Annotated in this window: 107 protein-coding genes, 5 tRNA genes and 1 riboswitch (1 of these 113 running past the window's edge); of the genes, 51 read left to right on the top strand and 61 right to left on the bottom strand. The window is 65.1% G+C overall.

Annotated elements, in window-relative coordinates:
• From ACOXXX_RS17350 to ACOXXX_RS17340, 3 genes are all read right to left on the bottom strand, one after another.
• A protein-coding gene (locus tag ACOXXX_RS17350; RefSeq protein WP_422827867.1) for an HK97 family phage prohead protease crosses the window boundary here: on the bottom strand, positions 1–458 show its 5' portion. It extends 85 nt beyond the left edge of the window; only the first 458 of its 543 coding nucleotides appear in the window; its start codon is at positions 456–458; its stop codon lies beyond the left edge, outside the window.
• Positions 459–531: 73 nt separating this feature from the next.
• A complete protein-coding gene (locus ACOXXX_RS17345) occupies positions 532–759 on the bottom strand; it encodes a GTA head formation protein, RCAP_rcc01685 family (RefSeq protein WP_422827866.1) in 228 nt (75 codons plus the stop codon).
• Positions 752–1939 carry a phage portal protein gene (locus tag ACOXXX_RS17340; RefSeq protein WP_422827865.1) on the bottom strand — a complete coding sequence of 396 codons (1188 nt, stop codon included), beginning with the start codon at positions 1937–1939 and terminating at the stop codon, positions 752–754. The genes ACOXXX_RS17345 and ACOXXX_RS17340 overlap by 8 nt, the downstream gene beginning before the upstream one ends.
• A 275-nt stretch (positions 1940–2214) precedes the next feature.
• Positions 2215–2416: riboswitch (cobalamin riboswitch) on the top strand.
• Positions 2417–2447: 31 nt separating this feature from the next.
• Between ACOXXX_RS17340 and ACOXXX_RS17335 the strand changes: the two genes are divergently transcribed.
• The 3 genes from ACOXXX_RS17335 to ACOXXX_RS17325 are packed head-to-tail and all read left to right on the top strand — an operon-like array spanning position 2448 to position 3860.
• Positions 2448–2624, top strand: a complete 177-nt coding sequence (locus ACOXXX_RS17335; protein WP_422827864.1) for a CbtB domain-containing protein — start codon at positions 2448–2450, stop codon at positions 2622–2624.
• Positions 2625–2628: 4 nt separating this feature from the next.
• On the top strand, positions 2629–3330 hold the full coding sequence (locus tag ACOXXX_RS17330) for a CbtA family protein (RefSeq protein WP_422827863.1): 702 nt from the start codon (positions 2629–2631) through the stop codon (positions 3328–3330).
• Positions 3331–3368: 38 nt separating this feature from the next.
• On the top strand, positions 3369–3860 hold the full coding sequence (locus ACOXXX_RS17325; protein WP_422827862.1) for a hypothetical protein: 492 nt from the start codon (positions 3369–3371) through the stop codon (positions 3858–3860).
• Here the strand turns inward: ACOXXX_RS17325 and ACOXXX_RS17320 are convergent, their stop codons facing one another.
• The 9 genes from ACOXXX_RS17320 to ACOXXX_RS17280 all read right to left on the bottom strand — a co-directional run bounded on the left by ACOXXX_RS17320 (position 3861) and on the right by ACOXXX_RS17280 (position 11679).
• Complete coding sequence (locus ACOXXX_RS17320) at positions 3861–4217, bottom strand: DUF1636 family protein (protein WP_422827861.1); 357 nt, start codon at positions 4215–4217, stop codon at positions 3861–3863.
• 66 nt (positions 4218–4283) lie between these two features.
• A complete protein-coding gene (locus tag ACOXXX_RS17315) occupies positions 4284–5543 on the bottom strand; it encodes a DNA-packaging protein (RefSeq protein ID WP_422827860.1) in 1260 nt (419 codons plus the stop codon).
• A 31-nt stretch (positions 5544–5574) separates the two neighbouring features.
• Positions 5575–5904, bottom strand: a complete 330-nt coding sequence (locus tag ACOXXX_RS17310; protein WP_422827859.1) for a hypothetical protein — start codon at positions 5902–5904, stop codon at positions 5575–5577.
• A gap of 297 nt (positions 5905–6201) precedes the next feature.
• Positions 6202–6873: a DUF4167 domain-containing protein gene (locus ACOXXX_RS17305; protein WP_422827858.1), complete on the bottom strand. Its 672-nt coding sequence runs from the start codon at positions 6871–6873 to the stop codon at positions 6202–6204.
• 214 nt (positions 6874–7087) lie between these two features.
• Positions 7088–7930, bottom strand: a complete 843-nt coding sequence (prmC, locus tag ACOXXX_RS17300) for a peptide chain release factor N(5)-glutamine methyltransferase (protein ID WP_422827857.1) — start codon at positions 7928–7930, stop codon at positions 7088–7090.
• Positions 7927–8976, bottom strand: coding sequence for a peptide chain release factor 1 (gene prfA, locus ACOXXX_RS17295; RefSeq protein ID WP_422827856.1), 1050 nt, complete (start codon positions 8974–8976; stop codon positions 7927–7929). The genes prmC and prfA overlap by 4 nt, the downstream gene beginning before the upstream one ends.
• A 42-nt stretch (positions 8977–9018) precedes the next feature.
• The gene (locus ACOXXX_RS17290) at positions 9019–9426 is read right to left on the bottom strand and encodes a DUF1499 domain-containing protein (protein WP_422827883.1); all 408 of its coding nucleotides are present in this window, start codon (positions 9424–9426) and stop codon (positions 9019–9021) included.
• Positions 9427–9478: 52 nt separating this feature from the next.
• A complete protein-coding gene (gene speB / locus ACOXXX_RS17285) occupies positions 9479–10453 on the bottom strand; it encodes an agmatinase (protein ID WP_422827855.1) in 975 nt (324 codons plus the stop codon).
• Positions 10454–10521: 68 nt separating this feature from the next.
• The gene (locus tag ACOXXX_RS17280) at positions 10522–11679 is read right to left on the bottom strand and encodes a M20 aminoacylase family protein (RefSeq protein WP_422827854.1); all 1158 of its coding nucleotides are present in this window, start codon (positions 11677–11679) and stop codon (positions 10522–10524) included.
• A 63-nt stretch (positions 11680–11742) separates the two neighbouring features.
• Between ACOXXX_RS17280 and mazG the strand changes: the two genes are divergently transcribed.
• The 3 genes from mazG to ACOXXX_RS17265 all read left to right on the top strand — a co-directional run bounded on the left by mazG (position 11743) and on the right by ACOXXX_RS17265 (position 14714).
• Positions 11743–12549 carry a nucleoside triphosphate pyrophosphohydrolase gene (mazG, locus tag ACOXXX_RS17275; protein ID WP_422827853.1) on the top strand — a complete coding sequence of 269 codons (807 nt, stop codon included), beginning with the start codon at positions 11743–11745 and terminating at the stop codon, positions 12547–12549.
• Positions 12550–12750: 201 nt separating this feature from the next.
• Entirely contained in the window at positions 12751–13752 is a 1002-nt protein-coding gene (locus ACOXXX_RS17270; RefSeq protein WP_422827852.1) for a Fe(3+) ABC transporter substrate-binding protein, read from the top strand.
• Between the two features lie 179 nt (positions 13753–13931).
• Positions 13932–14714, top strand: a complete 783-nt coding sequence (locus ACOXXX_RS17265; protein WP_422827851.1) for a ZIP family metal transporter — start codon at positions 13932–13934, stop codon at positions 14712–14714.
• Positions 14715–14958: 244 nt separating this feature from the next.
• On the opposite strand, the gene ACOXXX_RS17260 is transcribed toward ACOXXX_RS17265, so the two are convergent.
• The 3 genes from ACOXXX_RS17260 to fabD form a co-directional block, all read right to left on the bottom strand.
• Entirely contained in the window at positions 14959–15189 is a 231-nt protein-coding gene (locus ACOXXX_RS17260) for an acyl carrier protein (RefSeq protein WP_422827850.1), read from the bottom strand.
• Between the two features lie 212 nt (positions 15190–15401).
• On the bottom strand, positions 15402–16139 hold the full coding sequence (fabG, locus tag ACOXXX_RS17255) for a 3-oxoacyl-ACP reductase FabG (RefSeq protein WP_422827849.1): 738 nt from the start codon (positions 16137–16139) through the stop codon (positions 15402–15404).
• Between the two features lie 71 nt (positions 16140–16210).
• Positions 16211–17149 carry an ACP S-malonyltransferase gene (gene fabD, locus ACOXXX_RS17250; RefSeq protein WP_422827848.1) on the bottom strand — a complete coding sequence of 313 codons (939 nt, stop codon included), beginning with the start codon at positions 17147–17149 and terminating at the stop codon, positions 16211–16213.
• A gap of 187 nt (positions 17150–17336) precedes the next feature.
• On the opposite strand from fabD, the gene ACOXXX_RS17245 reads away from it, so the two are divergent.
• A complete protein-coding gene (locus tag ACOXXX_RS17245) occupies positions 17337–18548 on the top strand; it encodes a cytochrome b/b6 domain-containing protein (protein ID WP_422827847.1) in 1212 nt (403 codons plus the stop codon).
• Between the two features lie 53 nt (positions 18549–18601).
• On the top strand, positions 18602–18970 hold the full coding sequence (locus ACOXXX_RS17240; protein WP_422827846.1) for a YigZ family protein: 369 nt from the start codon (positions 18602–18604) through the stop codon (positions 18968–18970).
• Between the two features lie 394 nt (positions 18971–19364).
• On the opposite strand, the gene ACOXXX_RS17235 is transcribed toward ACOXXX_RS17240, so the two are convergent.
• Positions 19365–19937, bottom strand: a complete 573-nt coding sequence (locus tag ACOXXX_RS17235; protein ID WP_422827845.1) for a YceI family protein — start codon at positions 19935–19937, stop codon at positions 19365–19367.
• Positions 19938–20074: 137 nt separating this feature from the next.
• Entirely contained in the window at positions 20075–20263 is a 189-nt protein-coding gene (locus ACOXXX_RS17230; protein WP_422827844.1) for a hypothetical protein, read from the bottom strand.
• Positions 20264–20563: 300 nt separating this feature from the next.
• Between ACOXXX_RS17230 and rpsF the strand changes: the two genes are divergently transcribed.
• From rpsF to ACOXXX_RS17210, 4 genes are all read left to right on the top strand, one after another.
• Entirely contained in the window at positions 20564–20929 is a 366-nt protein-coding gene (gene rpsF / locus ACOXXX_RS17225; protein WP_422827882.1) for a 30S ribosomal protein S6, read from the top strand.
• 23 nt (positions 20930–20952) lie between these two features.
• Positions 20953–21180 carry a 30S ribosomal protein S18 gene (gene rpsR / locus ACOXXX_RS17220; protein ID WP_073249614.1) on the top strand — a complete coding sequence of 76 codons (228 nt, stop codon included), beginning with the start codon at positions 20953–20955 and terminating at the stop codon, positions 21178–21180.
• Between the two features lie 12 nt (positions 21181–21192).
• Positions 21193–21834, top strand: coding sequence for a 50S ribosomal protein L9 (gene rplI / locus ACOXXX_RS17215; protein WP_422827843.1), 642 nt, complete (start codon positions 21193–21195; stop codon positions 21832–21834).
• Positions 21835–21981: 147 nt separating this feature from the next.
• The gene (locus ACOXXX_RS17210; protein ID WP_422827842.1) at positions 21982–22755 is read left to right on the top strand and encodes a DUF1194 domain-containing protein; all 774 of its coding nucleotides are present in this window, start codon (positions 21982–21984) and stop codon (positions 22753–22755) included.
• Here ACOXXX_RS17210 and ACOXXX_RS17205 read toward each other — a convergent pair.
• Complete coding sequence (locus tag ACOXXX_RS17205; RefSeq protein WP_422827841.1) at positions 22697–23362, bottom strand: TetR/AcrR family transcriptional regulator C-terminal domain-containing protein; 666 nt, start codon at positions 23360–23362, stop codon at positions 22697–22699. The two genes, ACOXXX_RS17210 and ACOXXX_RS17205, sit on opposite strands and share 59 nt — an antisense overlap.
• A 102-nt stretch (positions 23363–23464) precedes the next feature.
• Between ACOXXX_RS17205 and ACOXXX_RS17200 the strand changes: the two genes are divergently transcribed.
• The 3 genes from ACOXXX_RS17200 (at position 23465) to ACOXXX_RS17190 (ending at position 26954) form a co-directional block, all read left to right on the top strand.
• Positions 23465–24163, top strand: coding sequence for an NAD(P)-dependent oxidoreductase (locus ACOXXX_RS17200; RefSeq protein ID WP_422827840.1), 699 nt, complete (start codon positions 23465–23467; stop codon positions 24161–24163).
• A gap of 177 nt (positions 24164–24340) precedes the next feature.
• Entirely contained in the window at positions 24341–25765 is a 1425-nt protein-coding gene (locus tag ACOXXX_RS17195; RefSeq protein WP_422827839.1) for an alanine/glycine:cation symporter family protein, read from the top strand.
• A gap of 118 nt (positions 25766–25883) precedes the next feature.
• Complete coding sequence (locus tag ACOXXX_RS17190) at positions 25884–26954, top strand: PLP-dependent cysteine synthase family protein (protein WP_422827838.1); 1071 nt, start codon at positions 25884–25886, stop codon at positions 26952–26954.
• A 188-nt stretch (positions 26955–27142) separates the two neighbouring features.
• Here the strand turns inward: ACOXXX_RS17190 and tig are convergent, their stop codons facing one another.
• Positions 27143–28477 carry a trigger factor gene (tig, locus tag ACOXXX_RS17185; RefSeq protein ID WP_422827837.1) on the bottom strand — a complete coding sequence of 445 codons (1335 nt, stop codon included), beginning with the start codon at positions 28475–28477 and terminating at the stop codon, positions 27143–27145.
• A gap of 24 nt (positions 28478–28501) precedes the next feature.
• Positions 28502–28586: transfer RNA gene (locus ACOXXX_RS17180), tRNA-Leu, on the bottom strand.
• A gap of 164 nt (positions 28587–28750) precedes the next feature.
• On the opposite strand from ACOXXX_RS17180, the gene ACOXXX_RS17175 reads away from it, so the two are divergent.
• Entirely contained in the window at positions 28751–29251 is a 501-nt protein-coding gene (locus ACOXXX_RS17175; protein ID WP_422827836.1) for a Hint domain-containing protein, read from the top strand.
• Here the strand turns inward: ACOXXX_RS17175 and ACOXXX_RS17170 are convergent.
• Entirely contained in the window at positions 29233–30843 is a 1611-nt protein-coding gene (locus ACOXXX_RS17170) for an NAD(P)H-hydrate dehydratase (RefSeq protein WP_422827835.1), read from the bottom strand. The genes ACOXXX_RS17175 and ACOXXX_RS17170 overlap by 19 nt on opposite strands.
• A gap of 165 nt (positions 30844–31008) precedes the next feature.
• Between ACOXXX_RS17170 and ACOXXX_RS17165 the strand changes: the two genes are divergently transcribed.
• The 7 genes from ACOXXX_RS17165 (at position 31009) to tal (ending at position 36611) form a co-directional block, all read left to right on the top strand.
• Positions 31009–31347 carry a P-II family nitrogen regulator gene (locus ACOXXX_RS17165; RefSeq protein ID WP_422827834.1) on the top strand — a complete coding sequence of 113 codons (339 nt, stop codon included), beginning with the start codon at positions 31009–31011 and terminating at the stop codon, positions 31345–31347.
• Positions 31348–31387: 40 nt separating this feature from the next.
• Positions 31388–32794 (top strand): type I glutamate--ammonia ligase, encoded by a 1407-nt coding sequence (gene glnA, locus ACOXXX_RS17160; RefSeq protein ID WP_422827833.1) that lies wholly within the window; start codon positions 31388–31390, stop codon positions 32792–32794.
• Positions 32795–33165: 371 nt separating this feature from the next.
• Positions 33166–34032, top strand: coding sequence for a hypothetical protein (locus tag ACOXXX_RS17155; RefSeq protein WP_422827832.1), 867 nt, complete (start codon positions 33166–33168; stop codon positions 34030–34032).
• 86 nt (positions 34033–34118) lie between these two features.
• Positions 34119–34931, top strand: coding sequence for a lytic murein transglycosylase (locus tag ACOXXX_RS17150; RefSeq protein ID WP_422827831.1), 813 nt, complete (start codon positions 34119–34121; stop codon positions 34929–34931).
• A 141-nt stretch (positions 34932–35072) separates the two neighbouring features.
• Positions 35073–35148: transfer RNA gene (locus ACOXXX_RS17145), tRNA-Thr, on the top strand.
• Between the two features lie 205 nt (positions 35149–35353).
• Positions 35354–35430 (top strand) — tRNA-Arg (locus ACOXXX_RS17140).
• Positions 35431–35672: 242 nt separating this feature from the next.
• Positions 35673–36611 (top strand): transaldolase, encoded by a 939-nt coding sequence (gene tal, locus ACOXXX_RS17135; RefSeq protein WP_422827830.1) that lies wholly within the window; start codon positions 35673–35675, stop codon positions 36609–36611.
• A gap of 29 nt (positions 36612–36640) precedes the next feature.
• Here the strand turns inward: tal and kduD are convergent, their stop codons facing one another.
• From kduD to ACOXXX_RS17105, 6 genes are all read right to left on the bottom strand, one after another.
• On the bottom strand, positions 36641–37375 hold the full coding sequence (gene kduD / locus ACOXXX_RS17130; RefSeq protein WP_422827829.1) for a 2-dehydro-3-deoxy-D-gluconate 5-dehydrogenase KduD: 735 nt from the start codon (positions 37373–37375) through the stop codon (positions 36641–36643).
• 2 nt (positions 37376–37377) lie between these two features.
• On the bottom strand, positions 37378–38202 hold the full coding sequence (gene kduI / locus ACOXXX_RS17125; RefSeq protein WP_422827828.1) for a 5-dehydro-4-deoxy-D-glucuronate isomerase: 825 nt from the start codon (positions 38200–38202) through the stop codon (positions 37378–37380).
• A gap of 34 nt (positions 38203–38236) precedes the next feature.
• A complete protein-coding gene (gene uxaC, locus ACOXXX_RS17120; RefSeq protein ID WP_422827827.1) occupies positions 38237–39643 on the bottom strand; it encodes a glucuronate isomerase in 1407 nt (468 codons plus the stop codon).
• A gap of 172 nt (positions 39644–39815) precedes the next feature.
• Positions 39816–39892 (bottom strand) — tRNA-Asp (locus ACOXXX_RS17115).
• 31 nt (positions 39893–39923) lie between these two features.
• Positions 39924–40000 (bottom strand) — tRNA-Asp (locus ACOXXX_RS17110).
• Positions 40001–40135: 135 nt separating this feature from the next.
• Complete coding sequence (locus tag ACOXXX_RS17105) at positions 40136–41074, bottom strand: pirin family protein (RefSeq protein ID WP_422827826.1); 939 nt, start codon at positions 41072–41074, stop codon at positions 40136–40138.
• Positions 41075–41331: 257 nt separating this feature from the next.
• Here ACOXXX_RS17105 and ACOXXX_RS17100 point away from each other — a divergent pair, with 257 nt between their 5' ends.
• Positions 41332–42192 (top strand): LytTR family DNA-binding domain-containing protein, encoded by an 861-nt coding sequence (locus ACOXXX_RS17100; protein ID WP_422827825.1) that lies wholly within the window; start codon positions 41332–41334, stop codon positions 42190–42192.
• A 123-nt stretch (positions 42193–42315) separates the two neighbouring features.
• Positions 42316–43116 carry a hypothetical protein gene (locus ACOXXX_RS17095; RefSeq protein ID WP_422827824.1) on the top strand — a complete coding sequence of 267 codons (801 nt, stop codon included), beginning with the start codon at positions 42316–42318 and terminating at the stop codon, positions 43114–43116.
• Here ACOXXX_RS17095 and ACOXXX_RS17090 read toward each other — a convergent pair.
• Positions 43105–43848, bottom strand: coding sequence for a heme-dependent oxidative N-demethylase family protein (locus ACOXXX_RS17090; protein WP_422827823.1), 744 nt, complete (start codon positions 43846–43848; stop codon positions 43105–43107). The two genes, ACOXXX_RS17095 and ACOXXX_RS17090, sit on opposite strands and share 12 nt — an antisense overlap.
• 184 nt (positions 43849–44032) lie before the next feature.
• Between ACOXXX_RS17090 and dddP the strand changes: the two genes are divergently transcribed.
• The gene (dddP, locus tag ACOXXX_RS17085) at positions 44033–45376 is read left to right on the top strand and encodes a dimethylsulfonioproprionate lyase DddP (RefSeq protein WP_422827822.1); all 1344 of its coding nucleotides are present in this window, start codon (positions 44033–44035) and stop codon (positions 45374–45376) included.
• A gap of 6 nt (positions 45377–45382) precedes the next feature.
• Here dddP and ACOXXX_RS17080 read toward each other — a convergent pair whose 3' ends face one another.
• Together ACOXXX_RS17080 and ACOXXX_RS17075 are read right to left on the bottom strand one after the other, a co-directional pair.
• Positions 45383–46471: a FlgO family outer membrane protein gene (locus tag ACOXXX_RS17080; RefSeq protein WP_422827821.1), complete on the bottom strand. Its 1089-nt coding sequence runs from the start codon at positions 46469–46471 to the stop codon at positions 45383–45385.
• A gap of 2 nt (positions 46472–46473) precedes the next feature.
• Complete coding sequence (locus ACOXXX_RS17075; RefSeq protein WP_422827820.1) at positions 46474–47019, bottom strand: hypothetical protein; 546 nt, start codon at positions 47017–47019, stop codon at positions 46474–46476.
• Between the two features lie 193 nt (positions 47020–47212).
• Between ACOXXX_RS17075 and ACOXXX_RS17070 the strand changes: the two genes are divergently transcribed.
• The 3 genes from ACOXXX_RS17070 (at position 47213) to ACOXXX_RS17060 (ending at position 50110) form a co-directional block, all read left to right on the top strand.
• Positions 47213–48430 (top strand): alpha/beta fold hydrolase, encoded by a 1218-nt coding sequence (locus ACOXXX_RS17070; protein ID WP_422827819.1) that lies wholly within the window; start codon positions 47213–47215, stop codon positions 48428–48430.
• A gap of 128 nt (positions 48431–48558) precedes the next feature.
• A complete protein-coding gene (purB, locus tag ACOXXX_RS17065; protein WP_422827818.1) occupies positions 48559–49872 on the top strand; it encodes an adenylosuccinate lyase in 1314 nt (437 codons plus the stop codon).
• 79 nt (positions 49873–49951) lie between these two features.
• Positions 49952–50110, top strand: coding sequence for a chitin-binding domain-containing protein (locus ACOXXX_RS17060; RefSeq protein ID WP_422827817.1), 159 nt, complete (start codon positions 49952–49954; stop codon positions 50108–50110).
• A gap of 263 nt (positions 50111–50373) precedes the next feature.
• On the opposite strand, the gene ACOXXX_RS17055 is transcribed toward ACOXXX_RS17060, so the two are convergent.
• Positions 50374–51045 (bottom strand): SDR family oxidoreductase, encoded by a 672-nt coding sequence (locus ACOXXX_RS17055; RefSeq protein ID WP_422827816.1) that lies wholly within the window; start codon positions 51043–51045, stop codon positions 50374–50376.
• A 166-nt stretch (positions 51046–51211) separates the two neighbouring features.
• Here ACOXXX_RS17055 and ACOXXX_RS17050 point away from each other — a divergent pair, with 166 nt between their 5' ends.
• Positions 51212–52282 (top strand): flagellar motor switch protein FliG, encoded by a 1071-nt coding sequence (locus tag ACOXXX_RS17050; protein ID WP_422827815.1) that lies wholly within the window; start codon positions 51212–51214, stop codon positions 52280–52282.
• Between the two features lie 70 nt (positions 52283–52352).
• A complete protein-coding gene (locus ACOXXX_RS17045) occupies positions 52353–53285 on the top strand; it encodes a lysophospholipid acyltransferase family protein (RefSeq protein ID WP_422827814.1) in 933 nt (310 codons plus the stop codon).
• Here ACOXXX_RS17045 and ACOXXX_RS17040 read toward each other — a convergent pair.
• A complete protein-coding gene (locus ACOXXX_RS17040) occupies positions 53249–53944 on the bottom strand; it encodes a DUF1223 domain-containing protein (RefSeq protein WP_422827813.1) in 696 nt (231 codons plus the stop codon). The genes ACOXXX_RS17045 and ACOXXX_RS17040 overlap by 37 nt on opposite strands.
• A 258-nt stretch (positions 53945–54202) precedes the next feature.
• Here ACOXXX_RS17040 and acnA point away from each other — a divergent pair, with 258 nt between their 5' ends.
• Together acnA and ACOXXX_RS17030 are read left to right on the top strand one after the other, a co-directional pair.
• Entirely contained in the window at positions 54203–56977 is a 2775-nt protein-coding gene (gene acnA, locus ACOXXX_RS17035) for an aconitate hydratase AcnA (RefSeq protein WP_422827812.1), read from the top strand.
• A 181-nt stretch (positions 56978–57158) separates the two neighbouring features.
• On the top strand, positions 57159–57284 hold the full coding sequence (locus tag ACOXXX_RS17030; RefSeq protein ID WP_422827811.1) for a hypothetical protein: 126 nt from the start codon (positions 57159–57161) through the stop codon (positions 57282–57284).
• A gap of 13 nt (positions 57285–57297) precedes the next feature.
• Here ACOXXX_RS17030 and ACOXXX_RS17025 read toward each other — a convergent pair whose 3' ends face one another.
• The 10 genes from ACOXXX_RS17025 to yajC all read right to left on the bottom strand — a co-directional run bounded on the left by ACOXXX_RS17025 (position 57298) and on the right by yajC (position 64248).
• Entirely contained in the window at positions 57298–57837 is a 540-nt protein-coding gene (locus ACOXXX_RS17025) for a DsbE family thiol:disulfide interchange protein (protein ID WP_422827810.1), read from the bottom strand.
• Positions 57830–57988 carry a heme exporter protein CcmD gene (gene ccmD / locus ACOXXX_RS17020; RefSeq protein ID WP_422827809.1) on the bottom strand — a complete coding sequence of 53 codons (159 nt, stop codon included), beginning with the start codon at positions 57986–57988 and terminating at the stop codon, positions 57830–57832. The genes ACOXXX_RS17025 and ccmD overlap by 8 nt, the downstream gene beginning before the upstream one ends.
• On the bottom strand, positions 57985–58713 hold the full coding sequence (locus ACOXXX_RS17015) for a heme ABC transporter permease (protein ID WP_422827808.1): 729 nt from the start codon (positions 58711–58713) through the stop codon (positions 57985–57987). The genes ccmD and ACOXXX_RS17015 overlap by 4 nt, the downstream gene beginning before the upstream one ends.
• 153 nt (positions 58714–58866) lie before the next feature.
• Entirely contained in the window at positions 58867–59523 is a 657-nt protein-coding gene (ccmB, locus tag ACOXXX_RS17010; protein WP_422827807.1) for a heme exporter protein CcmB, read from the bottom strand.
• Positions 59520–60134 (bottom strand): heme ABC exporter ATP-binding protein CcmA, encoded by a 615-nt coding sequence (gene ccmA / locus ACOXXX_RS17005; RefSeq protein ID WP_422827806.1) that lies wholly within the window; start codon positions 60132–60134, stop codon positions 59520–59522. Before ccmA ends, ccmB begins: the two co-directional genes overlap by 4 nt.
• A 48-nt stretch (positions 60135–60182) precedes the next feature.
• Positions 60183–60536 (bottom strand): Mth938-like domain-containing protein, encoded by a 354-nt coding sequence (locus ACOXXX_RS17000; protein WP_422827805.1) that lies wholly within the window; start codon positions 60534–60536, stop codon positions 60183–60185.
• Between the two features lie 2 nt (positions 60537–60538).
• Entirely contained in the window at positions 60539–61300 is a 762-nt protein-coding gene (locus ACOXXX_RS16995) for a TSUP family transporter (protein WP_422827804.1), read from the bottom strand.
• The gene (gene secF, locus ACOXXX_RS16990) at positions 61293–62261 is read right to left on the bottom strand and encodes a protein translocase subunit SecF (RefSeq protein ID WP_422827803.1); all 969 of its coding nucleotides are present in this window, start codon (positions 62259–62261) and stop codon (positions 61293–61295) included. Before secF ends, ACOXXX_RS16995 begins: the two co-directional genes overlap by 8 nt.
• Before the next feature lie 13 nt (positions 62262–62274).
• The gene (gene secD, locus ACOXXX_RS16985; protein WP_422827802.1) at positions 62275–63936 is read right to left on the bottom strand and encodes a protein translocase subunit SecD; all 1662 of its coding nucleotides are present in this window, start codon (positions 63934–63936) and stop codon (positions 62275–62277) included.
• A 24-nt stretch (positions 63937–63960) separates the two neighbouring features.
• Complete coding sequence (gene yajC, locus ACOXXX_RS16980; protein ID WP_422827801.1) at positions 63961–64248, bottom strand: preprotein translocase subunit YajC; 288 nt, start codon at positions 64246–64248, stop codon at positions 63961–63963.
• Positions 64249–64403: 155 nt separating this feature from the next.
• Between yajC and ACOXXX_RS16975 the strand changes: the two genes are divergently transcribed.
• The 3 genes from ACOXXX_RS16975 to ACOXXX_RS16965 all read left to right on the top strand — a co-directional run bounded on the left by ACOXXX_RS16975 (position 64404) and on the right by ACOXXX_RS16965 (position 68080).
• The gene (locus ACOXXX_RS16975; protein WP_422827800.1) at positions 64404–65981 is read left to right on the top strand and encodes a pentapeptide repeat-containing protein; all 1578 of its coding nucleotides are present in this window, start codon (positions 64404–64406) and stop codon (positions 65979–65981) included.
• Positions 65982–66084: 103 nt separating this feature from the next.
• Entirely contained in the window at positions 66085–67377 is a 1293-nt protein-coding gene (gene serS, locus ACOXXX_RS16970) for a serine--tRNA ligase (RefSeq protein WP_422827799.1), read from the top strand.
• 1 nt (position 67378) lies between these two features.
• Positions 67379–68080, top strand: coding sequence for a TspO/MBR family protein (locus ACOXXX_RS16965; RefSeq protein ID WP_422827798.1), 702 nt, complete (start codon positions 67379–67381; stop codon positions 68078–68080).
• A 37-nt stretch (positions 68081–68117) separates the two neighbouring features.
• Here ACOXXX_RS16965 and der read toward each other — a convergent pair whose 3' ends face one another.
• Genes der through ACOXXX_RS16950 form a run of 3 tightly spaced genes read right to left on the bottom strand, consistent with a single transcriptional unit; the run spans position 68118 to position 71661 of the window.
• Positions 68118–69584, bottom strand: a complete 1467-nt coding sequence (der, locus tag ACOXXX_RS16960; RefSeq protein ID WP_422827797.1) for a ribosome biogenesis GTPase Der — start codon at positions 69582–69584, stop codon at positions 68118–68120.
• Between the two features lie 48 nt (positions 69585–69632).
• A complete protein-coding gene (locus tag ACOXXX_RS16955; protein WP_422827796.1) occupies positions 69633–70961 on the bottom strand; it encodes a PQQ-binding-like beta-propeller repeat protein in 1329 nt (442 codons plus the stop codon).
• Positions 70962–71004: 43 nt separating this feature from the next.
• Entirely contained in the window at positions 71005–71661 is a 657-nt protein-coding gene (locus ACOXXX_RS16950) for a tetratricopeptide repeat protein (protein ID WP_422827795.1), read from the bottom strand.
• A 270-nt stretch (positions 71662–71931) separates the two neighbouring features.
• Between ACOXXX_RS16950 and ACOXXX_RS16945 the strand changes: the two genes are divergently transcribed.
• The 3 genes from ACOXXX_RS16945 (at position 71932) to ACOXXX_RS16935 (ending at position 77508) form a co-directional block, all read left to right on the top strand.
• Positions 71932–73257: an efflux RND transporter periplasmic adaptor subunit gene (locus ACOXXX_RS16945; RefSeq protein WP_422827794.1), complete on the top strand. Its 1326-nt coding sequence runs from the start codon at positions 71932–71934 to the stop codon at positions 73255–73257.
• Positions 73254–76988 carry an efflux RND transporter permease subunit gene (locus ACOXXX_RS16940; RefSeq protein ID WP_422827793.1) on the top strand — a complete coding sequence of 1245 codons (3735 nt, stop codon included), beginning with the start codon at positions 73254–73256 and terminating at the stop codon, positions 76986–76988. The genes ACOXXX_RS16945 and ACOXXX_RS16940 overlap by 4 nt, the downstream gene beginning before the upstream one ends.
• A 247-nt stretch (positions 76989–77235) precedes the next feature.
• On the top strand, positions 77236–77508 hold the full coding sequence (locus tag ACOXXX_RS16935; protein ID WP_422827792.1) for a VPEID-CTERM sorting domain-containing protein: 273 nt from the start codon (positions 77236–77238) through the stop codon (positions 77506–77508).
• Between the two features lie 76 nt (positions 77509–77584).
• Here the strand turns inward: ACOXXX_RS16935 and xrtE are convergent, their stop codons facing one another.
• Together xrtE and ACOXXX_RS16925 are read right to left on the bottom strand one after the other, a co-directional pair.
• Complete coding sequence (gene xrtE, locus ACOXXX_RS16930; protein ID WP_422827791.1) at positions 77585–79159, bottom strand: exosortase E/protease, VPEID-CTERM system; 1575 nt, start codon at positions 79157–79159, stop codon at positions 77585–77587.
• A 112-nt stretch (positions 79160–79271) separates the two neighbouring features.
• Positions 79272–81086 carry an ABCB family ABC transporter ATP-binding protein/permease gene (locus ACOXXX_RS16925; RefSeq protein ID WP_422827790.1) on the bottom strand — a complete coding sequence of 605 codons (1815 nt, stop codon included), beginning with the start codon at positions 81084–81086 and terminating at the stop codon, positions 79272–79274.
• 319 nt (positions 81087–81405) lie between these two features.
• Between ACOXXX_RS16925 and ACOXXX_RS16920 the strand changes: the two genes are divergently transcribed.
• The gene (locus tag ACOXXX_RS16920; RefSeq protein WP_422827789.1) at positions 81406–83613 is read left to right on the top strand and encodes an NADP-dependent isocitrate dehydrogenase; all 2208 of its coding nucleotides are present in this window, start codon (positions 81406–81408) and stop codon (positions 83611–83613) included.
• A 304-nt stretch (positions 83614–83917) separates the two neighbouring features.
• Positions 83918–84973 carry a PAS domain-containing sensor histidine kinase gene (locus ACOXXX_RS16915; protein WP_422827788.1) on the top strand — a complete coding sequence of 352 codons (1056 nt, stop codon included), beginning with the start codon at positions 83918–83920 and terminating at the stop codon, positions 84971–84973.
• Between the two features lie 24 nt (positions 84974–84997).
• On the opposite strand, the gene mltG is transcribed toward ACOXXX_RS16915, so the two are convergent.
• The 3 genes from mltG to ACOXXX_RS16900 all read right to left on the bottom strand — a co-directional run bounded on the left by mltG (position 84998) and on the right by ACOXXX_RS16900 (position 88296).
• The gene (mltG, locus tag ACOXXX_RS16910) at positions 84998–86161 is read right to left on the bottom strand and encodes an endolytic transglycosylase MltG (RefSeq protein WP_422827787.1); all 1164 of its coding nucleotides are present in this window, start codon (positions 86159–86161) and stop codon (positions 84998–85000) included.
• Entirely contained in the window at positions 86161–87420 is a 1260-nt protein-coding gene (gene fabF / locus ACOXXX_RS16905; RefSeq protein ID WP_422827786.1) for a beta-ketoacyl-ACP synthase II, read from the bottom strand. The genes mltG and fabF overlap by 1 nt, the downstream gene beginning before the upstream one ends.
• Positions 87421–87501: 81 nt before the next feature.
• Positions 87502–88296, bottom strand: coding sequence for a glycosyl transferase (locus tag ACOXXX_RS16900; RefSeq protein WP_422827785.1), 795 nt, complete (start codon positions 88294–88296; stop codon positions 87502–87504).
• 224 nt (positions 88297–88520) lie between these two features.
• On the opposite strand from ACOXXX_RS16900, the gene ACOXXX_RS16895 reads away from it, so the two are divergent.
• Entirely contained in the window at positions 88521–88805 is a 285-nt protein-coding gene (locus ACOXXX_RS16895; RefSeq protein ID WP_422827784.1) for a DUF2934 domain-containing protein, read from the top strand.
• Between the two features lie 135 nt (positions 88806–88940).
• Here the strand turns inward: ACOXXX_RS16895 and ACOXXX_RS16890 are convergent, their stop codons facing one another.
• The 4 genes from ACOXXX_RS16890 to ACOXXX_RS16875 form a co-directional block, all read right to left on the bottom strand.
• Positions 88941–90104, bottom strand: a complete 1164-nt coding sequence (locus ACOXXX_RS16890) for a M20 aminoacylase family protein (protein ID WP_422827783.1) — start codon at positions 90102–90104, stop codon at positions 88941–88943.
• A gap of 115 nt (positions 90105–90219) precedes the next feature.
• Positions 90220–91563, bottom strand: coding sequence for an NAD(P)/FAD-dependent oxidoreductase (locus ACOXXX_RS16885; RefSeq protein WP_422827782.1), 1344 nt, complete (start codon positions 91561–91563; stop codon positions 90220–90222).
• Positions 91560–92717 carry an acetylornithine deacetylase gene (gene argE, locus ACOXXX_RS16880; RefSeq protein ID WP_422827781.1) on the bottom strand — a complete coding sequence of 386 codons (1158 nt, stop codon included), beginning with the start codon at positions 92715–92717 and terminating at the stop codon, positions 91560–91562. The genes ACOXXX_RS16885 and argE overlap by 4 nt, the downstream gene beginning before the upstream one ends.
• Positions 92718–92799: 82 nt before the next feature.
• Entirely contained in the window at positions 92800–94953 is a 2154-nt protein-coding gene (locus ACOXXX_RS16875) for a malate synthase G (protein ID WP_422827780.1), read from the bottom strand.
• A 192-nt stretch (positions 94954–95145) separates the two neighbouring features.
• Here ACOXXX_RS16875 and ACOXXX_RS16870 point away from each other — a divergent pair, with 192 nt between their 5' ends.
• Positions 95146–95916 (top strand): class I SAM-dependent methyltransferase, encoded by a 771-nt coding sequence (locus tag ACOXXX_RS16870; protein ID WP_422827779.1) that lies wholly within the window; start codon positions 95146–95148, stop codon positions 95914–95916.
• 13 nt (positions 95917–95929) lie between these two features.
• Here ACOXXX_RS16870 and ACOXXX_RS16865 read toward each other — a convergent pair whose 3' ends face one another.
• Genes ACOXXX_RS16865 through ACOXXX_RS16855 form a run of 3 tightly spaced genes read right to left on the bottom strand, consistent with a single transcriptional unit; the run spans position 95930 to position 97778 of the window.
• Positions 95930–96070, bottom strand: a complete 141-nt coding sequence (locus tag ACOXXX_RS16865) for a DUF2256 domain-containing protein (RefSeq protein ID WP_422827778.1) — start codon at positions 96068–96070, stop codon at positions 95930–95932.
• A complete protein-coding gene (locus ACOXXX_RS16860) occupies positions 96070–97578 on the bottom strand; it encodes an FAD-binding domain-containing protein (protein WP_422827777.1) in 1509 nt (502 codons plus the stop codon). Before ACOXXX_RS16860 ends, ACOXXX_RS16865 begins: the two co-directional genes overlap by 1 nt.
• Positions 97579–97595: 17 nt before the next feature.
• A complete protein-coding gene (locus tag ACOXXX_RS16855) occupies positions 97596–97778 on the bottom strand; it encodes a hypothetical protein (RefSeq protein WP_422827776.1) in 183 nt (60 codons plus the stop codon).
• A 125-nt stretch (positions 97779–97903) separates the two neighbouring features.
• Here ACOXXX_RS16855 and pepN point away from each other — a divergent pair, with 125 nt between their 5' ends.
• From pepN to ACOXXX_RS16840, 3 genes are all read left to right on the top strand, one after another.
• Positions 97904–100453: an aminopeptidase N gene (gene pepN / locus ACOXXX_RS16850; protein WP_422827775.1), complete on the top strand. Its 2550-nt coding sequence runs from the start codon at positions 97904–97906 to the stop codon at positions 100451–100453.
• Positions 100450–100899 carry a hypothetical protein gene (locus ACOXXX_RS16845; RefSeq protein WP_422827774.1) on the top strand — a complete coding sequence of 150 codons (450 nt, stop codon included), beginning with the start codon at positions 100450–100452 and terminating at the stop codon, positions 100897–100899. Before pepN ends, ACOXXX_RS16845 begins: the two co-directional genes overlap by 4 nt.
• A 182-nt stretch (positions 100900–101081) precedes the next feature.
• The gene (locus ACOXXX_RS16840) at positions 101082–101948 is read left to right on the top strand and encodes a lysophospholipid acyltransferase family protein (protein ID WP_422827773.1); all 867 of its coding nucleotides are present in this window, start codon (positions 101082–101084) and stop codon (positions 101946–101948) included.
• Between the two features lie 10 nt (positions 101949–101958).
• On the opposite strand, the gene ACOXXX_RS16835 is transcribed toward ACOXXX_RS16840, so the two are convergent.
• Complete coding sequence (locus tag ACOXXX_RS16835) at positions 101959–102684, bottom strand: transglycosylase SLT domain-containing protein (protein WP_422827772.1); 726 nt, start codon at positions 102682–102684, stop codon at positions 101959–101961.
• Positions 102685–102887: 203 nt separating this feature from the next.
• On the opposite strand from ACOXXX_RS16835, the gene ACOXXX_RS16830 reads away from it, so the two are divergent.
• Together ACOXXX_RS16830 and gatB are read left to right on the top strand one after the other, a co-directional pair.
• A complete protein-coding gene (locus tag ACOXXX_RS16830; RefSeq protein WP_422827771.1) occupies positions 102888–104141 on the top strand; it encodes a hypothetical protein in 1254 nt (417 codons plus the stop codon).
• Between the two features lie 62 nt (positions 104142–104203).
• Entirely contained in the window at positions 104204–105718 is a 1515-nt protein-coding gene (gene gatB / locus ACOXXX_RS16825; protein WP_422827770.1) for an Asp-tRNA(Asn)/Glu-tRNA(Gln) amidotransferase subunit GatB, read from the top strand.
• Between the two features lie 35 nt (positions 105719–105753).
• Here gatB and ACOXXX_RS16820 read toward each other — a convergent pair whose 3' ends face one another.
• On the bottom strand, positions 105754–105927 hold the full coding sequence (locus ACOXXX_RS16820; protein WP_422827769.1) for a hypothetical protein: 174 nt from the start codon (positions 105925–105927) through the stop codon (positions 105754–105756).
• A gap of 141 nt (positions 105928–106068) precedes the next feature.
• Between ACOXXX_RS16820 and ACOXXX_RS16815 the strand changes: the two genes are divergently transcribed.
• Together ACOXXX_RS16815 and ACOXXX_RS16810 are read left to right on the top strand one after the other, a co-directional pair.
• A complete protein-coding gene (locus tag ACOXXX_RS16815; RefSeq protein ID WP_422827768.1) occupies positions 106069–107658 on the top strand; it encodes a helix-turn-helix domain-containing protein in 1590 nt (529 codons plus the stop codon).
• 84 nt (positions 107659–107742) lie between these two features.
• Positions 107743–108264: a hypothetical protein gene (locus tag ACOXXX_RS16810; protein WP_422827767.1), complete on the top strand. Its 522-nt coding sequence runs from the start codon at positions 107743–107745 to the stop codon at positions 108262–108264.
• 11 nt (positions 108265–108275) lie between these two features.
• Here ACOXXX_RS16810 and ACOXXX_RS16805 read toward each other — a convergent pair whose 3' ends face one another.
• Positions 108276–108533, bottom strand: a complete 258-nt coding sequence (locus ACOXXX_RS16805; RefSeq protein WP_422827766.1) for a BolA family protein — start codon at positions 108531–108533, stop codon at positions 108276–108278.
• Between the two features lie 76 nt (positions 108534–108609).
• Here ACOXXX_RS16805 and ACOXXX_RS16800 point away from each other — a divergent pair, with 76 nt between their 5' ends.
• Positions 108610–109236 (top strand): DnaJ domain-containing protein, encoded by a 627-nt coding sequence (locus ACOXXX_RS16800; protein ID WP_422827765.1) that lies wholly within the window; start codon positions 108610–108612, stop codon positions 109234–109236.
• Positions 109237–109328: 92 nt separating this feature from the next.
• On the opposite strand, the gene ACOXXX_RS16795 is transcribed toward ACOXXX_RS16800, so the two are convergent.
• Positions 109329–110714: an IS1182 family transposase gene (locus ACOXXX_RS16795; RefSeq protein WP_422825414.1), complete on the bottom strand. Its 1386-nt coding sequence runs from the start codon at positions 110712–110714 to the stop codon at positions 109329–109331.
• Positions 110715–110792: the final 78 nt, after the last annotated feature.

The raw sequence follows: 110792 nt of genomic DNA, 5'->3' as shown, positions 1-110792 counted from the left end.
GCCGCCACCCGCGCACTGGGCAGCATCGGAAAGGTCACCAGCGACACCTCCCAAAGCTCCAGTTCGGTCAAGAGCCGCTGGCCCTTTTCGTTCTTCGCCGCCCGCAGGGTGCGATAGCCGATCGACAGGCCGTCGATCGCGCCCGCCGCGATCAGCGCCGCCGCCTCGCGGCCCCTGGCCACGCTGTCCAGCAGGCGGCCCTTGACATACAGGCCGCGGGCATCCTCGCGCACCTCGTCCCAGATCCCGATGGGTTGGGCCGGGTCGTGCTGCCACAGCATCTTGATCCCGCGCCGCTCGGCCCCCAGCCGCTTCAGCGATGCCGCATAAGCGCCGCTGGCCACCACGTCGTTGCCTTGGTCGGGGCTGCCGAACAGGCTGGCATAGCCTTCAATCTTCATCCCGTCGGCCACGATCTCGTCCGCGCCCAGTCGGCAGAATTTGTGCTCAAGTTCCATGTCTCGTTCCTTCACCAGCCCCGGGCGCGCGTTTTCCTCAGGGAAAACGACCCGGAAAATTCGAATTTTCCGCTCAGGGCACCACCTCCAGAAAGCCTTGGAAGGCCTGCGCCAGGATCACCGCGACAATGCCGTAGACCGTCAGCCACAACCGCCGCTCCAGCCGCTCCATCAGCACCTCGATCCGTTCCAGCCGGGCGGTCAGCGTCTCGAACATCAGCGCGCTCACCCGCTCATGCGCTTCCAGCCGCAGCCCCGGCGCACAGTCAAAGGCCTCGAATCCCACTCTCGGCTCAGCCATCCGCATCCGCCTCCAGCTTCGGCAGGCCCAGCAACCGGCGCTTTTCCGGCGCCGTCAGGAAATCCGCCGCCGCCACACGCGCCCATTGCGCATCGCGTTCGCCAGCCAGGGCCGGGACCTGATCAAGGTCGGGCTTGAGCTCCAGCGTCTCGCCCACGAATTCCGACAGCCAGGCTCCCACGCGCGCCGCCACCCGTGTCGCCAGCGGCAGCACCGTCAGCCGGTAGAACGCGCGATGCGCTTCCTGGTAGTTGGCAAACGTTGCCTCGCCCGGAATGCCCAGCAGCATCGGCGGCACGCCGAAGGCCACGGCGATTTCGCGCGCCGCCGCCTCCTTGGTCTTCTGGAATTCCATGTCGGCGGGGCTGAAACCCATGGGCTTCCAATCGAGACCCCCCTCCAGCAGCATCGGACGACCGGCATTGCGCGCACCCTGATGATGGGTCTCCATCTCGCTCACCAGCCGGTCGTACTGATCGCGGCTCATGGTGCCCTGCCCATCGGCAGACTGGTAGACGATCGCCCCCGACGGCCGGGCCGCATTGTCCAGCAGCCCCTTCGACCAGCGCGACGCGGCATTGTGCACGTCCAGCGCCTGCGCGGCGGCCTGCATCGGGCTCAGCCCGTAATGGTCATCCTGCGGGTGGAAGGACTTGATATGACAGACCGGCGACACCGTACCGGTCACGTCGAACCGGTGCTTGCGCCCGCCGACGCTGTATTCATAGGCCACCGGCCAGCCATCGGCCCCCGGCACCAGCCGCATCCGGTCGGACCGCAGCACGTGCAGCTCCAGCGGCGCGCCGGTCTCGCCCGCGACCGCCTCCAGATAGCCATCCCCGGAAAGCAGCAGCTGCCCGTATAGCGCCTCGAGCAGTTCGGCCCGTCCCTGCGCCGCGTTCGGGCGGTTGATCAGTGGCAGCAGCGGATGCTGATCGTACCGCTGGCGGCTGTCCTGCAGCACCAGCGGCAGCGCCGCCGCCGCTTCGGCGATCAGCTTGACGGCGCGAAAGCCGACCGGATTGCCGGTAAAGCCCGTCCGCGTCAACGTCACCGTATCGCGCGCCGACCAGGCCACACGACCGCTCGACAGATGCGCCACGACCGGCCCCGTCGCACTTGCCTTGGCCTCCGGCACCTTTGCCATCGCCTGTTCCCGACGCAAGAATTGAAACACCATTGTCGCTCCTCGTTTTGCGGCCACGTCCCGACCGGATTTGACCAGAGCCTCTGGCCCGATCCTGTCGCTCTCGCACTGCTGCGGACCCTTGCGCGCTGCGCTCCGGCCCGTCGACCGATCCGTGTGACCGCCGATGAACACACCCTAGCCCCACCGTCTTAACGTCCGCCCACAGCGGCGCACGGTGCCCCCGACGCGCCGCAACAGTGGCCCCCTCGCCCGCAGGAATCCGCGCCCCTCCAGTGGATTTTCATTGCGTTCCCCGGCGCCATCTGGCATCGACAAAAGTGATTGGTCCCCGTGTCTGGCGTCAGGCTCGGGGGTAAAAGGGAACGCAGTGACCATCCGGAAATCTGCGGCTGCCCCCGCAACTGTGAGCGATGAGCACAGGCTGACAATGCCACTGGATTCGTCCGGGAAGGCCAGCACGTGCGAAGACCCGCAAGCCAGGAGACCTGCCGATCACACGTCCAACGTAACCGTCGGGTGCGACGGAAAGGAAAATGATATGAACGTTTCGACCACGACCACCACATCGGTCCGCAGCAGCAGTTCCCTTGTCACCGCGGTGCTGGCCGCAGTGATCGGTCTCGGGATCGTCTTCACCTCGGGTTTCGTGCAGGCCGACACGCTGCACGCGGCGGCGCATGACGTGCGCCACGCCACCGGCTTCCCCTGCCACTGAACCGATGCTGTCCCGTCTGGTGACCAGCGCCCTGTTCGCTGGTGCTGCGGCCGGGTTGCTTGCGGCCCTGCTTCAGCTCGTCTTCGTGCAGCCGGTGCTGCTGCATGCGGAACTCTACGAATCCGGCGCCCTGGTGCATTTCGGAACCAGCGCCGCCAATTCGGCCACGCCTGATCTGGGCGGCTTCGATCCGCTGCGCGACAGCCTCAGTATACTCTTCAGCATGCTGGTCTACTCCGGCTACGGCATGGTGCTGGTGGCGCTGATGTCCCAGGCGCAGGAACGCGGCGCGGTGATCAACGCGCGCACCGGTCTGATCTGGGGTATCGCAGGTTTCATCGCCCTGCATCTGGCCCCGGCCTTCTCGCTCCCGCCCGAGGTGCCCGGCGTCGCCGCGGCCGATCTCGGACCGCGCCAGCTCTGGTGGACGGCGACGGTGGTCACCGCAGGAATCGGGCTCTGGCTCATCGCCTTTGGCCGTAACTGGCTCTGGTGGGGCGCCGCTGTGGTTCTGCTTCTGGCCCCGCACCTCGTGGGCGCACCCCTGCCGCAAAGCTTTGCGGGCCCCGTTCCGACCGAAATCGGCGCACAGTTCGCCGCTCGGGCGCTTGGCGTCGGTCTTGCGGCCTGGGTGATGCTGGGCGGCTTCGCGGCCTTCTTCTGGGAACGGCTCTCGCAGCCCGAGGGCGTGACGCGGTCGGCCTGAACCGTCCGCACAACACACCGCAAACAAGGACACGGCCAATGGATCGCTCCATTCCCATGCTGCTGATCGGTCTGGTCTTCGGCGGCGGCCTCGGCTTCATGACCGCGGCCGCCAACGGCGTCACGCTCGACGGGCACGATCATGATCACGACCACCACGGCGGTGCGGACAGCGCCGCGCATGCCGCGATGCACGAGGGCCCGCCGCAAAGCCTGCCGCAGGGTGCCAACGCCCCGACGCTTGACATCGCCGTCACGCCCGATCCGGTGTCGGGCTGGAACCTGCACGTCATGACAACGCATTTCGCCTTCGCCCCAGAACAGGCCGGACTCGACCACGTCGCCGGTGAAGGCCACGCGCATGTCTATGTGAACGGCAAAAAAATCGCCCGGCTCTACGGGCCGTGGATGCATATCGGCGCGCTGCCGGGGGATGCGGCGACCGTTACCGTGACCCTCAACGCCAACGACCACCGCCCCCTTGCCGTTGGCGATGCGCCGCTGTCGCGCAGTGTCGAGGTCGGCGGCTGATCAGTCACTGTCGGACAAGGCCGGAACCCGCCCGACCAGGCACAGCCGCAGCCGTCCGCAGGGGCGCGCATCCTCGATCCAGCCCTTCGGACTTTGCAGGTAGCAGCGCAGGGTCGCGACGATATCGTCGCGATCCTTCACCGGATCGACTCCGTTGAAGAAACACGTGGCCCGCCCCCGCCCCTGGATCGCCAGGCTCACGGGCCGCGCGCAGCCGTTCATGCAGGTCTGCGCAACGACGCGCACCGGCACATCCAGACCCGCCGCGTCAATCGCAACCTGCAACGGCGCGACCGCGCTGCGGTCCGGCTGGCAACTCTCGCACAGCCTTAGAATGATGCCGTCGTCCTGGGTCAAATCCGATCCGTCAAAGCACTTGCGGTTTTCTGTCCCATACGCGTCCGGCACACAAGCCGCGATGCTTCAAAGTACCCGAACCTGCGGCCGCCGCCACTTGGCCGCAGGCGCGATCAGCAGATCCGTCAGCGCCCAGACCAGCGCATCGACGCGGTCGGGGCTGCCCGCGCCCTCGTAGCCCAGCTGGCTCATCTTGCACAGCTGATCCTCCAGCGCGCCCAGTCCAGCCAGGTGCCCGACACGCCCCTGCTCGTAAAGCGCCGCCACAGGCTCCGCCCGCGCTACCTTGCCGCGTGTCGCACGTACCTTGGTGACCGGCAGCAGCGGATCGATCTGGTGCAGCACGGTTTCGACCATGTCGCCACCCTGATTGACCTCGGCCACCAGCCGGTCCGCCCCCCAGCGCTCCATCGCGCTGACCGCAGCCTGCGCCCAGCCCAAGGGGCCCACGCCCTGCACCGTCGCATCCTCCAGCACCACCGCGTGCCAGTCCTGCGGTGCGCCCCGGGTCCGCGCCCCGACCACGACAATGCCGCAGGCATCCGACCCGACGCGCCCCGTCACCGGCGGGTCCACCGCGACGACAATCCTGTCGAACCCGTCGCGCCGGTCGCTGCGCACGGCCTCCAGCCCCGCGCGTGTCCAAAGCGCGCCCTCGACGTCGTCCATCAGCACCCCGTCCAACTCCTGCCGCCCAAGCCGCGTGCCGTCGTAGCGCGCGCGCACTTCCTCAAGAAACGACTCCGCCAGATTGGCGCGGTTCGCCTCGGTCGCGGCATGGGTGACGACCGTCGACGGGCTGTCCAGCAGCGCCTTCAGCACCGCGACATTGCGCGGCGTCGTGGTCACGCAAACCTGTGGTCGGTCGCCTAGGCGCAGGCCGAACTGCAGCATGTCCCAGGTCGCCTGCCCCTTTTTCCACTTGGCCAGTTCATCGACCCAGGCCGCGTCGAACTGCGGCCCGCGCAGCGCCTCGGGCTCGTGCGCCGAAAACGCCATCGCCTGCGCCCCGTTGGGCCAGGTCAGCGTCTTGCGGGTGGCCGACCACACCGGCCGCCGGTCGGGCGGCGAACACGCCAAGATTCCGCTGTCACCAAAGATCATCACCTCGCGCACCTGGTCCAGCGTTTCGCCAACCAGCGCCACCCGGCGGCATTGCCCGGCGTCCAGCGGCTTGGCCCCCTCGACGCAGGACCGCACCCATTCCGCCCCGGCACGGGTCTTGCCCGCCCCGCGCCCGCCCAGGATCACCCAGGATCGCCAGTCGCCCTCGGGCGGAACCTGATGCGACAGCGCCCAGAAATCAAACAGGTAAGGGAGAGCCATAAGCTCTCCCTCCGACAGGCTTTTGATGAAGTCAGCCTGTTCGGCAGCAGGCCTTGAGGCGAGCCAAGCGGCACCCGATTTCAGTTCGGGCACTGGCAAGGTCAAGTCCGTATCCGCTGGTGATCCCAGCGCGTTCGCGTGCGACGTTTTCAAGTTCTGCCTCCGTTTCCCGGACCGCCTTCAGCCAGTACCTGAGGTCCTGCAACAGCTTTCCGGTGCCCGCCGGATCGCTCAGGTCATCCTGGGCCAGCCGGTCATTCAACAGAAAAAGCTGCGCCTTCATGGTCTTCAGGGTCGCGGCAATATGTTCTCGTTCCCGCTCCAGAACCTCCAGGCGGTCTTCCGGTTTGATTAAGCTCATTGTCAGCTCGATGCCTTTTTCTCGTGGATCTCCGCCCAGTCGAGGTCCCGGAAACCGGGGGCAAAACACCCCCTTAGTCCCGATCTTCCAGCATGAACAACCTAAACGTGTGGCGCCCTGCGAGTCAATCGAACAGAATGCAAGGGCGCGAACATAAGTCTTTGACTACAATGGTTTACGCCCCGTTTCACGACCGAACGGTCACCTGCGAAGGGATACGCACAAGGCCACGAACGACAAAGCCGCCCGACCGTCCGGTCGCGCGGCTTTTGCACGGCAAGCGATTGTTTCCAAAGGTTATTCGGCGGCGCTCGATGTTTCGTCTTCGGCCTTGGGCTCGCCCTGATCGGCCTGCGCATCGGACTTCTTCGCACGCGGCTTGCGGGCACGCTTGGGCTTTTGCGCCGGGGCCGCGTCGGCGGCATTTTCCGGCGTATCGACCACAAGATCTCTGTCCTCGCTGCCATCCGACAGGTCCACAACGTCGTCCTGCGCCACAAACCGCGGCTTGCGCGGGCTGCGTTCGCGCGGCTGTTCGGCGTTTTCCGATGGCTGCTGGTTCTGGCCATTGGACGACTGATCGCCGCCGTTCTGCCCGTTTCCGTTGCCGCCCTGCTGGCCACCGCCACCCTGCTGCTGATCGTTGCGTTCGCGGTCGCGCTGCGCTTGGCGTTCGCGGTTCTCCCGCTCCTGCTGTTCGCGGCGCTGTTCGACCTCGCGTTGCGCCTCGCTCAGCATCCGCAGGTAGTGTTCGGCGTGCTGCTGGAAATTCTCGGTGGCAACGCGGTCATTGGCCAGCTGCGCATCGCGCGCAAGCTGGTTGTACTTGTCGATGATCTGCTGCGGCGTGCCGCGCACCTTGCCGTCGGGGCCGGAACTGTCGAACACACGGTTGACGACATTCGCACCCGAGTTGTTCGAGCGGTTACGGTTGTTCTTCGACCGCGAGCGTGATTTTGATGATCGCATTTTCTGAGCTTCAGCCTTGCTTCTGACTGCCTTGTGATCCTGATTGGCGCTGACTTGCACCTTGACTTGCCGGATCACGTCGATGTGTGGCTTGGCGTCGGGCGGGACCACCAAAAGGTATCCACCGGCCTGACTTTTCCTGAGTAACCACGTCCAGACGGGGCATACAAGCAAAAATCGTGTCAAATACCGCGAATCCGGGCCATTCGGGCATTCATCCGCCGGTCCGCGTGGCCTGAACCACACGATCGCGCCCGTCGAGGTCGGGGATCACCCGGATATCCACAAGCCCCGCTTGCGACAGAATCGCCGACACCGCCGCGGCCTGCGTGGGCCCGATCTCCAGCAGCAGCCGCCCCCCCGGCGCCAGATGCGCGCCGACCCCCACCGCAATGGCGCGGTAGGCGGCCAGCCCGTCGCCGCCATCGGTCAGCGCCAACCTCGGTTCGTACTGGCGCACCTCCGGGGATAGCCCGGGCAGTTCCGCCGCCGCGATGTAGGGCGGGTTCGACACGATCAGATCGAACCGGTCCTCTGGCCTCAGGCCATCGAACCAGCTCGCCTCGACCAGCGCGGCGCGCGGCTCCAACTGCATGGCGTTGCGGTTCCAGTAGGCCACGTTCAGCGCTTCTGCCGACACATCCCCTCCGACCCCCGTTGCGCCCGCCTGCTCGGCCAGCAGGGTCAGCAGGATGCATCCCGACCCGGTGCCCAGGTCCAGCACGCGAGAGAATGGCGCGGCCAGCGCCGCCTCGATCAGCGTTTCGGTTTCCGGCCTGGGGTCAAGCACTTGCGGGGTCACAAGAAAGGGCCGGCCATAGAATTCCCGCCGCCCGATCAGATGCGACACTGGCACCCGCTCAGAGCGCCGTTCGACCAAGACATTATAGATTGTCTCGAGGTCCGGATCGACCGGTTCGGGCAGAAACAGCGTCAGCCGCCCCGGTGGCACCTTGAGCACATGTGCCAGCAAACGCCGCGCATCGCGCCCGGCATCGGGCACGCCCGCCGCCGTCAGCGCCCGTGTCGCGCGTGCCAGCACCTCGGAGCCGGTCATTCCCCCATCTCGGCCAGCTGCGCCGCCTGCGCATCCGCCGTCAGCGCGTCGATCATCTCGTCCAGATCGCCCTGCATCACCTGATCCAGCTTATAAAGCGTCAGGTTGATGCGGTGATCGGTCATCCGGCCCTGGGGAAAGTTGTAGGTGCGAATGCGCTCCGACCTGTCGCCGCTGCCCACCTGCGCCTTGCGGCTGGCAGACCGTTCGCTGTCGGCGCGCTGTCGCTCCATGTCGAAAAGCCGCGTGCGCAGTACCTGCATGGCGATTTCCCGGTTCCGATGCTGGGATTTTTCGGAACTGGTGACCACAATGCCGCTGGGAATATGCGTGATCCGCACCGCCGAATCGGTGGTGTTCACATGTTGCCCCCCAGCCCCGGAACTGCGCATGGTGTCGATGCGCAGATCATTGGCGTCAATGGTGATGTCGACATCCTCGGCCTCGGGCAACACAGCCACCGTGGCTGCCGACGTATGAATACGACCGCCGCTTTCTGTTGAGGGAACCCGCTGTACCCGGTGAACACCCGATTCGTACTTGAGCCGGGCAAAAACCTGCTGCCCCTTGATATGGGCCACCACCTCCTTGATCCCACCCAGTTCGGTCGCCTGTTCCTCGATGATCTCGAACGACCATCCGCGCGCTTCGGAATAGCGCTGGTACATGCGCAGCAAATCGCCCGCAAAAAGCGCCGCCTCTTCGCCCCCGGTGCCGGGCCGGATCTCCAGCATGGCGGGCCGCGCATCGGCGGCGTCCTTGGGCAAAAGCGCGAGTTGCAGCGCGTGCTCGGCTTGCGGCAACCGCTGGCGCAGCGCGTCCAGCTCGTCCTCGGCCAAGGCCTTCATCTCGGGGTCTTTCAGCATCGCTTCTGCGTCGGCGATCCCGTCCGTCAACGCCTGCCATTCCGCGATCTGTTCGACCACCGGGCGCAATTCGGCATATTCGCGGCCCAGCGCCGCAATATCGCCATCCCCCTGGGCCATCTTGGCCTCAAGAAACTCAAAACGCTGTGTGATCTGGGCAAGGCGTGCTGCGGGAACCATGCGCAGTTCTGTCCCTTATCGCAGCCGGGGCGTCAAGGCTCGCTAGTCCGCCGCCTGAGGCAATTCGGCCAGCCAGCGCTCGACCCGCTGCTTGTTCACGCCCATATCGGACTGACCAAACCGCGACCGGGCATAGATTTCGACCTGATCGCCGTCCAACTGCAGCGTGGTGTAGTCGGGAAAGCCCATCCATAGCGAACGGGTCACAAAGGTTTCACGGTTGTCTGCCGTGTCGTCCACCAGCAGCTCCGTGCGTGGGGTGGCCAGAATGATCCGCTCCAGCGCCGTCATGGTCGCCTCGCCACCCTCGATACGACGACGCACGCCGTTGGCCAGATCCTGATCAGCCGTCACCATTGGATCGACATTCCATTTCGCAGGGTCCGACGGGGCCAAACGTATCCACGCCAACCCGCCCAAACATACCAGCACGATGATCCAGAATATCATCCGCACGACGCCTTCCCTTCAATGTCCGTTCAGTTTCGTCCCGCCCCGATACTCACTTGGGGTCGCGGTCGCGCCGGGTCCACCCCCAGAGGCAGAGAATCTCCATTGCCACATGGGCCGCGGCCACAGCGGTCGCGCCGGTATTGTCGAATGGCGGGCTGACCTCAACCACATCGCCGCCCAGGATCCGCAGACCGGCGATTTCCCGCAGGATGATCGCCGCCTGCGCACTGGTCAGCCCGCCCCAGACCGGCGTGCCCGTTCCGGGCGCATATGCGGGGTCCAGCGCGTCGATGTCGAAGGTCAGATAGGTCTGGGTCTCGCCAATGATGTCCCTGATCTTTTGCGCGACCGCGTCCGGCCCGGTGCGATGCACCTCGAAGGCGTCAATGATATGTATGCCCATGGTATCAGGATTATCGGTGCGAATGCCCACGGCCACGGATTTCTCGGGCAGGATCAGCCCGTCCTTCACGGCCTTGTAGACAAAGGTGCCGTGATCGATCCGGTCCGGGTCGTCATCCACCCAACTGTCGGAATGCGCATCGAACTGCAAAAGCGCGACGGGTCCGAACCGCTCGACATAGGCACGCAGGATCGGCAGGGTGATGAAGTGATCCCCGCCCAGCGTGATCGTCGCCGCCCCGCCCTGCAGGATAGCCCGGATATGGTCAGTGACCGCCGCCGGAAACGCGCGTGTGTTGGCGTAGTCGAACGCCATGTCGCCATAATCCACCACGGCGAATTCCCCCAGCGGATCAAAGCCCCAGCCATAGGGCGGATCATAGGGTTGCAGCGTGCTGGCCTCGCGCACCGCGCGCGGACCCAGCCGCGTGCCGGGCCGGTTCGTTACCGCCTGGTCGAAGGGGATGCCGGTCACCGCCACATCCACACCGTCCAGGTCCTTGGAATAGCGCCTGCGCAGGAACGACGTCGCCCCGCCAAAGGCGTTCTCATAGCTCAGACCACGTAAATCCTGCCGCGTAAACGCCTGATCCACCTGATTTTTTGCATCTTCCAAGGCCATATCGCATCCTTTCGCGTTGGCTGCTGTCTGGGCCGCACTCAACCACCAACCCGGATGCTTCGCAAGGCTCAGCCCGCGGGCTGACGCCGTTCGATCAGCCGCGCAAAATATGACGCACCGATCGGGGCGGCCGCGTCGTTGAAATCGAAACGAGGGTGGTGCAACCCCGGCCCGATACCCTGCCCCAAAAACACGAAGGCCCCGGGCCGCGCGTTGAGCATGTAGGAAAAATCCTCCGCCCCCATTTCCGGCGGCAGGTCGTCGACCACCTGCGGCGTCACCTCGCGCGCCACCTCGACGGCAAAGCGGGTCTGTTCGGGGTGGTTGAGCGTCGGCGGATAGCTGCGGTCATAGACCACCCGCGCCGCGACGCCATAGGCCGCCGCCTGCCCTGCTGCGATCTCGCGCACCCGGCGTTCCGCCAGGTCGCGCAGCACCGGGTCGAAACTGCGCGTCGTGCCCGCCAGCGTCACCTCTTCGGGAATGATGTTCATCGCCGATCCGCCATGCACCTGCGTCAGCGACACCACCAGCGTTGCCAGCGGATCGACATTGCGCGCGACGATGGTCTGCAGCGCCTGCCCGATGGCCAGCGCGCAGGGCATCGGATCGCGGCAGGACGCAGGATAGGCGGCATGCCCGCCCTCGCCCTTCACCACGATCTGCCAGTCGTCCACCGCCGCCATGACCGGCCCCGGAGCGGTGCGGATCGCCCCCAGCTCGGCAAAGGGGTCGATGTGCATGGCATAGACCTCGCCGATGTCGAACCGCTCCATCAGGCCTTCCTCGACCATGATCCGCGCGCCGCCGATCACCTCTTCGGCGGGCTGAAAGATCAGCGCCACGGCGCCGCTGAAATTGCGTGTCTCTGCCAGGTAGCGCGCGGCGCCCAGCAGCATCGTCACATGCCCGTCATGGCCGCAGGCGTGCATGCGCCCGGGCACCTCCGATGCCCAGTCGGCGCCTGTCGCCTCATCCATCGGAAGCGCATCCATGTCGGCGCGCAGCCCGGTGACCGGGCCCGGGCCCCGCCCCCGGATGATCCCCACCACGCCCGAGGTCGCCAGCCCTTCGTGAATTTCGTCCACGCCGAAGGCGCGCAACTGCGCCACCACGAAGGCGGCGGTCTCGTGACAGTCCAGCGCCAGTTCGGGGTGCCGGTGAAGGTGCCGACGCCATCCCTGCATGTCGGCCGCAAATTCCGCGATCCTGTTCACGACCGGCATGGCTGGACTCCCGTTGGCTCTTGTCCCATCCCTGCACATGACCCCAGTTCCGGAGCCTGTGCAATGTCCGATGACCTGATCCACGACCCCAAGGGCGGCATGCCGCGGCTGCTGGAAATCATGCGCCGCCTGCGCGATCTCGAAACCGGCTGCCCCTGGGATATCGAACAGGATTTCGCTTCCATCGCGCCCTACACGATCGAAGAGGCGTACGAGGTCGCCGACGCGATCGAGCGTCAGGCCTGGGACGAACTGCGGGGCGAGCTGGGCGATCTGCTGCTGCAATCGGTCTACCACACCCAGATGGCGACCGAGGCGGGCATGTTCACCTTCGACGATGTCGCCAACGGCATCTCCGACAAGATGGTCGCCCGGCACCCGCATGTCTTCGGCGACGAGGATCGCGACAAGAGCGCCGAACAGCAGACCCGCGACTGGGAAAGGATCAAGGCGGCGGAACGTGCGTCAAAGGCCGAGCGCGGCGTGCTCGACGGCGTGGCGCTGGGCCTGCCCGCGCTGCTGCGCGCGGTAAAGCTGCAAAAACGCGCGGCGCGGGTCGGGTTCGACTGGCCCTCCACCGACGAGGTCATCGACAAGATCGTCGAAGAAGCCCGGGAACTGCGCGAGGCCACCGACCCGGACCATGCCGCCGAGGAATTTGGCGATCTTCTCTTCGTCATGGCGAACCTGGCCCGGCACATGGATATCGACCCCGAATCCGCCCTGCGCGCCGCCAATGCCAAGTTCACCCGCCGCTTCCGCGCCATCGAATCCGCCCTCGCCGCGGAAGGCCGCAATCCCGCCGACAGCACGCTTGCCGAAATGGATGCGCTCTGGGATGCCGCCAAGGCCCGCGAACGCCAGGGCTGAGCGTCCAGAACCACGTTCCCCTTCTTCGGTTTCCAATAACCTCGGAGAGCGCGAGAGGCCGGCCTCTCGCATCGCGCGCCTGCGCGCGATCTCGCCGCGCATCGGGCAAAATATATCCTGACTTTTTCACACAGGTATTGACCCGACCAAAAGACTCGGATTTAACCACGCCCAACGGAACACCACGTCAAAGGAGATTCCATGACCTTCCGCATCACCACGGCGCTGGCCGCTCTGGCCGTCGCAACCCCGGCCTTGGCCGAGGTCAATATCTATTCGCAGCGACAGCCCGAACTGATCGCGCCGCTCACCGATGCCTTCACCGAAGCGACCGGGATCGAAACCAATACCGTCTACATCGACCAGGGCCTGACCGAACGGCTCTCAGCCGAAGGCAGCCGGTCCCCCGCCGATATCATCATGACCGTCGACATCTCGCGCCTGTCCCAGGCCGTCGACGCGGGCGTGACCCAAGCCGTCGAAAGCGAAACGCTCAGCGATAACATTCCCGCCGAATTTCGCGACCCCGGCAACCAGTGGTTCGGCGTCACCACCCGCGCCCGCATCGTCTATGCGTCGAAGGACCGTGTGGCCGAGGGCGAGGTGACCACCTATGAGGATCTGGCCGATCCGAAGTGGCAAGGCCGCATCTGCACCCGGTCCGGCACCCACCCCTACAACCTCGCGCTGACCTCCGCGATGATCCACCACCACGGTTACGAGGCCGCCAAGGCCTGGGCCGAAGGCGTGAAAGCCAACCTCGCGCGTAAACCGCAAGGCAACGACCGCGCGCAGGTCAAGGCGATCTGGGCCGGTGAATGCGACATCTCGCTCGGCAACACCTATTACATGGGCAAGATGCTCGAAGACCCGGAACAGACCGAATGGGCCAATTCCGTGCGCATCGTCTTCCCGACATTCGAAGACTCCGGCAGCCACATGAACGTGTCGGGCGTGGCGATGACCGCCGCCGCACCGCACCGCGAGGATGCGCTCAAGTTCATGGAGTTCCTGGCCTCGCCCGAAGCGCAGCAGATCTATGCCGAAGTGAACTACGAATTCCCGGTCAAACCCGGCGTGGAGCGGTCCGAACTGGTGCAAAGCTGGGGCAATTTCACGCCTGACACTGTCAATCTGATGGACCTGTCGGCGCTGCGCGCGGATGCGCTGCGGCTGATGGAAGAAGTGAATTTCGACGGCTAACCGGCTGATATTAAAAAGGCCAAAACGCCGTCCGGTCGCACCCGGGCGGCGTTTTCATTTCGCGCCCCTCCAGGGACGACCTCGGCCTGATGGTCCGGGTCGGCTTGAGTTCGGCCCCAATGGCCTGCAACTGACGTTCCACTCGGGACAGTTCAGACAAACCCCTGTACAAGGCGGCCATGGAACACCTTTCCCCCATGGCCCTTGGCTTTCTGGGCAGCCTTGTCGCCGGGCTTATGACGGCCGTCGGCGCGGCTCCGGTCCTTTTGGGCCGGCAGCCAAGCCGTGCCATGCGTGATATGTCGCTGGGCTTTGCCGCAGGTGTGATGCTGGCCGCGTCCTTCTTTTCGCTGATCATCCCGGCGCTGGACGCCTCCACGCAGACCTATGGTGACGGCCCGCTTCCGGCCGCCATCGTCTGCGTGGCAATCCTGATCGGGATGGGAAGCGTGGCGCTCCTGAACGAGACACTGCCGCATGAACACTTCAAGACCGGCCCGGACGGGCCTGCCTCGGCGTCGTTGCGGCGCATCTGGCTGTTCATCATCGCCATCACCATCCACAACTTTCCCGAAGGCCTGGCGGTGGGTGTCGGGTTTGGCGGCCAGGGACTGCAGGGCGGCATGCCGCTGGCCATCGGCATCGGACTTCAGAACCTGCCCGAGGGGCTGGCGGTCGCGGTGGCGCTTCTGGGCGAAGGATATTCGCGCTGGCAGTCCTTTGCGATTGCCGCGATGACCGGCCTGGTAGAGCCACTGGGCGGCGTTTTGGGTGCCGCCATCATCTCGGTGTCAGAGCCGTTCCTGCCCTGGGGTCTCGCCTTCGCGGCAGGCGCGATGCTGTATGTGATCAGCCACGAAATCATCCCGGAAACCCACCGCGCCGGACATCAGAAGCGCGCCACGCTGGGCTTGTCTCTGGGCCTTGTCCTGATGCTCTTCCTGGACGTCTGGCTCGGTTGACCCCTGGGGGAAACTCCCCGTCTTCGAGGCACAGAGAAAGCGCGCCTTCGCAAACCGTGTTGGTCTGCAATGCGGGACGAAGCTGATGGTCGTTCTTCGCACCCGGCACGGCGGGTCGACTGTCCGCCAAGGGCTCTGACCGGACATCCGGCGGTGCCTGCGATCACGGTTGGCGGGCACCCGGCAAAGAAAAACGGCGCTTCCGATCAGGAAGCGCCGTTTCAAACCCGCGATCCGGTCGGGATCAGGCGTTCTGGATGAATTTGACGGCGTCGCCGACGGTCTGGATGTTCTCTGCCGCGTCGTCCGGGATCTCGATGCCGAACTCTTCTTCGAAGGCCATCACCAGTTCAACGGTGTCGAGGCTGTCGGCGCCCAGATCGTCGATGAAAGAGGCGCTTTCGGTCACCTTTTCCTCTTCAACGCTCAGGTGCTCAACCACAATCTTCTTAACGCGGTCTGCGACGTCGCTCATTCTGTCATCCTCATAATCATGTCGGACCTTGCGGCCCGGGTTTGCCCTCGCCCCGACGGGGTGGCGTCTTGAATGCCCTTCCGGGCGGCTCTGTTGCCCGCGATGCGGGACCGGCCCGGGGGTCAATGCCACCCCCTGCCCGAAACTGACGCGCCTATAGCACATGGGATCAGGTTGGCAAACGCTTTCCCGACCGCGCCAAAGCTGCGCTCCTATAGCATGGCCATACCGCCGTTGACATGCAAGGTCGTGCCCGTGACATATCCGGCCTCCGGGCTGGCAAGATACAGCACCGCCGCGGCGATCTCGTCCGGATCCCCCATGCGGCCCGCGGGAATCTGTCCCATGATCGCGGCCTTCTGGTCGTCGTTCAGCTTGTCGGTCATCGCCGTGGTGATAAAGCCCGGGGCCACCGCGTTGACGGTGATTCCCCGGCTCGCCACCTCGTAGGCCAGCGATTTCGACATGCCGATAACCCCGGCCTTGGACGCTGCATAGTTGCCCTGGCCCGGGTTGCCCGTGGCCCCCACGACCGAGCTGATGTTGACGATCCGGCCCCAGCGCGCCTTCATCATGCCGCGCAGCACGCCCCTGCAAAGCTTGAAGGTCGCGGTCAGGTTTACGTCGATCACCGACTGCCATTCCTCGTCCGACATCCGCATGAACAGATTGTCGCGGGTGATGCCCGCGTTGTTGACCAGAATGTCGACCGATCCCATCGCCTCGGCCGCCTGTTTCGGCAGCGCGTCGACGGCGGCAAAATCGCTCAGGTTGCAGGGCAGCACATGCGCCCGCTCGCCCAGCTCTGAGGCCAGCGCCTCCAGAGGTTCGGTGCGCGTGCCGCTCAGGCCGACGGTCGCGCCCCCGGCGTGCAATTTGCGGGCGATGTCCCCACCGATCCCCCCCGACGCGCCGGTGATCAGCGCCGCCTTGCCTGTCAGATCAAACATGGTCTCTCCTTCGATATTGCGCGCCGGGCGCAGAACGGTGTCAGAAATCGGCGATCAGGCCGAGGTGTCGCTCAAGCCAGGCTCTCTGCCGCCGCGCGCACGTCGTCGGGGGCCGAGATGGCGCGCGTCTCCGCCTCTTTCGCGATGCGCCGCACCATGCCCGACAGCGCCTTGCCTGCGCCGATCTCCCAAAAGGCGCTCACGCCCTGCGCCGCCATCCAGGCCACGGATTCGCGCCAGCGCACCGCGCCGGTCACCTGTTCGACAAGCAGTCGGCGGATCGCTTCGGGGTCGGCGGTCGCCTCGGCCAGAACGTTGGCCACCAGCGGCACCTTGGGCGCCGCGATCGTCACATCCTCGAGCGCCTGCGCCATCGCCTCGGCTGCGGGGGCCATCAGCGCACAGTGAAAGGGGGCGCTGACCGGCAGCAGGATCGCGCGTTTCGCGCCCCTGGCCTTGGCCAGCTCCGCCGCGCGCTCGACCGCGGCCTTGTGGCCCGAAACAACCACCTGCGCGGGGTCATTGTCGTTGGCCGCCGCACAGACCTGGCCCTGTGCCGCCTCTTCGGCCACAGCCGTGACCGTCTCGAAATCGAGGCCAAGAACCGCTGCCATCGCCCCCTCGCCCACCGGCACGGCCTCTTGCATGGCGCGCCCGCGCAGCCGCAAGAGCCGCGCGGCGTCGCTCAGGCCCAGCGCCCCGGCGGCCGTGAGCGCAGAATATTCACCCAGCGAATGCCCTGCGACGTAAGCCGCCGCCGTGACCTCCACACCCTCGGCCTCGAGCGCCCGCATCACCGCGACCGAAGTCGCCATCAGCGCCGGCTGCGCGTTCTGTGTAAGCTGCAGCACCTCGGGCTCGCCATCCCAAATGAGATCGCTCAGCTTTTCGCCAAGCGCTTCGTCCACCTCCTCAAAGACGGCGCGGGCGGCGGGATAGGCCGTGGCCAGATCGCGGCCCATGCCGATGGTCTGGGCGCCCTGCCCGGGAAAGATGAATGCGCGGCTCATGGGGTCGTCCCTCTTGCTTGGTTGGCCCGATTGTGCCGTCCTTGCTAGCGGTGCTTGCGCCGGGGTGCAACGATCTTGGGCGGTTTGCAAATCCTTGCAGCGCTGCACGTCCCCTGTGCAGGTGCGGCGATTGCCCTCTGCGCCCGGCACTTTACATATCGCGCGACCCAAGGACGGAGACCGCGCAATGCGCCTGACGAACACCCCGACCCGCTATGGCAGCGTCACCAAGACCTTTCACTGGCTCACGGTGCTGGGCATCGCGGCCGCCATTCCGCTGGGGATCCTTGCGAATGACGCGCCCTACGACACCAGCGCCGAGCTTGCCAACAAGGCGTGGCTTTTCTCGTTGCACAAGACGGTGGGCGTCACGATCTTCTTCGTTGCGCTGTTGCGCATCCTCTGGGCGCTGACCCAGCCCAAGCCCGCGCCGCTGCATCCCGACCGCCGCGCAGAATCCTGGCTGGCGGAAACCGTGCATTGGCTGCTCTACGGCTCGCTGGTGCTGGTGCCGCTGACCGGCTGGATGCATCACGCGGCCACGACCGGCTTTGCGCCGATCTGGTGGCCCTTCGGTCAATCCCTGCCCTTCGTGCCGAAATCCACCGCCTGGGCGGATACCACGGCGGCCCTGCACATCATCTTTGAACGGGTGCTGATCGTGTCGATCGTCCTGCACGTGGCGGGCGCGCTGAAACACCATTTCGTCGATCGCGACGCCACGCTGCGGCGCATGTGGTTCGGCGGGACCGAGGCCGGGGCTGCCGGGCGCGGCCACGCGAAACTGCTGCCCCTGGCCGCTGCGCTGGTGATCTGGGGCGCCGCCGTCGGCATCGGCAACGCGCTCGGCGTTTTCCAGCACGAGGCTAGTGCCGCCCAGGTCGCCGCGCTGCAAGAGGTCGACAGCGATTGGCAGGTGCAGGACGGCACGCTGGCGATCACCGTGCAACAGATGGGGTCGGGCGTCACCGGCAGCTTCGCCGACTGGACCGCCGACATCACATTTGACCAACAGGATGCTCCCGGAAAGACCGGGGAGGTGTCGGTCACCGTCGCCATCGGCTCGCTCACCCTGGGGTCGGTCACGAAGCAGGCCATGGGCGCGGATTTCTTCAATGCCGATCAATTCCCCACCGCCCGGTTCGACGCCGATATCAACAAGGTGGCCGACGGGTACGAGGCCGACGGCACGCTGACGGTCAAGGACCAGACGGTGCCCGTGGTGCTGCCGTTCCAGCTGACGTTGGAGGGCGATAGCGCCGAAATGCAGGGCCGGCTGACGCTCGACCGGCGCGATTTTGCGATTGGCGAGAACATGAACGACGAAAGCCAGCTCGGCTACGAGGTGGCCGTTGAGGTAGAACTGACCGCCACAAAAGGCGACGCGGCGGACGAATAGCCCCGAGATCCGCCGCTTGATTGCCCCGCCGCAAGCGGTTACGCGGCGGGGCCATGCTGGTGCTTGAAAACATCCTCAGCGATCGCGGGTCGAAATACGCCGTCTCGGGCGGGCCTTGCGCGTCCGAGGACGATGCCAAGGCGTTCGTGAAAGAGCTCATGCGGCGCAAGAAATTTGCCAAGGCCACGCATCACAGCTGGGCGCTGCTGACCAGCGACGGCCCGGTCAAGAACGACGACGGCGAAAGCGGTGCCGGCATGGTGATCCTGCGGATGCTGGAACGGGAGGGCCTGACAGGCCACCTCATCGTCGTCACCCGCTGGTACGGCGGCAAACACCTGGGCGGCGACCGTTTCCGCCATGTGCAGGAGGCGGTGCGGATTTACCTGGCCGAGGCTCAGGGCATCACCTCGCGGACATAAAGAAGCACGGGGGATGGCAGATCCCTTGGCGGACGGTCAATCAGCCGTGCCAGCGCCGGACCGGGGGACGGCGCGTCCGACTTACGAGCGACCGTGCTTTATGGTCGCCAAGCACGTCCTCCCTCCAGGTTAAACACCCGGTTCTGCAAAAGCGCCGGCCCATGGGGCCGGTCCGGCGCTGGCCCGGCGGCCGCCGAGGCGGCCTTGATTCCGCGCCAGGCGCAACGAACAAACGTGCGCTTCCTTCCGCACAGCCCACATCAGACACACCAATGCCCCCGCAGTTGCCTGCGAGGGCACCGTTCGCTAACTGCCATTTCCCTCTCGTCGCGCGCCACCCTGAAAGAGCCTCGCGCAGATGTAGCGGGGAAGCTGGCTGTCCCAAAGACCGCGCTTATTCGGCTTTCATCGCCTCAAGCGACATCTCGACCTGCACTTCGTCACTGACGAACGGGGCGAAGGCGCCGACGTTGTAGTCGCTGCGCACCAGCGTGGTGGTCGCGCTGAAGCCCGCCCAGGGCTTCTTCTCCATCGGGTGCTCACCCACCTGGTTCAGCTTTGCATCAAGCACAACCTCCTTGGTCACGCCGTTCAAGGTCAGATCGCCGGTGATCTTGGCGGTGTCATCGCCCGTCACCTCGATGCCGGTGGATTCGAAGGTGATCATGTCGCCCTCTTTGCCATCGAAAAAATCCGGCGACATGAAGTGCTCAAAGCGCGCTTCCCAACCGGTGATCATCGACATCAGCGGCATCGACACGCTGACCGACGAATTGGCCGGGTCTTCCTGGTCGAACATGATCTCGCCGTCAAAACCCGAGAACATGCCGTAGCCGGTCGAATAGCCCAGGTGGTCATAGCTGAACACGATCTGGCTGTGGCTGCTGTCGAGCGTATAGGCCTCGGGCTCGGCAAAGGCGGCGGCGGGTGCGGCGACAAGGGCGGTGGCAAGAAGAAGACGTTTCATCAGCGGTACTCCATTGTTGGACAAGCGACATGCTTGCTGATGAACTGGGGCACAGCCCCTCGCCTTTCAATTTTGTTTCTGCAAACAGGGTCTGTGGGTTTGTGAACACTCGGCCAAAGCCTGGTGTCCGGAAGCCCCTAGTCGCGCAGACCCCGGGCGCTGACGATGCAGCACAGCCCGCCGATCAGCATGAAGACCGACAGCCCCAGCTTGATCAGCGACAGTTCCGGCACATTCTCGCTGCCCGGCACGGCCCAGAGGCCGAAGGCCGAAAACATCAGCGACCAGCCCGCCACCCCAAAACCCATCCGGATCAGCGGGGCCATGCCTCTTTCCTCGCATTGGCCGGGTTCTGGCACGGGGGACATCTGGGCGGTCATGGCGGATACTCCGGGTCACAATAGATTACGCTTGGTTAACCCCAAGGTCGCCTGACAAAACGTCAGGATTGCGGCACCATTTGGGAAAGTCACGGGCGCATGCGCAGCGCTTGCACGCTGGCCAAATCCGTGTATACGCAGCACTTCCTTTCGCAAGACAAATGAACCGCGCAGTCTCTCGTGGGCAGGCGCGAAAGGATAAACGCCTCGCCCTATGAAATGCGCCAGAAAATGAACGGAGCCCACATGCCGCTGTACGAGCATGTCTTTATCTCGCGCCAGGATCTTTCCAGCGCCCAGGCCGAAGGCCTTGTCGAACACTTCTCCACGGTTCTTTCTGACAACGGCGGCAAGCTGGTCGAATCCGAATACTGGGGCGTGAAGACCATGGCCTACAAGATCAACAAGAACCGCAAGGGCCACTACGCCTATCTGCGCACCGACGCCCCCGCCACCGCCGTGCAAGAGATGGAGCGCCTGATGCGCCTGCACGACGACGTGATGCGCGTGCTGACCATCAAGGTCGATGAGCACGAGGAAGGCCCGTCGGTGCAAATGCAGAAGCGCGAAGAGCGCGGTGACCGTGGCGACCGCCGCGAACGTCGCAACTGAACCTGAAGAAGAGGAGATAACCCATGGCTGCAAAACCGTTTTTCCGCCGCCGCAAGGTCTGCCCCTTCTCGGGCGACAATGCACCTGCGATCGACTACAAGGACACGAAGCTGCTGCAACGCTACATTTCCGAGCGTGGCAAGATCGTGCCGTCCCGCATCACCGCCGTTTCGGCCAAGAAGCAGCGTGAACTGGCCCGCGCGATCAAGCGCGCCCGCTTCCTCGCCCTGCTGCCCTATGCCGTGAAATAAGGAGATACTGACATGCAAGTGATCCTTCTGGAACGCGTGGCCAAGCTGGGCCAGATGGGCGACGTCGTCGACGTCAAGCCCGGCTTCGCGCGCAACTATCTGCTGCTCCAGGGCAAGGCGCTGACCGCGTCCGAAGCCAACATCGCGCATTTCGAAGCGCAGAAATCGCAGCTCGAAGCCCGCAACCTGGAAACCCGCAAAGAGGCAGAGGCCCTGGCCGACCGCCTGGGTGGCCAGCAGTTCGTGGTGATTCGCTCCGCCTCCGACGGCGGCAACCTCTACGGCTCGGTCACCACCCGTGACGCCGCGGAAACCGCCACGGAAGCGGGCTATTCCATCGACCGCAAGCAGGTTCTGATCCGCACCCCGATCAAGGAACTGGGCCTGCACGAGGTCGAGGTGCACCTGCACCCCGAGGTCATGGTCACCATCGAACTCAACGTCGCCCGCTCGCCCGAAGAGGCCGAGCTTCAGGCGTCGGGCAAGTCGATTCAGGATCTGGCCGCCGAAGAAGAAGCGGCAGCCGATTTCGAGATCGCGGAACTGTTCGAAGATATCGGTGCGGCAGCTTCGGATGACGAAGAACTGGCCGAAACCGCGGGTGTATCGGACGACGCGGACGGCGCGGACGAGGCCGAAGAAGACAAGAGCTGAGGCACTCTGCCTCACTTTGCGCCCGAGGGCGCAGCACGCCGCGCGGGCCCACCCCGCGCGGCGTTTCTTTGTGCAGTGCACTGCGGCATGATCCAGGCCCGCGGGTTGTGATTGGACAGGCGGCACAGCGCCGCCTACCCTTGCGTCATGCTCCCGCGTTTGCTCCTCCTGCTGATCCTCGCCCTGCCAGCCCAGGCCCAAACCCCGCGCGAGGCGGGTCTGGAACTGGTGCTGCTGGCGGATGCCTCCGGCTCCATCGACTCCGCCGAACTGGCGTTCCAGCGGCAGGGCTATGCGGACGCGCTGAACGATCCGCAGGTTCTGGGCGCAATCCAATCGTCGCTTTATGGCAATATTGCCGTCACCTACGTCGAATGGGCCAGCAACACCGCGCAAGTGGTGGACTGGATGATGATCGACGGCCCCGAAAGCGCGCAGGCTTTTGCCGATGCGCTGGTCGGTCCGCCGCGCCAGGCTTATGGGTCCAATGCCATCGGCAACGCGCTGCTGGACGGGCTTCGGCTGATCGAGCGTAACGACATCACCGCCCCCCGCGCCGTCATCGACTTTTCCGGCGACAGCATTCGCAATTCCTCGGGTCCCGGCATCGCCGACGCGCGGGCGCAGGTGCTGGCCGCTGGTGTCACGATCAATGCCCTGCCGATCCTGCGGCCCGAAGATGGCCGCCGCGCGGGCCTCAACCTGGAAGCAGAATACCAGGAAAGAATCATCGGCGGCCCCGGCGCCTTCATGGTCACTGCGGAAAGCCGCGAAAGCTTTGCCGCCACCGTGCGCCGCAAGCTGGTGCTGGAAATCGCGGGCATGACGCCCGACACCTTTGACCTGGCCGCCTGCTGCGGCCCTACCCCTCGCGCGGCAAGCGCGCCATCGCGCCCAGCAGCAGATCCAGCCCGAAGGTAAACTCTTGGCGTCCTGCGTGCCGTTCCTCTGCCACCTCTACGGTCAGCGCGCGCAGATTCGGCAAGACATCCGCCGGTATCATCGGCAGATAGGCCCGCGCCGCAGGGGCGTATTCGTCTTCGTTAAACGGAAAATTCTGCTCCAGCAGAGTGAAGCCATAGATATGGCTGTCGAGCGCGTTCCAGATCCGGTCCGCCTGCGCCCAGGAAAACCCCGCGCCGCGTAGGCAGCCAAGCGTTGCATCCGCATAGGTCAGCATCACCGGCCCCGCCGTCACCCGCGACACCAGCAGCGCTGATGCCCAAGGGTGGGCCGTCAGGACTTCGTGCGCCGACAGCGCGCGCTGGCGCATCTCGGCCTGCCAATCGCCGGAACCGGCACGGTGAAACCCGGTGGCCACCTCTTCGATCATGCCATCGAGCAGCGCATCCTTGTTTTTGACGTGGTTGTAAAGCGACATCGCCTCGACGCCGAGCGTTTGGGCCAGCCGCCGCATCGATAGGCCTTCCAGCCCCGACTCATCCGCCAGCCTGACCGCCGCCGCAAAGATCTTATCGGCGCTCAGGCCGGACCGCCCACCGGGTTTTTTTATCGACTTTTCAACCACCTGAACATCCCGCACTGAAAATCTGTTGACTCACTTACACCGTAAGCGTAAACGCCGCAACATCAACTTACAGCGTAAGTCATTTCGGATAAGGAGCACAAAATGAAACGCATCTGCATCATCGGTATTTCGGGCAAGCTGGGGCAGTACATGGCGCGCCACGCGCTGGACCAAGGGCTTGAGGTGCGCGGCGTCTGCCGCCCCGAAAGCCTGCACAAGCTGGCCGACCTCGCCCACCGCATCACCGTCTTTCCCGGCCGTACCGACGACCGCGAGGTCGTCGCACAGGCGGTCGAGGGCTGCGATGGCGTGCTGACCGTGCTCGCCCCCATGGGCGTGCAGGACTATTCATCCGGCACCGCCCGGGCGGTGCTGGACCTGGCACCGCCCGAGGCGCGACTGGCGTTTTCCTGCGGGCTACACATCCGCCATTCCGAGAAGGATCGCATCAGCTGGAAACTCCGCGCCTTCGTCGCGGTCTTCGGCTTCGTGGCCAAACTCGCGCGCTTTGCCGACATCTCGGATCAGGTGCGCGCGACCGACGCGATCTTTGCATCCGACCGCGACTGGACCGTCGTGCGCGCCCCGGACCTCGAGGAAGGGCCAAGCGAGGGTCTGCCGCTTTGGGCACCGCATGCGGGCGATCCGCTACTGAAGGCAGGCGTGGTGCGGCGCACCGACTTCGGCCTTTTCATGCTGCACGCCCTGTCGGACCCCGACCTCATCCGCGTCGCCCCGGTGATCGTGAGCCGCGTGCGCGCCGCCCAGATCGGGGGCGATCATTCGCTGCTGGCGGCGTGATCCAGCGTGGGGGGCCGAAACGCCCCCTGCTTTGCCCGGGAATTAGGCAAAACGCGCGCAACTGTTGACCAATCGGGCAGCATCGCCCACCATCGGTTGTGCAAAAGCCTTCAGACCGGACATTTGCCCAACGACCGATAGGCTGTCCGTAACGCATACAATGCAAGGGGACAGCCAATGGGTTTCTTCGACACGATCTTCAACCTGATCAACGATCTGACCTGGGGCTGGGCGCTGGTGCCGTTCCTCGTCGTTCTGGGGGTGTTCTTCACCGCCGCCAGCGGTTTTGTGCAGTTCCGCTTTTTCAAGCGCATGTTCATGGTGCTGAAGGGTGACGATGAATCCAGCGATCCCACCAAGATCAGCGCGCGCGAGGCGCTGTTCGTGTCGGTGGGCGGGCGCGTCGGCGGCGGCAACATCGCCGGGGTCGCGGTGGCCATCACCGCAGGCGGTCCGGGGGCAGTCTTCTGGATGTGGGCCATCGCCCTTGTCGGCATGTGCACATCGCTGGTCGAGGCGACGCTGGCCCAGGCCTACAAGCGCACGACGCCCGAAGGCGACTATCGCGGCGGACCGGCGCGCGCCATCATGCACGGGCTGGGGGCGAACTACCGCTGGCTGGCGGTCATCTACTCGGTCTGCCTGATCGCGTCCTTCGCTATCGGCTTCAACGCCTTCCAGGGCAATACCGTGGCCGGGGCCGCGCTGGACAGCATGTCGATCCCGCGGATCTACACCGGCGTGGCCCTGGCGCTGGCCACCGGTTTCATCGTCTACGGCGGCATCCACCGCATCGCGAAGGCCGCCGATATCATCATCCCGGTGATGGCCATCGGCTATATCGCCATGGCGCTGCTGATCATCCTGATCAACATCACCAGCCTGCCCGGCGTGCTCATTGACATCGTCGCCAACGCCTTCGGCTTCCGCGAGGCGGTGGCGGGCGGCATCGGCGCGGCCATCGCGCAGGGCCTGCGCCGCGGGCTCTTCTCGAACGAGGCGGGGCTCGGCTCCGCCCCCAACGTCGCCGCCACGGCTTACGTCAAACACCCCGTCAGCCAGGGCATCACACAGAGCTTTTCGGTCTTCATCGACACCATGATCATCTGCTCCTGCACCGCCTTCGTGATCCTTCTAGGCGATGTCTACGTGCCCGGTGCAGAAGGCATTGATGGTGTCGCGCTGACCCAGCAGAGCATGGTCGATCACGTCGGCTCCTGGGCGCAGTACTACCTGACCGCGGCGATCCTGCTCTTTTCCTTCTCGTCGATCATGTACAACTACTATCTGGGCGAAAACGCGCTCAGCTTTCTGACCGAAAAGCCAAGCGCCGTGCACATCCTGCGCATCGCCATCGTCGGCATCGTCTTTCTTGGGGCAGTCGCACCGGGGGCAACGGCGGTCTTCAACTTCTCCGATCCGATGATGGGCATTCTCGCAGTGGTGAACCTGCTGGCGCTGATGATGCTGTTCCCGATCGCGCTGCGGCTCATCAACGATTTCCGCGACCAATTGGGCGCGGGCATCAAGATGCCGATCTTCGATCCCAAGAAGTTCCCGGATCTCGACACCGATGCCAGCGCCTGGCCGGATGCGAAATAGCCCCGCGCCGCTGGCGGAAAAACCCGGCTAGGAACCCGGGCCGGATTGCGCCAGACTGGGGCCGGACAGTCGGGGCCCATCGCGCCCCCGACCCGGCATCAGCAAGGAGAGATCTGTCATGGCTATTCGCACAACCGACGGGCGCGGCATGCGCTATGAATCCGTGCTCGACACGGTCGGCAATACGCCGGTCATCCGCATCAACCGCATCGCGCCGAAGAATGTCACGGTCTACGTGAAGTTCGAGGCGTTCAATCCCGCAGGCTCGGTCAAGGACCGGCTGGCGCTCAACATCATCGAAGCCGCCGAACGCGATGGCCGCCTCAAGCCCGGCCAGACCGTGGTCGAGGCGACCTCGGGCAACACCGGCATCGGCCTGGCCATGGTCTGCGCCGCCAAGGGCTATCCGCTGGTGGTGACCATGGCGGAAAGCTTTTCGGTGGAACGCCGCCGCCTTATGCGGTTCCTGGGCGCCAAGGTGGTCCTGACACCGAAGGCGCAAAAGGGCTTCGGCATGTATTCCAAGGCCAAGGAACTGGCCGAGGAAAACGGCTGGTTTCTGGCCTCGCAGTTTGAAACCGCCGACAATGCCGCGATCCATGAAAACACCACGGCGCGCGAAATCATCGCCGATTTCAAGGATGACAAGCTCGATTACTGGATCACCGGCTACGGCACCGGCGGCACCGTTTCAGGGGTCAGCCGGGTCCTGCGCAAGGAAAGGCCCGACACCAAGATCATCCTGACCGAACCCGAGAATGCCGCCATCGTGTCTTCGGGCTACGTCAACACCCGCAACGACGCGCACCAGCCCACCGAAAGCCATCCGCATTTCCAGCCGCATCCGATCCAGGGCTGGACCCCGGATTTCATTCCTTTCGTTCTGCAAGAGGCGATCGACGGCGAATATTACGACCAGATGATCCCGGTCGCCGGGGCCGACGGCATCGCATGGTCGCGGCGGCTGGCCGCCGAGGAAGGCATCTTTACCGGCATTTCGGGCGGCTCGACCTTCGCCGTGGCGATGCAGCTGGCCGAAACCGCGCCCGAAGGCTCGGTGATGCTGGTCATGCTGCCCGACACCGGGGAACGCTACCTCTCGACCCCGCTCTTCGAAGGCATACCCGAGGATATGACCGATGAGGAACGCGAAATCTCCAACTCCACCCCCACCGCGCAGCTGGGCTGACTCACGCGGGGCGCCGCCCACCTCGGCGCCCTGCCCTTCTTCGGTTTCAAAAAACCTCAGAGAGCGCGAGAGACAGCGTCTCTCGCAGGCCCCGCAGGGGCCTTTTCTATGACCTACCGAAACCAAAACGGGCCACCCCTTGGGGTGGCCCGCTCGCAGTCCGGAAACCGTCGCAACGGGCGCGGTCTTTATTCCTCGTCTTCCAGCGCCTCGACGGCGGTCTGGAGCTCTTCCTTGCTGACTTCCTTGTCGGTGACCTGGGCATTCTCGACGATATGGTCGATCACCTTGTCCTCGAAGATCGGCGCGCGCATCTGCTGCTGCATCTGCTGGTTCTGGCGCACGAAGTCGAAGAATTCACGCTCCTGCCCCGGGTACTGGCGAGCCTGGTTCATGATCGCCTGGGTCATCTCGGCATCGGTGACCTCGACATTGGCCTGCTGGCCCAGCTCGGCCAGAAGCAGACCCAGACGCACCCGGCGCTCGGCCAGTTTGGTGTGCTCTTCGGTGGTCTCAATCTCGGGGTGGTCGTGGCCCTGAACCTCGGGGTTTTCCTCATGCCACAGCTGATGCGCGATCTGCTTGGCCTCGGCCTCGACCAGGCTCGGCGGCAGCTCGAAGGTCACCATGCCGTCCAGCGTGTCCAGCAGCCCGCGCTTCATCACCTGGCGCGCAGCACCCTGGTACTCGGCCTCCAGACGCTCGGCGATCTGGGTCTTGAGCGCGGCCAGATCCTCGGCACCGAACTTCTTGGCCAGCTCGTCGTTGATCTCTGCCGCGACGGGGGCCTTCACGGCCTTGATCGTGCAGTCGAACGTCGCGGCCTTTCCGGCCAGGTTCGGCGCGCCGTATTCCTCGGGAAAGGACACCTCGACCTGCTTTTCGTCACCGGCCTTTACGCCGACAAGCTGTTCTTCGAAGCCCGGGATGAACGACCCCGACCCCAGCACCAGCGGATAATCCTCGGCCGAACCGCCGTCAAAGGCCTCGCCGTCGACCTTGCCGACGAAATCGAAGACCACTTGGTCGCCGTCCTCGGCCGCCGCACCGTCTTCACGGTCGCTGAAATCCTGCGCGGTTTCCGCCAGGTTGGACAGCGCCTCGTCCACCGACGCGTCGTCAGCCTTCACGATCAGACGTTCGACGCTGATGGTGCTCAGGTCCAGTTCGGGGACCTTCGGCAGCGCCTCGTAGGACATCTCGACCTTGACGTCGTCGCCCTCTTTCCAGTCGTCGTTGGTCATCTTGACTTCGGGCTGCATGGCCGGGCGGTCGCCGGAGGCCTCGAAATGCTCGTTCATCGCGCCGTCGATGCTTTCCTGCATCGCCTCGCCCAGCAGGCGCTGGCCGAACTGCTTGCGCAGCAGCGGCAGCGGGACCTTGCCCTTGCGAAAGCCCTTCATCTCGATCTCGGGCTGCGCCTCGGTCAGCTTTTCGACCACCTTGGCGTCCAGCTCAGCCGCCGTCACGGTGATCGCATAGCCGCGCTTGAGGCCGTCATTCAGGGTCTCGGTGACCTGCATCGGTGTTTCCTTCTCATCATCCTCTGGTGCGGGTGGAGGGACTTGAACCCCCACGCCTCGCGGCGCCAGAACCTAAATCTGGTGCGTCTACCAATTTCGCCACACCCGCCAAAACTATGTGGGGCCGCGCATTGCGAGACCCCGTTCGGGCGGTCTTTAGCAAAGGTCACACCCGGATGCGAGCGGAAAAAGCGCGCGAAAAAAGCCGCGACATTTACCAAATCTTGGCATAATCTGTCGGAAAAACGAGGCAGTAGAAACAGGATGTCGCCCATGAAGCCGAAAACGGCCGGGCGCGCGAGCGGCGAAATCGCCGCTGAAACACGCGTGCAGGATTCTCCAATAACGAATGCCCTGGTCGCAGGCACCTCAGTGCTGACGCTCGACGGCGCGCTTCCGGCGGAATATCTTTCGCCGGGGGACCGGGTGATCACTCGCGACAGCGGCATGGCTGTGCTGCGCCGGGCTCGGGTGCTGCGGCGCACGGTGCGCGGCGTGGGCATCCAGGCGGGCAGCTTGGGCAACATGCGCCCCGACCGCGACGCCATCTTGCCCGCAAGCCAGCAGGTGCTGATCCGCGACTGGCGGGCGCAGGCCCTGTTCGGACGCGCGCAGGCGCTGGTGCCCGCGCAGCGGCTGATCGACGGCGAATTCATCTGCGATCTGGGCGTTGTGGACCTGACGCTGGTGGAGCTTGTGTTCGACGCGCCGCACATCCTTTATGCCGACGGGCTCGAACTCGCGGCCTGCCTGCCTCAGCCTGCAGGCGCCTGACCCTGCGGCGCCGCCATCGCGCGGCGCAGGACCATGGGCAATTCTTCGGGCAGGTCCTCGGCGATCAGGCCGGGCCCGAAGCTCAGCGCGCAGTCGACATGCAGCCACGCCGCCATCTGGGCGGCCTGCATCGGCGCGATCCCACGCGCCAAAAGCCCGGTGATGAACCCGGCGAGCACATCGCCCGATCCGGCAGTCGCCAGCCAAGGTGCCGCGCGCCCATACGCGGCGGCATGCACGGCGCACCGGCCCTTGGGATCGGCGATCACCGTATCCGGCCCCTTGAAGAGCACCACACACCCTGCGCGGGCGGCCGCCTCGCGCGTGGCGTCAACCTTGGAATATGCCGGCCCCTTGGTGGCGGGGGCGTTCAACCTGGCAGCGATATCGGGAAAAAGCCGCGCGAATTCGCCGGCATGGGGCGTCAGCACGCAGGTGTTGTGCAGCCAGCGGAACAAAGCGTCGGGCACATCGCCAAAGGCCGACAGCGCATCGGCGTCCAACACCGTGGGGCGGCGCTTTACCCCGTCGCCCCCCAGCACCACCGGCACCAGTTCCCGCGCCCTTTCAAGGCCCAGACCGGGCCCAAGACAGACGGCGTTCAACCGCTGATCCTGCAAGACCGTCGCCAACGCCTCTGCGTCCGCCACCCGTCTCAGCATCAGCGCCGTGATCTGGCAGGCCACTTCCATCTGCGCGGCAGGCGGCACCCCCAGCGTCACCAGTCCTGCCCCGATCCGCAGCGCCCCCTTCGCCGCCAGCCGAGCGGCACCGGTGCGGCCCGCGCCACCCGACAGGATTAGCGCATGGCCATGGCCGAACTTGTGGCCCCAATGCTTGACCAGACGCCTTGGATCGGGCCGCGGCGACGACCGGCAGGTTTCGACATCGCCGCCACCCGATGCCGCGATCCCGATATCCTTCACGGCCAGCTTGCCACAGCCGGACGGGCCATCGCCCAAAACGTGCCCGCGCTTCGGCGCATGAAACGTCACCGTCAGGTTCGCCATGATCGAGGAATCGAACGGGTTTTCCCCGTTCAGCCCCAGATAACGCCCCGAATCCGCACAAAGCCCGCTGGGGCAATCCACCGCAACCACCTTGACCGGGCACGTCGGCACCTGCCACCCGTTCACCGCCATTTGCACCCCCGGCAGGTCCAGAAACCCGCGGTTCAACCCCGTGCCGAAGACCGCATCCACCACCAGAGCGATATCGGGGGTTTCGTCATCGACCCGCTCAATGGCTGCGTCGGTCAGTGGCAGGACCGGGCCCATCGCCGCCCACCTTTCGTAATTCACCCGCGCATCGGGGGGCAGATTGTCGGGATCGCCGTAGAGGAACGCCTCCACCTGCCAGCCCCACCCTTTCAGCAACCGCGCGATCACAAACCCGTCGCCGCCATTGTTCCCAGGGCCGCACAGGACCACGGCGCGGTGAGAGGTTTTCGCCAGTTCCGGCCACTCGGCAAATACCGCCGCGACCACCCCGCGCCCCGCCCGCTCCATAAGTTCCAGACCCGTCACCGCGCCCGATGCAATCGCCGCCTGTTCCAGCGCGCGCATCTGTGCGGCGGTCAGCAATTCGGTCATATGGCCTCCCGATTCATTTCTGCTGCATTTATGGCCGACTTGCACAAAATTTAATCACCCGCCAAGTTTTGCTTTGCGCGCACCGGCAATTGTCGAACCTATCTGATTGTGACCCAGAAACAGAAGTGGTCTGCACGTCTGAAAACCGCAAGGAGGAACCAGCCCGTGAAAAAGATCGAGGCGATCATCAAGCCGTTCAAGCTGGACGAGGTCAAGGAAGCCCTGCAAGAGGCCGGGATCCAGGGCCTCAGCGTCATCGAGGTCAAGGGCTTTGGCCGCCAGAAGGGCCACACGGAGCTCTATCGCGGTGCCGAATACGTGGTGGACTTCCTTCCCAAGGTGAAGATCGAGGTGGTTCTTGACGACGATCAGGTCGATGGCGCCATCGAGGCCATCGTCGCGGCCGCAAAGACCGACAAGATCGGCGACGGCAAGATTTTCGTCAGCAGCATCGAACAGGCCATCCGCATCCGCACCGGGGAATCCGGCTCGGACGCGCTTTAAGATACATCAGACAGACCAAAGACAGAAAGGGACCCAAGGAATGAGCAAGGACGCAGTTCTTAAACTGATGAAGGACGAAGATGTCGCCTATGTGGACATCCGCTTCACCGATCCGCGCGGCAAGCTTCAGCACGTGACGCTGATGGAAGACCAGGTCGACGAGGATTTCCTTGACGAAGGGTTCATGTTCGACGGCTCCTCCATCGAGGGCTGGAAGTCGATCGAAGCCTCGGACATGAAGCTGATCCCCGACACCGAAAGCGCCTATATCGACCCCTTCTACGCGGAAAAGACGCTGTGCCTGCACTGCACCGTGGTCGAGCCCGACACCGGCGAGCCCTACAATCGCGACCCGCGCGGCACCGCGCTGCTGGCCGAGGCGTATCTGAAGTCCTCCGGCATCGGCGACGTGTCCTACTGGGGCCCCGAGGCGGAATTCTTCCTGTTCGACGACGTGCGTTATTCCAACACCATGAACAAGGTGTCCTACGAGGTCGATGCGCTTGACGCGGCATGGAACACCGACACCGAATATGAAATGGGCAACACCGGCCACCGTCCGGGTATCAAGGGCGGCTATTTCCCGGTCAACCCGATCGACGACGGCCAGGACATCCGCGGCGAAATGCTCTCGACCATGAAGCGCATGGGCATGAAGGTCGACAAGCACCACCACGAGGTGGCGTCGTGCCAGCACGAGCTGGGCCTGATCTTCGGCTCGCTCACCAAGCAGGCGGACGAGCTGCAGAAATACAAGTACGTGATCCACAACGTGGCCCAGGCCTATGGCAAGTCGGCAACCTTCATGCCCAAGCCGATCTACGGCGACAACGGCACCGGCATGCACTGCAACATGTCGATCTGGAAGGACGGCAAGCCGCTTTTCGCAGGCGACAAGTATGCCGACCTGAGCCAGGAAGCGCTGTGGTACATCGGTGGCGTTCTCAAGCACGCCAAGTCGCTCAACGCCTTCACCAACCCGTCCACCAACTCGTACAAGCGCTTGATCCCGGGCTTCGAAGCCCCGGTTCTGCGCGCCTACTCCGCCCGCAACCGGTCGGGCTGCGTGCGGATCCCGTGGACCGAGTCGCCCAAAGCCAAGCGCGTCGAGGCCCGGTTCCCCGATCCGTCCGCCAACCCGTACCTGTGCTTTGCCGCCCTGCTGATGGCCGGCCTTGACGGCATCAAGAACAAGATCGAACCGGGTGAGGCGATGGACAAGAACCTCTACGACCTGCCCGCCGAAGAGCTGGCCGGCATCCCCACGGTCTGCGGATCGCTCCGCGAAGCGATGGAAGAGCTGGAAAAGGATCACGACTACCTGCTGGCAGGCGACGTGTTCACCAAGGACCAGATCGACGGCTACGTGGCGCTCAAGATGGAAGAGATCGAGCTTTACGAGCACACGCCGCATCCGGTCGAGTTCGGCATGTACTACAGCTGCTGATCCCTCCGGCAGCATCTGGTCAAGGGGCGTCCTTCGGGGCGCCCCTTTTCGATTGAGCGGGCACCTGCGGCTCATCCAGAGGTTGACGTTGCGTCACCGCTCACATTGACGCGACGAAAGATGGCGCGCGCCTTAGTCCCGCCAGAAAAATTCAGCGCTCGGCACGCCGGCAAACCGCCGCCAGCCCCTGAAAGAGACCGATGATGCCCGTGAAATAAGGACTTTGTGGTCCGATTGCGGCACTTTAGACCTCTCCCCGCCAGCACCGCCTTATTCTTGTCCCGACGCAGACTAAATTTGCGCAATTTTGGACAGCCTAATACGGTCAGCGCACCACAGCACAAATCAGGGTTGCAAGGAGAATGGGAAAAATGACTGCCGATCTGAACCACACCGCCACGCTTGTGTTCGACAAGCAAAGACTGTTTTCAACCGACACGCTGGGCGCGCTGCTCAACCGTGGAATGCAACAAATGGGTGTGTCGGGATGCGACGCGCCGCGCGCGACCATGACCGGCGCGGCCATGGCCACCGACACGCTGCGGGCGACGCTTGACGTTGACATGACCGCCGACGGCACGCAGCTGCTCGTGTCGCTCTGCGGGACGAACGAAAGCGCCGCATCGGTTCAGGCCAAGCTGGCCGGGCTGGTCTACCATCTGTCGACCGAACTGCCCGTGACCCACATCGGCTGGCTCGACACCGGCACGCTGCTGCCGCGCGACGGCTTCCTCGACGCCCTGGCGCCGCAGCTTGATGCCAGGGGCAATGTCACCGGAATCGCCCCCCGCCGCCCTGCGCGGCCCGCGGTCAAGACCGCCCGCCCCGACACCCGGACCCATCGTGACACGCTCTCGCGCATGCTGCCACCGGTGTCCCGCAGCGGCCGCCCGCGCAGCGCCAACATGAACGCCAAGGTCGCCCTGCCCCGCTACGACGCACATGTGCGCACCTACAATGCCAACTTGCGGTTCCAGATGCTGCGCGACGCAGACGAGATGGAACTGGACGCCGTGCGCGAGGAACAGGGCCCCGCCCCGGTCGAGGCGCGCCTGTCCACATGGGCCGTGTCCCTGTCCGTGGCGACGATCTCTCTGCCGGTCGCGGCGCCTGTGATGATCTACAACATCGCCCGCGGCGAAGACATGCGCGTGGCCTCGCTTGCCATGGGTGTGGCCGGGCTTTTCCTTGCGCTCGACAACTCCGGCACGCTGGCGGGGCTGCTGGGCTCTGTCTGACCATTGGTAAAGGCGGGAAAACCTGCCTTTGCGGCGGGACAAAATGCCGCTAGTCTGCTCCGGCTATCATGTTTTCAGGAGTGATCATGCGCCGCTTTCTTTCCGCCGTTGCTTTCGGCCTTTGTGCAACATCTGCCGTTGCCGCCCCTTGCATCACCGACAAGGGCGCGTTCGGCAGCTATAAACAGGCCCTGAGCCAGGATGCCGCCCGCGCCGGTGTCGGCCAGCGGGGGATGCAGGCCCTGGCCGGCGCGTCGCTGTCGGACATCACCTGGCGGTTCGAATCCCGCCCGTCCAGCCAGACCGGCGTGTCCAGCGGCGATCCGGCCCGATTCCTCGCCAAACGCTCCGGCAGTTCGGCGGACAACTTCATTAGCCAGGCCCGCAACCGCAAGGCCCGCAATGCCAACATGTTCGCCGCACTCGAGCGGAACTACGGCGTTCCGGCAAACATTCTCGTGACGATTTGGGGGCTGGAAACCAGCTGGGGCGGCTATCTGGGCAAGACCCCGATCGTCAGCGGCGCGGTCACGCTCGCGTCGTACTGCCGCCGCCACCCGCGCTTCGAAAGCCACGCCATCGCGGCGCTGCAACTGGTGGACCGCGGCGTGATCACCCCCAACACCCGTGGCGGCCCGTCGGGTGAACTCGGCCACATGCAGTTCCTGGCAGGCAACTGGCAGCGCTTTGGCGCCGACGGCAACGGCGACGGCCGCGCCGATCCCTATAACGCGGTGGACGCGCTGGCCTCGGCCGCCAACATGCTGCGCCGTAACGGCTGGAAACCGGGCCAACCCTACGGCCAGGGCACCGCGAATTTCCGGGTCCTGTCCGCCTGGAACGACAGCGGCAACTACCAACGTGCCATCGCCTACGCAGCAGAGCGTATCGGCAACTGACCCGACAGCGGGCAAGCGGTTTCCAACCGGACAGCTTGCCCGCTTCGAATTCCTCGGGGTGTTTCCTTCGCTCGAAACCCTCTTGCAACCGCAGGCGACACGGCCTAGGAAATCCCCAGCTTTCGGCACGTCCGAAAGCACGCCCCTATAGCTCAGCTGGTAGAGCAACTGATTTGTAATCAGTAGGTCCGCGGTTCGAGTCCGTGTGGGGGCACCACTTTTCAGTCTAAAAATCGGTTTCGCTCCAGCTTCTTTTCGCACTCAAGAGCAAAAGACCGTGGCGGAGACCTTGGAGTAGTCCCCTGAAAGTGGTCCACCCTGAACGCCAACACTGATCGTGCCGATCAGGGCGGAAAATACGGATGGTGCGCCATGGGACAGACGCTTGCGAACGGGTTTGCGAACCGGTATCACCGCCGCAGGGTCCCGTAGCTCAACTGGATAGAGCACCTGACTTCTAATCAGGATGTTGGGGGTTCGAGTCCTCCCGGGATCGCCAATTCTTTCATATTCACAGACGCTTAGAGACATCCGCGCCACATCAGGCACTAGGATGCGGCGCGGGCAAACCCGCCCAAAGACCCGGTTGTGGACGGCGGACTGCCCCGCCCCCCTGTCCGTCCCGGATGTGTTTTCGCAACTTGCCCGGTTTTGCGCCTGTTAGCGCTATGCTAAGACAACGCCAGCAGCGGCTGTTCCCGGGGCGTTGGGGGGGGCCGACATCACATCAGGAGCGACGACATGACATCTGTTCTCGATCAATTGCGCGACATGACCGTGGTTGTGGCCGACACCGGCGAGGTGGCCTCGGTCAAGCGATACAAGCCGGTCGACTGCACCACCAACCCGTCTCTGGTGCTGGCGGCGCTGAAGGATCCGGCCTCCGAAGACCTGATCGCGCAGGAGATCGAGAAAGGGCGCAAGGCCGGGCTCAACCCCGAGGATCTGACCGCCACCCTGACCGTGGCCGTCGGCGCCGAACTGACCAAGCTGGTCCCGGGGCGCGTGTCGACCGAGGTCGATGCCCGGCTGTCGTTCGACACCGATGCGTCGGTTGCGCGGGGGCGCGAGATCATCGCCGACTACGAAAAGCGCGGCATCGGCAAAGAGCGGATCCTGATCAAGCTTGCGTCGACTTGGGAAGGCATCCGCGCGGCCGAAATCCTGCAAAACGACGGCATCGACTGCAACCTCACGCTGCTTTTCTCGATGGCGCAGGCGGTAGCCTGTGCGGATGCCAAGGCGTTCCTGATCTCGCCCTTCGTCGGGCGCATCACCGACTGGTACAAAAAGGCTGAAGGGGTCGAGCACTACAGCCCCGAGGAAGACCCGGGCGTGAAATCGGTGCGGCGCATCTATGACTACTACAAATCCAATGATATCAGCACCGTGGTCATGGGCGCGTCGTTCCGCAACACCGACCAGATCAAGGCGCTTGCGGGCTGTGACAACCTGACCATCGCGCCCAAGCTGCTGGATGCGCTTGACCAGGAAGAGGCCGACCTGCCCCGCGCCCTGTCGCCCGACATGGCCAGCGGCATGGCGCCGGTCAGCATGGACGAGGCGACCTTCCGCTGGGAAATGAACGCCGACGCCATGGCGACGGAAAAGCTGGCCGAAGGCATCCGCAACTTTGACGCCGATCATCAGAAGCTGATCAAGCTGGTCGCAGAGCGCTAAGCCGCCGCGCAGGGGGATCGACTGCCGGGTCAGCGGGCCATCCAGCCGCCATCGACGCTTAGCAGCGTCCCGTGCACGTAGCGCGCGGCGGGCGAGCAGAGATAGACCGCTGCCCCGGCGATATCCTCGGGTGCGCCCCACCTGCCCGCCGGGATCCGGTCCAGGATCGCCTGGTTACGCTCGGCGTCATTGCGCAGGGCTTCGGTGTTGTTGGTGGCGATATAGCCCGGCGCCACGGCGTTGACGTTGATGCCATGCGGGGCCCATTCATTCGCCAGAAGCTTGGTCAGACCGGCCACACCATGTTTGGATGCGGTATAGGCGGGCACCCGGATGCCACCCTGAAACGACAGCAATGATGCGATGTTGACCACCGCGCCCTGCCCGCCGCGCGCCAGCAGATCGCGGCCAAAGGCCTGCGCGGTGAAGAAAAGCGCCTTGAGGTTGACGTCCATCACCGCGTCCCAATCCGTTTCGGTATAGTCGATGGCATCGGCGCGGCGGATGATGCCCGCGTTGTTGATCAGGATGTCATACCCCTGCCCATCAAACAGCGCCTGCCCGGCCATGGGATCGGCGAAATCCACCAGAAGCGACGTGGCGCTGCCACCCGCCTGCCTGATCGTCTCGACCGTTTCGTCGCAGGCCCGGCGTCCGGCGCAAACAACCGTGGCCCCCGCCTCGGCCAGACCGACCCCGATGGCCTGACCGATGCCGGTATTGGCGCCCGTCACCAGTGCCTTGCGCCCTGTCAGTGCAAACATCTTCACCGCAAATCCCCCATCGCAACCATGTCCATGTCGGTAAAATCGACGTTGTCCCCGGCCATGGCCCAGCAAAAGGTGTAGGACGCCGTGCCAGCGCCCGCATGGATCGACCATGGCGGGGAAATCACCGCCTCTTCGCTTGCCATGACGATGTGACGGGTCTGCGTCGGCTCCCCCATCAGGTGAAAGACCCGCGCGTCGTCCGGCAGATCGAAATAAAGATAGGCCTCCATCCGCCGGTCGTGGGTATGGGCGGGCATGGTGTTCCAGACCGACCCTTCGGCCAGTTGCGTGTAGCCCATGACCAGCTGACAGGTCTCGCAGACCTCGGGATGCAAAAACTGAAGGATCACCCGTTCATTGGCGCTGGCCTTGGCGCCAAGCTCGACCCGCCGCGCCTCGGCCTTGGGGATCAGGCGCGTGGGACAGGTCCGGTGCGCGGGCGCGGACAGGATATAATAGCGCCCTGCGCCCTGGAATGTCACCGCCCCGGCGCCGCGCCCGACATAAAGGATCTCGCCCCGCCCGATATCGTGTCGGGTGTCGCTCACGGTGACACTGCCCGCCGCCCCGATGTTGAGGATGCCCATTTCGCGCCGGTCGAGGATCGAAGGCGTGCCGGTCTCGGCCACCTGATCCAGTACCAGATCGCCGCCCCTGGGCACGGCGCCGCCCAGGATCAGCCGGTCGTAATGGCTGTAGATCAGCCTGATTTCATCGTCCCGAAAGAGCCCGCCGACGTGGAAATGATCGCGCAGCGCGTCGGTGTCCAGCGTGCGGGCGGCGGCGGGGTCGATGGCATGGCGGGTCTGGGTGGTCAGCATGGCGCGGGGTCCTTTGTTTTCAGGTCGGTGGCCGTCAAAGCCGGTAGGCCGCTTTGGCCAGCCGGTAGGCCAGGTCATGCGCGACTTCCGGCGCCTCGTCCGCGTCCAACCGCCCGGTGGCGACCAGCGTGGCAAGGTAGGCGCAATCGACCCGCCGGGCGACGTCGTGCCGGGCGGGGATCGAACAGAAGGCGCGGGTGTCGTCGTTGAACCCCACGGTGTTGTAAAAGCCGGCGGATTCGGTGGTCATCTGCCGAAACCGCATCATCCCTTCGTAGCTGTCGTGGAACCACCAGGCGGGGCCCAGCTTCAACGCCGGGTAGACCCCGGCGAGCGGCGCCAGTTCGCGCGCGTACGAGGTCTCGTCCAGGGTAAAGACGATCACCGTCAGATCCGCCCGCTCTCCCACCGCGTTCAGAAGCGGCCGCAGCGCCGTGACGTAGTCGGTGCGGGTTGGGATGTCATAGCCGCGATCACGCCCGAAGCTGTGCAGCATCCCCGCCGAATGATTGCGGAAAGATCCGGGGTGGATTTGCAGGACCAGCCCGTCATCAAGGCTCATCCGGGCCATTTCGGTCAGCATGTGCCCGCGAAAGCGGTCCGCCTCTTCGCCCGAACAGGCGCCCCGCAGAGCCTTTTCGAAAAGCTGTGCCGCCTCGGATTGGCTCAGATCCTCGGTCCGGGCGGTGGGGTGGCCGTGATCCGAGGAGGTGGCGCCGAAGGATCTGAAAAAGGCCCGGCGGCTGCGGTGCGCGGCCAGGTAGCCGCCCCAAGTCGTCGCATCCTCGCCCGCCATCTCACCCATCCGTGCGACATTTTCGGCAAACCCGTCGACCTCCGGATCGACCACGGAATCAGGGCGATAGGCAGTGATGACCGTGCCGCCCCAGCCGCTGTCGCGGATCATCGCGTGCCATTTCAGATCGTCGATGGCGCTTTCGGTGGTGGCGATCGCCTCGATATTGAACCGCTCGAACAGCGCGCGGGGGCGAAACGCCGCCTGCCCCAGGCAGTCGGCCACGTGGTCATAGACCGCATCGGCCGTCTGAGCCGACAGGCGTTCGGTCACGCCAAAGACCTCTTGCAGCGCGTGATCGATCCAGAGCCGCGACGGCGTGCCGCGAAAGAGGTGGTAGTGGCTGGCGAAAAGCCGCCAGATGCGGCGTGGATCCTGTTCGCTCTTGCCCCCGTCGGCGCGCGGCACACCCAGATCCTCGAGCGGGATGCCCTGCGAATGCAGCATCCGAAAGACATAGTGATCCGGCGTCACGAACAGGCGCGCGGGATCGGGAAAGGCGGCATTTTCGGCAAACCAGCGCGGATCGGTATGGCCATGCGGGCTGAGGATCGGCAGGTCGCGCACACCGGCATAAAGATCGCGGGCAATCCCCCGCACCACGGGATCGGTGGGAAACAGCCGGTCCTCGTCCAAAATCGCCATGACGTCCCCCCAGGCCCGGCCCAAACCGGGGCCGTCCCATCAATGCCTAGAATCCCGGTAAAGGCCTGTCAATTGGTATACCAATTGCCGCCAAGCCGCTCGAACCAATGCCGAACGGCGGCCCACACCGCTGCAAAAGCAGCGAACAAGCCATTCAAATATCAGAAAGAAGTGGCGCGGTTGACGGGGCTCGAACCCGCGACCCCCGGCGTGACAGGCCGGTACTCTAACCAACTGAGCTACAACCGCGCATCGCGCGAGAGGATCGTCTGGGCAGTGGTGGCGCGGTTGACGGGGCTCGAACCCGCGACCCCCGGCGTGACAGGCCGGTACTCTAACCAACTGAGCTACAACCGCTCACTGCCGCAAGGTTCCCCAAGCGTGAGCGGGGTAATAGGATGCCCGCCCACCCCCGTCAAGCAGGGAATGCACCGATATCGACCCGCGCGAAGAATGCGGCTTTGGCGCCCGGCGCAGCCCCGGCAGCTGCGCTCAGCGATCCGGCAGCGGGATGAACTCCGCATCGTCGCCGGGCGGCAGCTGAAACCGGCCATCGGCCCAGTCTTCGCGGCGCCAGGCCTCTTTCGCCTCTTCGATCCGCTCTTTCGAGGAGGCGACGAAGTTCCACCAGATATAGCGCGGCCCCTCGAGCGTTTCGCCCCCCAGGATCATCAGCCGCGCGCCGCGCGCACCGGCGGTCAGGCTGATCGCGTCGCCGGGGCGAAAGACCATCATCTGACCGGCCTCATACTCTTGCCCCGCCACGCTGACCGACCCCTCGACCACGTAGACGCCCCTGTCCTCGTGGTTGTCGGGAAGCGGCAGCCGCGCGCCTGCCTCGAGCACCGCATCGGCATAGAACATCTCGGAGGCCGTCTTGACCGGGGCACGCTCTCCGTATGCGTTGCCCAGGATCAGGCGCACCTGCTTGCCCTCGCCCTCAAGAAACGGCAGCGCGTCCGCATCGGCATGTTCGAATTCCGGCGCGCGGTCCTCGTGATCCTTGGGCAGCGCGACCCAGGTCTGGATGCCGAAGAACGGCATCTTTTCCTTCTGGGTTTCGTCGTCGGTGCGTTCGGAATGGGTGATGCCCTGCCCCGCGACCATCCAGTTCACCGCCCCCGGTTCGATCCAGGCGTCGGTGCCCAGGGAATCGCGGTGGTGCATGCGCCCGCGGTAAAGATAGCTGATCGTGGCCAGCCCGATATGCGGGTGCGGACGCACATCAAGCCCGCGCGACGGCAGAAATTCCGCCGGGCCCATCTGGTCGAAAAAGATGAACGGACCCACCATCTGCCGCTTTGGCGCGGGCAAGGCGCGCCGCACCTCGAACCCGCCCAGATCGCGGGCGCGCGGCACGATCACGGTTTCGATGGCATCCACCTCGTCGCCGGTGGGACAATGCGGGTCAAGCGCGGGGTTCCAACTCATGTCGGGCTCCTTTCGATGATGCGTTGAGAATAGATTCGCGCATCTCTTTACGAAAGATCGAAAAGGCCGCAGGTTTGGTGCGCTGGCGCACAGGTGTTTTTCCGACCGCCTACACGTCAAAATTGAAGCTATCGGTTTTGGACCTCCCCTGACGTTGCGTCAGCCTGCCCTGACCACTCAAAGGGTTGAGCACCGGGCACGGACAATGCGATTGTCGCTCTAAAGCGTCAGCAAAGACCAGAAATGACACGATAATCGTGAAACGGATCCTGTCTCAGAAACTTCACCTGATCTCGCTTCTGGGGTCGAAGGTCAGCCTGAGCGTCGCCGAACTGGTGCGAGTCCTGGTTGATCCGCGGGCCCTGGTTTTCCTGGCGCTGGTGCTGGTGGCGATCGGCGCGTCCGATCCCTTCGACGTGCACCAGCTTGTCTCGTTCTGGCAGATCGCGGTGTTCTGGCCCATCGCGATGCTGATGTATCTGGCCATCTGCTCACTGGTTCTGACGGGCTTTGCGGCGGTGTCGCTGTGGTTTCCGGGAATGCTGACCCCGGTGCCGCTGAAAAGCGCGATTGCCATGGGTCCGGCGGTGATCCTGGGCGAATCCTTTGCGTATTTCCTGACCACCGGGGCACATGTGTTCGACATCCCGGGCCGCATCCTGTTCTTCTTCCTGCTCGTTCAGGTGTTCGAAACGCTGTTCTACACCTTCGTTGTGCCGCAGACCCACACCTATCGGCGCATCGTCGCCGCCCAAAAGACACAGAAGACCGCCCCCGCGGCCCGCCATATCGTGGTCGGGGCGGAAAAGGTGCCTGTCACCTCTGTCCGTCATATCGAGGCGCGCGAACATCATGTCTGCGTGACGCTGGACGGGACACAGATCACCCAGCGGGCGCGGCTGTCGGACCTTGTGGCCCAGACCCGCCCCGAGGACGGGGTTCAGCCGCATCGGTCCTGGTGGGTGTCGCGGCAAGCCGCGCCCGCGCTCCAGCGCAGCGGCGGGCGGCATATGCTGAAACTGGCCGACGAAACGATGGTGCCGGTGGCCCGGACCCGCCTGCAAGAGGTGCAGGACTGGGTCGAACGCCACACCCCCGCGGCAACGGGCGAAAGCTAGGCGGCCCGCGACACCGCGTTGCGCCATATTCGGAACCAGATACCCCGGTTTTGGACGGATTGTGTCCAAGTTCTTCCGCAATTGGCGCGCAGGATTGGGCAAACCGACCTAGTGGAATGTCTCATGCCCCGCGCACCGTCCAGCTATGCCGCCCTGATCCTGCCCGATGCCTGTGGGCTGGACGTCGATCCTTACCTGGTCGCCGCGCACGAGGCGATCACCGCCCGCGATATCGCCCCCGGCAGCGAGGCGCGCGTGCTTCACAGCATCGCACAGGTGTCCGGCGACACCATCCGCCTGACAATTGCAACCGACGAGGACGGCAGCGACGGCCCGCGCGTGGTGATCACCGCCACCGCTTGCCCCAACGCCCGCTTTTCCGAGGAGCGCGCCGCGCGCATCCTGTCCGACACGGTCATGGCGGCGCTGGAATTCAGCGATGCGGACCTGATCGAATGGTTCACGCCCGACACCGTGCTCGAGGCCGAGGAATTCGTCGACATCTGCAGCTATGTCTCGCCCCGCAGAACCCACGAGGCCGAGCCCGAGGATCTGGACTACGGCCTACCGCCGATCAACCCCGAAACACTGGACACCAACGGGCTCAACGCGCTTTTCCGCGAACAGCTGCCCGATGGCTGCCAGCTAGAACGGCAGTCGCACCTGACCGAACGGCTGTTGGCCCATTGCGAGGCGTTGCGCGACACCAAGGGTGACGAATTCCGGATGCAGGCCGCAAGCTGGGCGATGACCGGCACGGTGGCCTGTATCGCGCCGCCGGTTGGTGCGTCGATGACGGTTGTGGGGGCCGCGCGTGGGATGAACTTTCGCCGCGTGACCCAGGCGCTGACCCTTAGTGCGCTCTTCGTCGTGCTGCAAAATCAGGGGGTTATCGCCCAGCTTTCAAGCACTTTAATGCCCTGATCCGCCCGGCACATCGGCCTGCGCCAGCACGTAGGTGTGAATGCTGAACACCACCGCGCGCGTGACCGGCAACCGCAGCAGGCATTGCCGCTCGGACCGCAGAAACGGCGCCTGTCCGGGGTCACTCAGCGGCCGCGGCGCACCGCGCGAGCGGGGCTGGTGAAGTGTCGGGTCGTCGTACCACAGCCGGTTGAACCGCCAGATCGGGCGCCCGACCTGCAGCCCGTCGAACAGCCGCTGCACCCGGCGCGCAATACCTGCGTCGTAATCCGGCACAGGCGCATGAATGTCGGTCAGCGGGCGCATGAACTTCTCCGCCAGACGCCAGCTTGCCGGAAAACACAGCACCGCGCCGGTCAGGATGTGCTCCTCCCCCTGCTTTTCCAGCAGGCACAGATCCTCCTGCACCAGATGGCCCAGCGTGCCCAGCGGATCGTCGGGGTCGATCCGCAGGCTGCCGCCGTCAGGCCGCCGTACCGTGTCACCCGCAGTGGAAAACCCCTCCGGCAGCGCCGCCAGCACCGTCTGCAAAAGCTCTGCCGCCGCAGCCTTCCCCGCTTGCGACAGTTGCAGCACCTCCGCGCGCCGCTCGGCCAGCAGGCGCGCCCGCTCGGCCATCTGCCCGGCATAGGCCTCGTCCACCAGCAGCCAAGGCGCATCACCCAAAGGCTGCACTCCCGGCAACGGCCGGGCGTCGTGAATGTCGAAGGGCAGTCGGCGGTGCAGGATCATGCGCCTGACTACCCGGCCCTTGGTCAAACGGGAAGACCTGGCGCCGAAACGGGCACGAGGACGCCCACCCGGGCGGAGGAGTGGTGCCGCCTTAACCTAACGGAAACGACATTGCGGCGCGTCGCAGGCAGGCGCGAATCGCCCCCGGTTGTGGCTCAGGCTGCGGCAAAGGCAGGAGGTTTCGATGAACACCCATTACCGCGACACCCGCAAGATCGACCCCACGCGCGGCGCGCTGCTGGGCGACATGACCCCCAATGACGAGGACCGCATCGAAATCGGCCCAACCCGGCTGGCCTATCAGGAATGGGCCGCCAAAGGGCTGGACCTGCCCGACCTGCCCGCCATGCGCCGCTTTCGCTGGCAGCGGCTGGTCAGCCACATCGTGGCGCGCGACTATGCGGGGCTGCTGCTCTTCGACCCGCTCAACATCCGCTACGCGACCGACAGTACCAACATGCAGCTCTGGAACACCCACAACCCGTTCCGGGCCGTGCTGGTCTGTGCCGATGGCTACATGGTGATCTGGGACTACAAGAACTCGCCTTTCCTGAGCAGTTTCAATCCCCTGGTGCGCGAAGCGCGCTCTGGCGCGGATCTTTTCTATTTCGACCGCGGCGACAAATGCGACATAGCCGCCGACAGGTTCGCCAACGAGGTCCGGATCCTGCTGTCCGAACATGCGGGCGGCAACACCCGGCTGGCGGTGGACAAGATCATGCTGCACGGACTTCGCGCGCTCGAAGCACAAGGACTTGACATCAAGGAAGGCGAGGAAGTCACTGAAAAGGCGCGATCCGTCAAAGGCCCGGACGAGATCAAGGCGATGCGCTGCGCCTCTCACGCCTGCGAGGTCGCGGTGGCCGAGATGGAGGCCTTTGCCCGCGCCAACGTGCCGCTGGGCCAGACCTCCGAGGATGACATCTGGGCGGTGCTGCATGCGGAAAACATCCGCCGCGGCGGCGAATGGATCGAAACCCGGCTGCTGACCTCGGGGCCGCGCACCAACCCGTGGTTCCAGGAATGCGGCGGGCGGATCACGAAACCCAATGAAATCATCGCCTTCGACACCGATCTTGTCGGATCCTACGGGATTTGCATCGACATCTCGCGGACCTGGTGGATCGGCCCCGACAAACCCCGCCCCGACATGGTGGCGACGATGCAGCACGCGCACGAACATATCATGGTCAACAAAGAGATGCTGAAGCCCGGCGTCACCATCCCCGAGCTCAGCGCCAATTGCCACACCCTCTGGCCCACTCTGCAAAAGCAGAAATACGGCTGCCTCATGCACGGCGTCGGCCTTTGCGATGAATGGCCGCTGGTGGCGTACCCCGACCAGGCCGTGCCGGGCGCCTTCGACTACGCGTTGGAGCCGGGCATGACCCTATGCGTCGAGGTGCTAGCCTCGCCCGAGAACGGCGATTTCTCGATCAAGCTCGAGGACCAGGTGCTGATCACCGAGGACGGGTACGAGGACCTGACCTTCTACCCCTTCGATTCGGCGCTGATGGGCATGGCCTGACCGCGCTTAGCTGTCCGGCGGCATGTCGTAGAACCCAAGGGACTGCACTGAGTAGGACTCTTTTTCCTCCACGTTCGGCGTCACGACAAGCTCCAGCGCCAGTGTAAAGCGCGGCGCTTCAATGTCTTTGTCTCCAACCACCTGAAAGTTCAGCTGCGCCACCTTTCCAGCCGGCAAGACAGTCGCATACTTGGGATCGCTCGCATTACAGTATTGCAAATAGCTCTCGCCGTAGCAGGTGCGCAGGCCCGACCAGTTTCCCTGAGGTTCCATGAACCCACCCTGCCCGTCCGCGATCGAGATCGAGTTCGGAAGATACGCCAGGGCGATAGTGTTCTCGGTTGTGTTCTTGAACCGCATCGCGAAGGTCGCCTCGCCCTTGGATTTCGAATAAATCAAGCTCGACACCTCAGCCTCGTATACATCCGACGAATATCTTCGTGACGGTTCCGCCAAGCTTTGCTGTTGCGCACGTGCCTGTCCACTCCCGCTGTCGACCACGACGACCTGTGTGGTCGCCGCCTCGCCGCCGCTGGCGGTGGTGAACCCGCAGGCGCCGCGGCTGCGGGTGGCCATCATATCGGCCACGCTGCCGACCGAGGGAAAGTCGGACCGGGCGGTGGCGAAAAGCCGGCCATCCTCGGTCGAGATCATCCGCGCCTGCACCTTGACCTGCTCACCGAACTGGATAAGCGATCCGGTCACCACCGCGTCGACCCCCTCGATCTCGCCCAGTCGCTTGGCCGCGTCGGGCGCGATGGTGCCGTCAAAGACCAGTTCCATTTCGCGAAAGATCGCAGAGAGTTGCGAGCGTTCGATGATGTCGATCTTGCCCTCGCCCACGTTGAACAGGCTGTCGACGATGAATTCCGTCATGTAGTTCGACAGGTCGGAACAGGTGCCGTCGGAATGGGTGAAGGTCGAGATGCCGATGGTGGCGCGCCCCTCGGTGCGGGTGCGCTCGACGATCTGTTCCGCGATTTCGTCCATGCTGCCATCGACCGATGACGCGGCAAGCGCGGGCATCGGCAAGTGCGCGCAAAGCGCGATGGCGGCGCTGCCCAGCATCCGGCCCAGCATTTGGCGTGGTGTCATACTCAACTCTCCTTGCAAAAATCTTTCAGGCCATCGGTGGCCAAAATCAGCCTTTCCAATCCGGCAACAGCCATGCTCAGGGCGGCGCGTGCGCCGTCCGGTCCTTTCCCTGTCCCCTGAAGACGGACCCGGTAGGGTTGGTCGTCGGCCACCACCACAACCTCGCCTTCGATGTAATGGCCGTCAAATCCTGACGTCGTTTCCGAGGCTGGCGTGGTTTGCGCCGTGGCGGACACGTCGCGCAGCGATACACCTTCGCATCTCAGCGCCAGGACATCCACGATCCGCACGGCCAGTTCCTGTTCCGTCCCCGTCAGCGGCGGCGGTGAAGAGGCTTCGGCTGTCGGTGCGGCCGTGTTCCCGGTCGATGCCGAAGTCCCGCCGATGTCCGCCTCGGATTGTATGCTTGGGGTGACGTCGATCAGGCCGGTGGCGGAGGGGGTTTTGCCGCCCGCCAACCACTCGCCAATCTGGATGACGCCGATCACCACGCCGACCCCTGCACTGGTATAGACAAGCGCTTTGCCAAAGGTGGAATTGTCGGACATCCACACGCCTTCCAAAAATAAACTGGGTCGAGCAAAGCATAGTCGCACATGTCAGACAAGCGCGCTTCGACCGCACAGGGCCACGGCACATGGCCGCTTCGCCGCCCTCACCTTCGCGTGACGCGTCTGTCATGCGGCTTGCACAGCTGCGCACGCGGTCACACTGTTGGCAGACACCATTAGGATCCGCACAATGCCCACAGAGCGATTGACCTTCGAAGGCCATGCCGGCGACACGCTGGCGGCGCGCCTTGATCTGCCGGACGGGCCGCATCTGGCCACGGCGCTTTTTGCGCATTGCTTTACTTGCGGCAAGGACATCGCCGCCGCGCGCCGCATCTCGGCCAGGCTGGCGGCGATGGGAATTGCGGTGCTGCGCTTCGATTTCACCGGGCTGGGCCATTCGCAAGGCGAATTCGCCAACACCACCTTCACCTCGAACGCCGAAGACCTGCAAAACGCGGCCCGGGCGCTGACCGAACGGGGCATGCCCCCCGACCTGCTGATCGGCCATTCGCTGGGCGGGGCGGCGGTGTTGCGCGCCGCGGCGGGCATCGCATCGGCCACGGCGGTCGTGACGCTGGCCGCGCCCTTCGATCCGGGCCATGTCACCCACAATTTCGGCGCGGCCCTCGACGATATCCGCAGCGTAGGGCAGGCAAAGGTCGATCTGGGCGGCCGCCCCTTCACCATCGGGCGCGCGTTCGTCGAGGATGTGGAAGGCGCGCACCTCAAGCAGGCGGTCGCCACGCTCAGAAAGGCGCTGCTCGTGCTGCATGCCCCGCGCGACGCGGTGGTCGATATCTCGAACGCCAGCGATATCTTCCTTGCCGCCAAACATCCCAAGAGCTTCGTGACGCTCGACGGGGCGGATCACCTGATTTCGGACCCGGCGGATGCCGAATACGCCGCCGAGGTGATCAGCGCATGGGCCGGCCGCTATCTGACGCTGACGCCCCCCGCGCCGCCCATCGGCGCGCCCGAGGGCGTGGTGCGCGTGTCCGAGGCCGATCCAAAGGGGTTCTTGCAGGACGTGCAGGCCGGGCCGCATCACCACGCCGTGGCCGACGAACCGCTGGCCTATGGCGGCACCAATCGCGGCATGTCGCCCTACGGTTTCATCAGCGCCGGGCTTGGGGCCTGCACCTCGATGACGATCCGGATGTACGCGCGGCGCAAGGGCTGGCCGCTGGCGCATGTGCAGGTCGATGTCTGCCACGACAAGGTGCATGCGCAGGATGCCGGTACCGCGTCCGAGCAGAAGATTGACGTCTTCCGCCGCCGCATCCGGCTGGAGGGCGATCTGGACGCCGCGCAACGCGCCAAACTGCTGGAGATCGCGGACAAATGTCCGGTGCACCGGACGCTGGAACGCAGCTCGACCACCGAAACGGAGCTGCTGGAGGGCTGACCGTCCCGCCCTGTCGCACCAGCACCGCGCAGCGGTCATGCCGCGCCCCGCCCGACTTGTCGCTGGGGCGGGCGCGGTCTATGACCGCCCCGAACGCTGCCACAACCCATCAGAAAGGATCGCACCCGATGATCCCCCGCTACTCCCGCCCCGACATGGTCGCCATCTGGGACCCCGCCACCAAGTTCCGCATCTGGTACGAGATCGAGGCGCATGCCTGCGATGCCATGGCCGACCTGGGCGTGATCCCGCGCGAGAATGCCGAAGCCGTGTGGAAAGCGAGGGATGTGGAATTCGACGTCGCCCGCATCGACGAGATCGAGGCCGTGACCAAGCATGATGTCATCGCCTTTCTGACCCATCTGGCCGAACACGTGGGCAGCGACGAGGCGCGATTCGTCCACCAGGGCATGACCTCTTCGGATGTGCTTGATACCTGCCTCAACGTGCAGCTGGTGCGCGCCGCCGATCTTCTGCTGGCCGGAATGGACCGCGTGCTGGCGGCGCTCAGGACCCGCGCCTTTGAACACAAGACCACCGTGCGCGTGGGCCGCAGCCACGGCATTCACGCCGAACCCACCACCATGGGCCTTACCTTCGCACGTTTCTATGCCGAAATGGACCGCAACAAGGCGCGTTTGCAGGCGGCCCGGGCCGAGGTGGCCACCGGCGCGATCTCGGGCGCCGTGGGCACCTTTGCCAACATCGACCCAAGGGTCGAGGAACACGTCTGCGAACAGCTTGGCCTCACGCCCGAGCTGATCAGCACCCAGGTGATCCCGCGCGACCGGCACGCGATGTTCTTTGCCACGCTGGGCGTCATCGCCTCGAGCATCGAAAACGTGGCGATCGAGATCCGGCACATGCAGCGCACCGAGGTGCTGGAGGGGGCGGAGTTCTTCTCAATGGGTCAAAAGGGCTCAAGCGCGATGCCGCACAAGAAGAACCCGGTGCTGACCGAGAACCTTACCGGCCTGGCGCGGCTGGTGCGCATGGCGGTGATACCGGCGATGGAGAATGTGGCGCTCTGGCACGAACGCGACATCTCGCATTCCTCGGTCGAGCGGGCGATCGGGCCTGATGCCACCATCACGCTGGATTTCGCCCTGCACCGGCTTGCTGGCGTGGTCGAAAAGATGCTCATCTTCCCCGACAACATGCTGGAAAACATGAACAAGTTTCCCGGCCTCGTGATGTCGCAGCGGGTGCTTCTGGCGCTGACCCAAGCGGGTGTCAGCCGCGAGGATGCCTATGCCATGGTGCAGCGCAACGCGCTCAAGGTCTGGGAAGAGCGGGTTGATTTCCAGGAACAGTTGCTGGCCGATGCGCAGGTCGTCGCCGCCCTGGGAGAAGACGGCATTCGCGAAAAGTTCGATCTTGGCTACCATACCAAGCATGTGGATACGATCTTTGCCCGTGTTTTCGGCAGCGCAGAGGGCTGAACCTGCCGGTCACAGGGCCGTGTTTTGACGCAAGGTCAATCCGTGTTACCCTTTCGGGTGTTCAACAGGAGGACGATCCATGAAGACCAAGACACTTCTGACCGCCCTGGCGCTTTCGCTTGCATCGACCGTGTCGGCCTATGCCGCCTGCTCGGGCCATTCCAAGCAAGCCATGACCTGCGCCGACGGCATGATGTACGATGCCGAGTCCGGCAGCTGCAAGGTCGTCAACAGCTAAGGCAAGACCTCATTAGAATTGAGAAAGGCGGTCTGAAAGGGCCGCCTTTTGTCGTTTTCGGGGACCACACCGGCCCGGTGCGAGCAAGCGGCCACAAAGGGCAATCATAATTCCGTGCCACCGATCAATGCTCTGAGTCCGCCCAGGCTTAAAACCCAGATTTTTTCATCGGAAAACCAAGAACCGCGGATCAAGCGACCATCGAGAAAACAACATGCGGCAGGGGCTCATGACGCCCGCCGCGCTTGCTGGCCGATCCGACCTTAGCCGGTCGGCATGATGTGGATCTCGCGCAGTTCGGCGCGCGGATTCTGGTTCAGCGCATAGACCACGGCGTTGCCCACATCCTCGGGCTGGATCTTGTCGGGCTTGGGCTCATCGAAGAACGGCGTGTCGACCATGCCCGGCGACACCACCGTGCAGCGCCCGCCCCATTCGCGCATCTCGGCGGACATGTTGCCGCCGTAGCCGTGCACGAACCACTTCGTCGCGCCGTAGATCGACCCCTTGATGTGGTTGCGCCCGGCGGCAGAGCCGGTCAGCACCAGGTGCCCCTTGGTCTTGCGCAATTCGGGCAGTGCCGCACGGGTGGTATAGAGTAGCCCCATGATGTTGAGATCGACGAGGGTGCGCCACTCTTCGGGATCGCCCTGTTCGGTGCCGGGTGTATCGAGGCCCTTGCCCGCATTGGCAAAGGCGGCGTCCAGCCCGCCGAACTTTTCGACCGTCTTCGCGACCGCATCCTCGATCTGCGAAAGCTCGGTCACGTCGGCCTTGATGGCGATGGCCGCGTCGCCCAGTTCCTTGGCCAGCGCGTCAAGCTTGTCGGCAGAGCGTGCCACAAGCGCCACGTTCCAGCCCGAGGCCACGGCGGCGCGGGCGGTTTCCGCTCCGATGCCCGAAGATGCGCCCGTAATCAAAAGCGTCTTTGTCATGCCTGTCTCCTTTGAATTGAAATCGGGCCGCGCTGCGGGCGGCCCTGTCAGAGGATCAACCCGGATCAAACCCCATGCGTTCCATGGGAGCCAAAAAGCCGCGGGACTTCGGCCTTCGTTAACCTCGCGCGGGTAACGCTGAGGCGCTGACATACGGAGCGTTCCCATGACAAAGGCCCTTTCCCTTGCCGCCGCACCGTCCGCCCCGGCGGCAGCGCCGCCCGTCCCCCTGTCGCGCCGGGCCAAGGCGGCGATCATTGTGCAATTCATCCTCAACGAGGGCACCGATGTGCCGCTGTCATCGCTGCCCGACGCGCTGCAGGCGCAGCTGACCCAGCAACTGGGGTCGATGCGCTATGTGGACCGCGCGACGCTGAACGCGGTGGTGCTGGAATTCGCAGATGAGCTCGAATCGGTGGGCCTGTCCTTTCCCGGCGACATGGCCGGGGCGCTCTATGCGCTTGACGGCAAGATCAGCCCGCAGACCGCCCAGCGGCTGCGGAAAGAGGCCGGTGTGCGCCAGATCGGCGACCCGTGGCAACGGCTGGCCGCTCTGGATCTGGAAACGCTGGAGCGGCTGATCCAGTCCGAAAGCACCGAGGTGGCGGCGGTGATGATCTCGAAACTCGATGTGGCCAAGGCCGCGGGGCTGCTGGGCCGCCTGCCCGGGGCCAAGGCCCGGCGCATCACCTATGCCGTGTCGATGACCGGCGGCGTGACCCCCGACGCGGTGGAACGCATCGGGCTGAGCCTGGCCAGCCAGATCGACGCCGAACCGGCCCGCGCTTTTGCAGGCAAACCGGTGGACCGCGTCGGCGCGATCCTGAACTATTCCCGCGCCAACATCCGCGAGGACGTGCTGACCGGGCTCGAGGAAACCGACCGCGACTTTGCCGAGGCCGTGCGCCGCGCCATCTTTACCTTCCCCAACATTCCCGACCGGCTGAACCCGACGGACGTGCCGAAGATCAGCCGCGACGTGGATGCCGCCGTGATCAGCACCGCCATCGCCGCCGCCACCAGCGAAGAAGACCAGCGCGCGGTGGATTTCCTGACCGACAACATGTCCAAGCGCATGGCCGCCGCCCTGCGCGAAGAGGCAGCGGAACGCGGCACCGTCAAGGCCAAGGTCGGCGAAGAGGCGATGAACGCTATCGTGACGGCGATCCGCAATCTGGTCGCCAGCGGCGAGATCACGCTGCTCAGCGCCGGGGACGAGGAGGACGACGCCGGCTGACCCGCACCCTGCCCTTGTACCGCCCCGCCCGCCCCCCTAGAAATAGGCAAAGCGAGGCAGGGGCGCAGACGTGGCCGAGAAAACCCAGACCGACCCCGAAGATCCACAGGGCCGCTGGCCTGACCGCCTCGGGAGCCTGGCACTGGATGCCTATATTGCCCTGACCAAGCTGCTGCCCGTGCGGACGCGGCTGGCGCTGACAGGCTGGCTTGCCCGCCGGGTGCTGGCCCCTGTGGTGCGCTATCACGACAGGGTCGTGGCCAATCTGAACCATGTCTGGCCCGACCTGCCCGAAGACCGCAAACGCGAGATCGCGGATCAGGCGATCGACAACCTCGCCCGGGCGCTGATCGAAAACTACGATGCCGCCGAACTGGTGCGGCGGGTGGCAGACTATCCCCTTGGCGGTCCGGGGCTTGCGGTGCTGGAACAGGCGGTGCGCGACAAGCGCCCGGTGCTGCTGGTGTCGGGGCATTACGGCAACCCGGTGCTCGGGCGGGTCGCGCTGACGGCGCGCGGGTTCGAGGTGGGCGCCTTTCTCAGACCGATGTCCAATGCGTTCGCGAACCGGCGCTACGTGCAGAACTACCGTGACGTCGCCGATCCGGTCTTTGTGCAAAGCCGCCGCGGCACGATGGGTCTGCTCCGGCATCTGCGCGGGGGTGGTGTGGCCGCAATGCTGTTCGATGTCTACGACAGTTCGGGCGTTCGGATCGATTTCCTGGGACAACCCGCGCCCACCGTGACCTCGCCTGCGGATATGGCGCTCAAGTCAGGCGCGGTTCTGCTGCCCTATTTCGTCATCCGCCGCCCCGATGGCTATGGCTTCGATGTGGAGATCGAGGAACCGGTCCCGGAGGGCGATCCGGTCGACATGATGACCGAGGCGACCCGCAGGCTGGAGGCGCGGATCATCGCCGACCCCGGCCAGTGGATGTGGACCCACCGGCGCTGGAAGCCGAAGCGTCAGCGCAAGCGCGCGGCGGCAAAGACCGGGCCGTAATCCTGGCCCTGCACCAGCACCACCAGCGGCGCGGAGCCGCGCACGGTGGCCGACGTTTCGTAGGTGCCGCGCCCGTTCCAGGTGCCGATCACCTGCCAGTTGCGCACGATATGGCTGTAGCTCAGCGTCCGACCGGCGTTTTCGCCGCGCCGGATGTCGACCGTCTGCACTGGATCGTATTGCACCAGGTGAATGTCGCTCGACGCCACCGTGGCCGATGTGCTGACCACGACGACCACGCGGTCGCCGCTGCGCGTGGCGCGCACGCTGACCGGCGTGGCGCGGCGCTTTTGTTTCTGGATGATCTCGGACACGTCCATCGGGCGGTTGCCGACCACGTCGTGCACGCCGTTGACGATCATCTGAGGGGTGTAGATGCGGCTGCGCCCGTTGGCGCGGGCATAGCCCTTTTGCCGCGCGGTATAGGCGGGCGAGGCGAATTTGTCCTTCCAGCCGATGTAGTCCCAGTAATCCACGTGCAGGGCCAGCGCGATCACGTCGTCGCGGTGCCCCAGCTTGGCCAGAAGCGCGTCGGCGGGCGGACAGGACGAACAGCCCTGCGAGGTGAAAAGCTCGACCACCACGGGGTTGGATTGCGCCTGAACGCCGCCCGCGAGGGCCAGCCAAAGTGCGATAGTGCAGCGGGCAAGAAGGCGCATCGTGCAAGTGTCCTGTGTCTGTGCTATCCAGAACTCCTACAGCCCGCACCCTGTAATAACCAATCAAGGTTTTGCGAGACATGGTGAGCGCCGCCCAAGCGACGACCTGCCCGCAACGCGGCCAGATACCGCGCCACCCGCCGTTTCTGTGTGCAATGGTATACAAAAACGCCGCACCCCCCTTGATTGGCACCCTGCGTTGGGGCATTTAGCGGCTAAGCCTTTTACGTTCACCTCAGCATTGCAAGGGAGTGCTCCATGCCCATCACCGTCGGTCAGGACAGTGCCAAAGCCCGCAAGACGCTTACCGTAGGCGATCAGTCCGTCGCCTACTATTCCATCTCCGCCGCAGAGGCCGCGGGCCTTGGCGATTTCTCGAAACTGCCGGCCGCTCTCAAGGTCGTGCTCGAGAACATGCTGCGGTTTGAGGATGGCAAGACCGTCACCACGGATGACATCAAGGCGTTTGCCGCCTGGGCGCAGGACGGCGGCAAGTCCACCCGCGAAATCGCCTACCGCCCGGCCCGCGTGCTGATGCAGGATTTCACCGGCGTTCCGGCTGTCGTTGACCTTGCCGCAATGCGCGACGGGATCAAGGCGCTGGGCGGCGATCCGCAAAAGATCAACCCTCTGAACCCTGTGGACCTCGTGATCGACCATTCGGTCATGATCGACGAATTCGGCAACCCGCGCGCGTTCCAGATGAACGTGGACCGCGAGTACGAGCGCAACCTTGAACGCTACACCTTCCTCAAGTGGGGCCAGAAGGCGTTCAACAACTTCCGCGTCGTGCCGCCGGGCACCGGCATCTGCCACCAGGTGAACCTGGAGTACCTCGCCCAGACCGTCTGGACCGACACCGACCAGAACGGTGAAGAGGTCGCCTATCCCGACACGCTGGTGGGCACCGACAGTCACACCACCATGGTCAACGGCGCCGCCGTTCTGGGCTGGGGCGTCGGCGGGATCGAGGCCGAAGCCGCGATGCTGGGGCAGCCGATTTCCATGCTGATCCCCGAGGTCGTCGGCTTCAAGCTGACCGGCAAGATGATCGAAGGCACCACCGGCACCGACCTCGTGCTCAAGGTCGTGGAAATGCTGCGCGAAAAGGGCGTGGTCAGCAAATTCGTGGAATTCTACGGCGACGGGCTGGACAACCTGCCGCTCGCCGATCGCGCGACCATCGCCAACATGGCGCCGGAATACGGCGCGACCTGCGGCTTCTTCCCGATCGACCAGGAAACCCTGCGCTATCTGGAAATGACCGGCCGCGCCAAGGACCGCATCGCGCTGGTCGAACAATACGCCAAGGACAACTGCATGTGGCGCGACGGGTCCTATGATCCGGTCTATACCGACACGCTGGAGCTGGACATGGGCACCATCGTCCCCGCCATTTCCGGCCCCAAGCGCCCGCAGGATTATATCGCGCTCGACAAGGCCGCGTCGGCCTTCGGCGATTACATCAAGGGCGTGCGCGAGGGCAAGGATGCCTCCCCCAAGGAGGAGATCCGCTGGGAAGGCGAAGGCGGCCAGCCCGAACCCCAGGACATCCCCGGCGACGAGGGTCATCACGAGCGCGGCTATGCGCAGGTCGGTGACGACAAGTTCCAGATGCACGACGGGTCGATCGTGATCGCCTCGATCACCTCCTGCACCAACACCTCGAACCCTTATGTGATGATCGGCGCGGGCCTCGTAGCGCGCAAGGCGCGCGAACGCGGCCTGACCCGCAAGCCCTGGGTCAAGACATCGCTGGCCCCCGGCAGCCAAGTCGTGTCGGCCTATCTCGAGGCGGCAGAACTGCAAGAGGATCTGGACGCCATCGGCTTCAACCTCGTGGGCTATGGCTGCACCACCTGCATCGGCAACTCCGGTCCGCTGGCACCCGAAATCTCCAAGTGCATCAGCGACAACGACCTCATTGCCACCTCGGTCCTGTCGGGCAACCGCAACTTCGAGGGCCGGATCAGCCCGGACGTGCGCGCCAACTACCTGGCCTCGCCGCCGCTGGTCGTGGCTTACGCGCTGGTTGGTGACATGAACATCGACATCACAACCGAAAGCCTGGGCACCGATAAGGACGGCAACGATGTCTATCTCAAGGACATCTGGCCGTCGTCCAAGGAAATCGCGGACCTCGTCGAACGCACCGTGACGCGCGAAAGTTTCCAGGAGAAATACGCCGACGTCTTCAAGGGCGACGAGAAATGGCGCGAGGTCGAAACCACCGACGCCCAGACCTATGACTGGCCGCCGACCTCGACCTACGTGCAGAACCCGCCGTATTTCCAAGATATGGACCCCGAACCCGGCACCATCACCAATATCGAGAATGCCGGCATCCTGGCGCTTCTGGGCGACATGATCACCACCGACCACATCAGCCCCGCGGGGTCGTTCAAGGAATCGACCCCTGCCGGTCAGTACCTAGTGGAACGACAGGTGCCGGTGCGCGAATTCAACTCGTACGGCAGCCGTCGCGGCAACCACGAGGTGATGATGCGCGGCACCTTCGCCAACATCCGCATCAAGAACGAGATGCTGGACGGCGTCGAAGGCGGCTATACCAAGGGCCCCGACGGCGAACAGACGTCGATCTTCGACGCCGCCATGGCCTATCAAGAGGCCGGCAAGCCGCTGGTGATCTTCGGCGGCGAACAGTACGGCGCAGGTTCCAGCCGCGACTGGGCGGCCAAGGGCACGGCGCTGCTGGGTGTAAAGGCGGTGATCGCCGAAAGCTTTGAGCGTATCCACCGGTCGAACCTGGTGGGCATGGGCGTCATCCCGTTCGAATTCACCGGCGGCGAAACGCGCAAATCGCTGAAGCTGACCGGGGACGAAAGCGTTTCGATCACTGGCCTCGACGATGTGAAGCCGGGCCAGGACACGCCCTGCACCATCACCTACGCCGATGGCTCGACGAAAGAGATCACGCTCAAGTGCCGGATCGACACCGGGATCGAGCGGGAATACGTCGAACACGGCGGCGTTCTGCACTACGTGCTGCGCAACCTGGCGAAGGCGGCGTAAGCCGCACCCGTCAGACGACGCATCGACAAAAGGCCCCCTGTTTGCGCAGGGGGCCTTTTTCATTGGCGGAACTTTGCGCAGATCACGCCGCGTCAACAAGGCTCAGGTATTTGTGACTTGCGCAAATCAGGGTGCGGGCGCCACATGCTGAAAAGCACAAAAAACGACCGAGGCAAACCCGATGAAACTCCTGACCCTGATACAGGCCGCAGTCCTGGTGATCCTCACCGTGTTCGGCGCCTTTGCAGCCAGCACCGAAACCAAGCCCTGCCCGATGCAGAATGCGGCAGAGGTTTGCGAGCTGTAGACCTTCCAGCCGGTCAGTCGGCCAGCGCCGCGTCCAGTGCGGGCAGGAACCGCTGTTCGTAATCGCTGCCCACGAGTGGACCGGCAAAGCGGAATAGCACCGTGCCATCGCCCCCGACGATGAAGGTCTCGGGCGGCGCGGTGACGCCCCATTCGATGGCGGTGCGCCCGTTCGGATCAAAAGCCACGGCCTCGAACGGGTTGTCGTCGTCCATCAGGTACCGCTGCGCGGTCGCGGCCTGATCCTTGAAGTTGATGCCGATGATCGGCATCCCCTCTGCCGCCATCTGCAAGAGCTTGGGATGTTCGGCCCGGCAGGGCGGGCACCAGCTGGCCCAGAAATTGACCAGCGTCACCTCGCCCGATTGCAGCATGTCGGCAGTCACGGGCGGGTAATCGCCCAAGGCCTGTTCGGTGACGGGGGGGGCGGGCTGTCCGACGCGGGTTGACGGCAGGCCCTGCGGGTCGTCGCGGAACATGCCGGTGTAGAAAAGCCCGGCCAGCGCGGCAAAGATCACCGGCGGCGCGATCATCAGGGGCGAGAACCTAGCCATTGCGCTTTGCCTTTCCTTCCACCCGTTCAAGGGCGGCGCGCGCCTTGCGCGATTGCCAGACGCTGAGAGCCACCAGCAGGACGATCAGCCCGATCGACACCGCATAGGACGACAGCACCGCACCTGCGTATTTGCCCAGATCGGGGATCATGTCCGCTGCTCCCGTGCCAAAAGCGCGCGTGTCCGACGGGCCCGGATCTCGGTCTGGGTGCGCAGGAACACCAGCGCCAGGAACAGCAGCACAAAGCCAGCCATGCAGACCAGCAGCGGCAGCCAGAACACGTCCGCCACGTTCTCCTCCTTGTCGAGGCTGAGCGATGCGCCCTGATGCAGGCCCTGGTTCCAGAAATTCACCGCATAGCGCGACAGCAGCGCAAAGACCGATCCCACAAGGCACAGGATCGAGGTGAGATCGGCGGCGGTGTCGTCGTTTTCGATGGCCGACCACAGCGCCATGTAGCCCAGATAGAACAGGAACAGGATCAGGAAGGACGTCAGCCGCGGATCCCAGGCCCACCAGGTCCCCCACATCGGCTGGCCCCAGATCGCGCCGGTGGCCAGCGCGATGACCGTCATCACCGCGCCCACGGGTGCCGCGGCCTTGGCGGCCAGTGCGCTAACGTGATGGCGGCGCACGATCCAGATGATCGATGCGACCAGCATCATCAGCCAGGCGTTGATCGCCATCAGCGCCGACGGCACGTGCAGATAGATGATCTTGACGGTTGAGCCCTGGCGGTAGTCATCGGGGGTGAAGAAAAACCCCCAGACCAGCCCGACGACCAGCGACACCAGCGCCAGCACCGACAGCCACGGCAGGACGATGTCCGTGGTGCGGATGAACTTGACCGGGTTTGCATATTCCCAAATGGACATGGCCGCTGGATATCCCTCTTTTCCCTGCTGTTTAAATCACTTCGGCGTGCACGGAAAGCCAAGGTGACAGATGCGCGCGGGGGACGTGACGCCCGGAGCCGCCGCGCGGGGGACTATTTTCTGCGAATGTCTATGGGGCCGGAACCCACGGCCCTACCGCAGATTGATCCGCAGCACCGCGGCCGAGGCGAAGGGCAAGAGCGCGAGCGCCCCGAAGGAAATCCCCGCCAGCATCAGAAGCGGCGTGGCCACCTCCAGCCCCTCTGCCCCGCGGCGCGCGACCTCTGCCCCGAAAATCAGTGTCGGTACGTAAAGCGGCAGCACCAGCAGCGACAAGAGCAATCCGCCGCGCTTCAGCCCCACGGTCAGCGCGGCCCCGAAGGTGCCGATCACCGACAGCGCGGGCGTGCCCAGCAGAAGCGACACCAGCAGCCACAGATAGCCGGGCCCCGGCAGGTTCAGCAGCACCCCCAGCAGTGGTGCGGCCAGCACCAGCGGCAGGCCGGTGGTGATCCAGTGCGCCAGCGCCTTGACGCTCACGATCCCCTCCATCGGCAGGGGGGCGGTGGCCAGCAGGTCGAGCGATCCGTCCTCCCAATCCAGCGCCAGGATCCGGTCGAGCGACAGAAGGCAAGCCAGAAGCGCGCCGATCCACAGGATGCCGGGCGCGATCCGCGACAGCAGCGCCGAATCCGGCCCGACGCCGAAGGGGACCAGAACCGTCACGATCAGGAAGAACGCCAGCCCCAGGCCAAAGCCGCCCCCGGCCCGCACGGCGAGCCGCAAGTCGCGGGTCAGCAGCGCGATCACAGGAACGCCTCGTCCGCGGCGCGGCTGCGCGGGCTGGCGCGAAAGGGGGTGATATCCAGCACCTGCGCCTGCACAAGGCCAAGGTCGATATGCGTGGCCATCAGCGCGCTGCCGCCCTGCTCCAGATGCCGCGTGATCGCTTGAGCAAAGAGCGTGACTGACGCCGCATCCAGCGACACGGTGGGTTCGTCCAGCACCCAGATCGGCCGCCCGCTCACCATCAGCCGCGCCAGACCCAGCCGCCGCTTTTGCCCGGCAGACAGCGTGCCCGCCAGCCGGTCCTGCAAGGGCACGAGGTCGAAGGCGGCGATGGCAGGGGCGATGTCGGTGGTGCCAAAGACGGCGGCCCAGAAGGTCAGGTTCTCGGCCACGCTCAGCATCGATTTGAGCCCGTCGGCATGGCCCGCATAGGCGATGCGGTCCTCGGCCCCGTCGATTTGCCCTGCGGCGGCGGGTTGCAGCCCGGCGACGGTGCGCAGAAGGGTTGTCTTGCCCGCGCCGTTGGGGCCGCGCAGGACCAGCGCGTGGCCCGGCTCCAGCGCAAAGCTGACGGCGTCCAGAACCGGCACGCCGCCCCGGGTCACGTCCAGATCGGTCACGCGCAGGGTCATGCCGCCACGCTTAGCGCAGGTGGTGGGTGGGCAAAAGTGCCAAAAGGCCTAGACCGGCAGCGCCGCCACCGCCACGCGCCGCCCTTCGGACAAGAGCACGTTGTAGGTGCGGCAGGCAGAGGGGGAGTTCATCACCTCGACCCCGATCCCCGCCTCTTCGAGCGCGCTGCGCAGATCGCCGGGCAGATGCGCGATCTCGCCCCCGGTGCCGACGAAAAGCACGTCGATCTCGTCCGCCAGCGCCAACAGCATGGCCGCATCGTCGAACCCACCCCAGCTTTGCGTGCCCTTCGCGCTCAGGCAAATGGCACCTTCGACCGGCTGGCCGCCGACGCGGAAAAATCCCGGGCCGTACCCGTCGACCGGTACGGCATCGGTAAAGGTCACTTCGTTCAGCCGCATGGCTACCCCTTCGCGTCCCAAAGCGGCAATCCGCTCAGGATCGCCGCTGCTATGATAACATAGGCCACGGCACGGTAAAATCGTTCACGCTGTGGTTGAAAAAGCGCCTGACCCACACGCGTGCCCGCGCCATAGGGCACAAGCAGCACGATCCCCAGCATGACGGCGGTGCCGGTCAGCAGGCCCTGCGCCGCCATCAGCGGCAGCAGCAGAAGGCTCGTCAGCGTCAGGAACACGACCGCCGTCGCGCGCGACGTGGCCACGCTGTCGCGGCCCGCTAGCTGGAACAGCACCATCACCGGCCCCATGAGCCCCGTCGCCCCGCCGACAAATCCGCTGGCAAAGCCCACGGCGGCGCGCGTGCGCGGCGTCGGGCGCGTGGCATAGCGCCAGCCCGCCAGCAGCGCCACCAGCGTGATCGCGCAGACGCCCACGACCGCCCACCGCAGCAGCGTCACATCCGCCACCCGCAGCACCCAGATGCCCAGGGACGCGCTGACCGCCGCCGACAGGATCATGATCATCGTGCCGCGCCGGTCGATCTGCGGCAGCGCGCGCGGCACGACTGTGACCAGCGACGACAGGGCAGAGACATTGAAAGCCGCCACGGCCATTTCGATGGGCAGCAGCATTGCAGCGACCGGCATCACGACCATCGCCGCCCCGAACCCGGCAAAGCCGTAGACCACGCCCGCGACGAAGACCACGCCGATCAGCAGCGACAGACCCGGCAATGCCAGGGTCTGCGCCAGCAGGTCAGGCATCAATGTTGGCGTATTGGTTCCCAGCCGTGGCGTCCGGCTTGGTCCAGTCGCGCTTGACCCCCAGCCACAGCAGGATGGCGCTGGCCACGAAGATCGACGAATAGGTCCCGACCAGCACGCCCCACATCATCGCGAAGACAAAGCCGCGGATCACGTCACCGCCCAGCACGAACATCGCCAGCAGCGCCAGCATCGTCGTGACCGAGGTCATCATCGTCCGGCTGAGAGTTTCGTTTATCGAGATGTTGAGAACCTCCTTGAGGTCCTTCTTCTTGTACTTGATCAGATTTTCCCGCACCCGGTCAAAGACCACGACCGTATCGTTCAGCGAATAGCCCACGATCGTCAGCAGCGCCGCGATGATCGCCAAATCGAACCTGATCTGAAGCTCGGAGAAGATGCCGATGGTCAGCAGCACGTCATGCACCAGCGCCACCACAGCGCCCACGGCGAACTGCCATTCGAAGCGCAGCCAGATGTAGATCAGCACCGCGCCGATGGCCAGAACCACCGCAATCACCGCCGTCTGGATCAACTCGCCCGACACCTTGGGGCCGACGGATTCCACCGAAGCGAATTCGATATCCGGCACCACCGTTTCCAGCGCCGCCTCGATCTGGCCGATCAGCTCTGCCGTCACGGCCTCCTGATCGTCCTGCGCCTGCACGCGGATCATCGCCACGTTCTTGTCGTCGCCAAAGCTGGGATCGAAAACCTCGGAAATGGTGATGTCGCCCAGTTCCATCTGTTGCAGGGCGTCGCGGTAGGCGCCCACATCCACGGGCTGCGCGCTTTCCGTGCGGATCGTCGTGCCGCCGCGGAAATCGATGCCGTAGTTCAGGCCCTGGATCAGGAAGGAGGCAAAGGCCACCACCATCATCAGCGCCGAAATGCCCAGCCAAAGCCGCGAGCGGCTGAAGAAATCCCAGTTGGTTTCCGTCGGAACGAGACGCAGGCGCATGGGCTGTGACCTCTCAGATTTCGATGGTTTTGGGGCGGGTGCGCCCGAACCAGATCACGATGATCAGCCGGGTGACATAGATCGCCGTGAAGACCGATGTGATGATCCCGATGCCCAGCGTGATCGCGAAGCCGCGCACCGGGCCCGAGCCCATGGCAAACAGGATCGTCGCGGTCAGGATCGTGGTGATGTTGGCGTCGACAATGGCGCTCAGCGCCTTTTCATAGCCCAGCTCGATCGCCCGTGCCGGTCCCTTGGCGGTGCGCGATTCCTCGCGGATACGCTCGAACACCAGCACGTTGGCATCCACGGCCATGCCCACCGTCAGCACGATCCCCGCGATGCCCGGCAAGGTCAGGGTCGCCCCGATCAGACTGAGCAGCCCGAACAGCAGGGCGATGTTCAGGATCAGCGCGATATTGGCGAAAAGACCAAACAGACCGTAGCTGAGGAACATGAAGACCAGCACACCGGCAAAGGCGACGACGGTGGCGATCTTGCCCGCGTCGATGCTGTCTTGCCCCAGCTCCGGCCCGATGGTGCGTTCCTCAAGAAAGGTGAGGCCCGCGGGCAAGGCGCCGGCACGCAGCAGCACGGCCAGGTTGGTCGATTCCTCGACGCTGAAATTGCCGGTGATGATGCCGGACCCGCCGGGAATATGGCTCTGGATCACCGGCGCGCTGATCACCTCGTTATCCAGCACGATGGCGAAGGGGTTGCCGATGTTTTCCGCGGTATAGTCGCCAAACTTGCGCGCGCCCGCCGGGTTGAACCGGAAGCTGACCGCCGGGCGGCCGTTCTGGTCAAAGCTGGGCTGCGCGTCGACCAGTTCCTCGCCCGTGACAACGGGGGCCTGTTCGAGCGTGTAGAACACGCCTTCTTCGTCCAAGGAGGGCAGGATCTCGTTGCCGATCCCGGGGCTGTCATTGGCGCTTGATCCGCGCCCGACCACCGGCTGAAAGGTCAGCTGCGCGGTGGTGCCGATGATTTCCTTGAGCTCGGCCGCCGACCCGATGCCCGGCACCTGGATCAGGATGCGGTCGGTGCCCTGGCGCTGGATCGTGGGTTCGCGGGTGCCGACCTCGTCGATCCGGCGGCGAATGATTTCGAGGCTTTGGCGCACGGTCCGTTCGTCCGTGGCCTGCTGTTCGGCCTCGGAGAGGCGCACGATGATCTCGTCCCCCTCGCCCGCGACATCCAGGTCGGTGGCCCCGGCCCCGGTCAGCGACACCACGGGCTGGGCAAGCCCCCGCACGACCTCGAGCGCGCGCGCCATGCCCTCGGGCTGCGAGATTTTCACGCGCAACTCGTTGGGTCCCGACGGTTGCAGCCGGATCGTGCCGACGGTCGCGCGTTCGGGTCGCAGCGCGTCCCGCACCTCTGGCCAGAGCGCCTCGAGCCGGGCGGCATAGACGTCCTGCACCTGCACCTCGGCCAGCAGATGCGCGCCGCCGCGCAGATCGAGGCCAAGGTTTACAAGCCCGGATGGCAGGAACGACGGCCAGCCCGCCGCCGCTGCGTCACGTTCGGCCGTGGCGCCCTGCTGTTCGATCGCCGCGACCGCGTCGTTGTGCTGCTCCACCCGGGTGTAGAAGGCATTGGGCAGCGCCAGGAACACGCCCACCGCCACGATGCCCCAGATGAGGATGCGTTTCCAAAGGTCGATCTGAAGCATGTTCTGCGCCCGGAATAAGAGGGATCAGGAGTTGGCGGGCTCGGTCTTGGACAGGACCTGCGCGATGGTGGATTGCACAACGCGCACCTTCACGCCCTCGGCCAGTTCGACCTCTACCTCGTTGCTTTCCTTGACCTTCACGACCTTGCCGATCAGCCCGCCCTGGGTCACGACCTGATCGCCCCGGCGCAGACCCTCGACCATCTTCTGATGCTCTTTCAGCTTTTTCTGCTGCGGTCGGATCAGCAGGAAATACATGATCGCGAAGATGAGGATGAGAGGGATGAACTGGGCGAAGGCACTGCCGTCCATGGGATGCTCCTGTCACAAGGCGGGGCGCACCCCCCGCGGAATTTGGCCTTACCTATGTTGTGGCGCGGGGCATTGCAAGGCGACAAACCGGCCCCGCAGATTGCCAGCCCGCGCAGACACGCATAGGCTGTGTCGCATGGCGTTGGCGGAGGGCCATGGTGGTCGATCTGAGATTCGAGAACGGCACGCTGAGCGGCAGCCTTGGCCTGCCCGGGCTGATGGCGCTTCTTGTCCTGCTGGGCGCGCTCGCCTTCACCATACGGATGCTGCGCAAGGGCGGCCTGCATCTGCCTGCGCGGTTCGCCAGAGTGCCCGCCGACTTCGGTCTGCCCGATCTTTGGCCGCCGTTCTTCTGGACCGCCGTGATGCTCTGGGTCGGGCTGATGCTGACGCTGACCGCCGGGCTTTTCGGCCTGATCTTCGAGGTGCTGTTTCATAGTGTCGTTCGCGCAGGCGACAGCGACGCATGGAATTTCAGGTTTCTTCTGGCGCAGATGGTCGCGCTGACCGGCGTGCTGGGCGCGGTGGTCGCCCTGCCCTTCACGCTCCTGAAGCTGTCGCTGTCGCGGGCGCAGACCACCACGGCGCAGGAATCGCTCTTCAATGACAAGATCAACGCCACCACGACGGACCTTTATGCCCAAAGGCAGATCAGCGAAGAAGAGCGGCAGGTATGGCAGGACGACGTGCTTCGTCGGAATGCAGCGCTGGACCGTCTTGAAGCGCTGGTGGTGGAACGCCCGCAGGAAGCGCGGCGCATATCGCGGTTGCTGAGTGTCTACATCCGAGAGCTGAGCCGGGAGTTTCCTGCGCAAACCCATCCTTATCTGCAGGTTTTTACACTGACGCATCCCCAGGGCTATTCAAGGCCGTTGAAGGAGGAAGAAGCGTTTTACGAGCTCGGCATCCAGCCAGCGGATGCCGAACTGCACGCCCTGAGCGACTGGGCCGAAATACTTCGGCCCGTCCGGTCCGACATGGAGTCGGCGGCGCAAATCCTGGGGCGGCTCGGTGGTATCTCGGGCGTCGACCGGCGATCGCTCGAAATCGATTTGCGCCACGCGAACCTGCAAGGGTTTCATCTCAACGGCTCGGACTTTTCGGGGGCGAGACTGGCCTTTGCGAACACGCAGGGCGTGCGCCTGAACAACGCCAAGCTTTGCAACGCGGATCTGCACAGGGCGCAGCTTCAAGGGGCACGACTGGAGCGGGCAAATCTCGAACATGCGTCGTTGGACTATGCCGGTCTGGAAGTTGCGGTGTTCGACGGTGCGCGCATGACCTCAGCAAATTTGAATCGGTCCCGATTGGACGAGGCTTATCTCTGCAACGCCGATCTACGGCAATGCCGACTGATGAGCGCAAACCTTGGCGCCGCGCGCCTCGACGGAGCGGTTTTGACCGGCGCCAGGATGGACCACGCCAATTTGTCCACTGCTGGCCTAGTGGGAACGCAATTGGACGGGGTGCTGCTGGACCAGGTCAGGTTCAGTCCATCCACGGCGGTCAAAGACGCAACTTTCAAGGGCAGCGCGCTGCGCTTGGTGAATTGTAGCTTTTCCGAATTCCAGCAAGCCCAAATCGACCAGGCATTTGGCGACGCGTCGGTCCGGCTGGGCGATCTGAAGCGGCCCACGCACTGGTCAGACAAAACCCTTTCGCCCGATGAATTCGCCACCGAATGGCACGCCTACCAGCGGTCCATCGGCATGGACCCGGACGACCCGACCTAAGGTGGGTTGCAAACCCACCCTACGGTGCGGCGGCCTCTGCCCTACACCTCCCCCGAAAGATGTTGCATAAGGCGGGCACGACTCATTTCCGGGGACCTGACCGATGCATGACATCCGCGCCATTCGCGACAATCCGGCGGCTTTCGATGCGGCGCTGATGCGCCGGGGCGGTGCGGGCGTGTCGTCGCAGGTTCTGGCCCTGGACGAAGAACGCCGCGCCGCGATCCATGCCGCCGAGACCGCGCAGGCCGACCAGAACAGCGCCTCCAAAAATGTGGGCAAGGCCAAGGCCAGCGGTGACGAGGCCGAGTTCGAGCGTCTGCGCGCGCTGGTGGGCGAGAAAAAGGCCGAGGTCGCGCAGATGCAGGCCCGCGCCAAGGCGCTGGACGAGGAGCTGACCGCGCTGCTGATGGGCGTGCCGAACCTGCCCTATGACGACGTGCCTGACGGCGCGGACGAGGCCGACAATGTCGAGATCAAGCGTTGGGGCACCCCGCGCAGCTTCGATTTCACCCCGCGCGAGCATTACGAGCTTGAGGGCGTGATCCCCGGCATGGATTTCGAAACCGCGGCGAAACTCTCGGGCAGCCGATTTGTCGTGCTCTCGGGCGGGGTCGCGCGGGTGCACCGGGCGCTGGCGCAGTTCATGCTCGACACCCATATCGAACAGCACGAGCTGGCCGAAACCTGGACGCCGGTGCTGGTGCGCGACGAGATGATGCAGGGCACCGGGCAGCTGCCGAAATTCGGCGAGGACAGCTACAAGACCACCAACGGCTGGTGGCTGGTGCCGACGGCCGAGGTGACGCTGACCAATATCGTCAACGGGCTGACGGTGGACGAAGGCTACCTCCCCCGCCGCTACGTCGCGCATACCCAGTGCTTCCGGTCCGAGGCGGGCAGCGCCGGCCGCGACACCGCGGGCATGCTGCGCCAGCACCAGTTCGAAAAGGTCGAGATGGTGTCGGTCACCCATCCCGACCAGTCCGACGCCGAACACGCCCGGATGACCGGCTGCGCCGAGGCCATCCTCGAGGCACTGGAACTGCCCTACCGGACGGTCGTGCTCTGCACCGGCGACATGGGCTTTGGCGCGCGCCGCACCCATGACATCGAGGTCTGGTTGCCCGGGCAGAACACCTACCGCGAGATCAGCTCGGTCTCGACCTGCGGGGATTTCCAGGCCCGGCGGATGAACGCCCGGATGAAACCGGCAGGCGGCGGCAAACCGGAGTTCCTGCACACGCTGAACGGGTCCGGCCTGGCCGTGGGCCGCGCGCTGATCGCGGTCCTGGAAAACGGCCAGCAGGCGGATGGATCGGTTCAGCTGCCTGCGGCGTTGCACCCTTGGCTGCGCGGAAAGACCACGCTGACCGCGCAAGGGGAGCTTGCCTGACATGACGCGTATCTGGTCGATCCTGCTGTTGCTGGCGGCGCTGGCCTTTGCCGCCTCTCCCTGGCTGGCATCCGGGTTCAACGGGTTCGAGGCGGACCAGTTCCCGGTACCGCAGAACGACCCGCCGGTGCAGCCTGCGGGATATGCCTTTGCGATCTGGGGGCTGATCTATGCCTGGCTGATCGCGGGTGCGGGATTTGGCGCGGTGAAGCGCGGCGACGATCCGGACTGGGCCGCGATGCGCCCGCCGCTGTTTGCCAGCCTGGCGCTGGGGGCCTTCTGGCTGCCGCTGGCGCAGGTGTCGCCCGGCTGGGCGACGCTGCTGATCTGGGTGATGCTGGGCACCGCCCTCCTGTCGCTTTTCAGAGTCGGTGACACCGACAGGTGGTGGCAGCAGGCACCGGTTGCCATCTACGCGGGCTGGCTTACGGCAGCGAGTTCGGTGTCGATCGGCCTGATGCTCGCGGGCTACGGCCTGCTGCCGGAAACGCCCGCTGCGCTTATCGCGCTCAGCATCGGGCTGGCCATCGCGCTTACCGTGCAATACCGCCTGCACCGCGCGCCGGAATACGGCATCACGGTGATCTGGGCGCTGGTCGGCGTGATCGTCGCCAACACCGGCCCGATCAACATTGCGGTGGTGGGGCTGGCCGTTCTCGGGATTCTCGCGATCCTCGCCCTGCGCGGCACCGATACCGAGTGATCGCCAGTCTCTGCTTTCTCTGCCATGCGCGCGCCGCTCAGGACCGGCGCGGCCCCTTGCCCAGATGCTTGGTCAGCGCCCCGGCGTTGACCTTGCGACGGCCCTTGTAGGGATTCTTGTCCGACTGGCCGCGCATATGCAGCCGGATCGGTGTGCCGGGCATGTCAAAATCGTCGCGCAACCCGTTGACAAGATAGCGGGAATAGCTGCTGGGCATCTTGTCCGGATGGGAACACATCACCACGAACCCCGGCGGCCGCGTCTTGGCCTGGGTCATGTAGCGCAGCTTGATCCGCTTGCCTTGCGGCGCGGGCGGCGGGTGCTGTTCCAGCATCCCCGCCAGCCAGCGGTTGAGCTGCGCGGTACTGACCCGGCGGTTCCAGACTCGGTGCGCCTTGAGGATCGCGGCGTGCAGCCGGTCGAGCCCCCGGCCCGTCTTGGCCGACACCGTGACCAGCGGCGCGCCGCGCAGCTGCGGCAGCAGGCGGGTGAACTCTTCGCGCAGCATCCGCAGCTTGGCCTGCTTGTCGTCCTCCACATCCCACTTGTTGACAGCCACCACCACGGCACGGCCTTCGCGTTCGGCCAGATCGGCGATGCGAAGATCCTGCTGCTCGAACGGGATGGCGGCGTCCAGCAGCACCACCACGACCTCGGCAAACTTGACCGCGCGCAGCCCGTCGGAGACCGACAGTTTCTCGAGCTTTTCCTGCACCTTGGCCTTTTTACGCATGCCAGCGGTGTCGAAAATCCGCATCGGCACCCCGTCCCAGTCGGTGCGCACGGAAATCGCGTCGCGGGTGATGCCCGCCTCGGGACCAGTCAAAAGCCGCTCTTCGCCGACGATCTGGTTGATCAGGGTGGACTTGCCCGCGTTGGGGCGACCCACGACGGCGATTTGCAGCGGCTTGGCGGCGGTGATGGGGCGCGGCGCGTCCTCGTCCTCTTCGCCGACATCCACATCCAGTTCGGGCGCCTCGCTTTCGGCCTCGCGGGCCTTTTCCTCGTAGGCGTCGGCCAGCGGCATCAGCTGCGCATAGAGGTCGTTGAGCCCTTCGCCATGTTCGGCAGAAAGCCGCACCGGCTCGCCCAGGCCCAGCCCGTAGGCTTCGATCACGCCTGCGTCCGCCGCCGATCCCTCGCCCTTGTTGGCGGCAAGGATCACGTGTTTTGATCGCTTGCGCAGTATTTCGGCAAAGATTTCGTCGGTCGGGGTGACCCCGGCCCGGGCGTCGATCATGAAGAGGCAGATGTCGGCCATGTCGACAGCGCGTTCGGTGAGCTTGCGCATCCGGCCTTGCAGCGACTCGTCCGTCGCCTCCTCAAGCCCGGCGGTGTCGATCACGGTAAAGCGCAGGTCGCCCAGCCGCGCCTCGCCCTCGCGCAGGTCGCGGGTCACGCCGGGCTGGTCGTCGACCAGCGCCAGGCGTTTGCCGACAAGGCGGTTGAACAGCGTGGACTTGCCCACATTGGGGCGGCCCACAATGGCGAGGCTAAAACTCATTTCGAGGCTCCGGCAGGCGTCAGTCTGCCCGCGTAGCGCATTTCGCCGCTAACGGAAAGCGTGCAATTGCCCCTTGGACGACACGACGTAGAGCACACCGCCCGCCACGATGGGCCGCGTGGTTGCCCCGCCGTCGATGGGCGTGGTGCCCACAAGCGCGCCGTTGGTGGGGTCGAAAGCCCGTAGGAACCCGTCCGATCCGGCCACGATCAGCCGCCCGTTCGCAAGGATCGGCCCGTGCTGCGCGTAAAAGCTGTCGCGCCGGGTCTGCGGTTTGCGGCTGGGTTCATAGCCGGGCAGATTGACTGCCCAGATGCGGCTGCCGTCGGTGGCATCGAGCCGGATCAGCTGGTTCCGGTCAGAGACGAAGTAGACCGAATCGCCACCGGGCCAGACCGGATTGAGTGCCCCGTCGCGCGCGGTCCAGCGCCGTTCGCCATTGCCCACGTCAAAGGCCACGACGCGGCCCGAATAGTTGCCCACATAGACCGTATCGCCGTCGATCAGCGGATCACCGGTGATGTCGTCGATCTTGGCAATGGTAAATCCGGGCCGGGTGCCCGCGACATCGGCATTCCAAAGCCGCAGACCGCCTTGGCGGAAGGCCGATTGCAGGGTGCCGTCGCCAAAGGAAAAGATCACCCGCGTGTCGTTGACCGCAGGCGCCGGGGCGCCCGCGACGTTGTTCACGTCGCCGACGCCGGAGATCTGCCAGCGCACGCGCCCCGAATCCGCCTCGATCGCCCAGCCGATGCTGTCGCCCGAGGTTACGTAGACCACGCCGTCATAGAAGGTCGGCGCACCGGTGGCGGTGTTATCGACACGCTGGGTCCAGATTTCCTGCCCCGTCGCGGGATCGAGCGCCGTGACCGTGCCAAAGCCCGAGGCGGCATAGATGCGCCCCCCGCCCGAGGACAGCCCGCCGCCCTGGGCCTGGCTGTTGTCGTCCCGCAGCGGCGTCAGATCGTGGGTCCAGAGCACCTGACCGGAGGTCGAGAGGGCGGTCACCAGATGCGCGGAATCCATCGTGTAGATGCGCCCGCCATCAGCGATGGGATCGGTGTTGAGCCGGACCCGGCGCTTGTCGCCCTGCCCGATGGACACGGACCAGAGCGGGCGCAGGCTGCCCGACGACAGGGCGGCATTGTCGGTGCGGAACGCGGGGCTTACGGGGCTTTGCGGCCAGTTGGCGTTGGCCCGCACCCCCGGCAGCGACACCGCGCGCACGGTGTTCTCGGGGTCGACCTCGACCTCGCCGCCCTGCAGACCGGCACGGATGTTGAGCCGCTCGCCCGGCAGGATCGCCTCGGGTTCGGTACAGGCCGCCGCCAAAAGGGTCAGCCCTGCCAGACCGGCCTTGATCGTGAGATTTCGCACTCTTCCTGCCCCCGTGGTCGGTTCGGTCTTCATTGGTTCCGGATCACGCTGCCCCGAGCGACCCGCCCAGGGCCACAATCAACTGAGACGCCCGGCGGCGCAAGCCTGCCGTGACCTCGGAATCCGCAAGGATCGCCTGCAGCCGGGTCAGCGCCGCATCCGGTGCGCCGGTTTCGATCTCGATCAGCGCCAGCTGTTCCTCGGCCAGAAGCCGCAGCGGATTGCCGGGCGTGGTCAGCGCCTCGAACCCGATGCGGCGCTCGTCCGCATCCATGCTGTCCTGCGCCTGCACCAGCGCCTTGAACGACGCGATCTGGCGGTAAATTTCCGGCACCTCGCCCGAGGTGGCCACGTCCTGCAGCGTCTGGGCTGCGGCATCGCCGGCGTCTTCGCTGGCCTGTTCGGCCGCGATCAGCATGTCGAGCACGACCGCCGACTCAGGCTTGGGCGGGTCGATGGCCTGCAGCGCCGTCACGCGGTCGGCAGAGTCGGTTTGTTCGAGCGCGGCCAGGATCGCATCGCCGAAGGCCTGCGAAGCAGACCGGTCCTGCGCGATGCGATATTCGCGCCAGGCGGCCCCCGCGACCAGCACCAGCACCGCCAGTACCGCGATCCAGCCATAGCGGCGCATCAGCCGGAACAGCCGGTCGCGCCGGACCTCTTCCGAAACTTCGTCGATAAAACTGTCGGTGTCGCTCACCCGGGGCCTCTTTGGTTCAGACGTTCGCCCCCTCTTAACCGCTGCGGCAATCGCTGCCAAGGCGTGAGCGCGCCGTGCATTTGCCGCCGCGCCGCTGCCTGCATTTCCGGCACGATCCGCCGGGTCCTGCGACATTTGCAGTCGCGCCCGGGGGCGCGCCTTGAGGTTACAGTCAGAATTCTTTAATCTGAACCGAACAGTTTACCGTATCACGGTCAGACCATTTGGTGTATGCGCGCCGCGAACGGCTTTGAACAGGACTTTGGACATATGCGGATCGTACCGATCATCACGGCCCTTCTGGTGGCTGGACTGCTTTATGGCATCGTGATCGAGCGTGAGCGGCTGTTGCAGTTCGCCCGCGACCTGAGCCCGACCGCCGCGGCCCCCTCCCCCGAAATGGCCACCGACGTGACCGAGGAAGAGCCCCCCGCCGAAGAGGCCGCAGCCGAACCGCAGGCACCCGCAGAGGGGGCCGTCGGGGTGATCGCCATGCGCTCTGCCGCGCAGGAGATTGACAGCGCGGTGGTGCTGCGCGGCGAAACCCAGCCCGACCGGCAGGTCGATGTGCTGGCCGAGGTATCGGGCAAGGTGATCTCGACCCCGCTGCGCAAGGGCGCCTTTGTCGACGAGGGCCAGACGCTGTGCGAGCTTGATCCCGGCACCACGCTGGCCTCTCTGGCCGAGGCAGAGGCGCGGCTGTCCGAGGCCCAGGCGCAGATCCCCGAGGTCGAGGCCCGCGTGCCCGAGGCAGAGGCGCGGCTGGAAGAGGCCAAGGCGCGGCTGGAAGAGGCGCGGATCAACGCCAACGCCGCCGCCAAGCTGAGCGAGGGCGGCTTTGCCAGCGACACCCGCGTCGCCAATACCGAAGCCGCGGTGCGCAGCGCCGAGGCCGGTGTGAGCAGCGCCGAGGCGGGGCTCAAGGCCGCCCGGTCCGGCATGCAGGGCGTCGAAGCGGCAATCGAAAGCGCCGAGGCGGCGATGGCCCGGGCGCAGACCCAGATCGACCATCTGACCATCACCGCGCCCTTTGCCGGGGTGCTGGAAACCGATACCGCAGAGCTTGGCACCCTCATGCAAAGCCAGGGGGGCAACGCGCTTTGCGCCACGATCCTGCAGCTTGATCCGCTCAAGCTCGTGGCTTTCGTGCCGGAAACCCAGGTCGGCCGCATTGAGGTCGGCGCGACGGCGGGTGCGCGGCTGACCGAAGGCGGCGACATCTCCGGAAAGGTCACGTTTCTGTCGCGCAGCGCCGACATGATGACCCGCACCTTCCGCGTTGAAATCACCGTGCCAAACCCAGATCTGCGCCTGCGCAGCGGCCAGACGGCCGAAATCGCCATCCAGGCCGACGGCGCGATGGCGCATCTGATCCCGTCGTCGGCGCTGACGCTGGATGACCAGGGCACGCTGGGCGTGCGCACCGTCGATGACGACAGCCTTGCCCGGTTCATGCCGGTCACGCTGATGCGCGACACCCGCGACGGCGTCTGGGTCACCGGCCTGCCCGACAGCGTCAACGTGATCACCGTGGGGCAGGAATACGTCACCGACGGGGTCGCCGTGGCGCCCAGCTACGAGGATGTGATCCAATGACCGGAATCGTCGACTGGGCCGCGGGCCGCGCCCGCATGGTCATCGCCTTCATCGTCCTGTCGCTGGTGGTGGGCGCCTATTGTTATGTCTCGCTTCCGAAAGAGGGCGAGCCGGATATCGAAATCCCCGCGCTTTTCGTCAGCGTGCCCTTCCCGGGCATTTCAGCCGAGGATTCCGAAACCCTGCTGGTCAAGCCGATGGAGACGGAGCTGGCCGATCTCGACGGGCTCAAATCGCTCGGTGCCACCGCCGCCGAAGGCTATGCCGGGATGTCGATGGAGTTCGAATTCGGCTGGGACAAGACCAAGATCATGGCGGACGTGCGCGATGCCATGACCAAGGCGCAGGCGCAATTTCCCGCCGGGGCCGAACAGTATTCGATCAACGAGATCAACTTTTCCGAATTTCCGATCATCATCGTGAACCTGACCGGCCCGGTGCCCGAACGCACCATGGCGCGCGTCGCCAAGGACCTTCAGGACCGGCTCGAGGCGCTGGACGCGGTGCTCGAGGCCGGGATCGCGGGCAACCGCGACGAGATGCTCGAGGTGGTGATCGACCCGCTGCGGCTGGAATCCTACAACGTCACCGCGGGTGAGCTGATCAATGTGGTGCAGAACAACAATCAGCTGATTGCGGCGGGCGAGGTCGAGACCACGCAAGGCGCCTTCAGCGTCAAGATCCCCAGCAGTTTCGACGAACAGCGCGATGTCTACGACCTGCCCGTCAAGGTCAATGGCGACCGGGTCGTGACCCTGGGCGATCTGGCGACGATCAACCTGACCTTCGAGGACCGCACCGGCACGGCGCGGTTCAACGGCGAAAACACCGTTGCCCTGCAGGTGGTCAAGCGCAAGGGCTTCAACCTTATCGACACGGTGGCGCTGATCAAGGACGAGGTCGCCGCCGCGCGCGCCGAATGGCCCGCCGAACTGCAGGCCGCCGTATCGGCCGGCACCAGCAACGACCAAAGCCGCCAGGTCGACAGCATGGTGCGCCAGCTTGAAGGGTCGGTTCTGACCGCCATCGCGCTGGTGATGATCGTGGTCCTGGCCGCCCTGGGCACGCGGCCCGCGCTGCTTGTGGGCTTTGCCATCCCGACGTCGTTCCTGCTGTGTTTTGCCTTTCTCGCGCTCATGGGGGTGAGCGTGTCGAACATCGTCATGTTCGGCCTGATCCTTGCCGTGGGGATGCTGGTCGACGGGGCCATCGTGGTGGTGGAATATGCCGACAAGCGCATTTCCGAAGGCTCGGGCCCGATGCACGCCTATGTTGAGGCGGCCAAGCGGATGTTCTGGCCGGTGGTGAGTTCGACCGCCACGACGCTTTGCGCCTTTCTGCCGATGCTGTTCTGGCCCGGGGTGCCAGGCGAATTCATGGGCATGCTGCCGGTCACGCTGATCTTCGTGCTGTCGGCGTCGCTGGTTGTGGCGCTGGTCTATCTGCCGGTCATGGGCGGCGTCACGGGGCGGTTTTCGCGCCAGCTGAACAATGCCACAGCCGCCCTGAAACGCGGCACGCCCTGGATCCTGCGCGCGGCACTGGTGCCGGTGGTGCTGCTGGGGCTGTTCACCGGGGCGATGATGGTGCTGAACCCCAGCTATCTCTTTCCCGCCATCGCACCCGGCTTTGCAGGCATGATCCCCGGGATCGTGATCTTCCTGATCTTCGCGGTGCTGGCCTCCATCGTGCTTGACGCGGCGCGGATCGAACGGCGGCGCAAGCGGATCGACGGGCGCAGCCGCCGCACGCCGTTCGGCTGGTTCATCAAGCTGATTGCCGGAAACCCGGTGATGCCGCTGGTGACCATCGGCGCGGTCGGGTTCTTCGTTGTCAGCGTCTTCACCTATTTCGGCCAGCACAACAACGGCGTGGAATTCTTTGTGGAATCCGAACCCGAACAGGCGCTGATCTATGTCCGCGCGCGCGGCAACCTAAGCCTTGCCGAAAAGGATGCGCTGCTGCAGCGGGCCGAACGGATCGCGCTGGCGCATCCCGGCATTCGGTCGGTGTTTGCCTTCGCGGGCGAAGGCGGCCTGGGTAACAACACCGGCGGCGCGCAGGCGCCCGCCGATACCATCGGGCAGGTGCAGATCGAAACCATCCCGTGGGAGGAACGCGCCGACCGGCCCGAGCTGGACGGCGACATCGTCCTCGATGAGTTGAGTGCCGAACTGGACAAGCTGCCGGGCGTGCAGACCGAGATCCTGAACCTCGCGCAGGGGCCATCGAACGGCAAGCCGCTGCATCTGCGGATCATGGGGAACAACTGGGACCGGTTGCTTGAGGGCGCCGCCATCGCCCGCGCACAGTTCGAGGCGACGCCGGGCCTGACCCTGATCGAGGACACCCGCCCCCTGCCCGGCATCGACTGGCAGATCGACGTCGACGTGGAAAAGGCCGGGCGCTATGGCGCCGACGTGGCCACCGTGGGCGCGATGGTGCAGCTGGTGACGAGGGGCATCCTGCTCGACACCATGCGGGTCGACAGTTCGGACGAGGAAATCGACATCCGCGTGCGTCTGCCCGAAAAGGACCGGGTGCTGTCGACCCTCGATTCGCTGAAAGTGCGCACCGCCGACGGTCTGGTGCCGCTGTCGAACTTCGTGACCCGTCAACCAGTCGCCAAGCTGGCCGAGATCAGCCGCATGGATCAGAAACGCTATTTCGACGTGAAGGCCGATGTGACGCCGAACCTTGCCACGCTGGTGCGCGACGGCGACGGCGGCCCCGAGATTGTCGCCAGCCTGCGCGTGCTGGAAGACGGCGCCGCGCCCGCCGATGGCGCAAAGGTGCTGACCGGCCCCGCGGGCGGACGCTTCACGCTGTTTGACGCGCCCGACGGCATCACTGTGGACAGCCTGCAAACGGCGCTGGACGCGGGCGATCTGCGCACCGTACCGCTGAACGCGAACGAACGGATCGGCGTGCTGACCCAATGGCTCGACACCGATCCGCTGCCCAACGGGCTGGAATGGGAATGGACCGGCGATCAGGAAGAACAGGCGGAAAGCCAGGCCTTCCTGGGCAATGCCTTTGCCGCCGCGTTGGGGCTGATGTTCATCATCCTGCTGGCGCAATTCAACAGCTTCTACAATGCCGTGCTGGTGCTGCTGGCGGTGATCCTGTCGACCACGGGCGTGCTGATCGGCATGCTGGTGATGGACCAGACCTTCAGCATCATCATGACCGGCACCGGCATCGTGGCACTGGCGGGGATCGTGGTGAACAACAACATCGTGCTGATCGACACCTATCAGGACTATGCCCGCTTCATGCCGCGGATCGAGGCGATCGTGCGCACCGCGGAGGACCGGATCCGCCCGGTGCTGCTGACCACGATCACCACGATGGCGGGCCTTGCGCCGATGATGTTCGGGCTGAGCCTGGATTTCTTCGCAGGTGGCTATTCCATCGACAGCCCCACGGCGCTGTGGTGGAAACAGCTGGCCACGGCGGTGGTCTTCGGCCTGGGGATCGCGACGGTGCTGACGCTGGTCTTTACCCCGTCGATGCTGGCCCTGCGGGTCTGGATCACCACCTACGCGACCTGGGTCGCGCGGCTGCTGGCACGGATGAGCATGGGACGGTCGAGCCGCGCGGCGCGCGACTGGGCGATCCAGAAGGCCGCGAAACGCATCAAGTCCCCGGAAATCCTGTGGGAGGAAAGCGACCCGGTATCGCCCCTTTCCACCGGTCAGGGCAGCGCCCCGCTACGCGCGGCGGAATAGCCGTGACGCCACGTTCGCCTGCGGCGCGGCGGGCCGTGCTGGTAGGATTTACAGATCGGGTGATTCGCGTTTATGACGCGCTTCACCGGTTCCGGCCGCTGCCCACTGCAGCATTGGTCACAGCTGCGGAAACAATGCCGCAGCAGCACGGGAAACTGTCTGCGGTGCGGCGTAGGAATGTGGCAAAATTAGGTCGCGGCGGCGTTTTGGGGTAGGTCCATTCGGGGCTTTGAAAGGATACACTGACATGAAGGCACTCGTTTCTAAATTCGCCCTTGCGGCTGTCGTCTATCCGATGTCGACACTCGCCGCATCGGCGCAGTCTTACAGCTGGTGGAACTACTGGAGCAACTGGGGCGGGTCCGGCTCGTCCGGCGGATCGACCGGGTCGACGGGTTCGACCGGCGGCACCACGAGCTCGGTGCCCGAGATCGACGCCTCCACCGGCCTGCTGGCCCTGGCTGCGGTTGCTGCCGCGCTGGCACTGGCCTGGGAAATCAAGCGCCGCCGTTCGGCCTGATTTCAACATTCAGGAACAGACAAAAAAGGGTGCGCCGCGGGCGCGCCCTTTTTTCGTGCGCGCAGGCCGATGCAGGTCAGATCAGCGCCCAATCGCCGCGCCACAGCGCAACCAGCGCGATCAGCAGGTTGGCCACGCCATGGGCCACGATCGCATCGGTCAGCCGCCCGCGCCGCAGCATTACCAGCGCCAGCACCACGCCCGCCAGTCCCGCCGCGACGATCCGCCCGTGCAACAGCCCGAAAAGCGCCGAGGACACGGCCACTGCCGCGATCCTTGAGGCGAGCGTGCCGGAATCGAGCCGCGCCAGGACGTAACCACGAAAGAACGCCTCTTCGACCACGGGCACCAGCATGGCAGTACCGACGATCCGGCAGATGATCCAGGCGGTCAGCGCAACCGGCCCCAACGCGGCGATGGCGGAATTCGCGCTCCCCTCTCCCACCGGAGCGAGCGCGATCCAGAACACCGCGATGCCCAGCCCCGCCGCGATGGCCAGCGGGTCGAACGCCCAGTCTAGCGCCGCAAAGGCCGCGCGGAAGTACAAGAGCGCCCCCGCCAGCGCCAGCGCCTGCAGCGGGTATCCCAGCGCCGGGTCGGCAAAGAACGCCTGCACCACGATGCCCGACACCATGAAGACGATGAAAGGCACGATCCGCGCCACCGACCAGTCCTGCCGCAGCGGCGGTGCTGTGCCGCGCGCCACCGGCGCGGCGCGGTGCAGCCACGGGATGGCCTGCACCACCACCAGCACCCCCAGCGCCAGCACCGTGAAGAAAAGCCATCCGGCAAAGCTGTGAAACCCGTTCACGGCCAATTCCGGCGACACCCGCGCCCCGATCAGGATCAGCGCAGAAATGCGGATAATGTTGAAGACCCAGCTGCACAGCAGCGCCAGCGGCAGCACCACGCCCCAGAATCGCAAGGGCCGCAGCGTGTCGCGAAAGAGGATGGCATAGATCGTCAGGAACCCCGTGATCAGCGCAAAGCCTTCGATGCCCGAACACTGGCTTGCCACCTCGACGACAAAGCCGTCCGACCCGATGAGCGCGAATTCCGGCTGCACCACCACGTCGCGGCTGATCAGCGACAGAGTGATGGCTGTCGCAAAGAAGGTCAGCCGCGACAGCAGATCGACGGACCAGAGCGGTTCGAGCGCGGTGGCAAGGTCCGGGATGAGCAGCGCCAGCGCGAGGATGCTGAGCTGCGTGAACCGCTGGGCGCGCAGCCACGTGACCCAATGCGCAGGCGGCATCAGCCAGAAAAGCCCGCCCATGGCGGCCAGCAGCGCGCCCGCGACAAGGCAGGCAAAGATCGGCGCGAACTGGGCGTTCACCTCGGCCGCCGAGACAAAGAGCAGCGGTGCGAAGATCAGCACGAGACCTGCCAGATGCACCCCCAGCCAGCCACGCGCGCCAGGGGCGGCCGACAGATCGCGCAGCTGGTGCCAGATCGCGGGCCGTGCAAACAACAGAATGCCGAGGGCGGCAAAGACACTGGCGGCGCGCACCACAAGCCCGCGCAAGGCCCGGCAGGCGCCTTCGATGCTTGTCAGCCGACATTCGACAGAGGTCAGGACCTGAAACACGAGGATGATCGCGCAAAGTTCCAGAACGAACAGCGCGAAAATCCACAAAATCCGCTTGTTCAAACTTCACGCCCCGCGTTCAATGCCGTTTCGGCGCAAAGTATTACCCGCGAAAGCCGGTCATTCCATGGCCATTCCGTGGAATTTGACAGCCTGTTGCGCGGCTTGCGGCACGTCAGGCCGCGTCGTCCTCTTCCGCCTGCTGGCGCTGCCACAGCTGGGCATAGCGGCCACGCGCGGCCAGAAGATCGTCGTGCGTGCCCTCCTCGACCACCTGCCCCGCCTCAAGCACGACGATCCGGTCGGCGTCGGAAATGGTCGACAGCCGATGCGCGATGGTGATCACGGTGCGCCCCTCGGCGGCGACGCGCAGCGCGCCCTGGATTTCCGCCTCGGTTTCGGTGTCCAGCGCGCTCGTCGCCTCGTCCAGCAGCAGGATCGGCGGGTTCTTGAGCAGCGTGCGCGCGATGCCGACCCGCTGTTTCTCGCCGCCCGACAGCTTCAGCCCGCGTTCGCCCACCATGGTGTCATAACCCTCGGGCAGGCTTTCGATAAAGCCGTGGATCTGCGCGGCGCGGGCGGCTGCGACAATCTCGTCCTGCGTGGCGCCATCGCGGCCGTAGGCGATGTTGTAACGGATCGTGTCGTTGAAAAGCACCGTATCCTGCGGGACGACGCCGATGGCGTCATGCAGGCTGGTTTGCGTGACGTCGCGCAGGTCCTGCCAGTCGATGGTCAGCTTGCCGCCCGACACGTCGTAGAAGCGGAAAAGCAGCCGCCCGATGGTGGATTTGCCCGCCCCCGACGGGCCCACCAGCGCAACGTTCTGCCCTGCCCCCACCTGCAGCGACACGCCCCGCAGGATCGGCCGGTCCGGGTCATAGCCAAAGGTCACATCCTCGAACCGCACGACGCCGCCGCCGACCTGCAAGGCGGGCGCGCCGGGTTTGTCGCTGACCTCGGGCGGTTGTTCCAAAAGGTCGAACATCTGGCCCATGTCGACCAGCGCCTGGCGGATTTCGCGGTAGACCGTGCCCAAGAAGTTCAGCGGCATGGTGATCTGGATCATGTAAGCGTTGACCATCACGAAATCCCCCACGGTCAGCGCGCCCGACTGAACCCCCATCGCGGCCATGACCATCACCGCCACCAGCCCGCCGGTGATCAGCAGGCTTTGCCCGAAGTTGAGAAACGACAGCGACGTGGCGGTCTTGACCGCCGCGGCCTCGTATTGCTGCATGGCGCTGTCATAGCGGGCGGCCTCGCGCCCCTCGGCCCCGAAATACTTGACCGTCTCGAAATTCAACAGGCTGTCTATGGCCTTCTGATTGGCGTCGGTGTCCTGTTCGTTCATCACCCGGCGCAGCTTCACACGCCATTCGGTCACCGCGAAAGTGAACCAGACATAAAGCGCGATGGTCAGCGCCACGACCACCAGATACCAGATATCGAAAAGGAAAAAGAGCACGATGCCGATCAGCAAAAGCTCCAGCACCAGTGGCCCGATGCTGAAGAGCAGGAACCGCAGCAGGAAATCCACGCCCTTGACGCCGCGTTCGATGATACGGCTCAGCCCGCCGGTCTTGCGGGTGATATGATAGCGCATCGACAGGCGATGGATGTGGGTAAAGGTCTCCAGCGCCAGGGTGCGCAGCGCCCGCTGCCCCACCCGGGCAAAGACCGCATCGCGCAATTGCTGAAATCCCACGGTCATCAGCCGCGCCATGCCGTAGGCGACGGTCAGCCCGACGGCGCCAAGGGCAAGGTCCGACACCTCGCCGCTCAGGCTGTCGACGGCGGATTTGTAGAACCAGGGCGTCGCCACGGCGATAAGCTTGGCCACCAGCAGGAATGCCATCGCAATCGACACCCGCACGCGCACCCACCTGGGTTCGCGCGGCCACAGGTACGGGCCGACCCGGCGGATCGTGCGCCAGCCCGATGCCCGTTCCTGGGCGGCCAGTTCTGCGGCAGAGGTTTCGGGCGGCATCGACATTCCTTCATCAGCGCCCGCTCGGGATAGACCGCGCGGTTCAGATTGACCAGCCCTGCACCGCGTGGCGCGTCGCCACGGCTGCGGCGTTTCTGGCCGACTCAGTACCGGCTACGGCCGCCCCGTGCCGCGTTTGCGCTGCGGAAAATCGCGGCATGGCAGGGCCAATGCGACCGCCGGCGCCCGCAATTCCAACAATTGTATGCGAAGGTATGCAAAAAAGTGTCGCAGGCACCGTTTGTTTGCCATCGGGCGGTAGACCTGAGCATCCAGACCAGCTAAGCGAGGGGCAATCTGACAGAAAGGCGTGCATATCATGGCTGACCAGAACACCCCCGACATCATCTATACCAAGGTGGACGAAGCGCCCGAGCTCGCCTCCTACTCTCTTTTGCCGATCATCCGCAGTTTCGCCGCCGCCGCCGGCGTGAGCGTCGGCATCAAGGACATTTCGCTGGCCGGGCGCATCATCGCGGCCTTTTCCGACCACCTGACCGAAGATCAGCGCCAAAGCGACGATCTGGCCGCCCTGGGCGAGCTGGTGAAGACGCCCGAGGCGAACGTGATTAAGCTGCCCAACATCTCGGCCTCGGTGCCGCAGCTGGTGGCGGCGGTCAAGGAACTTCAGGCACAGGGCTACGCCCTGCCCGACTATCCCGAATCGCCGGAAACGGACGAGGAAAAGGCCGTGCGCGCGCGCTATGACACGATCAAGGGGTCGGCGGTGAACCCGGTCCTGCGCGAAGGCAATTCGGACCGCCGCGCCGCCGCCGCGGTCAAGAAATACGCCCAGAACAACCCGCATCGCATGGGCGACTGGTCTGCCGACAGCAAGACCCGCGTGGCGACCATGGGGTCGGGCGATTTCTTCTCGAATGAGGTGTCGGCGACGCTGGACAGCGCTGCGACCGCCAAGATCGTGCACACCGCCGCCGACGGCACCGAAACCGTGCTCAAGGACGCGGTCAGCTATCCCGCAGGCACCGTGGTCGATGCCACCTACATGTCGGCCAGCGCGCTTGACGCCTTCCTTGCCGAAGAGATCGAAAAGACCAAAGCCGAAGGCACGCTCTTTTCGCTGCACATGAAGGCCACGATGATGAAGGTTTCAGACCCGATCATCTTTGGCCACGCGGTCAAGGCCTGGCTTGCCCCGGTGTTCGACCAGTACGGCGACAAGATGAAAGACCTGGGCGTCGATCCCAACGGGGGCCTGGGCGCGCTGCTGGACAAGGTCAAGGACGAGCCCGAGATCATGCAGGCCATCGAGGCGGTCCGCGACCAGCGCCCGCCGATGTACATGGTGAATTCCGACAAGGGCATCACCAACCTGCACGTGCCGTCCGACGTGATCATCGACGCGTCGATGCCCGCACTGATCCGCGCGGGCGGCAAGGGCTGGGGCCCGGACGGGAACGAGCATGACACCAATTGCGTCATCCCCGACAGCTCTTACGCGCCGGTCTATGACGAGACGATCAAGTACTTCAAGGAAACCGGCAAGCTGGATCCCGCGACCGCGGGCACGGTGCAGAACATCGGCCTCATGGCCCAGAAGGCCGAGGAATACGGCTCGCACCCCACCACGTTCGAAATCCCCGCCGACGGCACCGTGAAGATGGTGCTGGAGGATGGCACCGTGCTGCACGAACACAGTGTCAAGGCGGGCGACATCTGGCGCTCGGCCTCGGCCCGCAAGGCCCCGATCGAGGATTGGGTGCAGCTGGCCATCGACCGGCAAAAGGCCGAAGGCTGCGAGGCGATCTTCTGGCTGGATGCGAACCGCGCGCATGACGCGGAGCTCATCGCCTATGTCAAACCGATCCTCGAAGCCAAGGGCGTTGCGGACAAGTTCCAGATCATGGCGCCGCGCGAAGCGACCCGCCAGACACTGGAAACGATCCGGCAGGGCAAGACCTCGATCGCGATCACCGGCAACGTGCTGCGCGACTACCTGACCGACCTGTTCCCGATCCTGGAACTGGCGACCAGCGCCAAGATGCTTTCCATCGTCAAGCTGATGCAGGGCGGCGGGCTGTTTGAAACCGGTGCCGGCGGGTCCGCGCCCAAGCACGTGCAGCAACTGGTCGAGGAGAACCACCTGCGCTGGGATTCGCTGGGCGAATTCTGTGCGCTGGGGGAAAGCCTGAAGTTCCTGGCCGATGCCCGCGACAATGAAAAGGCCCGCGTGCTGGGCGAAGCGGTCGAGGTCGCAACGCAGGGTGTGCTGGACAACAACAAATCCCCCGACCGCAAGGTGGGTCAGCCCGACAACCGCGACAGCCACTACTACTTTGCCCTTTACTGGGCGCAGGCCCTGGCGGAGCAGTCGCAGGATGCCGAGCTTGCCGCGCATTTCGCCGGGATCGCCAAGGCGCTTGCCGAAAACGAGGAGAAGATCACCGCCGATTTCGCCGCCGTGCAGGGCGCACCCGTGGATATCGGTGGCTATTACCACCCGGACGAGGCAAAGACCGCCGCCGTCATGCGCCCGTCGCAGACGCTGAACGACATCATCGGTTAAAGACTTGACGCGGCCCCAGACAATCGTCGGGGCCGCGCCACAATTTCCAGGCCTTTCGGTATCGGCCGCGCCATATCGCGCATCGACGTTTGCCCTTGGCCTGCCGTCAGACTCAGCCCCATCCGTCAATCGCTTGCACCCCTGACCTGTGCTCCGAGGTTTATGTCCGGCGACCCGGTTGCGGCAATGCGCACGACCTCCTTGTCAATGTCCGCAGTATCGGATTTTCGAATTTCCCTGTTGAATGGAAACCGTGATACACGTGATCTTATTGCGATCATTCGAGGTCTGACAGGTTATTCAGATGACGTCACACGGGAATACCCACAGTCTGACCTGGCGTGTGTCGCCCGATCTGCTTGGGATCGTTAATCAGGATGGTGTTTTCATTGAAACCAACCCGGCGTGGCAAACCGTGCTGGGATGGTCCGAAGACGAAATCCGCAGCATGGTCTTTACCGATTTTCTACATCCCGACGATATGGAGCGGACCATCGCCCTGTTCGGCACTATGAAAAAAGGCGAACCGGCTCTGCATTTCGAAAACCAGTACCGCTGCAAGGATGGCAGCTATCGCTGGCTGTCCTGGGTCGCGGTGCCCGAGGGCGATATCTTTGTCTGCAGCGCGCGGGATGTGACGCGGGACAAGGCGCAGGCCCGGGCCCTGCAATCGTCCGAGGACGAGGCCCTGTTGCGCGAACAGTTCATCGCCATTCTGAGCCATGACCTGCGCAATCCGCTGGCCGCCATCGGGTCGGCGGTGCGGATTGCGGCGCGCCAGCCCCACGACGAAACCATCGCCAAGATGCTTGCCTCGATCCAGGGAAGCTCTGCCCGGATGGCCAAGCTCATCGACTACACGATGGATTTCGCACGGGCGCGCCTTGGCGGCGGCATTCCGGTGGACCTGCAGCCTTGCAACACCCTGTCGGACGGCTTCGAACGGGTGGTCGACGAAATCCGCCTGACCTTCCCGGAGCGTCAGATTGAAACCGCCTTTGCCTTCGAGGGGACGCTGGTGTGCGATGCGCCGCGGCTTGACCAGCTTTTGTCGAACCTCGTGGCCAACGCTGTCACGCATGGATCGCGGAACAAGCCGATCCTCGTCGCGACCGGGGCCGAGGGCGAGTGCTTTGTCCTCTCGGTGACGAACCCCGGCAAGAGGATCCCCGACAACATCCTGTCGAACCTTTTCAAGCCCTTCGAACGCGGCGATGAAAGCGCATCCCTGCAGGGGCTTGGGCTGGGGCTTTATATCGCCGACCAGATCGCAAAGGCGCATTCCGGCCAGATCAGCGCCACATCCGATGGCGACAACACGGTGTTCCGGCTGGAAATCCCGTTGCAGCAACCATCCTGACAGGCGCGGCAGAACGGCCGCGCCCTACTGGTTCGCCTGCTCAGCCTCCAACCGGCGGTAGGCCGCGACGTTGTCGTTATGCTCGGCCAAGGTTACGGCAAAGACGTGCCCATCGGACGGATCAAGCGTCTTGGCGACGAAGAACAGATAGTCCGCGCTGTCGGGATTGAGCGCCGCCTCGATGCTGGCGCGGCCCGGGTTGGCGATCGGCGTCGGCGGCAGCGCCGGGATCACGTAGGTGTTGTAAGGCGTCGCGGCGCGCAGTTCCGACTGGCGCAGACCCCGGCCCAGCACCCCCTGCCCCTTGGTGATGCCGTAGATCACCGTCGGGTCGGTCTGCAGGCGCATGCCCTGGTTCAGACGGTTAATGAACACGCTCGCCACCTGTTCGCGTTCGGTGGGGATGCCGGTTTCCTTCTCCACGATCGACGCCAGGATCAGCGCCTCTTCGGGGCTTTCGAGCGGCAGGCCCGGCGCGCGGTCCTGCCAGGCGCGGGTCAGGATGACCTCTTGCGCCTGCTGCATCCGGTCGATGACAGACGCCAGCGTGTCGCCGGGCACCACCTCATAGCTGTCGGGCGCAAGCGAGCCTTCGGCGGGCACCTCTTCGACATCGCCCTCGAGCACGTCCATCTGGCGCAGCTCTTCCACCACCTGCCAGCTGGTCACGCCTTCGGCCAGCGCGATGCGGTAGCGGGTGTCGGCCTGCTGGCGGACCTGCTGATACGCCTCCGGCGCCTCGCCCTCGGCGGGGTCAAATTCGGCGACTTCCTCGAACCGGCCGGTAGCGGGGTCGAGTTCGCGGACCTGGACGCTCGCGCGGGTGATACCGACGCGGTAGACGACCTCGGTCCCGCAGGTGCTGGCCCCGCCGCGGGTCACGATGTCGACGATTTCGGACATCGACGCGCCTTCGGGCACGAGGAAACTGCCGGCCTTCAGATCGCTGGTCTTGTCGGCGTAATCCGCGCCCAGCCGGAACAGCATGCCGCTGCTGACGGCGTTCTGGCTGACCAGTTCGTCGGACACGCGGCGAAAGTTCGACCCGCGCTCGACCTGCAGGCAGATCGGCGCGTCCAGCGGCCCGGCGGTGTCGTATTCCGACTGCGCCCAGATCAGTGCGCCGCCGAAGAGAAACACCAAAACGACAAGAAAGCTCAGGGCGTTAGACGCGATGTTGCGCCACATCAGCTGGCCTTTCCGAAGATCACGCTGGCGTTGGTGCCGCCAAAGCCAAAGGAATTCGACAGGGCATAGGTGATGTCGCGGGGGCGCTTGGCATTGGGGGCCAGGTCGACCTTCGACTCCACCGCCGGGTTGTCGAGGTTGATGGTCGGCGGCGCGACCTGGTCACGGATCGCGAGGATGGCAAAGATCGCCTCGATCGCGCCCGCGGCGCCCAGCAGGTGCCCGGTGGCGGACTTGGTCGAGGACATGGTCACCTTCGACACCGCGTCGCCCAGCATCCGCTCGACCGCGGCCAGTTCGATGACATCCGCCATGGTCGACGTGCCGTGCGCGTTGATGTAATCCAGATCGCCCGGCTCCAGCCCGGCCTTGCCTAGGGCCGCACGCATCGACCGTTCAGCCCCGTCGCCGTCGGACGCGGGCGCGGTGATGTGATAGGCGTCGCCCGACAGGCCATAGCCGCAGACCTCGGCATAAATATGCGCGCCGCGTGCCTTGGCGTGTTCGTACTCCTCAAGCACCACGATACCAGCGCCTTCGCCCATGACAAAGCCGTCGCGGTCGGCGTCATAGGGGCGGCTGGCCTTGGTGGGATCGTCGGCGCGGCCCGTAGACAGCGCCTTGCAGGCGTTGAAGCCGGCGATGCCGATCTCGGAAATCGCGGCCTCTGCCCCGCCCGCGATCATCACGTCGGCATCGCCGTCCTTGATCAGCCGCGCAGCATCGCCGATGGCATGCGCGCCTGTGGAACAGGCCGTCACGACCGAATGGTTCGGCCCCTTGAAGCCGTAGCGGATCGACACGTTGCCCGAGATCAGGTTGATCAGCGCGCCCGGAATGAAGAACGGGCTCACGCGGCGCGGGCCCTTGTCCCGGATCAGCAGCGCGGTTTCGGCGATGGAATTCAGCCCGCCGATGCCCGATCCGATCATCACGCCGGTGCGCAGGCGGCTTTCCTCGTCCTCGGGCTTCCAGTCGGCATCCCGTACCGCCTGTTCGGCAGCGGCGATGCCGTAAAGGATGAAATCGTCGACCTTGCGCTGTTCCTTCTTGTCCAGCCAGTCATCGGCGTTGAAGGTGCCGTCGGTGCCATCGCCGTGCGGCACTTCGCAGGCATAGGTGGTGGCCAGGTGGCTGGCATCGAATTTGGTGATCGGCCCTGCCCCGGACTTGCCATCCAGAATACGGCTCCAGCTTTCCTCGACCCCGCAGGCCAGCGGTGTGACCAGACCCAGCCCCGTAACCACAACACGACGCATGGCGATGCCCTTCCCTCATTGCTCTTGCCCTGCTCTTACCCCGGCTTTGCCTGACGGGGCAAGGGGATGCGCGTGCCCGGATCAGCCGAATTCCGCGCCCAGATCGGCCCGCGCACGGTCGATCCAGTGATCCTTGAGCCAGCCGCAGGGCCGCGAGCGGCGGATGAGCGAGCCGGAATAGCCCTCAACAGCCTCGGGCATCTTGGGGCGGCCGTGAAAGCAGACCACGCGGGCGTCGGGCGGCAGCTGCGGATCACGCCAGTAGTTCTGCGGAAAAGGGTTGCAGTCATACTTGAAGCTTACCACCCATTCCCCTGGAATATATGTGAAAACGCCGCGATCCATCGCCTTGTGGCTGGTATATCTCTGTTCGGATCCGCGGGCCTTTTCCACCTCCTGATAGGGGTTGGCGGCCAGATCGTCGTAGAGGAATCCGTGCCGTTCGGGATCGAAGCGGAAGACCGATCCGTGGCCCGTGGGCCGCCCCTTGCGCGCCTCGACCCAGTCGTGGCGCATCGCGACCGTGTCGGGGGCAAGGGTCCAGATCGGGTCGAGCGAACCGGTGATCACCACATCAAGGTCGAAGCCCAGAAACGGCCCGTCGAGATCCGGCACGAGCCCGCGCCGAAAGAGCGATGTCTTGCGCATCGCCCCCTGCCGGTTGGCCACCGCGAGCGCGGCGTCCATCTCGGCCCGGTAGGGCTCGACCGGCAGGTCCAGCACCTCAATATCTGGGTGCAGGCCATCGGGGTGTTCGGTCATGCAGAAGAACCGCACCGGCAGGCTGAGGTTGCGGCGGACGCCGGAATAGAGCCGGTTGACGTATTCCGGGCCAAAAAGGGTGCCCCATTTGATGCAGATGATATTGGCGACCATGAACGTCCCTCCGGCTGGCCCCGCTTTAGCGCGGAACGGACGCGCTGGCCAGCCGATGCGGACGCGCAACACTCCGCCGACGGCCGCTGCCGCTGTATTGTGCAGGTGCAGCATTGCGGTATTATGTTAGCGCTAATGCACCGGCGCGAGCGCGCCGACAAAGCAGCGGCGCCGCCGCGCCCAACCAGACTGCCCAACCCTTTCTCAATGACGATGAGGATATCATGCCCGCACAGCAACTCGATGACGCACAGATCGCCCAGGCCGCCTATTTCCTGTGGCTCGAAGAAGGTCAGCCCGAAGGCCGCGATCAGGATCACTGGATCCGCGCGGTGGAAACCCTGACCCCCGCCGCCAAGCCGCGCAAACCGCGTGCCAAGGCCGCAGCCCCCAAGAAAGCCGCCGCCAAAGCTCCGGCCGCGAAAGCCGCCGCTCCGAAGGCAGCCAAGGCTGCCGCTGCAAAAGCCAAGCCCGCCGCCAAGCCGCGCAAGAAAATAGCCGACGCCTGAGGCCGGGTGGCCCGGCCAAGCGCCGGGCCGCTGTTCGGTCTGGCCGCATGAAGCGGCGTGTGAGCCGAAAGAAGAGCGGCGGACCGTGGTCTGCCGCTCCGACATCGGTACCGCTTGATTTATCCCGCAGACCCCTCAGGCCGCGGGCATCCGCCGTTCCACGATTTCTGCCCACCAGCTGCAACCGGCGGGGATCGCCTCGTCCGAAAAGTTGTATTCGGGGTGGTGCACCGATGCCGTGTCGCCATTGCCCACAAGGATGTAGGCCCCGGGCCGTTCTTCCAGCATGAAGGCGAAATCCTCGCCGCCCATGACCAGCGGCGCCTCCTCGCAATCGCCTGACACCGCGCGCGCCACCTCGGCGGCGAAGGCCGTCTGCTCTTCGTGGTTGGCCATCACGGGGTAGTTGCGGATGTAATCGACCGTGGCGGTGGCGCCATAGGCTTGGGCGATGCTCTGGCTCAGCGCGGTGATCCGCTCTTCGGCCAGATCCCTGTTTTCATTGGACATCGTGCGCACCGTGCCCTTCATGTGCACCCGCTGCGGGATCACGTTGAACGCCTTGGAGGAGGTTTCGAACGACGTCACGGAGACCACGATCTGGCTGACCGGATCGGCGTTGCGGCTGGCGATGGTCTGCAGTGCCGTCACCACCTGCGCCGCCACCACCGTGCTGTCGACGGTTTCCTGCGGCTTGGCGGCGTGGCCGCCCTTGCCCTCGATCACGATATCGAAAAGGTCGGTCGCGGCAAAGAACGGGCCGGAGCGGATCGCGAAGGACCCCAGCGGACGGCCCGGCCAGTTGTGCATGCCGTAAACCTCCTGAATGCCGAAACGCTCCATCATGCCGTCGTTGCACATTTCCCGGCCGCCGCCGCCACCCTCTTCGGCGGGCTGAAAGATCACCACGACGGTGCCGTCGAAATTGCGCGTCTCGCTCAGGTACTGCGCGGCCCCCAGCAGCATCGCGGTGTGGCCGTCGTGCCCGCAGGCATGCATCGCGCCATCGGTCTTGGACGCGTAGTCGAGCCCGGTCTGTTCGTGGATCGGCAGTGCGTCCATGTCGGCGCGCAGGCCGATGACCTTGCCCGACGTGTCGGATTTGCCCTTGATCACGCCCACGACGCCGGTGCGCCCGATGCCGGTCACCACCTCGTCGCAGCCGAAAGCCGTGAGCTTTTCGGCCACGACCGCGCTGGTGCGGTGGGTGTCGAACAGGATCTCGGGATGTTCGTGCAGATCGCGGCGCCAGGCGGTGATCTCGGGAAGCAATTCGGCAAAGCGGTTCTTGACCGGCATGAGTCTGTCTCCTGTCTGGAAGGTTGCGGGCAATCTGACAGCGCGCGGTGCGGGCTGCAAGGGCCGGGCCGCTGTGTTCCACGGCGTTTCACCAGGAAGATGTACCGGCGAGCGGTCAGATGTTGGGCCCGGGCCGCATCGGGCTGCCGTCGGAAAACCGCGTCAGGCGAAAGCGCGCAAGGTCGTGCCCCGGGTCGTCGCCGGTGGCAAGACGCGCGGCGATCCGCCCGAAGGCCGGGCCGATGCCGAACCCGTGGCCGCACATGCCCGTGACCACCGTCAGGCCCGGCACATCCGCGGCGCGGTCCACGGCCGGAACAACGTCCGGCAAGCTGTCGATCATCCCCGCCCAGGCGGTACGCGGCGTGACCGGACCCAGTTCGGGAAAGGTTTCGGCGAAGCGGCGGGCGGTTTCGGCAACCTTGCGGGTGTTGGGCGCGGGGTTGAGAATGCGCATCCGCTCGAACGGGCTTTGCGCGTCGGCGTCCCAGCGGCGCGGCGTGCCCCAGGCATCCGGATAGCCCGCGGGCGCATGGGTTTTGAGCCGCACGTCAAAGCCGCCTTCGCGCAGAAGCGGCAGGTATTTCGGCAATGCGCGCACCGCGTCCGGGCCGATGAAAAGCTCGCTCAACGTCGCGGGCGCCAGGGTATAGCCGCCATCGGCGCGGGGCCGCCAGGCAAGGCGGTCGTCGACCGCCGCCGTGCCCGTCACCTGCGGCAGCGGCCCGGTCTCGAACGCCGTCGCGCGGACCGACAGTTGTGGCAAGCGCAGCCCGTGACGGCGCAGGAAGAGAGAGGACCAGGCCCCAGCCGCCAGCACCACCTGATCGCAGGCGATGCGGCCCTGTTCGGTCATCACCCCGGTGATGCGGCCCGCTTCGATGTCGAGCGCGCGCACGGCGCAGCGTTCGACGATCGACGCGCCGCAGGCCTTGGCCAGACGCGCCAGTTCCGGCACCGCCTGCCAGGGTTCCCCCCGCAGGTCGGACGGCGTGACCAGCGCCCCGGCCCAGTGTCCCCTTGCGCCGGGCAAGTGTCTGGCAAGGCCTGCGCGGTCGATCAGGTGCGAGGACAGCCCGAACGGCTCGGCATCGCGCAACCAGCCGGCATAGGCCTGCATGTCCTTGTCGCTTCGGGCGAGGTAAGTCACGCCAACGCGTTTGACGCCCAGCCGCCCCCCGCAGTCGGCGTCAAGCGCCTGCCAAAGGCGCTGCGCCTCGAGCGCGATCGGGATCTCGGCCATGTCGCGGCCCTGCACACGGATCCAGCCCCAGTTGCGGCTGGATTGCTCTGCCGCCACACGGCCTTTTTCCAAGAGCACCACCGGCCCCCCTGCCCGCGCAAGAAAAAGTGCGGCGGTGACGCCGATCACACCGCCGCCGATCACCACCACCTGGGTCTGGCGGGGCAAGGCGGCGCCATGTTCGGGCCGGTCCGGCAAGGCAAAGGGAAAGGTCATGCCAGATCGTCGAGCAGCTTTTCCATGAAGTCATGGCCCGCGTCGAACTGTGCCAGGGTGATGAACTCATCCGGCTGGTGCGCGACCGCGATATCGCCCGGCCCGCAGACCACGGCGGAATAGCCCGCGGTCTGGAAATGGCTGGCCTCGGTGCCATAGCTCACGTGCATCGTGCCGTTGTCGCCGGTGACGCGGCGCACCAGCGCCTCGGCGGCGCCGCCCTCTTCGGGCTCGAAGATCGGCAGGGCGAAGGTGTCTGTCACCTCGATCCACGTTTCGGGGCGCACCGCCTTCATCTCGGCCTCGACTTCGGCCACTTTGGCAAGAAAGCGCGCCTTCCAGTCCTGCGGATCCTCGCCCGGCACGACGCGGAACCCGAGGCCGAATTCGCAATCCTTGGCGGTGATGTTCTGAGCCGTGCCGCCGGTGACCGTGCCCACATGCACGTTGGTGAACGGCGGGTTGAAAAGCCGCGCCAGCGGGTTCGGCGCAGCGGCGGCATTTTCGGCATTCACCTGATTGGCCCAGTCGATCAGCTTGGCCGCGTACATGATGGCGCTGACCCCTTCGTGCAGGATCGAGGAATGCACCTCGAACCCGTGCAAATGCACCCAGAAGCTGACCCCGCCCTTGTGGGCGGTCACGGCCTTCATTCCCGTGGGTTCGCCCACGATCACCGCAGAGGCGCGGGGCAGATCGGCCATCGCCGCGATCAGCGGTGGCGCACCGGTACACCCCACCTCTTCATCATAGCTGAGCGCGATCTGCAGCGGTCGGGTCACACCGCGATGCTGCGCCTCGACCAGCGCCCAGAGGGCAAGCGCGTCAAAGCCCTTCATGTCGGTGGTGCCGCGCCCGTAAAGCCGCCCGTCCCGTTCGGTCACGGTGAAGGGGTCCGAGGTCCAGGGCTGGCCATCGACCGGGACGACGTCGGTGTGGCCGGACAGAATTACGCCGTCCGGCTCTTCGGGGCCGACATGAGCATAAAGCGCAGCCTTGTCGCGCGCGTCGTTGTAATGCCGGTGACAGGTGATGCCGTGGCCGGTCAGGTACGCCTCGACCCAGTCGATCAGCGGCAGGTTGCTGTCGCGGCTCACGGTGGGAAAGCCCACCAGGGCATCAAGGATCTGTCGCGGCGTCAGGCGGTCGGCCATGGGGTTCCTTTCGGGGCTTGCCGTTCAACTAGGGCGGCTCCGGAAGACTGCGAGCGACGACTGCCCACAGCCCTGCCGTCTGTCAGGACAACGACGCCTTCAGTTCCAGCCGCCGACGGTGGAGCACCGGTTCGGTATAGCCCGACGGCTGCACCCGTCCCTCGAACACCAGATCGCAGGCGGCCTGGAAGGCGGTGCCGTCGAAATCGGGCGCCATCGGGCGGTAGGTCGGGTCGCCCGCGTTCTGCTTGTCCACCACCTCGGCCATGCATTTCAGCGCGGTCATCACCTGCGCGGGCGTGACGATTTCATGGTGCAGCCAGTTGGCGATGTGCTGGGCGCTGATCCGGCAGGTGGCGCGGTCCTCCATCAGACCAACGTCATTCATGTCGGGCACCTTGGAACAGCCCACGCCCTGGTCGATCCAGCGCACCACGTAGCCCAGAATGCCTTGGGCGTTGTTCTCGACCTCGCGCAGGACCTGATCCTCGCCCCATTTGCGGAAGCTCGCCAGCGGGATGTCCAGCACCGTGTCCACATGCGCGCGCCGCCCGCCCTTGCGCAGCTTGTCCTGCACGGCAAAGACGTCGACCTTGTGATAATGCAGCGCGTGCAGCGTCGCGGCGGTGGGGGACGGCACCCAGGCGCAGTTGGCCCCGGCCTTGGGATGTTCGATCTTCTGTTCGATCATCGCGGCCATGAGGTCGGGCATGGCCCACATGCCCTTGCCGATCTGCGCGCGACCGGACAGGCCGCATTCCAGCCCGATATCGACATTGCGGTTTTCGTAGCCGCCGATCCAGGCCTTGCGCTTGATGAAATCCTTGCGGCTGAAGGGGCCCGCCTCCATCGAGGTGTGGATCTCGTCCCCCGTGCGGTCCAGAAAGCCGGTGTTGATGAAGGCGACGCGGGATTTCGCGGCGCGGATGCATTGCTTGAGGTTCACGGAGGTGCGCCGTTCCTCGTCCATGATGCCAAGCTTGACGGTGTTCTGCGGCAGGTCGAGCACGCGTTCCACCATGCTGAAGGTCGCATCGGCAAAGGCAACCTCGTCCGGGCCGTGCATCTTGGGTTTGACCACATAGACCGACCCCTGGGCCGAATTGCGCGGGCCGTCGATTTTTTTCAGGTCGTGTTTGGCGATCATCGCGGTGATCATCGCATCCATCAGCCCCTCATAGGCCTCGGACCCGTCGCGCAACAGGATCGCGGGGTTGGTCATCAGATGCCCGACGTTGCGCACCAGCATGAGCGCCCGGCCCTTGAGCGTCACGGTTCCCTGCCCGTCGGGTGCGGTATAGGTCCGGTCGGGGTTGAGATTGCGGGTGACGGCGGTGTCGCCCTTCTGAAAGGTCTCGCTCAGGTCGCCCTTCATCAGGCCCAGCCAGTTGCGATAGGCGACGGTCTTGTCCTCGCCATCGACGCAGGCCACCGAATCCTCGCAATCCATGATGGCAGAGATGGCGGATTCAAGCTGCACATCCGCCAGCCCGCACTGGTCGCGCGACCCGATGCGGTGGGTGCGGTCAAAGACCAGTTCCACATGCAGGCCGTGGTTGCGCAGCACCACCCGTTCGGGCGCGCGCGGATGGCCGGTGTAGCCCACGAATTGCGACGGATCGGCCAGCGGCATGTCATCGATCAGCAGCGCGCCCCCGTTCACGTGATAGCGCCGCGCATCCGCATGGCTGCCGCCATCGATCGGGAAAGCCTCGTCAAGAAACACCCGCGACCGCGCCACGACGCGCGCGCCGCGGCCCCGGTCATAGCCGCCCTTGGGCGCGGGCGATCCCATCGCATCGGTGCCGTAGAACCCGTCATACAGGCTGCCCCAGCGCGCGTTCGCAGCGTTGAGCGCATAGCGTGCATTGGTGATCGGCACCACCAGCTGCGGCCCCGGTACGGTGGCGATTTCGGGATCGGTGTTCGCGGTCTCGATCTCGAACGCATCGCCTTCGGGCAGCAGGTACCCGATCTCTTCCAGAAAGGCGGTGTAGGCAGCGTGATCATGCGGCTGGTTGCGGTGCCGGATGTGCCAGTTGTCGATCTTTTCCTGAAGGTCCGCACGGGTCTGCAACAGATCGGCATTGCGGGGGCCGAAATCGTGCAAAAGGTCGGAAAGCCCCTTCCAGAAGGTTTCAGAGCTGACCCCGGTGCCGGGCAGCGCCTCGGTTTCGATGAAATCGAAAAGCAGCTTGTCGATCTGAAGGTCGCTGTGCGTGACACGGTCGGTCATGGGGGCTCCTGCGGTGATGGCGGTATACCGTTCGTCCCTCATAGAAAGCGTGTTTCCGATAGGCAACAGGCTTGACCGGATTTTGCGGTCGGCGGTGTTCGGCATCGGTGAGCCTTTGCGCCGCGCAGACACGGGCGGTTGGCGCGTCTGGCGTTGGCCGGTATGATGCAGCCCTGCGAAAGGGACCGAGCGATGAACACCGATTACCTGTCCGTGAACCGCGATGTCTGGGACCGGGATGCCGCCAACTGGGCCGAGATCGGCGCACGCCACTGGGCTTTGGAGGACCCGATCTGGGGCAACTGGGGCCTGCCCGAGTCGTCGCTGGGGCTTTTGCCCGAGGATATGCGCGGTCTGGACGCCATCGAACTGGGCTGCGGCACGGGGTATGTCGCGGGCTGGATGGCGCGGCGTGGCGCGCGCGTCACCGCTATCGACCTCTCCGGCGCGCAATTGGCCACCGCTCGCGATCTGGCCTGGGCGCATGATGCCGACATCACCTTTCTGCACGGCAATGCCGAAGCGACGGAGCTTTCCGACGCGGCGTTCGATTTCGCGATCTCGGAATACGGCGCCGCGATCTGGTGCCGCCCCGAGCTTTGGCTGGCCGAGGCCTGGCGCCTGCTGCGCCCCGGCGGGCGGCTGGTGTTTCTGGGCAACCATCCGCTGTCGCTGGTCTGTTCGCCGGAAAGCGGCGCGCCGTGCGACAGGACCCTGCACCGCCCCTACCGCGGCATGTGGGGCGCGGACTGGAGCCGGGTGGAGATCGACCCCAGCGGGGTCTGCTTCAACCTGACGATGGGGAACTGGTTCGCGCTTTTCGCAAAAATCGGGTTCCGGGTGGAGAATTACCAGGAACTCTATGCCCCCGACCATGCCGATCACACCCGGGCCAGCGTGCCCGCCGACTGGGCCAAGGTCTATCCCATCGAACAGGTCTGGCACCTCGTGAAACCGGGCTGAACCTCCGCCCGGATCATCTTTTCCGGCGGCAGCGGTCCGAGCAATAGCGCACCTCGTCCCAGACCTTTTCCCACTTCTTGCGCCAGGTGAAGGGCCGCCCGCAAGCGGCGCAGATCTTGGTCGGCAGGTCGGATTTGCGGGTTGGCTTCGGCATCAGAGGTCCAGCTTAAGCTGGGTATCCGGCGCCTTGGCCCGGCGCTTGCGCGGGGCGCGGTCGTTGACGAAATGCCCCGCACTGTCCTTGCGGCTGGCGTGCTTGTCGATCACCCGGCGCGAAGCGTCGCGAAACGCAGGCTCGGCGCGCAGCGACCAGATCATGTCACGCGCCGCACGCGCCGCGGCCGGGACATCGACGATCGGGGCGGGATAGCGTAGCCGCCCTGCCCCGTCCCAGCGCCAGGGTTCCTGGAGCAAGGCATCCGGCACCTCGGCCAGCTCCGGCAGCCAGCGGCGGGTGAAGGCGCCCGTCGGGTCCTGATCGTGGCCCTGCTTGATCGGGTTGTAGATGCGCGGCGTGTTGATCCCCGTGGTGCCCGACTGCATCTGCACCTGACTCCAGTGGATGCCCGGCTCGTAATCGGTGAACATCCGCGCCAGATGTAGCCCAGGCGCGCGCCAGTCGAGCCAGAGGTGATAGGCCGCCACACTCATGACCATGGACCGCATGCGGAAATTCAGCCAGCCCGTGGCGTTGAGCGACCGCATGCAGGCGTCGAGAAACGGTAACCCGGTCTCGCCCCATTGCCACGCCTCAACTTTTTCCGCATCTGGAACGGCGGGGCGCAGGCCGCGGCAGCCCGGGTGCATCGGGGCGAATTCGATGGCCGGTTCATCCTCGAGCTTCTGCATGAAGTGATCGCGCCAGGCCAGCCGGGACTGAAAGCTCTTGAGGCTGCCCAACCAGCCATCGCGCGTGCCACGCCGCGCCCGCTGGTCCTGCGCCGTGCGCTGCACGACCTCGCGCACCGATATTGTCCCCAGCGCCAGATGGGGGCTGAGCCGTGAACAGGCGGCGGCCCCGTCGAGCGGCGAGGACATGGCGCGGCGGTAATCCTGCCCGCGGGTGGCCAGAAAACTGTCGAGCAGCCGCACCCCCCTGTCACGCCCGCCCGCCTGCCGCCCCGGACAGGGATCATCCCGCAGGTCCAGCGTTGGAATCGGTCCGGGGTCCACGCGGACCGGCGGCAGCGCTTTGGGCGCAGGCAATGGATCGGCGGCCATGAAACGGTTGCGCGCGGCCGCCCAGCGGTCGCGGGTGTTAAGGCGGCGGATCACGCCCGATTGCGGCACCTCGTCCCACGGAATGCCCCTGTCGCGCGCCCAGGCGGCGACGCGTCTGTCGCGGGCAAAGGTCCAGTCGTTCCCGGTTTCCTCGTGGCTGACGATTTGGTCAAATCCGGTCTCGGCCAGCAACGCCTGCAAAACCTCGACCGCATCGCCGGTGCGCAGGATCAGATCCGATCCGCAGTCCCGAAGCGCGCGCCGCAGGTCGATCAGGCTTTCGCGCAGAAACGCGAACTGCCGCCCCGAGGTGTCGTCAAGCCGCCAATACTCCGGCTCGAGGATGAAAACAGGCAAAGGCGCCCCGGATCGGAGCGCCTTGTGCAGGGCCGGATGATCGGCCAGTCGCAGATCCCTCTTGAACCACAAAAGCGTCGTCATGAGGGAAAGAGCATCCTTTATTCAGTCGCCGTCGCGGCACCTGCGTCAGAGGTCGGCGTGTCCTCATCGCTTTGCGCAAACGTCCACACGAGAAAGCCGATGAGCAGCACTCCGGCGAACACCAGCACACCCTTGATCCCCAGCAGCGAGGGTTTGTGCTTTTTCTCTTGGGTTTTGACGTTGGTGTCGGGTGCGGACATTGGCTAATTCCTTCCAGAAAGCATGGTTCGCGGGCGCGGTTGCGCCCGAGCGGTTACCATCCTAACACTTTGCCAGGCGATGAGGTTCCAGAAACCTGTGCAGAAAATTGACGGAGAGTCCCCCCATGAAAGACGCCGCACCCCAGACGATCTATCTGAGCGATTACACACCCTACGGGTTCGTGGTGGAAGAGGTGCACCTGACCTTTCGTCTGTCGCCCACCGCAACGCGGGTGCTGAGCCGTATTCGCTTTTCCCCCAACCCAGAGGGGCCAGATCGGGACTTTTTTCTGCACGGTGAAGACCTTGCGCTGATTTCCGCATCCATTGACGGAACCCCGGTGCAGCCCGAGATCACCCCGCAAGGCCTGCGCTGCGACGTGCCCGACGGCCCTTTCGTCTGGGAGGCAGAGGTCGAGATCAGCCCCGAAACGAACACAGCGCTCGAAGGCCTTTACATGTCGAACGGCATGTACTGCACGCAGTGCGAAGCCGAAGGGTTTCGCAAGATCACCTACTACCCCGACCGGCCCGATGTCATGTCGGTGTTCACCGTCCGCATCGAGGGGCCGCATCCCGTGCTGCTCTCCAACGGCAACCCGGGCGCAAGCGGCGACGGCTGGGCGGAATGGCACGATCCCTGGCCCAAACCCGCCTACCTTTTCGCGCTGGTGGCGGGGGACCTCGTCAATCATCCCGGCCAGTTCACCACGATGTCCGGCAAGAAGGTCGAGCTCAACATCTGGGTCCGGCCCGGGGACGAGGGCAAATGCGCCTTCGGGATGGAGGCGCTGAAAAAGTCCATGCGCTGGGATGAAGAGGTGTACGGGCGTGAATATGACCTCGACATCTTCAACATCGTGGCGGTTGACGATTTCAACATGGGCGCGATGGAGAACAAGGGGCTGAACATCTTCAACTCCTCCGCCGTTCTTGCCAGCCCGGAAACCAGTACGGACGCCAATTTCGAACGGATCGAGGCGATCATCGCGCATGAGTATTTCCACAACTGGACCGGCAACCGCATCACCTGCCGCGACTGGTTTCAGCTGTGCCTCAAGGAAGGGCTGACCGTCTACCGTGACAGCCAGTTCACCACCGACATGCGCGGGGCCGCGGTCAAGCGGATCAACGACGTGTCGGACCTGCGCAACCGCCAGTTTCCCGAGGATCAGGGCCCGCTGTCGCATCCGGTCCGGCCCGAAAGCTTTCAGGAGATCAACAACTTCTACACCGCCACCGTCTACGAGAAGGGCGCCGAGGTGATCGGTATGCTCAAGCGGCTGGTCGGCGATGAGGCCTATGCGAAGGCCGTCGCTCTCTACTTCGACCGCCACGACGGACAGGCCTGCACGATCGAGGATTGGCTGCAAGTTTTCGAAGATACCACGGGCCGCGACCTTTCGCAGTTCAAGCGCTGGTATAGCCAAAGCGGCACGCCGCGGCTGCGGGTGTCGGAGCATTACGAGGACGGCACCTACAGCCTGCAATTCAGCCAGACGACACCGCCGACACCGGGACAGAACGACAAGCAGCCGCAGGTGCTGCCCATCGAAGTAGGGCTTCTGTCGCCCAACGGCGACGAGGTCGTGCCGACCACGCTCCTTGAGATGACAAAGGCCGAACAGCGTTTTGAATTTACGGGGCTTTCGTCGAAACCCGTGGCGTCGATCCTGCGCGGCTTCTCGGCCCCCGTGGTGCTGGAACGCGACAGCAGCCGCGAGGAGCGTGCGTTCCTGCTGGCGCATGACACCGATCCCTTCTGCCGATGGGAGGCCGGGAACGCGCTGGCGCGCGACGGCCTGCTGGCGATGATCACCGACGGGGCGGCGCCCGACACCGCCTGGCTCGACGGGCTGGAAACGCTGCTGCGGGATAGCGCGCTCGACCCCGATTTCCGCGCCTCGATGCTCGACCTGCCGGGCCAGTCGGAACTGGCGCAGGCGCTGCATGAACGCGGCGTGACGCCCGATCCGCAGGCGATCTACGACGCGCTGGAACGACTCAAGATGTTCCGCGCCGAACGCTGGGCCGACCTGCTACCGCAGCTGGCCAAGGAGACGCGCGTGACAGAGCCCTACGCCCCCGACGCCGATCAGGTCGGCAAACGCGCGCTTGGCAACGGCGTGCTGCACATGTTGACCCGTCTCGACGGCGGCGCGGCGGCGCAAAAGCAGTTCGACAGCGCCGACAACATGACCCTGCAACTGGCGGCCCTGGCGGCCCTGATCTGGGCCGGTGAGGCCGATGCGGCGCTGCGGGCCTTCCACGACCGCTGGCAGCATGACCGGCTGGTCATGGACAAATGGTTCGGGCTGCAGGTCGCGCTGGCCCGGCCCGACCGGGCGGCAGAGCAAGCCAAGGCCCTGACGGAACACCCGAAATTCGACTGGAAGAACCCCAACCGGTTCCGCGCGGTCTTTGGATCCCTGGCCGCCAATCACGCCGGTTTCCATTACGAAGGCGGCGCAGGCTACGATCTGCTGGCCGACTGGCTGATCCGGCTCGATGCCAAGAACCCGCAGACCACGGCCCGGATGTGCGCCGCGTTCCAGGCGTGGCGGCGCTATGACGATGGACGGCAGGCGCGGATGCGCAACGCGCTGCAGCGCATTGCGGGCACGCCCGCGCTCAGCCGCGACACCACCGAAATGGTGACGCGGATCCTGGGATGACCGAGACCCCCGAGGCGCTGCCGGGCTACACCTACGGCGCCCCGGCCCGAACCCCACGGTCGGTGGGTCTTTTGCTGGGTCTCTGGGCGCTGCTGGCGGTGGGCTGGATCTGGCTGCAGGTCGAAAGCTGGATCGTGCTGGGCATCCTGCTTTTCACCCTGCCCCTGCTCTGGGAGGTGGCGACCGGCAAGACCGCGCGGCTGACGCTGGACGACACAACCCTCGACTGGCAAAGCGGCCGGGTGCAGGACCACGTGGCCCTGCGCGATCTGGATCACGTCCGGCTGGACCGGCGGTTCGACGGCAGCATGCGCGCGACGCTGGTGCTGCAGGACGGGCGCAAGACACGCCTGCCCCACGACTGCGTGCCGCCGCACCGGGCCTTTGAGGCCACTTTGAAGGCACGGGGCGTTAAGGTAGACCGCCACCCGTTTTCGATCTTGTGAAAGAACCGGGGCGCCAGGATTTTCGCAGCCGGTCGGGAACCGGCGGCGATTTGCCTGTGTTATATCCCTGTTCGGGCCAAATCCCGCAAAGAACGGGCCGCTGTTTGGCCCGGACTTGCCACGCGGGGCGCACCGGGCAGCATGTCATGTGATTGTTGCAATAGCCTGATTAGAGAACGCCCATGCAGGACCGTCTTGACCCCCTGATCGCAGAGCGCGCGCCGTGGCTTTTCTCGCGGCGGCCGGGCACTGCTGTGGCACGGCGGCTGCTGAACCGCGTGTTGGGCTACGATCACACGATTGCGCTGGCCGAAAGGTTCCGCGACATGCCGTCTGACCAGATCATGGCGGCGATGGCCAAGCTGTTGGCGCGCGACGTTGAGGTCGCGGGGCTTGGTCACATTCCTCGGCACGGGGCGGCGCTGGTGGTGGCGAACCATCCCACCGGCATCGCCGATGGGATCATGCTGCATCATCTGATTGCCGGGTTGCGGGGGGATGCGTTCTATTTTGCAAATCATGACATACTTCGCGTGCTGCCGCAGATGCACGACATGATCGCACCGGTGGAATGGCGGCCCGAGAAACGCAGCCATTCCAAGACGCGCGAAACGATGGACTATACCCGTGCGGCGGTGGCCGAAGGGCGGCTTGGCGTGATCTTTCCGTCCGGTCGTCTGGCCAAGCGCCGGGGGCTGAGCCTGCACGAGCGACCCTGGATGGCCTCGGCCGCGATGATCGCGCGCAAGTTCGATCTGCCGGTCATCCCGGTCAACATCCGGGCCCGCAACTCGGCGCTGTTTTACCTGTTCGATTTGATCCACCCGACGCTGCGCGACATCACTCTGTTCCACGAAACACTGAACAAGGACCGCCAGCCCTACCGCGTCACGGTCGGAGAGCCGATTTCCCCCTCTGCCCTGCCTGCGAAGTCCGAGGACGGCATCGCGATGCTGCGCCGCGCCACGCTGGCGCTGGGTGGATCGAAAGCGCCTGCCGTATCGCTGGTCGACAGCAGCCGCCGCCCGTCGTGGATGCGCGCGACCTGAACGCCACGCCTCAGCTTGGCCGGGCCCTGGGCCGCGTCTTCGAAATGGGTTTGCAGTAACTCTGTTCGCGCAGCCAGGCCATCATGTCGCGGCGCTTGGACCGGCTGTGGAACGGGCCCCAGTCGGCGGCAACGCCGCGCATCCCTTCGGACACGACCCCGTCGCGCGCGACCGTCCGCGCCATGATCCGCAGCGCGCAGCTCAGGTTCGACGGTCCGTGTTTCAGCGCCGCCCCGGTGCGGGCCTTGCAGCCGTAGCCGCGCGCGGTGCCGGGCAGGATCTGCAACAGCCCGTACCAGCGCCCCCCGCCGCCCACTGCACTGGCGCGGTAGGTGCTTTCATGCTTGGCCAGCGCCGACAGCAGCCCGACCCAGAACGCCTCCCGCTCGGGGATGTCCGCCTGACGGTACGCCGGGCACCAGGCGTCGATATCCCGCGGCACGGTGCGCGGCAGCGTCCCGGCATGGCCGCGCAGCGCCGACACCGCCGCGCGCGACCAGATCGCGCCGCGCGGACGATGCGCCCATCGGGTACGCGGCAGCGGCAGATCGGACCGCGCATGCGGTCGCAGCGACGTGGCCACCGCCAAAGGGCTGACCGACTCGTCCTGTGCCCCGGGGACGTTCTCGGGTTCGACCGCCTTGGCCACCGCGATCACGCGGTCGCCGGCTTCGGTCTCGGCGGTCGCGATCTGTGGCAGCAGACCGGCGACTAGGAACAGGGTAGACAGGCGCATGGCGGTTAGAATGCCCTGAAATCAGGCATTTGCGCAAGTCGCATGCGGTGCCGCTGTGGCCGGTTTCCGCGCAAGGTCTGTTTCGGCTTGCGCAACAGCGCGTTGCCGATCCGGCGCCATGCTCCCAGGAAAGCCCGGAAACGAACCCCGCCGCACCGCCTTCCCGCCATGATTGAGCCCAAATGCGCGCGCAGATTGGCGACATGACATACCAGGACAAGATACAGCCCCTGCGCGCCCTGTCGGCCCGGATTTCGCCGATGATCGACGCCCTGCGCGCGCCATCGCCGCGCCCCCGCACCGTCCCGGTCAGCGCGGGCCCCGCCCCGATCCTGCCCAGCATCGACATCCCCGTGCGCGAGCTTGGCGATGACGAGGTGCAGCGCGCCCGCTATTTTGCCCAAGGCCAGTTCCTGGCGCGGCAGGAAGACTGGGCCGAACTGGGCCGTCTGATCCGCACCTTCGACCAGCAACGCCTGAAAACCTCCGGCGGCGCGCCTGTGCCCGAGCTTTTGGCCCGGGGCGCGCGCGCCGACGCGGTCGAGGTCGCCAGAGAGGCCGCCCGCCGCGGCGACGCCCGCGCCGCCCACCTGCCCGTTCAGGCGCTCGAGGAGGTCTATGCCGAGCTTGGCGAGGATCACGGCGTCGCCCTTGTCGTGGCCCGCACGCATCTGGAGATCGGCCGCGAATGGCATGGCGGCGGCCCCACGCATGACCTGTCCGAGGCGCGCAAATCGCTGTTTCTGGCGCATCTCGGCGCCGCCGCCCGGATCATCGACCGGTTCGATGCATTCGAGCGGGATGCGCCGTCGCTTGCTGCGCTGCGCTGCGACCTGCTTGCCGCCGAAACCGCCGCGCAGGACAGGGTCGCCGATGATTACGAGGATCTGATCGACCTTGACCCGCTGTGCCCCCGACACATGCGCGCCCTGGGCCGCGATCTGCTGCCCGACCGCTATGGCAGCTACGCCACGCTCGATGCCGAAGCCCGCCGGACAGCCGCACGGACGGCGGATATCTGGGGGCATGGCGGCTATGCCTGGGTCTATTTCGACGCGCTGGCGCTGGATCCGGCCGCGTTTCGCGGCCTTGACGCCGAACTGTTCGTCGAAGGGCTGCACGACATTCTGGCCACTCGCACCGACCAGCATATGGCCAATGTCCTCGCCGCCTATACCGGGCTTGCGCTTTCCGGCCGGTCGGCACGCGGCAGCGCCCGCGCCCGGGTCGCGGACTGTTTCAACTGGATCGTCTGCGATCACCTGCGCGAAATCCACCCGATGATCTGGGCCGCCGCGCCCACCGCTGCCAACGCCGCGCACGTCAAGGGGGCCGAGGATGGCGCGCGCCGCGGCCGGGTGCGGGCGTTGTCCGCGCTGGCCGAACATTTCGCCTCCGAAATCCGCGCCGGTCATCGCATCGTCTTCGACCCTTCGGGACTGACGATCACGCCCTGACCCTTGCACCGCATCTGGCCCTGTCCTAAAGCGAAGGCGAGACGCCTGAAAGGACGCACGCCATGCTGGATCTGAGCTTTGAGCCCCCGAAACCCAAGGTCATCGCCGGGGCGAAACACGACTGGGAACTGGTCATCGGGATGGAGGTGCATGCCCAGATCGCGAGCCAGGCCAAGCTCTTTTCCGGTGCCTCAACAGGCTTTGGCGCGGAGCCCAATTCGCATGTCGCCTTTGTCGACGCGGCGATGCCCGGCATGCTGCCGGTGATCAACGAATTCTGCGTCGAACAGGCGGTGCGCACGGGCCTTGGCCTCAAGGCGCAGATCAACCTGAAGTCGGCCTTCGACCGCAAGAACTACTTCTACCCGGACCTGCCGCAGGGTTATCAGATCAGCCAGCTCTACCATCCCATCGTAGGTGAGGGCGAGGTGATCGTGGACATGGAGCCGGGCATCGCGCGGCGCGTGCGGATCGAACGCATCCACATCGAACAGGACGCAGGCAAGTCGATCCACGACATGGACCCCAACATGTCCTTTGTCGATCTCAACCGCACCGGCGTCGCGCTGATGGAGATCGTCAGCCGCCCCGACATCCGCGGCCCCGAGGAAGCGGCAGCCTACGTGGTCAAACTGCGCCAGATCCTGCGCTATCTGGGCACCTGCGACGGCAACATGCAGAACGGCAACCTGCGCGCGGACGTGAACGTGTCGGTCTGCCGCCCCGGCGATTATGAGCGCTATCAGGAGACACAGGACTTCGGCCACTTGGGCACACGCTGCGAGATCAAGAACATGAACTCCACGAGGTTCATCCAACAAGCCATTGATTACGAGGCGAAACGCCAGATCGCAATTCTCGAGAACGGCGGCAAGGTCGATCAGGAAACCCGGCTTTACGATCCCGACAAGGGCGAAACGCGGTCGATGCGGTCCAAGGAAGAGGCGCATGATTACCGCTATTTCCCCGATCCCGACCTGCTGCCGTTGGAGATCGAACAGGCCTGGGTCGACGGGATCAAAGCGTCGCTGCCGGAACTGCCGGATGAAAAGAAGGCGCGGTTCGTCAAGGACTTCGGCCTGTCGGAATATGACGCCTCGGTCCTCACGGCGGACACGGCAAATGCGGTTTATTTTGAGGAGGTTGTGAACGGCTCTTCAGACGGAAAACTGTCGGCCAACTGGGTGATCAACGAACTTTTCGGGCGGCTCAAGAAGGACGACCGGGACATCAGCGATTCTCCGGTCACGCCCGCACAACTGGCCGGGATCATCACGCTGATCAAGAAAGGCGACATTTCCGGCAAGATCGCCAAGGACGTGTTCGAAATCGTCTATAACGACGGCGGCGATCCGGCTGAAATCGTTGAGCAAAAGGGCCTTCGCCAAGTCACCGACACCGGCGCGATCGAGGCCGCGGTGGACGAGGTCATCGCCGCAAACCCCGCGCAGGTGGAAAAGGCCAAGCAGAACCCCAAGCTTGCGGGCTGGTTCGTGGGCCAGGTGATGAAAGCCACCGGCGGCAAGGCCAACCCGGCGGCCGTCAACCAGATCGTGTCGGCGAAGCTGGGGCTTTGAGATCGGACCGCCGGAAGACCGGCGGCCCATTCCCCTCACCCCCGCAGGGCGAGCGCGGCATAAAGCACCGCCATCGGCGCATAGAGCGCCGGGTAGTCGGTGAGCAGGCAACCGTTGGCGTGGCACAGGCTCAGCCCCGAATAAAGCGCGCGGTGGCAGGTCAGCATGGCTGCGGCCTTGGCGATCAGTGTCTTCAGTTGGTTCCACATCTGGATAACTCCTAGAGGTTGAACCGGGCCCGGTGATTGCTATGGTGTCTCGATCAGTTCAGAATGCCTGATCGCGCGGCAAAAGGCGGTGACGCGGCGGGGACTTCGGGGGACACCCCGCGTGACAGAAAGTGACCTTTTGTGACCTCCCCCGACGCGTTCACGGATTTCGGCAAGGCGGTGCGCGCGGCGCGGACGGCCAAGGGCTGGACACTGGAGATGCTCGCGCACGAGGCGCTGGGAAACCAGGACCGCAAGAGCTATGTCAGCCGGGTCGAGCGGGGAAAGCAGCCGCTGTCGCCGCTGACCATCCAGAAATTCGCCAAGGCGCTCGATCTGCCAAAGGGTATTGTCGATGCCGCGCTGGGGATTGCGCCGCAGGTCGAGGACGCGCCGAGCCAGACGGATGCGGATGCGGACCGTCTTTACGACGAACTGCAGGGTCTGCGGAATCAGTTGAAACTGTCCGAATCTCTCGCCATCGCGCTGGCCTATGAATATGCAGAAGGCAACCCGACGGACCTTGAAACCGCATTACGCGAACTCAGGCGCGCATTCGAGGTTGCGGCGGACAGGCGCGACCGACTGCCCGGGAATGTCGATGCGGCGGTCAATGCCATCATCGCGGAAGTGGACCGACGCAACGAGGAGGAGTCGCCCGAGGATGCCGGGGCCTATCTGCTGCGCGAACTGGCGGCGTCGCGGGATGCCATGGCAGAAAAGGCGCAAGGTCATGTACGGCTGATCGACAAGGGGCTGGCGCAGGCGGTTCTGACGCGGGATGTGGACATGGTCGTGACCCTGGAAGTGGAAAAGTTGACGCTGGATAGCGCGGCGGACGGGTTCGATGCGCTGCGAGATGTTTGGCGCACATGGTACGAACGCGGGCGGGACATGGGGCTGGCGTTTGACCTCGAAGTATCTATTGGACTGGCGCGGGCGTCGGTAGACCGGGCGCAGGGACAGGATCAAGGCGGTGCGGCCCTGAATGACCTGGCCATCGCACTCTGTACCCTCGGGGAACGCGAAAGCGGCACCGCGCGGCTGGAAGGGGCCGTTGTCGCCTTCCGCGCGGCGCTGGAAGAGCGGACCCGCGACCGGGTGCCGCTGGACTGGGCCAAGGCGCAGGCGAACCTGGGCAACGCGCTACAAACCCTCGGGGCACGCGAAAGCGGCACCGCGCGGCTGGAAGAGGCCGTCGCCGCCTACCGCGCGGCGCTGGAGGAAATGATCCGCGACCGGGTGCCGCTGGACTGGGCGATGACGCAAATGAACCTGGGCACCGCGCTGGCAACCCTCGGGGAACGCGAAAGCGGCACCGCGCGGCTGGAAGAGGCCGTTGCCGCCTATCGCGCCGCGCTGGAAGAGCGGACCCGCGACCGGGTGCCGCTGGACTGGGCGATGACGCAGATGAATCTCGGCAACGCGCTACGAACCCTCGGGGCACGCGAAAGCGGCACTGCGCGGCTGGAAGAGGCCGTCGCCGCCTATCGCGCCGCGCTGGAAGAGCGGACCCGCGACCGGGTGCCCTTTGATTGGGCGACAACACTGCATTGTTTTGCTGTCGTAGAGATCAGCCTCTTCGACAAGACCGGGAACGCGGCCCATTTGGACGCGGCAAAACAACACGCCGATGCCGCGAGGGAGGTGTATTTAGAGGGCGGAGCGTCGCACTACGTTGAATGGATCGAGACGCAGCAGTTGGCCGAAATCGCCAAACGGCGCGGGTGATGGTGGGTTGAAAACCCACCCTACGATTGGGGCTGACCTTGGGCGGCGGGCTTGCTAGGCTCTGCGCCAGCAAGAGGATGTGACATGCGCTATGAATACAAGGTGGTGCCGGCTCCGGCGAAGGGGGAAAAGGCCAAGGGGGTCAAGGCCCCGGAGGGGCGGTTCGCCTTTGCGCTGGAGCATCTGCTGAACGACTTCGGACAGGACGGCTGGGAATTCCAGCGCGCCGAAACGCTGCCCAGCGACGAACGCCAGGGGCTGACCGGGTCGGTCACGGTCTGGCGCAACGTGCTGGTGTTCCGCCGCCCCATAGGCGAGGTGGCGCAGGAAACACCCCGTATGCTCGAAAGCCCCGAGCGGATCAGCCCGGTGGCGGGTCTGGGCGCGGCCGGCATGGCATTGGGGGCAGATGACGCCCCTGCCCCGCCGCCCGCGGCACCGTCAGAGCCCGCGGACGACGCGCCGGAGACCGATCCGGACTGGCAGCGCCCGGTGCCGACCGAGGTCGAGGAGGTCGACAACGGGGTCGAGGAAACCCGCGACCTCGACAAACCCGTGGGCTTTCTGCACGACCGTGCCGCGCGGATGAAGACCGACCCGGGCTGAGCCGCCGCCGATCAGACGCCCAGGTCCAGCGACAGCGCGTGGATCTGCGCCATGAGGTCGGGCCCCAGCGCGCTGTGCACCGCCCGGTGCCGCGCGATGCGGCTTTGCCCGGCAAAGCCCTTCGCGCGCAGGATTACGTGGAAATGGCTCTCTCCGCCCTCCTGATACCCGGCGTGGCCGCGGTGCGCCTCTGACTCGTCGCGCACCGTCAGTTCCGTGGGCGCGAAGGCGTCGCGCAACCGTGTCTCGATTTCCGCCTGTCTGGTCATTTTTTCCTGCCTGCCCCCTACAAGTTATCAGCGGATAGTCTAAACTCTGGCGTCCGAGTCGGAAAGGTGTCCCCCCATGAGCAAATCAGATCCCTTCGGTTTCGATATGTCCGTATCGTCCGCCAAGAAGAAGAACCCGCGCGGACGGCGGGGCATGTCGGGCGCGTCCGAAACCTCTGTGCGGCAGTGCGAACACGAAGGCTGCGAGGAAGCGGGCAAGTTCCGCGCGCCGAAAGCGCCGGACGTATTGGATGACTACTACTGGTTCTGCAAGGAGCATGTGCGCGAATACAACCTCAAGTGGAACTTCTTCCACGGCAAGACCGAGGCCGAGATGAACGCGCAGGCCTCCAAGGACAAGGTCTGGGACCGCCAGACCAAGGACTGGCGCGACCCCGAGGCGCGCGCCTGGGCGCGGCTGGGCATCGAGGACCCGCACCAGGTGCTGGGTGACAACGCGACGCGCAACCCCGGCAAATCCGCCGGCGGCAGCACCCGCCGCCTGCCCCCCACCGAACGCCGCGCGGTCGAGATTCTGGAGGCCAAGGACCACTGGACCAAGGCCGAGGTCCGCAAGGCCTACAAGGCGCTGATCAAGGTGCTGCACCCCGACATGAACGGCGGCGACCGGTCACAGGAAGAACAGCTGCAAGAGGTGGTCTGGGCCTGGGACCAGATCAAGGAGAGCCGGAACTTCAAGTGAGGGAAAGGCGGGTTTCGGCCGATTCTGTTGAAAAACAACGTGTTGCGGATGCAGAAAGTAGCGGCCGGAACGGGGCGCAAGCGCCTCTCTGATCAGGCTTTGGATGGTTTCTGCGGTGCAGGGAAGATCTTGGCCAGTTTGCGGAGGTTTTGAGCGGTGGCTGCGAGGAGGAATTCGTCGTTGGCGCCACATGGACCTCGTAATCGAAGCCGGCCCAGGCCGAGGATGCGTTTGAGATGGGCGAAGAGCATCTCGACCTTCTTTCGGAGCTTCATCGAGATGTCGTATTGGCGGGTCTTGGCAATGTCGCGCGCGACCTGACGGGCGTCTTCGTGTTCCTCGCGGGTGATCTTGCGCGCGTCGGTGTTGGGGCAGCACCTGGCTTTGGATGGGCAGGCCTGGCAGACCTCTTTCAGTGCCCGATAACGGGCGGTGCCCTTGCCTGTCGGTCCTCGGTTCGGGTCCGAGTAGTTGCGGCGGAACTGTTTGAGGGCGTGACCTTCGGGGCAGATGTACTGATCGTTCTCGGCATCCCATTCGAAGTCGGCACGGGACCATGTGCCATCGGATCGGCCAGCCTTGTCGAACACCGGAATATGTGGAGCGATCTTCTGCTCGACCAACCAGCCAAGCATAGGCCCAGTTCCGTAGGCGGTATCGGCGATCAGCCGTTCGGGATGCAGATCGAACCGATCCTTCACCCGTCTCAGCATGGTCTTGGTCGATCCGACCTCGGCCTGACGGATTGATCTGGTGGCTTCAACATCGACGATGACGCCGTGGTCCGTATCGATCAGGTAATTGTCGGAATAGGCAAAGAATGCTGGGCCTTTGCGCGCAGCCGTCCATTGGCTGGCCGGATCGGAATGGGACGTGAACTTGGGCTGAACCGGGGACGCTGCACCAAAGGCCGCCTCGTCCAGCGTATCGAGGTACTCGCGCACTGCGCGGGGCGCATCTGCCGGATCGATGGTCGACACATTCCATTCTTCCTTGGGCGTCGAGTTCTGCTTGTTGGCGTCCGCCTCGATCAGGCTGGCATCGATGGCCATGCGCTGTCCGCTGACCAGGCCTTCTTCGATGCATCGCGCCACCGTCGTCTCGAACAAGTGGCGCAACAGTTCGCTCTCGCGGAACCGCCCATGCCGGTTCTTTGAAAAGGTGGAATGATCGGGAACGCGGTCGCCGAGATCGAGACGGCAGAACCAGCGATATGCGAGGTTGAGATGTACCTCCTCACAGAGCCGCCGTTCCGACCGGATGCCAAAGCAATACCCGACCAGCAGCATCCGGATCAGCAGTTCAGGATCGACGGACGGGCGGCCGGTGTGGCTGTAGAAATCCGCCAGATGGGCCCGGATGCCGTTCAGATCGACGAACCGATCAATCGACCGCAGCAGGTGGTCTTGGGGAACATGATCCTCTAGCGAGAACTCGTAGAACAGAGCCGCCTGCGCTTCCTGCCTCGGTCCCATCATCGCCAATCCCTCCCTATAGGACGAATTGAATCAGCGACTTGCCACTCGATCAAGGAAGAGTTTTTCAACATAATAGGC

This window comes from Thalassococcus sp. BH17M4-6 (assembly GCF_049323015.1).
Classification (GTDB): Bacteria; Pseudomonadota; Alphaproteobacteria; order Rhodobacterales; family Rhodobacteraceae; genus Puniceibacterium.
This window is presented reverse-complemented; position numbering and strand designations above follow the sequence as displayed.

Bases quoted from the DNA above. Each gene is read 5' to 3' on its own strand.
- ACOXXX_RS17345 (WP_422827866.1), bottom strand. From the start codon at position 759: ATGGCTGAGCCGAGAGTGGGATTCGAGGCCTTTGACTGTGCGCCGGGG.
- ACOXXX_RS17340 (WP_422827865.1), bottom strand. From the start codon at position 1,939: ATGGTGTTTCAATTCTTGCGTCGGGAACAGGCGATGGCAAAGGTGCCG.
- ACOXXX_RS17335 (WP_422827864.1), top strand. From the start codon at position 2,448: ATGAACGTTTCGACCACGACCACCACATCGGTCCGCAGCAGCAGTTCC.
- ACOXXX_RS17330 (WP_422827863.1), top strand. From the start codon at position 2,629: ATGCTGTCCCGTCTGGTGACCAGCGCCCTGTTCGCTGGTGCTGCGGCC.
- ACOXXX_RS17325 (WP_422827862.1), top strand. From the start codon at position 3,369: ATGGATCGCTCCATTCCCATGCTGCTGATCGGTCTGGTCTTCGGCGGC.
- ACOXXX_RS17315 (WP_422827860.1), bottom strand. From the start codon at position 5,543: ATGGCTCTCCCTTACCTGTTTGATTTCTGGGCGCTGTCGCATCAGGTT.
- ACOXXX_RS17310 (WP_422827859.1), bottom strand. From the start codon at position 5,904: ATGAGCTTAATCAAACCGGAAGACCGCCTGGAGGTTCTGGAGCGGGAA.
- ACOXXX_RS17305 (WP_422827858.1), bottom strand. From the start codon at position 6,873: ATGCGATCATCAAAATCACGCTCGCGGTCGAAGAACAACCGTAACCGC.
- prmC (WP_422827857.1), bottom strand. From the start codon at position 7,930: ATGACCGGCTCCGAGGTGCTGGCACGCGCGACACGGGCGCTGACGGCG.
- prfA (WP_422827856.1), bottom strand. From the start codon at position 8,976: ATGGTTCCCGCAGCACGCCTTGCCCAGATCACACAGCGTTTTGAGTTT.
- ACOXXX_RS17290 (WP_422827883.1), bottom strand. From the start codon at position 9,426: ATGATATTCTGGATCATCGTGCTGGTATGTTTGGGCGGGTTGGCGTGG.
- speB (WP_422827855.1), bottom strand. From the start codon at position 10,453: ATGGCCTTGGAAGATGCAAAAAATCAGGTGGATCAGGCGTTTACGCGG.
- ACOXXX_RS17280 (WP_422827854.1), bottom strand. From the start codon at position 11,679: ATGCCGGTCGTGAACAGGATCGCGGAATTTGCGGCCGACATGCAGGGA.
- mazG (WP_422827853.1), top strand. From the start codon at position 11,743: ATGTCCGATGACCTGATCCACGACCCCAAGGGCGGCATGCCGCGGCTG.
- ACOXXX_RS17270 (WP_422827852.1), top strand. From the start codon at position 12,751: ATGACCTTCCGCATCACCACGGCGCTGGCCGCTCTGGCCGTCGCAACC.
- ACOXXX_RS17265 (WP_422827851.1), top strand. From the start codon at position 13,932: ATGGAACACCTTTCCCCCATGGCCCTTGGCTTTCTGGGCAGCCTTGTC.
- ACOXXX_RS17260 (WP_422827850.1), bottom strand. From the start codon at position 15,189: ATGAGCGACGTCGCAGACCGCGTTAAGAAGATTGTGGTTGAGCACCTG.
- fabG (WP_422827849.1), bottom strand. From the start codon at position 16,139: ATGTTTGATCTGACAGGCAAGGCGGCGCTGATCACCGGCGCGTCGGGG.
- fabD (WP_422827848.1), bottom strand. From the start codon at position 17,149: ATGAGCCGCGCATTCATCTTTCCCGGGCAGGGCGCCCAGACCATCGGC.
- ACOXXX_RS17245 (WP_422827847.1), top strand. From the start codon at position 17,337: ATGCGCCTGACGAACACCCCGACCCGCTATGGCAGCGTCACCAAGACC.
- ACOXXX_RS17240 (WP_422827846.1), top strand. From the start codon at position 18,602: ATGCTGGTGCTTGAAAACATCCTCAGCGATCGCGGGTCGAAATACGCC.
- ACOXXX_RS17235 (WP_422827845.1), bottom strand. From the start codon at position 19,937: ATGAAACGTCTTCTTCTTGCCACCGCCCTTGTCGCCGCACCCGCCGCC.
- ACOXXX_RS17230 (WP_422827844.1), bottom strand. From the start codon at position 20,263: ATGGCCCCGCTGATCCGGATGGGTTTTGGGGTGGCGGGCTGGTCGCTG.
- rpsF (WP_422827882.1), top strand. From the start codon at position 20,564: ATGCCGCTGTACGAGCATGTCTTTATCTCGCGCCAGGATCTTTCCAGC.
- rpsR (WP_073249614.1), top strand. From the start codon at position 20,953: ATGGCTGCAAAACCGTTTTTCCGCCGCCGCAAGGTCTGCCCCTTCTCG.
- rplI (WP_422827843.1), top strand. From the start codon at position 21,193: ATGCAAGTGATCCTTCTGGAACGCGTGGCCAAGCTGGGCCAGATGGGC.
- ACOXXX_RS17210 (WP_422827842.1), top strand. From the start codon at position 21,982: ATGCTCCCGCGTTTGCTCCTCCTGCTGATCCTCGCCCTGCCAGCCCAG.
- ACOXXX_RS17200 (WP_422827840.1), top strand. From the start codon at position 23,465: ATGAAACGCATCTGCATCATCGGTATTTCGGGCAAGCTGGGGCAGTAC.
- ACOXXX_RS17195 (WP_422827839.1), top strand. From the start codon at position 24,341: ATGGGTTTCTTCGACACGATCTTCAACCTGATCAACGATCTGACCTGG.
- ACOXXX_RS17190 (WP_422827838.1), top strand. From the start codon at position 25,884: ATGGCTATTCGCACAACCGACGGGCGCGGCATGCGCTATGAATCCGTG.
- tig (WP_422827837.1), bottom strand. From the start codon at position 28,477: ATGCAGGTCACCGAGACCCTGAATGACGGCCTCAAGCGCGGCTATGCG.
- ACOXXX_RS17175 (WP_422827836.1), top strand. From the start codon at position 28,751: ATGAAGCCGAAAACGGCCGGGCGCGCGAGCGGCGAAATCGCCGCTGAA.
- ACOXXX_RS17170 (WP_422827835.1), bottom strand. From the start codon at position 30,843: ATGACCGAATTGCTGACCGCCGCACAGATGCGCGCGCTGGAACAGGCG.
- glnA (WP_422827833.1), top strand. From the start codon at position 31,388: ATGAGCAAGGACGCAGTTCTTAAACTGATGAAGGACGAAGATGTCGCC.
- ACOXXX_RS17155 (WP_422827832.1), top strand. From the start codon at position 33,166: ATGACTGCCGATCTGAACCACACCGCCACGCTTGTGTTCGACAAGCAA.
- ACOXXX_RS17150 (WP_422827831.1), top strand. From the start codon at position 34,119: ATGCGCCGCTTTCTTTCCGCCGTTGCTTTCGGCCTTTGTGCAACATCT.
- tal (WP_422827830.1), top strand. From the start codon at position 35,673: ATGACATCTGTTCTCGATCAATTGCGCGACATGACCGTGGTTGTGGCC.
- kduD (WP_422827829.1), bottom strand. From the start codon at position 37,375: ATGTTTGCACTGACAGGGCGCAAGGCACTGGTGACGGGCGCCAATACC.
- kduI (WP_422827828.1), bottom strand. From the start codon at position 38,202: ATGCTGACCACCCAGACCCGCCATGCCATCGACCCCGCCGCCGCCCGC.
- uxaC (WP_422827827.1), bottom strand. From the start codon at position 39,643: ATGGCGATTTTGGACGAGGACCGGCTGTTTCCCACCGATCCCGTGGTG.
- ACOXXX_RS17105 (WP_422827826.1), bottom strand. From the start codon at position 41,074: ATGAGTTGGAACCCCGCGCTTGACCCGCATTGTCCCACCGGCGACGAG.
- ACOXXX_RS17095 (WP_422827824.1), top strand. From the start codon at position 42,316: ATGCCCCGCGCACCGTCCAGCTATGCCGCCCTGATCCTGCCCGATGCC.
- ACOXXX_RS17090 (WP_422827823.1), bottom strand. From the start codon at position 43,848: ATGATCCTGCACCGCCGACTGCCCTTCGACATTCACGACGCCCGGCCG.
- dddP (WP_422827822.1), top strand. From the start codon at position 44,033: ATGAACACCCATTACCGCGACACCCGCAAGATCGACCCCACGCGCGGC.
- ACOXXX_RS17080 (WP_422827821.1), bottom strand. From the start codon at position 46,471: ATGACACCACGCCAAATGCTGGGCCGGATGCTGGGCAGCGCCGCCATC.
- ACOXXX_RS17075 (WP_422827820.1), bottom strand. From the start codon at position 47,019: ATGTCCGACAATTCCACCTTTGGCAAAGCGCTTGTCTATACCAGTGCA.
- ACOXXX_RS17070 (WP_422827819.1), top strand. From the start codon at position 47,213: ATGCCCACAGAGCGATTGACCTTCGAAGGCCATGCCGGCGACACGCTG.
- purB (WP_422827818.1), top strand. From the start codon at position 48,559: ATGATCCCCCGCTACTCCCGCCCCGACATGGTCGCCATCTGGGACCCC.
- ACOXXX_RS17060 (WP_422827817.1), top strand. From the start codon at position 49,952: ATGAAGACCAAGACACTTCTGACCGCCCTGGCGCTTTCGCTTGCATCG.
- ACOXXX_RS17055 (WP_422827816.1), bottom strand. From the start codon at position 51,045: ATGACAAAGACGCTTTTGATTACGGGCGCATCTTCGGGCATCGGAGCG.
- ACOXXX_RS17050 (WP_422827815.1), top strand. From the start codon at position 51,212: ATGACAAAGGCCCTTTCCCTTGCCGCCGCACCGTCCGCCCCGGCGGCA.
- ACOXXX_RS17040 (WP_422827813.1), bottom strand. From the start codon at position 53,944: ATGCGCCTTCTTGCCCGCTGCACTATCGCACTTTGGCTGGCCCTCGCG.
- acnA (WP_422827812.1), top strand. From the start codon at position 54,203: ATGCCCATCACCGTCGGTCAGGACAGTGCCAAAGCCCGCAAGACGCTT.
- ACOXXX_RS17030 (WP_422827811.1), top strand. From the start codon at position 57,159: ATGAAACTCCTGACCCTGATACAGGCCGCAGTCCTGGTGATCCTCACC.
- ACOXXX_RS17025 (WP_422827810.1), bottom strand. From the start codon at position 57,837: ATGGCTAGGTTCTCGCCCCTGATGATCGCGCCGCCGGTGATCTTTGCC.
- ccmD (WP_422827809.1), bottom strand. From the start codon at position 57,988: ATGATCCCCGATCTGGGCAAATACGCAGGTGCGGTGCTGTCGTCCTAT.
- ACOXXX_RS17015 (WP_422827808.1), bottom strand. From the start codon at position 58,713: ATGTCCATTTGGGAATATGCAAACCCGGTCAAGTTCATCCGCACCACG.
- ccmA (WP_422827806.1), bottom strand. From the start codon at position 60,134: ATGACCCTGCGCGTGACCGATCTGGACGTGACCCGGGGCGGCGTGCCG.
- ACOXXX_RS17000 (WP_422827805.1), bottom strand. From the start codon at position 60,536: ATGCGGCTGAACGAAGTGACCTTTACCGATGCCGTACCGGTCGACGGG.
- ACOXXX_RS16995 (WP_422827804.1), bottom strand. From the start codon at position 61,300: ATGCCTGACCTGCTGGCGCAGACCCTGGCATTGCCGGGTCTGTCGCTG.
- secF (WP_422827803.1), bottom strand. From the start codon at position 62,261: ATGCGCCTGCGTCTCGTTCCGACGGAAACCAACTGGGATTTCTTCAGC.
- secD (WP_422827802.1), bottom strand. From the start codon at position 63,936: ATGCTTCAGATCGACCTTTGGAAACGCATCCTCATCTGGGGCATCGTG.
- yajC (WP_422827801.1), bottom strand. From the start codon at position 64,248: ATGGACGGCAGTGCCTTCGCCCAGTTCATCCCTCTCATCCTCATCTTC.
- ACOXXX_RS16975 (WP_422827800.1), top strand. From the start codon at position 64,404: ATGGTGGTCGATCTGAGATTCGAGAACGGCACGCTGAGCGGCAGCCTT.
- serS (WP_422827799.1), top strand. From the start codon at position 66,085: ATGCATGACATCCGCGCCATTCGCGACAATCCGGCGGCTTTCGATGCG.
- ACOXXX_RS16965 (WP_422827798.1), top strand. From the start codon at position 67,379: ATGACGCGTATCTGGTCGATCCTGCTGTTGCTGGCGGCGCTGGCCTTT.
- der (WP_422827797.1), bottom strand. From the start codon at position 69,584: ATGAGTTTTAGCCTCGCCATTGTGGGCCGCCCCAATGTGGGCAAGTCC.
- ACOXXX_RS16945 (WP_422827794.1), top strand. From the start codon at position 71,932: ATGCGGATCGTACCGATCATCACGGCCCTTCTGGTGGCTGGACTGCTT.
- ACOXXX_RS16940 (WP_422827793.1), top strand. From the start codon at position 73,254: ATGACCGGAATCGTCGACTGGGCCGCGGGCCGCGCCCGCATGGTCATC.
- ACOXXX_RS16935 (WP_422827792.1), top strand. From the start codon at position 77,236: ATGAAGGCACTCGTTTCTAAATTCGCCCTTGCGGCTGTCGTCTATCCG.
- ACOXXX_RS16925 (WP_422827790.1), bottom strand. From the start codon at position 81,086: ATGCCGCCCGAAACCTCTGCCGCAGAACTGGCCGCCCAGGAACGGGCA.
- ACOXXX_RS16920 (WP_422827789.1), top strand. From the start codon at position 81,406: ATGGCTGACCAGAACACCCCCGACATCATCTATACCAAGGTGGACGAA.
- ACOXXX_RS16915 (WP_422827788.1), top strand. From the start codon at position 83,918: ATGACGTCACACGGGAATACCCACAGTCTGACCTGGCGTGTGTCGCCC.
- mltG (WP_422827787.1), bottom strand. From the start codon at position 86,161: ATGTGGCGCAACATCGCGTCTAACGCCCTGAGCTTTCTTGTCGTTTTG.
- fabF (WP_422827786.1), bottom strand. From the start codon at position 87,420: ATGCGTCGTGTTGTGGTTACGGGGCTGGGTCTGGTCACACCGCTGGCC.
- ACOXXX_RS16900 (WP_422827785.1), bottom strand. From the start codon at position 88,296: ATGGTCGCCAATATCATCTGCATCAAATGGGGCACCCTTTTTGGCCCG.
- ACOXXX_RS16895 (WP_422827784.1), top strand. From the start codon at position 88,521: ATGCCCGCACAGCAACTCGATGACGCACAGATCGCCCAGGCCGCCTAT.
- ACOXXX_RS16890 (WP_422827783.1), bottom strand. From the start codon at position 90,104: ATGCCGGTCAAGAACCGCTTTGCCGAATTGCTTCCCGAGATCACCGCC.
- ACOXXX_RS16885 (WP_422827782.1), bottom strand. From the start codon at position 91,563: ATGACCTTTCCCTTTGCCTTGCCGGACCGGCCCGAACATGGCGCCGCC.
- argE (WP_422827781.1), bottom strand. From the start codon at position 92,717: ATGGCCGACCGCCTGACGCCGCGACAGATCCTTGATGCCCTGGTGGGC.
- ACOXXX_RS16875 (WP_422827780.1), bottom strand. From the start codon at position 94,953: ATGACCGACCGTGTCACGCACAGCGACCTTCAGATCGACAAGCTGCTT.
- ACOXXX_RS16870 (WP_422827779.1), top strand. From the start codon at position 95,146: ATGAACACCGATTACCTGTCCGTGAACCGCGATGTCTGGGACCGGGAT.
- ACOXXX_RS16865 (WP_422827778.1), bottom strand. From the start codon at position 96,070: ATGCCGAAGCCAACCCGCAAATCCGACCTGCCGACCAAGATCTGCGCC.
- ACOXXX_RS16860 (WP_422827777.1), bottom strand. From the start codon at position 97,578: ATGACGACGCTTTTGTGGTTCAAGAGGGATCTGCGACTGGCCGATCAT.
- ACOXXX_RS16855 (WP_422827776.1), bottom strand. From the start codon at position 97,778: ATGTCCGCACCCGACACCAACGTCAAAACCCAAGAGAAAAAGCACAAA.
- pepN (WP_422827775.1), top strand. From the start codon at position 97,904: ATGAAAGACGCCGCACCCCAGACGATCTATCTGAGCGATTACACACCC.
- ACOXXX_RS16845 (WP_422827774.1), top strand. From the start codon at position 100,450: ATGACCGAGACCCCCGAGGCGCTGCCGGGCTACACCTACGGCGCCCCG.
- ACOXXX_RS16840 (WP_422827773.1), top strand. From the start codon at position 101,082: ATGCAGGACCGTCTTGACCCCCTGATCGCAGAGCGCGCGCCGTGGCTT.
- ACOXXX_RS16835 (WP_422827772.1), bottom strand. From the start codon at position 102,684: ATGCGCCTGTCTACCCTGTTCCTAGTCGCCGGTCTGCTGCCACAGATC.
- ACOXXX_RS16830 (WP_422827771.1), top strand. From the start codon at position 102,888: ATGACATACCAGGACAAGATACAGCCCCTGCGCGCCCTGTCGGCCCGG.
- gatB (WP_422827770.1), top strand. From the start codon at position 104,204: ATGCTGGATCTGAGCTTTGAGCCCCCGAAACCCAAGGTCATCGCCGGG.
- ACOXXX_RS16820 (WP_422827769.1), bottom strand. From the start codon at position 105,927: ATGTGGAACCAACTGAAGACACTGATCGCCAAGGCCGCAGCCATGCTG.
- ACOXXX_RS16810 (WP_422827767.1), top strand. From the start codon at position 107,743: ATGCGCTATGAATACAAGGTGGTGCCGGCTCCGGCGAAGGGGGAAAAG.
- ACOXXX_RS16805 (WP_422827766.1), bottom strand. From the start codon at position 108,533: ATGACCAGACAGGCGGAAATCGAGACACGGTTGCGCGACGCCTTCGCG.
- ACOXXX_RS16800 (WP_422827765.1), top strand. From the start codon at position 108,610: ATGAGCAAATCAGATCCCTTCGGTTTCGATATGTCCGTATCGTCCGCC.
- ACOXXX_RS16795 (WP_422825414.1), bottom strand. From the start codon at position 110,714: ATGATGGGACCGAGGCAGGAAGCGCAGGCGGCTCTGTTCTACGAGTTC.